A 115343-nucleotide genomic window follows, 5' to 3' on the forward strand; every position below is an offset into this window, starting at 1 on the left:
ATTACGTCATCAGAAAAAGCTGCGCGGACTAACTCAGGCTTGTTCAAGTTCGCTGGTGCATTGTTACGCGAGAACAGCTGAGTTGTTTGCACTTCCACATCTAATGCTTTAGCCGTTTCGTCCAATGTATCTGGCACTTCGTAACTTGTGTCAGCTAAGACGCTTTGTAAGCTGTAGAACTCATCAACGGCTTTCTTGTTCTTAAGGTCAGCAACAATCTTATCTTGAACTTCATCAAATGGTGCTGCGGCACCTGATTGAACGTCAAGTAACTTAACGATGTGGTAACCGAACTCACTTTTTACAACTTGCGAGTATTCACCTTGGTTAAGCTCAAATAATGCAGTATCAAATTCAGGATCCATTACGCCTTGTTCAAACCAGTCAAGTTGACCGCCTTGCTCAGCACTGAATTGGTCATCTGAATCAGCCTTTGCTACTTCAGCAAAGTCTTCGCCTGCTTGTAATTTAGCTAAACTTGCTTCAGCTTTCGCTTCATCAGCACTGTCATCGCCTGAGGCAAATAAAATATGTGCAGCTAAACGTTTTTCAGGCGTTTGGTACTGTTGCTTATTTTCTTCGTAATATGTACGTGCATCTTCAACTGATGCTTCTATACCCTTAGCAATATTAGCGACGTTAAGTTCTACGTACTCTAAGCTCACCTTTTCTTGATCCATAAATTGCATCAAGTTGCTGTCGTAGTAGTTTTTGATGGCGTCTTCTGACACTGAAGCAGAAGCTAAATAAGGCGTTGAATCAACAACTAAGTAACGAATGTCACGAGTCTGGCCTTGAACTTCAGCTAATTGCTTTGCTTCACCATCTAATACGAATTCAGTGGCGACTAACGATGTTAACAGCTGACGACGCGTCATATCAGTGCGCATCATATTTCTGAAGCTTGTCGTTTGGTAGCCTAGCTGACGTAATACAGCTAAATAACGATCGTTATCAAACACGCCATCAGTTTGGAAGGCTGGCTCATTAACAATCGCTTGTCTAATTTGATCATCTGAAACACGTAAGCCTAAATCTTCTGCTGCTTGAGTCATTAATTTGTCAGCAATCAGACGGTCTAATACATTTTGCTTGATACCATTCATGTAGTTATCATCAGCAGATAATGCATCAAACATTTCACCTAGTTGTTGTTCTAAGCGGCCACGTTCGTTTTGATAAGCTTGTTCTAGTTCATTTGCAGTAATCTCGTCACCGTTAACTACAGCGACAGCAACTTCAGTTGAAGTTCCTAGGTAACTACTTACACCTGCAAATGCGAACGAAAGAATCACTAGCACTAAAATACTTTTAGCAATAACGCCTTGTGAACCTTCGCGAATTTTTTCTAACATCTGAATTCTCGCTTGTTGCGATTAAAAAAATAAAAAGGCGCACCACTTGGGGATGCGCCTTCTTGTAATTTATGTGGAGTTATCAGACGCTACCTCGGGTATGACCCAATTCCTCCGAATATCAAAACTAACTAAGTTTTTTCTGATATTTCTTTCGCAAAAAGCACTGTCAAAACAGTGCTTTCTACAAATGCCTTACAAAAGGCAACGATATTAACTATTTAGTTAACAGCGTCTTTTAGAGCTTTACCAGCTTTGAATGCTGGAATGTTTGCTGCTGCAATTTTGATTTCCGCACCAGTTTGTGGGTTACGGCCAGTACGTTCTGCACGTTGACGTACTTCAAAAGTACCAAAACCAACTAGAGAAATTTTGTCGCCTTCTTTAAGTGCTTCAGTAACAGCACCAATGAAAGAATCTAATGCACGGCCAGCGCCTGCTTTAGAAATGTCAGCACCAGAAGCGATTTTCTCGATTAGTTCAGATTTGTTCATGTCATCCCCTTGAATGTTTATTTTCGCGCCGCAACCAAATCCGTCTTTAGAGCGGTCTGCGGAGGCTTTTTTGTAATAAGTTTGATACCACACCAAACTTAGTTGGAAAACCAAAAAAAATGTACTTGGATACAGCTCAAAGTCAGTTGCGCCAAGGGTTTGGTGCTAACTGACTCTCCACTTATCTAGGCTACCACAGCTTTCGCGTTTGTTAAGCCCCTTTTTTCACTTTTTTTGGCTTCAAAGCATGTTTTTTTGCTATTTAGCTACTTTTTAACCACTTCAAAGCCCTTTACAGGTCTCTCTAAGGCTAATTCAAGCACTTCATCCACCCATCTAACGGGATGAATTTTAAGATCTGCAATGACATTCGCAGGAATTTCTTCTAAGTCGCGCTCATTTTCTTTAGGAATAAGAACAACTTTTATACCGCCGCGATGCGCCGCAAGTAACTTTTCTTTTAAGCCACCAATAGGAAGTACTTCGCCACGAAGAGTAATTTCACCCGTCATCGCCACATCACTTTTAACAGGGTTACCAGTTAAACTTGAAACGAGTGCAGTACACATCGCAGCACCTGCCGAAGGACCGTCTTTAGGTGTTGCTCCTTCAGGTACGTGAACGTGAATATCACGTTTCTCGTAAAAGTCAGCATTAATACCTAATTGTTCAGCTCGTGCTCTTACTACAGTCATAGCAGCTTGAATTGACTCTTGCATTACGTCACCCAGCGAACCGGTATAAGCAAGTTTGCCTTTACCTGACACAGATGTGGCTTCAATCGTTAGCAAATCACCGCCAACCTGAGTCCACGCAAGACCTGTCACTTGACCAATTTGGTTATTTGATTCTGCTTTACCGTAATCAAAGCGCTGCACACCTAAGAATGACTTCAAGTTATCTTGATTCACTTCAACAGTCTTAACTGACTTGTCTAAAAGAATCATTTTAACGACTTTACGGCACACTTTAGACAACTCACGTTCTAATGAACGCACACCAGCTTCTCGAGTGTAATAACGGATCATGCCGATGATGGCACTATCGTCGATATTGATTTCTTTAGGCTTAAGACCGTTACGCTCAACTTGCTTAGTCAGCAAATGCTTTTTAGCGATGTTAAGTTTTTCATCTTCGGTATAACCCGATAAACGAATCACTTCCATACGATCTAATAACGGTCCTGGAATATCCATTGAATTCGATGTAGCCACAAACATTACATCAGATAAGTCGTAATCTACTTCTAAGTAATGGTCGTTAAATGCTGCATTTTGCTCAGGATCAAGCACTTCAAGTAATGCTGACGAGGGGTCGCCACGCATATCTGAGCTCATCTTATCGATTTCATCTAATAAGAATAATGGGTTTTTAACACCCACTTTAGCCATTTTTTGAATCACTTTACCTGGCATTGAGCCAATGTAAGTACGACGATGTCCACGGATTTCCGCTTCATCACGTACGCCACCTAAGGCAACACGAACATACTTACGACCTGTTGCTTTAGCAATAGACTGACCCAGTGAAGTTTTACCTACACCTGGTGGTCCAACTAAACACAGGATTGGGCCTTTAAGCTGCTTAACACGGCTTTGAACTGCTAGGTACTCAAGAATACGCTCTTTAACTTTTTCTAAACCATGGTGGTCTGTATCTAAAATTTCTTCAGCCTTAGATAAGTCACGCTTAATTTTAGAACGTTGGCTCCAAGGCACTGACGTCATCCAATCAACATAGCTTCTCACCACTGTCGCTTCTGCAGACATTGGTGACATCATTTTTAACTTATTAAGCTCAGCCTCTGCTTTTTCTTTTGCTTCAGCAGGCATTTTAGCTTCTTCGATCTTACGACCTAAGACTTCAAATTCATCTTGGCTTTCGTCAAGGTCGCCGAGTTCTTTTTGAATGGCTTTCATTTGCTCATTCAAATAATACTCGCGCTGGCTTTTTTCCATCTGTTTCTTAACGCGGCCACGAATACGTTTCTCAACTTGTAATAAGTCAATCTCGCCTTCCATCATCGCCATTAAATATTCAAGACGTTCGCCAACGTTGATCATTTCAAGTACTGACTGTTTATCTTCTAATTTAAGCGGCATATGAGCAGCCATCGTGTCAGCAAGACGTGCAGCTTCTTCAATACCGGTCAATGAAGTCAGTACTTCTGGTGGGATTTTTTTGTTTAACTTGATGTAACCTTCAAACTGGCTGATAGCGCTACGTACAAGCACCTCTTCTTCTTTTTCAGCAAGTTGTTCAGATTCTAAGTATTGCGCTGTGGCAACGAAGAATTCTTCTTCTTGGGTGTATTTATCAACTTTTGCACGCTGACCGCCTTCAACTAATACTTTAACAGTGCCATCAGGCAATTTAAGTAATTGTAAAATTGACGCTACAGTACCAATTTCGAAAATATCATCTTTTGTTGGTTCGTCTAAATCAGCTTCTTTCTGTGCGACCAATAAAATTTGTTTATCTTGTTCCATTGCCGATTCTAAACATCGAATTGATTTCTCTCGTCCGACGAATAACGGAATTACCATATGGGGATAAACCACTACATCTCGAAGTGGCAGCACGGGGAGTTCGATATGCGCTTCACGCTCTTGGGTCATAGTTCGATTCCGTTTGATGAATGGATTTTATAATCAGTATATTGGGATGTTTCTTGAAGTTTCAATGCTTAATACGAAAAAAGGAGCCCGATGGACTCCTTATTTTTCATAAACTGCTAAAAGCGGCTATTTATTGTTCGCCACCAGCCACTTGGCTGTCAGTGTTTTCATAAATCAAGATAGGTGCAGACTCACCTTTCACAACTGATTCATCAACAACGGCTTTTATTACACCTTCTACTGAAGGAATGTCATACATAGTATCTAATAAGATATCTTCGATGATAGACCGTAAGCCACGAGCACCTGTTTTACGCGTCATTGCTTTGTGAGCAATGGCTTTAAGTGCATCTTCACGGAACTCAAGTTCAACCTCTTCCATCTCAAACAACGCACCATACTGTTTAGTCAGTGCATTTTTAGGTTGAGATAAAATTTGTACCAATGCAGATTCATCTAACTCTGTTAGCGTCGCAACAACTGGTAAACGGCCGATAAATTCAGGGATCAAACCAAATTTAATTAAATCTTCTGGTTCAACTTTACCTAACGTTTGTGAAATCGTGGTCTTATCAGCTTCGCCTTTGACTTCAGCACCAAAACCAATTCCAGTACCTGTTAGCCCACGTTGCTCAATGACTTTCTCAAGTCCAGCAAACGCACCGCCACAGATAAATAAGATTTTAGAGGTATCAACCTGTAAAAACTCTTGCTGCGGATGCTTACGACCACCTTGCGGTGGAACTGAAGCAACAGTACCTTCAATCAATTTTAGCAGTGCCTGCTGAACACCTTCACCAGACACATCACGTGTAATTGAAGGGTTATCAGATTTACGGCTAATTTTATCGATTTCATCAATATAAACGATACCACGTTCAGCTTTCTCAACGTCATAGTCACATTTCTGAAGTAGTTTTTGAATGATGTTTTCAACATCTTCACCAACATAACCAGCTTCAGTTAATGTTGTCGCATCAGCCATAGTAAATGGCACATCTAAAGAACGCGCTAGTGTTTCAGCCAATAACGTTTTACCACTACCGGTTGGACCGATAAGCAAAATGTTACTTTTACCTAATTCAACACCTTCAATCGGTGTGCCATTACGCAAACGTTTATAGTGGTTATATACCGCCACCGACAAGACTTTTTTAGCCTGATTTTGACCAATAACATAATCATCGAGATGAGTACGCAATTCGTGCGGCGTCGGTAACTTATCATGATCGCGCTTAGGCGATATTTCTTTAATTTCTTCGCGAATGATGTCATTACAAAGCTCGACACACTCGTCACAAACATATACTGAAGGTCCAGCGATTAGCTTTCTAACTTCATGTTGGCTTTTTCCGCAAAAAGAGCAGTACAGTAGTTTGCCACTGTCACCGGTACTTTTATTATCGCCCATTACCCTACCTCTGTTGCAGCCTGTTCACTGTTTTCAAAAAACCATCTGTGCATTTATTCACCTACACAGGAACAGTCAAATATTTTTTATACGCTATTCATCACAGAATAGCGTACTCAGGCCTAAAGATCAGCTACGCTTTTCAAAAACTGAATCAACTAAACCATAATCAGCAGCTTCTTGCGCACTCATAAAGTTATCACGGTCAGTATCACGCTCGATAACATCTAATGGCTGGCCAGTATGTTCAGCTAACATTTCATTCAATTTATTCTTAATGCCTAAGATTTCTTGAGCATGAATAGCAATGTCAGATGCTTGTCCTTGGAACCCACCTAGTGGCTGATGGATCATCACACGTGAATTAGGTAGACAATGACGTTTTCCTTCAGCACCACCTGCTAATAAGAATGCACCCATGCTACAAGCTTGGCCAATACATACCGTGCTTACATTAGGCTTAATGAATTGCATCGTGTCGTAAATTGCCATACCAGCAGTAACAGAACCACCAGGTGAATTGATATAAATTGAGATATCTTTATCTGGGCTTTCTGATTCTAGGAACAATAATTGCGCCACGATCAAATTAGCCATGTGTTCTTCCACTTGGCCAACCAAGAAAATTACTCGCTCTTTTAATAAACGAGAGTAAATATCATATGAACGCTCACCTTTAGCCGTTTGTTCAACAACCATAGGTACAAGAGCATTGAGTACAGATTCTGGCGCTTTATGCATTTTATGCTTCCCTAAAATAAAAATGGCTCGTATGAGGAACCTCATACGAGCCATTAAATGGCGATCCGCCAATCAAGTCAAGCGAAGGTTACGCTTTACCTGTTGCCTTGTTCATAAATTCTTCAAAAGCGACTTCTTTTGGAGTAACTTTTGATGATTTTAATAGAACTTCAACAGCTTGCTCTTCAAGCGCTACGTTGCGCATGTTTTGCATAAGCTCTTTGTTGCCATTGTAGTATTCAACAACTTCACTTGGATCTTCATATGCAGAAGCCATTGAAGCAATAAGACCTTGAACACGTTCGTCTTCAGCTTGAAGTTCGTTAGTTTTGATCACTTCACCTAAAAGTAAACCTACTTTAACACGACGCTCAGCTTGTTCAGTGAACAAATCAGCTGGAAGCTCAGGCATGTTTTCAGTTTGGCCACCAAAGCGCTGCATTGCTTGTTGACGAAGAACATTAACTTCACCGTCTACTAATGCTTTAGGGATAGTGATTTCGTTTGCAGATAACAAACCTTCAATAACTTGCTCTTTAACATTTGCTTTAAGCGCTTGTTCAAGTTCACGAGTCATGTTTTTGCGGATTTCAGCTTTAAGTGCTTCTAAACCACCTTCAGCGATACCGAATAAAGAAGCAAACTCATCGTTAACTTCTGGTAATTCTGCAGCTTGAACTTCAGTAAGAGTAATAACGAACTTAGCCGCTTTACCTTTTAAGTTCTCAGCATGGTAATCTTCAGGGAATGTCACTTCGATTTCGAATTCATCACCTGCTTTATGACCAATAACACCAGCTTCGAAGCCAGGGATCATACGGTTGCTACCAAGCTCTAGTTCGAAATCATCAGCTTTTCCGCCTTCGAATTCTTCACCATCAACAGAACCTACGAAGTTCATTTTAGCTTTGTTACCTTCTTCAGCAGCAGTTTCAACTACAGCGAATGTAGCGTGTTGCTTGCGAAGAGTTTCAATCATAGTGTCAACGTCAGCGTCGTTAACTTCAGCTTGTGGCTGCTCAACTTCGATTGCATCTAAACCAGTTAGTTCCACTTCTGGGTAGATTTCGAAAGTCGCTACGAATACGTAGTTTTCGCCTTCAGTTTCGCCTGGTGCGAAAACTGGCGCGCCAGCTGGGTTTAATTTTTCAGCCATGATAGCTTCGATGAAGTTGCGTTGCATAACTTCACCAGTAACGTCTTGGCGGATTGCTGCGCCGTAACGTTGGTTGATCACAGATACTGGTACTTTACCTGGACGGAAACCTGAAATCTTTGCACGTTTCGCTTCACGTAATAAGTTGTCTTTAACTAATTTCTCAATTTGTTCAGCAGGAACAGAAATTGTTAGGCGACGTTCTAGGCCTTGAGTTGTTTCAACAGAAACTTGCATTGTTTTACCTCGAAATATGTCTGACGTCCTTTGTAATAGTCGAAACCTCAACTATTAAATATTCGTTTCTTGATTATTAATGTTTTCTAATAAAAGTGCGATACAGCAGCTTTTCAGCGCCATTACCCGTAATAATTCGTATTAGATATTTATCAAGACGCGACATTATAGCGACGGTTTACTGCTGAGTCGAGTGTGAAAACGGGGTTATGTGGGGATTTTAGACATAAAAAAAGCGACCTAAGGTCGCTTTCTCTACAATCGTGCATTTTTAATGCAAAATTTGGGGTGACTGATGGGGCTCGAACCCACGACAACCGGAATCACAATCCGGGGCTCTACCAACTGAGCTACAATCACCATAATTTGGTACGCCACTCAGGATTCGAACCTGAGACCCACGCCTTAGAAGGGCGTTGCTCTATCCAGCTGAGCTAGTGGCGCATGGTTTACAAATCTAATCTGAATAACCCGCTGTCACAATCAATTGATTTGGTGTTCAATTAATGTATCAAGCTTATTCGCAAAACATTAGCTTTACAAATATAAAATTGGTCGGTGATAGAGGATTCGAACCTCTGACCCTCTCGTCCCAAACGAGATGCGCTACCGGGCTGCGCTAATCACCGAGATGTCTTCAACAGTTAGTTTTAAGTTAGTACTTAACGGCTTATCTGTGAGAACGGGGCGCATATTAACGAGTCACTTTACTATCGTCAACGATTTTTTTTGCAAACTGGTTCAGCTGCTGTTTTTACAAACAAAAAATTCTGTTTTTAATAAATCGTTTAGCCATTAATCATGACATGCCTATGCCTGACTGGTAGAATACGCCTCGTTTAAAATCATCTCAATCGCGCCATATAAAGGAAACTATACACTCATGACTGCCCAAAATATTGATGGCAAAGCGATAGCTCAATCTATTAGAACCTCATTAAAAGAAAAAGTATTGGCGCGTAAAGCGGCTGGTAAACGTGTTCCAGGTCTAGCAGTGATTCTGGTTGGCGCTGATGCCGCCTCACAAGTATATGTTGGCAGCAAACGCCGAGCATGTGAAGAAGTCGGTTTTGAATCGTATTCATATGACCTTGAAACTACAACAACCGAAGCTGAATTATTAGCACTAATTGATCAATGTAATGAAGACCCAAAAATCGATGGCATCTTAGTACAATTACCTTTACCTGATCATATTGAAGACTCAAAGGTCATCGAGCGCATCAGGCCAGACAAAGATGTCGATGGTTTCCACCCTTATAATGTTGGTAGATTAGCCCAGCGTATCCCTGTACTACGTTCATGCACGCCAAAAGGAATTATTACCCTAATCAAGTCAACAGGTATTGATACCTACGGACTTGATGCCACTATCGTTGGCGCATCTAATATTGTTGGTCGTCCAATGACATTAGAGTTATTGCTAGCAGGCTGTACAACCACAACATGTCATCGCTTTACCAAAAACCTTGAGCAAAAAGTTCGCCAAGCGGATTTGCTGGTTGTCGCTGTGGGTAAACCTGGGTTTATCCCAGGTGATTGGATTAAGCCAGGTGCTATTGTCATTGATGTGGGTATTAACCGCCTTGAGAGTGGTCAACTTGTTGGTGATGTTGAATTTGACGTTGCAGCCGAGAAAGCTGCATTCATTACCCCTGTACCAGGTGGTGTAGGCCCAATGACAATTGCAAGCTTACTTGAAAACACCTTATATGCTGCTGAGCAATACCACGACTAATTAAATCCATTTAGTGATAATAAGCTTCATAAGTATTTAAGCTGATTATCAAGACCAAATGAAATAAAAAAGCCTGCATATTTGCAGGCTTTTTTTTGGATTAAGATAACAACTGAGTAAGCAACATTTTATTACATTGATTTAAAACTCTACTGAGTTATTCAGTCCTGTCTTATCGCTTATTAAGACTTTTTACGCCAAGTTGTGCCTTCTTCGCCATCTTCTAAGACAACGTTTAACGCATTCAATCTATCGCGAGCTGCATCAGCAGCAGGCCAGTCTTTTTCAGCACGAGCACGATTACGCTCAACGATTAACGCTTCAATTTCTGCGACTTCGTCATCACTGCCTTCACCTTGGAAGAAAGCATCAACATCACGATTGATTAGACCTAAAACATCCGTTAATGATTTAAGGCTGACACCGAGTGCGCTTGCTTGTGCCATATCGATTAGTTTTAAGCGGTTAATCTCACGCACCATTTCGAAAATAACTGAATAAGCTTCTGGCGTATTAAAATCATCATCCATTGCCGTTTTAAACTTAGCAATAAAGGCTTCTGCAGGCGCAGCAGTAACAGATAAGTCTAAGCCTTTTAGTGAGGTATAAATTCTCTCTAGAGCTGATTTAGCTTGCTTCAAATTATCTTCTGAATAATTTAACTGACTACGGTAATGCCCTGATAGCAAGAAATAACGAACAGTTTCAGGATCGTAATGCGCTAATACATCACGAATGGTAAAGAAGTTGCCTAATGATTTAGACATTTTCTCTTTATCGACCATGACCATGCCAGTATGCATCCAGTAGTTCACATATTGTGAGCCGTGTGCACAGCATGATTGTGCAATCTCATTTTCATGATGTGGGAACTGTAAATCGCTACCGCCACCATGAATATCAAAATGCTCGCCTAAATGCTTGCTGTTCATTGCTGAACATTCAATGTGCCAACCAGGACGACCTGGTCCCCATGGCGATTCCCAAGTTGGTTCACCAGGTTTAGACATTTTCCACAAAACGAAGTCCATAGGGTCACGTTTGGTGTCTTCTACTTCAACACGCGCGCCAGCTTGAAGTTGTTCAAGGTTTTGACCAGACAAACGACCATATTCAGCGAACGAAGACACACTGAACAGTACATCACCGCTTTCAGATACATAGGCATGATCTTTAGCAATAAGTGTTTGCACCATTTCAATGATTTCTTCGATGTGCAGCGTCGCTCTTGGTTCAAAATCAGGACGCATCATATTTAGTGAGTCAAAATCATTGTGCATTTCGCCAATTAATCGCTCAGTTAATGAATCACAACTTTCTTTATTTTCAGCGGCGCGCTTAATGATTTTATCATCAACGTCAGTGATGTTACGTAGGTAGTTCACGTCAAAACCACTGTAACGTAAATAACGAACAATCATATCGAAAGAAACAAAAGTACGACCATGACCAATGTGACATAAATCATATATGGTGATACCACATACATACATGCCAATCTTGCCTGGGTTAATCGGTTTAAATTCTTGCTTTTCACGACTCATACTATTGTAAATTTTCAACATCGATGGTTCTCTTTTACTCGTTTTGATACCAATATAATTAGATCAAAGTCTATCATGAGCAACACTGTTTTGAACACTGCACTTTAAGCCTCACGTTAGATAAGTTAGAATCGCGCAACAATTTTTTTCTAGGTATTTAAATATGATCACTTTGCACACCAACATGGGCGATATCAAAATTGCTCTTAATGCTGAAAAAGCGCCTCTTACTGTTGAAAACTTCATCAAGTACGTTAAAGACGGTTTCTATGACGGCACAGTTTTTCACCGCGTTATTGACGGGTTTATGGTACAAGGTGGTGGATTTACTGAAGATATGGTTCAGAAAACACCTAACGCAGCTATCAAAAACGAAGCTAACAACGGTTTATCGAACAAAATCGGTACATTAGCAATGGCGCGTACTTCTGATCCACATTCAGCAACGGCGCAATTCTTCATCAACGTTAGCGACAACACTTTCTTAGATCATAAAGCAGAAACCGGTCAAGGCTGGGGTTACTGTGTATTTGCTGAAGTGGTTGAAGGCTTAGACATCGTTGAGAAAATTAAAGGTGTTAGCACGGGTAACCGTGGTATGCATCAAGATGTGCCACTAGAAGCCGTGGTAATCAACAGTGCTAGCATTGCTGAATAAGCTATAGTGCACACTGTATTTATGGGCGATTTGCACTTAAGTGCCGATCGTCCTGATATCTCTCAAGCCTTTATTGACTACCTCAATTCAGATTTATCTGAAGTTGAAGCCATGTACATTATCGGTGATTTGTTTGAAGTGTGGACCAGCGATGATATTGCTGAGCCTTTTACTGATGACATTGCTACACATATCAAACAAGTATCTAAGCGAATGCCAGTTTACTTCATTCATGGCAATCGTGATTTTATGGTAGGTAAAGAATTTGCAGCCAAATCTGGTATGCAGTTATTACCTGAAATCAAAGTACTCGATTTATACGGCATCCAAACTGTAGTGCTACACGGTGACAGTTTATGCACCCTAGATAAGTCTTACCAACGCTTCCGCCGCTTTAGAAACTCAGCAATCGTTAAATGGATTTATTGTCACTTACCAAAATCGACTCGACAAAAAATCGCTGCAGATATCAGGCATAAAAGCCAAAGTGGAAATCAAGATAAAAGCTATGTCATCATGGATGTAGAACAGTCTGCCGTTGATGCCTTATTAGGTAATACCCATACCCAAAGAATGATCCACGGGCACACTCATCGCCCAGCTATTCATGAATTAGATGATAATAAGCAACGTATTGTTGTTGGTGATTGGTACGATCAAGGTAGTATTTTGATTGTAAATAAAGACAGTGCTGAATTACAACAACTGCCCTTCTCTGCTAAAAAGTAATCAGCTCTAGTTGCGGATAATTTTTATACCCAGCCAATCAATATACGGACTAAGTCATCATTTATAGTTACCAATCTCACTCTGATTAAACTTATTGCCTTAAGTATTACACTGGCAAGCCACTATGGAACTTAAAATCTTCGTCAGGAAGTAAAATTAAATCAGCTTCCACCTGCGCAAAAAAAGCGACCCTTTCACTGATGTCCTTACCAGAAATAGACTCTGCAAGTGATAAATAGTCTTGATAATGGCGGGCTTCTGAGCGAAGTAAAGAGATATAAAATTTTTCTAAGTCAGCATCGAGGTGTGGAGCAAGTTTGGCAAAACGCTCACACGATCTTGCTTCAATAAACGCTCCAATAATTAACTTATCAACTAATGCATCAGGCTCAAAAGTCTTAACATGCTTCATCATTCCTTTAGCATAACGCCCAGCTTCTAAAAGTTCATAAGGCACATTCTTCTTATCCATTAGCTCCATAACTTGATAGAAATGGTGCAACTCTTCTTTTATCAGTAGCACCATTTTATCAACAAGGTCTTGTCCATAGGGACAATTATCCCTTACGGTGACTTGCTTAGTGATATTACTTTTGCCCTTTAAGCTTGCTAAATCACCCACACGTTTGTAAGCAAACTCTTCGTAAGGTTTTACCCACTGCGTAAGTCGATTCGCACTTTCTTTATCAACTGCATATTTACGAATAAGAAACATGGCGCTTTGGGCGGCTTTAAGTTCACAAAGCAAATGATCTCGTAGAATAATGGATAAATTATCAGAATGACTCGCTTTGTTAATCCAACTATCAGGGGTCTCACACTTTAAAAAACGATAAATGGGCGCCAATAATTGCTGCATGTGATTTTAAACTTTTGTTAGGGTTTGAACGTATTTTACCTTCGTTGAGGATATTTCTACAGATAAAACACGATTAACCCTTGACGAATCGATGCTTATGTTCAATAAATAGTCTATACATCTTCGTAACAATAGTTGCTAAAGTTGTATTTCAATCTACTTAAATGGATGAACTTCGTAAGGGATGAAGTTACTACTCAATATATGACTAAAGGATATTGAGTAGATCTGGAGCTGATTAAGTCGATTGATATATGGGACTATGATCAGTTCGTCTGCAGTTTGGCGAGCTAATGTATGAATGCTAAACAAGGATAATAATAACTATGATACTAAATCACTTAATGGGGCTTTACACTCATCCGAAACAAGAGTGGAAAACAATTGAACGCAATCATGAGGCAGTAAAAAGCAGTCTCAGTCATATATTACTCATCGCATTAATTCCTGCAGTATGCAGCTTTATAGCGACAGCTTACATTGGTTGGCATCCAGCAAATGGTGACCCACTATTTTTGACACCACAAAGTGCAATGTTTATGTCGGTAGGGATGTATTTCGGCCTTATCGGTGGTGTGATGGCATTAGCATACTTATCTTTTTGGATGGCAAAAACCTTTGATGCATCACCAACATTTACCCAAGCATTAGAACTTGCCGCATACACTGCGACACCATTATTTATGGTTGGTATTTCGGTACTTTATCCTGTGCTTTGGTTTATTATGTTAGTTGGCCTTGCAGGCTTAGCTTACTCGGTATATTTACTCTATGCAGGTGTTCCAATCATTATGAATATTCCTGAAGAAAAAGGGTTTATCTACGCAAGTTCAGTCGTTACGGCAGGATTAGTTCTGTTAGTCGGCCTAATGGGAAGTAGTGTCATCTTATGGAGCTTAGGTTTTGGCCCTATGATGCAATAAGTATTTTTAAACTATAATTAAAGGCGCTTACGCGCCTTTTTTAATGTGTTTTCATCTCGTTTTCACTAAATTCATTAAATAAAACCACAAATTTTGTCGCATTTACAATACGCTCAACTTTGTACAAAAACCTGCAACAGTCTTTAGGATGCAATATGACCAAAAACACTTATCAAAAAATACTCTTTGTTATAATACTCCTGATGAGCCTTTTTGCTATTAACTATTGGGTGAAGTCTTCATCACCAATACCAGATCACCAGCAAGATAAATCTCAAAAACTTGCTTCTGAAACAAAAATCTCTACTAAAAGCTCTCCCCCGAAACAAGCTAAAGATATTACTTTGAATTCCTTAGATGAGCTTATCGCCCTATTTGATACCCTCAATTACAACACTGAAAGCTGGCAAGCAGGTGTCCGTGAAGTCCCTAGACTGAGCTTCGAACGTGTTAGCGAGAAATGGCAGCAGACTTCGAATGAAATACCAGTACAACTAAAAAAAATGGTTTTCTTTAGGCTTATGGCCCCACTGATCCTCATTAGTAATGAAAACATCACAGCAGAAAGAGAAGTTGTCAAACTCGCTAGACTCGATGATGCTAAATTAACCGCTATAGCAAGAAAATACAGAATCACTAGCGAAACTTTAGAGTCAATAACCGAAGAGCAACGCCAACAATTATTGAAGCGTGTTGATATCATGCCGCCTTCACTGGTACTAGCACAAGCTGCAGAAGAAAGTGGTTGGGCAACATCGAGATTTACTTTAGAGGGTAATGCTTTCTTTGGCCAATGGGATTTCAGTGGTAACGGAATGATCCCTAAGCAACAACGAAAGGAGCTAGGTAACTATGGTTTAGCAAGATTTGATACCCCTCAAGCATCTGTTGAAGGTTATATGCTCAATATTAATACTAACGCTGCCTATATAAAGTTACGTGAGCTTAGAAGAGACTTAAGAGCTGATAAACAGCCAATAACAGGGTTAGAGTTAGCCAACACCTTAGATAGATACTCTGAGCGTGGTCAAGCTTATATTGATGGTATTCAAGGGATGATACGCTTTAATAAATTAGATCAAGTTGATGAGGCTTATTTAAGTGACGATGCACCACTTCATTTAATATCAGCTAATCAATAAATTCAGGTGATGGATTCTCACTTAAAAACAAAAATGCCAGAGCTTTCGCTCTGGCATTTCTTTATCTAAACAAAAAGCAATATCGCCTTCTTATGCAAAAGAATCTCGTAATGGAACCGTTAAGTTAAACACTAAATGTTCTTTTGAAGAGTCTTTACTGTCTGCACAAAAGTAACCTTCACGTTCGAACTGATAAGCTTTTTCAGCTTGTGCGTTTACAAGACCCGCTTCAGCAACACCTTGTAATACCACTAATGATTCAGTATTTATAACTTCGTCTAGTGTTTCGAATGCTGCTGGAGTTGCTTCAGTAAACAAACGATTATATAAACGAAACTCTGCAGGTTTAGCTGTTGAAGCTTCAACCCAATGAATCACACCTTTTACTTTACGGCCATCACTTGGGTTCTTGCCTAATGTTTCATTGTCATAAGTACAATAAACAGTAGTGACATTACCTTCGTCATCTTGGTCAAAACGTTCAGCTTTAATGACATAAGCGTTACGTAAACGTACTTCTTTGCCTAATACTAAACGTTTGAAATGTTTGTTCGCTGACTCGCGGAAATCTTCAGCATCGATAAATAACTCTTTACCGAATGCTAACTCACGCGTTCCCATTTCAGGCTTGTTAGGGTGCATTGGTGCATTAATGATTTCTGGCGATTCTGATGGATAATTCTCAATAATCACTTTGATCGGTTTTAGCACAGCCATTGCCCGCGGGGCATTTTCATTTAACTCTTCACGAATACACGCATCAAGCACGCCACCTTCGATTAAGTTCTCCTGCTTTGTCACGCCAATACGTTGACAAAACTCACGGATAGAAGCAGGTGTATAACCTCTACGGCGTAACCCTGCAATAGTCGGCATGCGAGGATCATCCCAACCATTTACTATGTTGCGAGTAACCAAATCATTTAGCTTACGCTTTGACATCATAGTGTATTCAAGATTCAATCTTGAAAATTCATACTGTCTGGTACGGTTTGGTAAGTTAAAGTCATCTAAATGATCTAATACCCAATCATACAAACGGCGATTGTCTTGGAACTCTAATGTACATAACGAGTGAGTAATATTTTCAATCGCATCAGAAATACAATGAGTAAAATCGTACATCGGGTAGATGCACCACTTGTCACCTGTTTGATGATGGTGCGCAAAACGAATACGATAAATCACAGGGTCACGCATACACATGAACGGTGAAGCCATATCGATTTTTGCACGAAGAGCACATTCACCTTCTTTGAATTCACCTTTGCGCATTTTTTCAAAGAGCACTATGTTTTCTTCAACGGAAGTATCACGGTATGGGCTATTCTTACCTGGCTCTTTTAAGGTACCACGGTATTCACGTGTCTCTTCTGCATTTAAGAAACAAACGTAAGCTAACCCTTTAGTGATCAACTCAACCGCATATTGATGCAGTTGATCAAAATAGTTAGACGAATAACGAATTTCACCAGACCAATCGAAGCCTAACCAACGAACGTCATCTTGAATAGAATGAACATAATCGATGTCTTCTTTTTCAGGATTCGTATCATCAAAGCGTAAGTTACACTGACCTTGATAATCCTTTGCAATACCAAAATTTAAACAAATAGACTTAGCATGACCAATGTGTAAAAAACCATTTGGCTCAGGCGGGAATCGGGTTTGCACACTGTTGTGCTTACCACTTTTTAAGTCTTCATCAATGATATTACGTATGAAGTTACTAGGACGTACTTCGTTGTCCACTTGACTCATGGAGTTCCTCTTAGTGCACGATGGTAAAATTATATGACCTTCGATGATCCTACAGTTTTACGCGAGTTACAATGCCTGTTTGATAAAAATAATAGTCTAAAAACAAAAAACCAGCATTTATTAAAATGCTGGTTTTAAATTGAACATTAAAAAGCCTTATTCAGTGATAACTCTTACGCCAGGAATAATTTGCTGGTTCTTTTTACCTTGCTTCTTAAGCCACATGTAATAGCCTACTAACGCAATAGTGAAGAACGAAATCCAACTCACCGACTGTACAGGGTGCTTAGCAATATTTGCCCCTTGGTAAACAACTGTCGCACTGCCGTAAGCTAAAGCAAACGTCCATAAAGCAGCAAAACGTGCCCACTTATTGCCAAATTCATTTACTAGTGCGCCCATAGCCGCAACACACGGAGTATAGAGCAAAACAAATAATAAGTATGAAAACGCAGCTACCTTAGTTGTAAAACCAGCTTGAAGTGCACTAAAGGTTGAACGATCAACACCCTGCTCTTCTGCTGCTTCCTCAATATTTTCAACGTTACCAACATCTAATGACAATGGATCTTCTGGCGCAATACCAAATAAGTTTTCAGGAATTGTCGCGAGTGCTTCAGAAAAGCTTTCAGAAAGACTGGCTAGCTCTTCTTCACCATCAGCTGGATCAGAGTACAAGCTATTTAACGTTCCAACAACCGCTTCTTTAGCAAAGATACCTGTGATGATACCAACAGTTGCTGGCCAGTTTTCTTGTTCTACACCCATTGGCGAGAATAGTGGCGTTACTTTTTGACTTAACACACTTAAGACAGATTCTTTACTGTCTTCATGTCCAAAGCTGCCATCAGTACCAATTGCATTAATAAAGTTAAGTAAGGTCACTACGATAACAATGGTTTTACCTGCACCTAAAATAAAGCTCTTAGTACGTTTTGTTGTACGAGAAAAAACAGCTTTAAGTTTTGGCATTTCATAGCTTGGTAGTTCCATTACAACTGCGCTGCTACTGCCTGGTAATACTGTGCTACGTAACAATAATCCCGTACCTACAGCGGCTAAAATACCGATGATATACAATAAAAATACAAGGTTTTGTCCTGAGTCAGGGAAAAATGCAGCAGCGAATAATGCGTAAACCGGTAAACGTGCGCCACAAGACATAAATGGTGCCATCATCCCAGTAACGATGCGTTCTCTTTCACTACCTAATGTACGAGTAGCCATAATTGCAGGTACTGAGCAACCAAAACCGACAATCATAGGAACAAAAGCTTTACCTGGTAACCCGATGCGGCGCATCAAACCATCAACGACGAAAGCAGCTCTAGACATGTAACCAGAAGCTTCAAGCACAGAAAGCGCTAAAAATAGCGCAGCGATAACTGGAATGAATGTCGCGACCGTTTGAATACCTTGGCCGATACCACCCGCTAAAATGGTTACTAACCAAACTGGAGAGCCAATAGACTCTAGCAGCGCACCAAATTGATCAACAAAAACTGCACCTGCTGCAATATCAAAGAAGTCGATAAAGGCGCTACCAACGTTGATACTAAACATGAACATCAAATACATAACGAATAGGAATACAGGTACACCTAAAACGGGATGAAGTAATACTTTATCTAATTTATCACTGGCACTTTCATGGCCTGCAACATTGACTGAGCTATCAAATACTTTTTGAACAAAATCAAAACGAGTAGTCGCCACTAATACTTCGATATCAGTTCCAGATTGTTCTGCGATTTGAGTACATTCATTCACAACATCTTTTAAGCTGGTGCTATCACATTGACCACAGCCATTACCATTACCTAACATGGCTAATGCACGGCCGCGGCTTAAGTCATCCGAATGTTGCTGTAACGTTTTAACGCCTGACTCGATGCTTTCATCGTAATCAAGCATTAATGGCGACTCTGTTATTTCGCCATTTAGCAATCTTAAAACCTGATCTTGAACCCGCTTAACATCAGCTTCTTCTCTAGAACACACCGCTATCACTGGACAGCCAAGCTCTTTACTCATTGATTCTAAATCAGTCGTGATACCCAACTTTTTAGCTGCATCAATCTTATTTAAAACCACAACCATAGGAACACCAAGCTCTCTAAGTTGTACTGTTAAATAAAGGTGTCTTTCAATATTAGTCGCATCAACTAAGTTGATAATGCCATCAACTCGTTGCTCAGCAAGATACTGTTGCGCTATCTGCTCATCTAAAGAACAGTCGCAGCTGTTACCCGCTGGCAATAAATCATAAATACCGGGTAAATCAGTAAGGTGAACATTGGTATTATCTAAAGTGAAGTAACCCGTTTTTTTCTCAACAGTTACACCTGACCAGTTGCCAACTTGTTGATTTGAGCCTGTTAATGCATTGAATAGAGTGGATTTTCCCGCATTTGGGTTGCCTACCGTTACGCAATGAAATTCTTTAGTCATTTGTTACTACCACCTCAATAATATCCGCTAAATCACGGCGCATACATAAACGACTGCCACGTAACTCTAATTCAACACCAGAGCCCATTGGAGCTCTTCGTAACATTCTGAACGCTGTATGAGGTGTAATCCCCATTGATAACAACTTACGCTTTACTGTTTGAGGTAAAGAAAGTTGACCGATTTCAGCAATCTTCGCCGAGTCTCCGGGATTAAGTTCACTGAGCTTCATTAGACATCCACCTTGCGTTCAAAAATATTTATTAAGTGATTTTATATGAGCCATTAACGCAATACTTTTACATAGATCATGTTTTATAAGCGTAAACGAGAATAGTTTTCAATTGTATTGCCTATTATGTGATAGATGTCCGCAATAAAATAGTGAATTTGCACTTTTAATTTGATAAGTGATTACTAAAACAGCTTAAACGAAACAGCTAGTTATTCTCGGATATCAGATTGCAGTAATCCGAATATATATTCATCAATGAGTTGGTCACCAATCATATGATTTGCTCTAAGCAAGCCTTCTTGAGTGAAGCCGCTTTTAATCATAACTTTGGCCGAAGCAACATTTTCAACTGCACAATAACCAATAAACTTTTTAATATTAAATTGAAAAACGCCCCAGTCGATTACCGCTTTGAGACTTTCTGTTCCATAACCTAACCCCTGTTGGTTGGGGGATATTAAATAACCTATTTCTGCACGATTCATCACTTCACTTTCACGATAAAATCCTGTTAAACCAACAAATTCATGACTCGAAACTGTTTCGATAACTAATGTAAGCCAACTATCAGAGTCATATTTCCAGGGTTCTAGTCGTTGATTAAATGTTTGTTTAATTTCAGCTTCAGAAGTCACTTCCCTGATATGCTTTAGAACTGATGGATTTGAATTTAGTGCAAGTACGTTAGGCCAATCTTTTTTTTGCATAGATCTAATAACAAGCCTATCTGTGTACAACTCGATCATTAAGTATCCCTTCTAGTAGAACAACAAACTAATTTCCTATTTCAAAAAACAAAAAAGGCAGCCGAAGCTGCCTTCTTAGGTTGAGTATTGATCAACCTCGGCTTGTCACCTCAAGAAGGTGATACCCAAATTGAGTTTTAACTGGACCTTGTACTTCATTTAATGGTGCGCTAAATACCACTTCATCAAATTCACGAACCATCATACCTGGGCCAAAAGAACCAAGTTCACCACCCTGTGCACCAGAAGGACAAGATGAGTTCGCTTTAGCGATTTCTGCGAAATCTGCACCCGCAACAATTTGCTGCTTTAATTGCTCACATTGCTCTTCTGAGCTAACTAAAAGGTGTCTTGCAGTTGCCTGTACCATGATGTACTCCTACTTGTGTAGATTTAAAAGCTTCAAAAATTATAGGGAGCGTAAGCTCCCTATATGTGGTTCACAAAGGTAAGCTAACAGCTATTCACTACTTTGCCAATTGAGATTCAATCCAACGACCTATTTTTTTCTCCATAACTGCCATAGGTAAAGAGCCAGTGGTGAGTATTTGGTCATGAAACGCTTTTAAGTCGAACTTTTCACCAAGTTTTGCTTCAGCATCTGCTCTTAGCTTTAAAATGGTTAATTGGCCAATTTTATATGATAGAGCCTGACCAGGTATGGCCATATAACGTTCTACTTCAGCAATAATGTCAGATTCAGCCATAGGTGAGTTATCTTTCATATATTGAATTGCTTGTTCGCGGCTCCAACCTTTTGCATGCAAGCCAGTATCAACAACTAAACGCATTGCGCGAAGCATCTCATCAGATAATTTGCCAAAGTACTGATAAGGATCTTTGAATAACCCCATTTCAATTCCTAGGTATTCAGCATAAAGTGCCCAACCTTCTTCAAAAGCTGTGTAACCTTGAAAGCGTTGAAATTCAGGAATACCTGTTAGCTCTTGTTTTATCGCAATTTGGAAATGATGACCAGGAGCAGCTTCATGCAAAGATAGTGTAGTCATTCCCCACTTTGGTTGAGCTTTAAGGTTATAAGTATTGATGTAAAACACACCAGGACGTGAACCATCTACTGCAGGCGATTGGTACGAAGCACCTGCTGCAGATTTTTCTCTAAAGTCTTCAACAGGTTTAACAACATAATCTGCCTTAGGCATGATATTAAAGTACTTAGGCAGCTCTTTATTGATATCTTCTTTTAAAGACATATAACCATCAATAAGCCCCTGTCTTTCGGTAAAGAAATATTGAGGTTCGCTGCCTAAAGAGGCGAAAAACGCTGTTAAGTCACCTTCAAATTTAACTTGTTCACGTACAGAATCCATTTCGGTTAAGATACGTTTAACTTCAGAAAGGCCAATCTGATGAATTTCGTCAACTGGCATTGTGGTTGTAGTGTGACTATTTGCTAGAGACTGATACCACTCTTTACCGTTCGGTAATCCCCACCAACCATCTGATGCTCGTGCATGTGGTAAATATGTATCTTTGAAGTAATTTCTCAGTTGAGTAAGAGCAGGCAATAAGTCTACTTGGATTAACGCTGTATATTCTTCTGTTAAGGCAAGCTTTTCTTCAGCACTGAAGTCTTCAGGAAGTTGATTAATTGGTGCATAGAATAAGCTTTTATCTGCAGATGTAACCAATTGCGCGTCTAATTGAGGAATAATTCGCTCAACTAATACTTTGGGAAGAACAACTTTACTTTTAATTCCTTCATCCATTCTAGCTTGAGCTAATACAGTCCAATTAATAAAACCTTGAAGACGCTTAAGCCAGTTCTGATAATCTTCTACAGTTTTAAAAGGTTGAGCACTTTCACCACTACCTAATTGGATCATGCTGATCACAGTACTATAGAATTGGTTCATAGGGATAAAATGTTCAGGGTATGATTCTGCCACTAAATCCATATGGCGATCGTAAATGAACATATCAAAACTAAGTTGTAAGTTTTCAGGTAATGCGTCAACATCTAGTGACTTAGCTTGCTTTAGGTAGCGCGAATTAAGCTCATGACGTTGTTTAAGATACTCTTCAGTTAAAGCTCCACCGAATTTGTCATTATAATCGTTGACGCCAACATATGTTGCATAGATTGGCTCTAAAGCAAGAATATCTTTAAAGTAATTATCTGCCATTTCATTATAGATATCAGCTGCACTTTTCTTGATAACTTCTTCAGAAGAGACACTCGAGCTAGCTTGCTTGCTCGGCATTGTTGACTTCTGTTCATTACAAGCTTGTAAAAACAAAAGTGAAGTAATTGATACTGCTAGTATAGTTTTCTGCATATTATTTCCCTATGTTGGCACAAATCGTCAATGCCTTAATCTGTTTGTCGTTCTTTGTAATTATTATTTGCAATGTATAAGATATTGCATGTTGGCAGTTAGTAATAATTTGTAACTGAGAATAACAAAAAAAAATTGATAATTGTTATTAGAATATCAGATAAAAAAAAAGCCCCTAATAGGGGCTTTTTGCGAATTAACCATTACAGAGTAATATTGTTAATCCGAGCTTTTTCTTTTATGTAAGAAATATAACTGTTAGCACTTCTCTTAGTCTTGCTGTGTTTAGCAGCTCGATTCGCACGTTTGTAAGCAGATTTATACTGCTTCAAACTTAGGTGGGCTAATGTTAATTCAAGTTCTGCTTCACCTGGCTCATCAAGGCCTGCTGAAAGTGCTTTTTCAAACACTGGAATAGCAGACTTTGGTAGCTCAGCGATAGCTAAAATTTTACCTTGCTTAAGGTATAATTCAGCATCACCTGTTAGCTCCGCAGCTTGTCCATACAGCTTAGCAGCTTGTTTGAAGTTCTTAGCATTATGATAGAAACCAGCGAGAATCTTTATTGTCTTTTCATTCTCTTTTATCAGTCCTGATTTCATATGTTTTTCATATAACTTAGCTGCATTATACGGAGCACCGTTTTGCGACATAAGTTGAGCTAAACGAGTAATGTTACCGTCAGACTCTAGAAAACCATTTTTATAAGCTAGATCATAAGTTGCAAGCGACTTAGTGTAATCTTCAGTCATCAAATAAAACTGAGCAAGCTGTACCCAAAGACGTTTATCGTCTTGGAATAAAGGCACCATAATTTCTAGTACTTTTACCGCTTCTTTATACTTCTTTTGATTGAAGTATGAAGTCAATTTCATTTGATAAAGGCCTTTATCAGGTTTTTCCATTAAGGAAAGACCCTTATCGGCAACTTCAAGTACTTTATCCCACTGCTTAAGTTCACTGTATGCAATACCGATACGACGGTAAACAACTGGGTCAACTTTACAAGTGAAATCCATCCACTTGTAGTAGTAAGGAATAGCTTCTTTGAACTGCTTTTCTTGTAGTAATAAATCAGCATACAAACGCATTGTTGCACCATGATCTGTACCACCAAGAATATCGGCATCAACAGCTGTTTTTAAGTACTTGATAGCCGTGCTCATTTGGCCTTTCTCAGCATAAAAAGAACCAATCATTCGACCAATATAGGCTTTATCGAAGTCATTTTTGGCATTAACTTCAAGTAAAATCTCGATTGCTTCGTCTAACTGACCTTCTGTATACCTTTCAAATGCACGTTGAACTTTTTTACCTGCACTCGCGCCAACAGCTCTAGATTGACGTTCATCAATTGGACATTTCTCTGCAGCTTGTGCAGTTGAAACAACCAAAAGTGAACTAGTACATAAAGTTATCAATAAAGCACTAGCAAGTTTATTTACTGTTCGCATTATCGACCTCCTTTATCTAATGTAAAATCTAGTTGAACCGTCATTCCAGGAACCTTCATAGCCTTACCATCAATGATTTTAGGCTTGTATTTCCATTTCTTTAAAGCTCTAACAGCTTCGCGATCGAAAATACGTTTAGGTTCAGCTTTAATAACTTTAACGTCTTCGATTCCGCCTAATTCATTAATAGTAAATGAAAGTTGTACATAACCTTCTTTACCATCACGTGCTGCAGCAATTGGGTATTGAGGATCAATACGTACAATTGGTGTTGCATCACCATCACGCGTCATCATGTTACCGAGTTTAAAACCTGTACTTGCACCGCCTGCCACAACACCACTCATGTTAAATGCCATGTTCGTATCAATATCTGATGACGTATCTGGCGGAGTAGTTTCCGGCTTTGGTGGTTGCTCAGGTGGTGCTGGCGGCTTTGGTTTAACCCTTGGCTTATCCTGAACTTTCGTATCCTGTTTCTCCATACTGATCTCAATGATAGGAGAATCAGTTGAGGTGTCGGCGCGCTTTGCGCCGCCACCGACCAAGAAGGCCATGAAGATAAACAAGGCGAAAGTAACAGCAGCACCTAATATGAGTGATACTATTGCTCTCAGCATATTAGTCTTTCCCCGCTGAAATCGAAATTTTATCGATACCCGCTTTCTTAACGTTGTCCATTACTTTAACAACAAGGCCATGTTCAGCTTCTTGGTCTGCTTCAATTAGAACAGCCGCTTCAGGTGCTTCAGCTAACATACGTTCTACGTTTGCTGTTACACGCTCGATGTCAACCTGACGGTTTTCCATCTTAATTACGCCTGTCTTACTCACACCAATAAAGATGTTCGCAGATTTTTGTTGTGTCGCAGTAGAAGCTTCAGGTTTCTTGTAATCAAGGCCTGATGGCTTAATGAACGAAGTCGTCACAATAAAGAAGATAAGCATGATAAACACGATATCTAGCATCGGTGTCATATCTACTTGCGCTTCTTCTTCTACGTTTAAATGCTTTTTACGTGCCATTTTAAATACTCTCTCTAGTGGTGCGGCAAGCTATCTTTAAGCTTTTCAAGACTGATTTTCATTTTTGCATCTAATCGAGTGCTAAAAAATACACCTGATAGTGCTGCAACCATTCCTGCCATTGTTGGCATGGTTGCCATTGAAATACCAGCCGCCATCATACGAGCATTACTCGTACCATGAACTGCCATCACATCGAACACTGCTATCATTCCGGTTACGGTACCTAGTAGACCAATCATCGGACAGATTGCCACTAAGGTTTTGATCATCAGCATACGAGCATTCATATCTTGTTTTGCTTGGGACATCCAAGCTTCACGGATACGGTGCGCATACCAAGAGGTTGAATCCTCTCGATTATTCCATAGGTCTATAATACCTTTATGCTCTTTTGGTGCTACCCAACTGACATACCAAAAGCGCTCTAGCATCAATACCCACATTAGGAATAGTACAGCCGCTACCAGCCAGAGGATATCTCCTCCGGTGGCCATGAAGCCCCTGACAGAGTCCCAAACGTCCATCAGGATTAGCATCATTAGTCAGCCCTCTTCTCAGCATGGTCTGCAATAATGCCGGCACTTTGCTCTTCAAGAACTTGTACTACTGTTTTACTACGTGCAATTACGATTGCATGCATTAACATTAATGGTAGTGCAGCAACTAGACCTTGAACCGTAGTCATCAATGCCATAGAGATACCACCAGCCATTAGACGTGGGTCACCAGTACCGAACAATTGAATTGTTTGGAAGGTTGCAATCATACCAGTAACAGTACCTAACAGACCCATCATTGGAGCAATTGCAGCTAGTACTTTAATGATTGAAATACGAGCTTCTAACGCTGGTGTTTCCTTCAAAATAGCTTCATCGAGTTTTAACTCTAGAGTTTCAACATCAACGTCTTTATTTTCATGATAAACCTTAAGTACACGACCTAAAGCGTTGTTACCTGGGTTATCAATATTTTTACGTTGTGCTTTAACTTTAGAACCAACAATGTAAAGCGTTACTAAACGTTCAATCGAGATAAGCGCACCAAGTACTAAAATACCGATAATGATGTAACCAATTGGCCCACCAGCTTCGATACGTTCTTCAATGGTTGCTTTTTGAGTGAATACACTTAGTAGAACGCCGCGTGCTGGGTCAACGAATAATTTTTCGTAACCAGAAGTGGCACTAGTGAATGATTTAACACTTGAAACTTGAGCACTACCTGGCTGTTGAGATAGTTTTTGAATCAAACCTAAATCAGCGTTGTAAACAACATATTCGCCATCAGCAAGTAAGTTATAAGCACCAACACGAGTAACTGTAGTAGATTCAACGTTACCGTCCAATCCTGTCACTTGGCCATCAAAGTTAACAACTTTACCTGACTCAACCATTTCGAAAAGCTGTGCTTCCCAGAATTGTTCTAGCTCATCAATTTTAGGTAATTCTTTACGAGCACCAAGTTCAGCAATGAATGCATCACGGCCAGGGAATTGTGCAGTAATGTTAGAACTAACTAACTTTCCTGCAAAATCGCCAGCTTCACCTTTAACAACACCGAACATTTCACCTAAGTCACCAGAAGCAATTTTACGATCTTCTTCTAACTGAGCGATTTTACGTTCGTTATCAGTGAAAGCTTGTGCTAAATCTTTACCACGTTGAGCTTCAGCTGCTAGTGCAGCTTTTTCACGTTTTAAAAGTGCAGCTTTATCGCCGCGCTCATTTAAGAATTCAGCTTCACGCTTTTTGTTTGTTTTATTAGCGTTAGCACGATCTGTTTGTACTTGTTGTAATAATTGTTCAATCGTTTTAGGTGCGTCAGCAGCACTAACCATACCTGAAGTTAGAGACAAGCTTGCAGCAACGATTGCTGTAGTAATAAACTTTTTCATTATTGCGCAGCCTCCGCAGCAGGGATCGGTAAGGCGAATAGATCAGGAGCACCTTGACCACGAGCCTGTTTAATAGCTTTACTTAAGTTACGAAGATAACCAGCTTCTAACTCATCCCAGCTTTTAGATTCTTCGTTGTACATCCAAGCTGACTTTTGATCTTGGCTTTGAGCGTATAAGCTCACACGACCAAAGTTTAAGAAATCAACTAAGATTTCTTTACCGTCTAGTTCTAATTGACCTGTTTCAGCAATTAGCTTTGAACCGTATTCACGCTCGATGTTATATGCATCAAGAATTAGACGGTATTTTTCTGCTAAAGTTACTTCAGCACTGTTTAATGTATCTTTTAAGCGTTGAACTCGAGTTTCACGCGCTTCAAGATTAAATGGTAAATCTAAAGCGATAAATTGCTCTAGTGCTTCAACCATTTTAAACATTAAAGGAACAACACCTTGTCTAAGAGCATCAACACCGTCGATATCGTCTTGAATTAGCTTCATCGTTGCTTCTTGGTCTGCAACTAAGCCTGCAACGTAATCGTTGTATGATTTTAAAGATTCACGTTCGTCAGCAACAGAGCCATACTCAAAAAGCATGTCTTGTGCTTGATCGAAATATTTATCAACTTTATTTTGCGACGCAGCAGCATCTGTATGGATCTTAGTATCTGCTTTTTGTACATCGCTTAGAGGATCTGCAATCACGAAGTTGCTGCTAGCTAATGCAAGCGCGCCAACCAGTGCAGTAGCGATTTTTGTTCTATTGCTTACCTTGGACATAGTTCCCAACCAATTTATAGTGAATTAGAAAGCTTAACTAATGTGTAACAACCAAGATTAAATTGTTAATCCTTGTTGCTGCAACTAAGTCTATCTTTCTCTTGTGATTGTTAGTTTTTTCTTCCCTATTCTATGCCTGCTAAGGCATAGACCCGCTCGCATCATTTCACAAAATGTTGACCTGTGTCAACAATTGAGAACATCTAAAACTACTGGAAAGACTAGTTAACTGTTCAATTTGTATTGAAAGATTATTTTCTATACATTTTACTCAATAAACACCCATATACATTAGCAATCAACAATAAAATTAATTATTCATTTTTCCTAAGAGTCAACTCCCAAGCAATTATCTTATGTTCTTCTTTTACTTCATTTATTGAAACTAACACTAAACCTACGGGTAAATTTTCTAAAATAGTAATTATCTTTTTATGATCAATAGATGCAGATAATAATTCTGTTAGCCTAAGACGTTGACTTAGGATTTCTTTTTCCACAAAAGCCAAAAACTCATATTTTTTATCAATACTCCACATCATTCCTTTTGTAAAGAATTGCCCTACATACGCCATTAGCTCACTTTCTTTTGCAGACTGTTCATCAATATCAATTATATTCTTAATGCAATTATTAACAGAATGTCGATATTGTTCACAAATTGGGTCATTCTTAGCTTTTTGAATATCTATCCCTGACTTTATTTCACCCATACTCTTTATAAGCATGGACATATTAGAAAATAGCTCGTCAATATATGGACTAAGTAAGATATTATTTGCTTTTTTATTAACCTCGATAACTGACGAATTAGAATTATGCATAATAAAATTAGCTTCACCATTAAGTTTAAGGACCCGATTTACTTCTTTTAACGAACGAATCAAATCAGAATATTCAATAGCAAATTGTGAAGTGCACTTATCGAAAGAACTTGTATCAAAGGGCAAATTTGTACAATCAATATATGATAGTAATTTAATATTAACAGTTGAGTTTTCAAAAGTTTGAGGCAGCTTCACTTTGGCCATATCAATACCAATAACATTCCCAGATAAATTTCCGTCAACAAAACTTTTAAGTAACATAGGAATAGCACCATTACCTGTACCGATATCTAACATGTTGAAATTATTGTCCAACTCTGAAAATTTGCCTTTCCAATAATGCTTAAGTGCTCCCTCATAGTTATCATCAATTGCTCCACCAAAAGAAGTTAAAAAACCTTGATTCCAATACTCACTCCAATGGTCACTCATGTTCTCTCCAAAAAATTCAATAAAAAAGGCTCCCTAGGGAGCCTTTAAAATATACTACTTATTTATATTTTAGAACTTCAAAGTATAACTAGCACGATATTCACGACCGTAGTTGTTATATAAGCTAGGATCTTCGTACTTACCATCTGAACTTAATACTGGATCTTCATCAGTAAGGTTGTTCACAGCAAGACGAATTAGTCCAAAGCTGCCTACATCATAGCTGTAAGAGATGTTATGAATTAACCAATCGTCCAATTCACCTTCATCTTTATCTTCATAAGTTGAGCTAATGTAGTTAGCATTCCAGCTGAAGCTATTGTCACCAATTGAGTAGATAGCTGTGAAGTTAGAGCGGTAATCAGGTTGTCCTGCCCAACCAGCAGTATCTACAGCATCAGTACCAGCAGCATCTTCAACGATGTACTTAGTGATAAAGCTGTTTTGCCAGTTAAAATTGAATTCACCAATACTTGTTTCAAAAGCACTATTTAATGCAACATCAATACCTTCGATTTCAAGCTTGTCACTGTTAGCATAACCAGTACCTACTTCAAGTGCTCTACCTAAAGTGCCACCTGTGCTAGGTGCGCGGTTAACATAAAACGTGTCTGTTGGTGCAAGTGTGCCATCAGCAATACCTTCCATGACACTTGTGCTTGAACGTTGACTAATTACATCATCAATATTTAAGTTAAAGTAATCAACTTTAACACCAAACTCTTCAATCACATCCCAAGCAACACCGAAGTTAATGTACTCAGATGTTTCAGGACCTAACTCATCGTTAGCACTAATGTATGTATCAACCTGCCCAGATGGACAATCAGCAATTCCGTTAGATTCACAGAATGCGTAATCTGTTGCAGTTTCAGCACTAAATGTTGTTGCTGCGTACAATTGATCCAAACCTGGTGCACGGAATGCTTCAGAATATGAAGCACGTACAACTAAGTTATCAAGTGCTTGCCATCTTACTGACGCTTTAGGAGCAGTGTTGCCACCAAAGTCACTATAATCATCGTAACGAACAGCTAAGTTAATTTCTACGCTATCAACAACTGGTAGAGCAACCTCATAGAAAGCTGCCCATACTTGACGGTCACCACCAGCTGAGTTACCCGCACTACCACCGATTAAACCAGCTTCAGACTGAGCGTCATAAACTTCACTGAAGTTTTGGTCAAAGTATTCCATTCCAAAATAGTGAGCAGCTTGACCACCTGGCAATTCAAATGCATCAAACCCGATACCACCATTGTACTGGTCGAAAGTCGCTCTACCTTGAGTTAAAGTAGTCGCTCTCATGTTATTGATACCGGCTTCAGAGCCTAAATCAATATCATTAGCTTGGTTGTAAGCTAACCCTGAATAACTTAGGTAATACTCACCGATAGATTTGTTGTCGGCGATGTTGTGATGGTAATAAAATTCCCATGTAGCATCATTCCAAGAACTAATAGAACCACGTAAACCTGTTAGGTAATCTTGGTTATAGTCATCAACTTTACCATCACGGTTACCAATACCAACCCAACGGAAATAACCAAACGTTTCTTCATCATAAGGGTTATGTGGATTATCAGCAGCCATATTACTCCAACCTGCAGCTGGAGGAGCGTAACGACCAAACGATGAGTTTTGTGTAACCATTGCACGACCAAACCACTCAACGTCTTCTGCTATTTCATAGTTTGCATCAACGTAAACAGTATTGCGGTCAATAGAGGCTTTGTTATATGAAACATTACCATATGCGAACATACAGTATTCAGCACCTGGTGTTCCCCAATGGGTATCTGCTTTGACTTTACGGAAAGTATTTTCACCGTATTCAGCAACTAAATCGTCACACAAAGGAGATGCTTGAGTAGTAGAAAAATCTGGAGCTGCAATTGTAGCGCCATAGATTGACCAACCATCAGTGTCTACATATGCTTGAGCTGAATCATAGTCACCATTAATTTTTGCTGCAGTAAAGTCACGGTCAGCATCAGAAATACCTTCACGGTCTTGATGATCAAATGCAAAAGTAATATTACCTTTGTCCATTTCATAACCAGCGACAACTGAGAATTCTTTACTTGTTAGACCACCATCACGGTCACGACTACCACCACCTACATTAAATTCAATGCCTTGGTAATTCTTTTTCATGATGATGTTTACAACACCAGCAATCGCATCTGAACCATAAGTTGAAGAAGCACCATCTGTTAAGATTTCAATTCTTTCAACTGCAGCCATTGGAATAGCATTCAAGTTAGCTGAAGCACCGCCTAGAGTCGGTGAACCAGGAAAACGCTTACCATCGATAAGTACTAGGGTACGACTTGAACCAGCACCACGTAAATCGATCGTTGCTTGAGACTGTGCTGAACTACCTGAACGTTCAGAGAACGAACCAAATGAGTTCAAGTTACTGTTACGAAGTGCATCAGCAACGGTAAAGTTACCTTCTACCTTCATATTTTCTGCAGTAATGGTAGTTACCGGTGAAGCACCTTCTAAATCAGTACGCTTAATACGCGAACCCGTTACTTCAATACGCTCTACTGTTTCATCTTCTTCAGCAGCAAAAGCTACCGGTGTACTTAGTGCTGCCGCAGCTGCACCGCTAATCATTGCGAGACGCACTGATTTAGCTAATAAATTCTTATGCATTGTCAATCTCCCTGGACTTATATCTTTCTTATTTTCCAACGTGTTTAAGGACAAGTTGGTGAATGTGTGCGAATTACACCGCTACTACATTTCAAGAGCAATAAAATCACAAATAAAACATTTATTCAACACATGTTTCATTAACATAAGAGGTGACTGAGCCTTTTGCACAGTTAAAATGTCCATTTTTATGGACACAAACAGAACTTTCAACTACCAACAAAAGGCAAGCTCTTGAAAGTATTATTCTTTATTAATTACTAAGGAAAACCAATGATGTTAATAAAATGTTTTTGACTGCTTTATTTTTAAGCGACAAAAATGCTCAACTCAAGCCTAGTAAACACAATCATTTAACATTTTAACTATATTCCTTTTTAAGAAGCCAAAAAAAAACACCCATAAATGGGTGTTTTTAGACGTTTGAAAAGCTATTTGTTACTAAAGAGTGTAACGAATACCGAAACCAATACCGTCATCATCAGATAACTTCATTGCAGCTTCTTCACTACCACTGAAGTCACTATTATCGATACGACCTTCTAAGTAAATAACTGTATTAGCATCCCAGATGTAATGTAAGCCAGCTACAGTGAACTGACGTTTGAACGTGTCACCTTCGTAGTCAGCTTTGTACTCATCACCAGCATCTAAGATATTGTAAGAAAGGAACGCACGGATATTGTTGTCAAAACGGTATGATAAAAGCGTTTCTACACCATAAGCTTCTGAGATCAGACGGCCTAAATTGTCTGTATCGTGGAACTCTTGCTTACTGTAGTTAGCCGCTGCGTATAGACCTTCAGCATCCCAACCGCCGTAAGTTAGACCCAAACCGTAGATTATATCAGTTTCTTCAATTTTTTCGTTTTCTACAGTAGAACCTTTGAATTCACCTACGTTTACACCCGCAGTAACAACGAATTTATCTGTTGCTTGATAAGTTAATGCTAAACCGTAAGTATTGTTATATTCAATTGTAGCAACAGTTTGTTGAACATTGATCATTGGAGATACTGGAGGTTCGCCATCAACAGTACCGTCAGATAACACGTCAAACTCGTCTTGCTTTAACTGGGCTTGAACAGCAAAACTAAAGTCACCAAATGCATTACGGTATTGAACCGTTTTGTCGCCACGACCAGTACCATTTACCGAACCGTCGCCTTTGTTATATGTATAAGTACCTGAAGCATCACCATCCCATACAAAACCGTAGTTAGTGTTGTAAACGACGTCGTACCAAGCACCCCACTGCTTACCTACAGTTAACGTACCGTAAGTGTCATGATTAACACCAACATAGCCCAAACGGTTCGATAGGAAGTCGCCATTCTCATAAGAAAGTTGGTCATTGTTATAAATAATTTCACTGTCACCAAATGGATTTACGCCCCACTCTAATTTAGCAAAAGTATTCCAGCCGTCACCCATTTGGCGCTCAAAGCCGAAATTAATGCGTGATGCACCATTGACCACTTCAGTAGTATCTTGACCATGGAAAACACGAGCATCAATAAAACCACCAATTTCTACAGAATTTTTATCATCTTTGTAGATTTCGATAGCTGAAGCCGTTGGTACGAACATTACAGCTGCAAGTGCTGAAGCGATTAAAGTTTTTTTCATCAAGCTAAACCTTCCCATTTAATTTTCATCATTATTTCTGATAACAGTCCATTTTGTTTGTATTATCCTTTCATCAAAGGCTAGCACGCAGAAATATCTCGAAACAAAGAAATGAGCGTTTTTTCCTCCTGAATATACCAAAACAACACATCAGACAGTACAATCAACTACGAAACCATTAAAAAATAGTAACGAATAACCATAAATGCAATATCGATTAACGCTAAATTAACATCATTTGATTGTTACTAAGACTATCAAAGCCCTCACCTAGCAATGCTAAAACAGGTTCAGCAATGGGTTTTATCTGTTTTTCGACATAATATTGATAATCTATCGCTTCATTTTTAGCTTCTATAGGCTGCGCTCCATTAAGCGTCATTCGATATTCAACCATACTACCTCGCCTGCCAGCGCTTTCATTTCCAGTTATCTGGCACAATCTGATTGCAGCTTTAACATGTGGTGATGATTTAGCAGTGTATTCCTCAACATTTCTTTTGAGCCTTTTCCTAAATATCAGCTCCTCATCTAACTCGCCTTTTTCGAGCTTTTGCAGTTGTTGCTGCAAATAAGACTTCACATCGCCTTGTGTAAATAGTAAAAGATATAAGTGGTATTGCATCCTTCTAGCTACTGGGCTCCAATCACTTCTCACCTGCTCCATTCCTTTAAAAGTCAGCTCTATATGGCCTTCGCTATCTTTTGACGCACCTACATAGCGTTTTTTACTCCCCGCATCTGAACCTCTGAGTGTAGGCATGACAAATTGATTAAAATGGCTCTCAAACTCTAATTCCAAATAACTTTCAATTTGATAATTATCGGTGCACGTTTGTCGCCATTTCTCGGTAACAAGTCTAGCGAGCGTTTGTCCCACACAATTTATATCTTGTATTTGATGATTTTCACCAAGCCAGACAAAGGTTGAATCAGTATCACCGTAAATAACCTTATAGCCTTCGGCTTCAATCCAACTTTTAGTTTGCTTCATAATTTGATGACCGCGCATAGTGATCGAACTAGCAAGCTTCGCATCATGAAATACACAGCCTTTAGACCCTAAAACACCATATAAGGAGTTCATGATAATTTTAATAGCTTGAGATAGTGGTTTATCTTTATGAACTTTGGCGAGCTCTCTTTGCTCAGCTAGCTTTGCAATTAATTGCGGTAATATAGGATTTTCACGGCTAAATTGTGCTTCTAAAAAGCCAGGTACAGTCAACTCTTTTGTTTGGTGTTCGGCTTCAATAAGCCCTTTGGGATCGATTAAAAATGTGCGAATGATTGAGGGGTACAAACTTTTAAAATCGAGAACTAATACATCTTTATAAAATCCAGGTATAGAATCCATAACATAGCCACCTGGCGACTCTAACCCTTTGCTTGCTGCTCTTGCAGGTGCAACATAACCACTGCGATGAAGGTGCGGTAAGTATAAATTATTGAACGCAGCGACTGATGCGCCCACTCGACCAAACTCTAGTCCTGTTAACTTTGCTCTTTCCAATGCAAAAGCGAGAAGTTGTGTGTTTTCAAAAATATCCCAGACAAGACGGCAATCAGTTAAGTTGTAGAATGCTAATGCAAGTTTATCGTTAGCAAATAAGTGACAAATCTCTTGGCCACGATTTTCAACATGGTCGATTGCTTTACCTTCATTAAGTAGATGCTGAGACACATGCTCTAGAGAATAACGTTCGAATTGATAAAACGCCGCTTTAATCCAATCAATCCCATCGAGCACAACTCTGCCCGGAAGTGATAAGGTTTCAGGCCTGAATTTATCTTCTACTTTCCATGAAAGTTCAGTACTAGCCCTTCCAATCAACAAAGGAATACTATGTAATTGACAGCGCTTATATAATAAAGCTAAATCGAACGTCACCACAGCCCAACCAATAATTACATCAGGGTCATAATCAGTAAACCAATGGATTAACGCATGGATTAATTCAACTTCGTTATCGACCCACTGAATATATTCGCTTGAGCTTGTATAAGCTTTAGCATTTGAGTTACCGTCTTCGTTTTCAGCAAGCTTATTTTCATCAAAGGTTGGCTTGCCGACCATTATCACTTTTTTATATATATCACATTGATTATCAAGTGCAGATTTTGAGCCATATAAACCCACAGAATATAGCTCGCCTGTCGGGCTACATTCAAAATCCAGTGAAACCATAGATAACGGAATATCCAAATCAGCCTTTCTTGCTTTCGTCGCTATATATGAAGGCAGCGATTGCTGCAATGGTGGCGCAGATGCAATAAATTCAGCATCTAACGCGATAAAACGTTCGATTAAATAACGTTGCTCCACTTTAATGTCAGCTTCATAGATATCGATGCCTGCATCATTAGCAATCCTCAATAACTGCTTTTGTACCGTGGTTGATTTAAGGTAAATACATGACACTTGTTGATGACTAAAATTTTTAAGTTTTATCGGCTCTATGCGGATGCCTGAAGTAAAATGCTGCAGTAAAAATGCACTGTCTGACTGTTTGCAAAAACAAATAACTTCAGCTTGCTCAATCTCGATTAACGCAGGACCTGAAGCCGTTTTTAAAAAATATTGCAGTAACAAACGACCATGCTGATACTTAGCATGCCTAGTCAACACTCTACCTTTAACAGACGTTAAAGTAAGATTAGACTGCAAACTTACTGGTGATTCACTAGCAATTATCATTTATTCATCAACCAAATGATTTTTACCTGCCAAAATGAGACTCTCAGATACGTCAAATTATCCACCTTTAAAGTATAAGACTTATCTAAACCTTCGATTATTTATTCCGAACATTCAAAATCACTGTTATTATGTACAGCATATACCAGCCAATAAAGAATTAGTAAGTAAAGATTGCTAATGGGTCATACATGTTAACGGATCATATCAAAACTCAGATCCGCACTATCTATAAAGATATTGCGACTGCGATGCCAAACTTTCGTTCTCGCAGAGAACAAAACTACATGGTTGCAGAAATCTCGAAGACGTTAGCAGGTGATTACGATAAACACAGGCGCATTATGGTCTGTGAGGCCGGAACTGGTATTGGTAAGTCGCTTTCTTATATTTTAGGCACCATTCCATTGGCACTTGCTAGTAAGAAAAAGGTCTGTATTGCAACGGCGACAGTAGCACTTCAGGAGCAATTACTTCATAAAGATTTACCCTTCTTTTTACAACAATCTGGTGTCGATTTTAAATTCGGCTTAGTAAAAGGCAGACAACGTTATGTCTGCCTAGCCAAACTCGCTGCGATGATAGGCCCGGAAGACACCTCACAAATGGCGATGTGGCAAACAAAACCAGATCAAAGCCAAATAGATTTATTGAAAGGCATTCATCAAGATTTTCAAGAAGGGAAATGGAATGGTGAGATTGATACATTAAAGCAGCCATTGCCAGATTTTTTATGGCAACAAATTTGTTGCGACAAACACACTTGTCACAGACAAATGTCGAGTCATCACAACTGTCCGTTTCATAAGGCCCGAGAAGATGTAGAAACTTGGGACGTGTTAATCGTCAACCACAGTTTATTGTTTGCCGACCTAGAACTCGGTGGCGGTGTTATCCTCCCTGAACCAGAAGATATGTTTTATGTCATCGATGAGGCTCATCACTTGCCAACAGTTGCCAGAGATTTCTCTAGCGCTCAAGCAACCCTTAGAGGCGCAAGTGACTGGTTAGAGAAAGCCTCTAAAACCTGCTCAAAACTGCAAAACCAACTTAAGACGACTCATATCATTGCACCAGTACAGGCGATGCTTGATCATATTGGAGATTTAGTGACTCAGCTAAATCAAGTGGCTCACTTTTGCGATACACAGCCAAAACTTTTTGCCAACCCAGAAACTCGCTTACGATTCGAAAATGGCAAACTTCCAGAGTCATTACTAATACAAGCAGAAAACTTAGCAACAACATCAAATCTTGCGGTTAAGCAATTTACCAAAATCCAAAGTGTACTTAATGAAGCTATCAAAGATGGTGAGCTGCCAAAGCATCAATCGGAAGCTGCATTATCAGAAGCAGGTTTTATACTGCAGAGATTAGAAAACCTTGCAAAACTTTGGAAAATGCTCGCAAAAGAGGACTCCAAAAAAGGCGCTCCCATGGCACGCTGGGCTGAATTAATAACCGGTAAACAGCAAGATTATTTATTCTGTGCTTCTCCTATTGAAGTTGGCTTTATGTTGGAACACATGCTGTGGCAAAAAGCTGCGGGGGTCGTGCTTTGCAGCGCAACTCTAAGGGCATTAAATAATTTCAATCATTTCGCGCATCAAGTTGGGTTATCTCTAAATGACGGCAGCCGCTTTCTAGCATTGCTATCACCATTTGATTACGAAAATAATGCCACCTTATTTATCCCCCAGATGAATAACGAGCCCACTGAAGATGCTTTTACCGATGAATTAGCGGAACAGATTGTCGCTCTTGTTGAAGATGAAATGGCGACACTCGTCTTGTTTGCTTCTTATTGGCAAATGGAAAAAGTGACTGATCAAGTGATGAGTAAAATTCCAAAAGGCCAGCTATTTGTCCAAGGCACAATGCCAAGACAACAAATCCTCCAGCAACATAAACAGCGATGTGATGATGGCAAACCAAGCATTATCTTCGGTACTGGAAGCTTTTCAGAAGGGTTAGATTTACCTGGAGATTATTTAACAAACTTAATTGTTACTAAGTTGCCTTTTGCTGTACCAACGTCTCCAGTTGAACAAGCTCATGCAGAATACATTAAGAGTAAAGGTGGCAATCCGTTTCTGCAGCTAACTATTCCTGATGCTTCACGAAAATTAATCCAGAGTTGTGGTAGATTACTCCGTAAAGAAGATGACTATGGTCGTGTCACCATTTTGGATAGACGTCTTATTACCAAGCGTTATGGCAAATCACTCCTCGATGCCCTACCGCCTTTTCGCAAAGTTATAGAATAGGTATATTTTTGGAATTATTGTTAGATCCAAGCCACTGGGTAATCTTGGCCGTTATAGGCCTTGTGGCCGGTTTTATTGATGCCGTAGTTGGTGGTGGTGGGTTGCTATCTATTCCAGCACTGTTAACTATGGGTATCCCACCACATTTAGCACTAGGAACCAACAAACTAGCAGCTTGTTTTGGTTCAATCACAGCTGGCTACACCTATTATAAGCAACAATTAATCAATCTTAGATTTTGGAAGACGGCTTTTATAACCACCTTTTTGGGCGCCATATTAGGCAGTATTTTTGTTTATTTAATTGATGCAGCTTGGCTTGAAAAAATCTTACCGTTAGTCATTATCAGTATTGCTATCTATACCTTATTTAGTCCTAAAGCTATGGGGGAAAACCTCAAAGCTGCACCTATAACCTCACCCTGCAAACGAAAACAAGCTGCCCAAGGCGTATTACTCGGCGGCTATGATGGTTTTGCAGGACCAGGGATTGGCGCTTTTTGGACAGTATCGAGTATAAGATTACACAAATTACCTTTACTCAATAGTTGCGCATTAGCACGAGTAATGACGTCAGTAAGTAATGTCACCGCTTTGGTTATTTTTGCCTTGTTAGGCGAAGTAGACTGGATTTTAGGACTGTGGATGGGCGTATGTATGATGGCGGGATCGTATATTGGTGCTAAATCGGCGATTAGATTTGGGGTCCCATTTGTTAAGCCTCTGTTTATCTTTACTGTTTTGTCGATAGCAGCACACCTTGCGTGGACGGCTTGGCTATGAGAAATACCAATCAACTAATTTACCAATTAAAACAGCAACTAAGCTCACTAGAGCAAGATGCGCTTTATCATGACCAGCAATTACCTGCCCAACAAAAAAAAATGCTGCAAGATATTGAACGATTTAACTCACAATTGTTTATTCAACAAGGTGCGCAATTAAGCCCTTGCATAGTTCAACTAAAAAAAGATATTCAGCAGTTAGAAAAGCAACTTTCTTTAAAACTCGATGTCAAAATTATCGAATTAAGTTGTCAACGTATACAAGATCGTTTTACAGCGCTGCGCCGAGCATTGGTTACGACCAATATAAACGTAAAAACAGCAGAGCAAAAACGCGCCAATAGCCGTGCTCGATACGCAAAAAAACAACAGCAACAACATTCAGACAGCGGGTTTGGTTGGATTGCTAGTAATGTGATGAAGAATAGCCATCAAATTTATCAAGAATTAAATAAACATTTGAATTGGGCTACAACTTTTGAACAAAAAATTGCAGAAATGGAAACTAAGCTTGCAAACTGTCACAGTACTGACAAAATCACGATACAAAATGAAATCCTTTCCCTACATCGAAGATTAGGGAAATGCCGTCAAGCAATTAGCTATATTGAAGAACGAATTCAAATGTTTGAACGGCCGCATAGAAATAACCATCGTTAAGGAGCAACAATGAAATTTACTCTCCCGCTAAGTGCAGCATTAATAGCTTTCGTCACTTCAACATCGGCTATAGCGGCTAATATGACCATTCCTATGTCTTTTGAATACCTAGCGCTTGACGGTAAAGAAATAGATACCAATATGTTTACTCATAAAACCGATTTAGCACTTGAAAATGGTGACCATAAAATAGCGATTCGCTATCACGATATGGTTGATGACGATTTTAGTGATAGTCAAAGTTTTGTGAAATCATCACCGTTTATTATCGATATAACCGTTGATGGTGATCATGAATATTTATTAAAGCCAGCTGATGGCGACTTTGTTAAAAGACCAAAATCATTTGCGAAAGATCCACAAATCGTGATTTCACGTAAAGATAATGGTTCAGTCATCTATAAAGTGACGCAAACAGACTATAAAGAAAGTAGCTTTATCAGTAATTTGTTTAGCGGCAATAAAGGCGAAGATATTGACACTTTATCTGCATCAGCCACTGACGGTAATACCAAAGCAATCCCTGTTGCTGCTGTTGCGACAAGTGCTACTGTGGCGGCCACAGCTCCGTCTGCTGCCCAAGTTGCACCAGCGCCAGCTGTTGCACAAGCAGGTGATAAGACTGCCACACATCCTGAACAGATGCTGCAATACTGGTGGTTACAGGCCGATGAAGAAACCAGAAAAGAGTTTATGAGCTGGGCTATCAAACAACTTTAAGCGCTAGGTTTCTATCACTTAAGCAGCTGACTTACAATTGAGTATTCCACTTGTATATCACGCCAGCTATTCCAAGCTGGCGTTACCTTCCCACCATCGATTTCCAACAACTAAGTACCAGTTACTAAAGCAATATTTGCTCGACCAAAGAATTGCACAACCAGAACACTTTTATTCGGCAGATAAAATCAAATCAGACTCAATCAAGCAAATCAGACTCAATCAAGCAAATCCATCAATCACAATATGTCGATAACTTTATCCAAAACAACCTCGACCATAAAGTAATGAGACGAATTGGGTTCCCTTGGAGTGAAGCTTTACTTAATAGAACTTTACACGCTGTTGGTGGTACGACTTTATGTGCTGAATTAGCAATACAACATGGCATAGCTTTACACTTAAGTGGTGGTTATCATCATGCTCATTATGATTACGGTAGTGGCTTTTGCATCTTCAATGACTTAATGATTGCCGCGAATACAATGCTCCTTACCGGCAAGGCAACCAAAGTCCTCATTATTGATTGTGACGTGCACCAAGGTGATGGCACAGCTACATTATCAACTAACGTTGAAAATATAGTGAGCTGTTCTTTTCATTGTTTAAAGAATTTCCCTTCAAGAAAGTCGCATTCAGATCATGATATAGAGTTTGACAAAGGAACTGATGATGAACACTTTCTTCAAACTCTACAACAAGTCGTGCCTTATCTCATTAGTATTCACCAACCCGATTTTATTCTTTACGATGCTGGCGTAGATATTCACACCGATGACGACTTAGGCTACCTCAATATATCTACAGCAGGTATTTTTGCCCGTGATAAGTTTATATTTGATCAAGCTAAACTTGCTGACATCCCAATTGCAGCGGTAATTGGTGGCGGATACAGCCGCGATGAAGCTGAATTAACCAAGCGTCACAGTCAACTTTTTATTGCAGCCAACTCAATCTGGTAGCAAACTAGCACAAAAGACATTCTGCTGGAGCTAAATATGCAAGTTGATATTCGTAATTATTATGAAGTGCTACTCATGGAAATATTAAGAGATGAAGGCTTATTGGAAGAGTTGCCAGAAGAGTACCTAGCAGATTTGTGTTGCGTCACCCTAAACCAATTGCCTGTTCGTTATATCAGACATTTAGTCGATACCTATTTCTTCGAAGATTATAATGAATTACAAAAAATGAAAAATGAGATACAAATTGCCCTAGAAAAGTCTCGTGATTTTTTGAAGGCCAATTTAAAGAGACGTATTGCAGAAGAGGAAGCTGATGCCAAAGCCAAGCTTGAAGCATTACCAACTATTGAAAATAGCTAATTATAGATAATTACTAATTTTAAGTTTATTTGATTAATAAATAATATTAAGAGGTAAATCTAGAAGAATTTGGAGGTTCCCCTAGAGCCGCACTCCGGCACATGAGTCACTTGCTGCGGTTGCTCCCTTCCAGGCCTGGCCGAGTTCACAAGTTATCATTGCGGAGGGACCCTAAGGTCACCATAGATTTCACATTAAACAGGTTTGATGTGAACGGCAGGATTATCCCCCAAGCCATTAGCATGATCAAGTTAATTCCGATCACTTTTACCATCTTTATGTTTGTTTGAACAATCATTACACAATTCATCTTTTATTTGAGCAATGAACTTCTTCATGCTGCATAACAATTCTACTATTATTCATTATTATCTAAATTTGAATTTTCAAGTTCAATAAAACCCTCACCGAAAAACATTCCCAAGAACGCTTTGAGACATGGATCACAATTTCAACCAAAAACTTGCATTGCAAGCATAAATCTAACTTAAAAAACAAATAAAACAACACAAACATCACATAAAACACTTATTATTAGTAATGGCAATTTTAGCAGTAAGTAATGTATTGGATGGTACGTTAGTTAATGATTTCATTAATTAAGCTTACTGGAATTGATTATATCGAAGACTTTTTTTAAACAGCAGACAGCACTGATGCGCAACATTTGCAAAACAAGTGACTTTTGCTTTTTACAATTTCAACATTTTAACTTTCAAATTGTAGAATTTAGTAATACCTCTTTCGGAATAGTAAGATCTAAATCACAGTGATTTAAGAGCTAACTTAATAAAATGGAAGAGCTCATAATTAAGCTTGGATATGAACCATACACTTGATTTTATGATGAAGAATCAAGTTAAAACAAAAATCTCTTGCAGGGAACAATGATGAAAAAATTCAATTTCAATACTACTGCTAAAGCGGTATTTAGTGCAGGCCTATTGGCTGTAGCACTTACCGGCTGTGGCAGTGACGGAACTGATGGTGAAGATGGTGAAGATGGCACTGTTGGAAAACCAATTGGTTCGGTATCAGCATTAACAAGTACTATTACAACTGCTAGCGTTGATGAAAACCAATTTTTAACTGTCGACTTTAAGTTAGCTGATGCTAATGGTGTTGCGGTTATTGGTTTAACTCAAGCAGATCTTGCTGCTATTTCTTTTGGTCGAGTTGGTTCAGCTGTTGAGCCCGGCGAAGATGAAATCGTTAACCCAAGTGTCGATAGACAAATTTGGTTAAGCTACTTCAACAAAGATAAAGGTGACGGTTACTTTACTGGCTCTAGTTATTTTGATGGCAGTAAAAGTGAATGTGAAGACTGCTTTGTTGATAACAAAGATGGTAGCTACTCAATCACAATCGATAAAGCGATTGATACCTTAGAAAAATATGATTACATGGCAGATGCGACTAACGGTGTTTACATGTCAATCAAAACCACTAATAACAGTGCACAAACACTTGTTAACAATAGTTTTTTCTACTGGATACCAGCAACAGATGTAGAAGTTGAAAAACCGCTACAAATCCTTGCAAACTCAGACTGTCAAACATGTCACCGAGCTGGACAAGCTGGTGAGTTATCAATGCATGGCAGTAAGCATAATACAGAAGAAGCCTGTTCTTTCTGTCACACGGATTATAACAGTTACAGTAAGCAAGATACTGACGCAGACGGTAACCCGATTGGTGAAGCATACGAATACGATGGTTCGATCAAAGGTATGGTTCACAGCATCCATACAACTGCGAACTTCTCTGACGACGGCGTTTACCCGCAAATGACTTCGAACTGTTTAACTTGTCATAACCCGAATGAAGACTTCAACTTAACTGACAGCTGGAAAGCCGATGTTGATACCACTGCATGTTGGAGCTGTCATAGTCCAAGTCCTGCAGCTGAAGCCGCTGGTGTTCCTTCTTCACACAGACAGGGTAATAACTGTTTAGATTGCCATACAAATGACGGCAGTGGACGTGGCGCTGAAGAAGCTCATTATGGGTTAAATAGCAACTTCTTAGCGACAACGCTTAAAGTTGAATTTAACACTATGACAGTAGCTGATGACGCTTCAGAAATCCTCGTTAACTTCACGGTAAAAAATGGTGATGAATTCGTAGCGATTAATCAAATTGACCCTCGTCCATATAAGTACGGCGGCTATAACAGTGCAATCGTTATCAATGGTGTATTAACTGACGATTTCTTAGTTAACTATCAGAAAGTTGGTTACGATACTTTCACTGAACAAGCTGATGGTTCAATCACAGCAACGGTCAGTGCTGATGACTTTGAAATTGCGACACTAATCGATGCTGGCTCAACAATCGCGTTAAGCAGTCAAATCCATGTTTGTTCAGGTAAAGGTGTTATTGAATACTGTGATGAAGCTGAACTTGATGCTGGTGATCAAGACGCTCCTTATGTCACTTCTGATACTTTCTACTTCAACTTAGACGGTACGGTTGTTGAAGAGTCTCCACGTATGCAACATGCAGAAATGGCTGATTGTCAGCAATGTCACACTACGCAAATCACTCACCGTTATACAAATGACATCGATGGTTGTGCTTCTTGTCATAACGGAACTCGTGCGACTTCAGGTGGCGAAGCATCTAACTTAGCGACTAAAGTTCACTCTAAACACTATGTTTACGATTCAAGTGATTCTTTATTCTTTAACAAAACTGAATGTCAAGCGTGTCACGGTGATGATGGCTTCTCTATCCAAGGCATCACAGCTGATTCTACTCCAGTAGCCTTCGGTAAAGATGACGTTGGTTTGCTAGTAGTATCACCGCAAACTGCGGCTTGTGTTAGCTGTCACGTTCCTCCTTATGGATTAAGTGAATCGACTATCCAACATATTGAAACAAATGGTGGTGTTGTCGGTACAATTGACTCATTAGGTGTACCAGAAGCTGATTATGATTCGTTGAAAGGAATTGAAACCTGTTCAACTTGTCACAATGATAGTCAGATTCTTAAAGCTCACTCCGATTGGAGTGGACAATAAAGATTAATGAGTAAAATAAAGAGTCGCCATCGTGCGGCTCTTTTTTGCTTTAAGCTAATAAAACAAGGTTTGCTTGAGAAAATGTATACCTCTTTAGAAATAGACCGATCTGCTTCACAGTATCAGTCTAGATATAAAGATTTTTCTCTAGTTGTGGATTAATCTTGTAATTGATGAATTTAAAAACCCAAAAAAGCTAAATTGACTCAATAGACTACGCATCTAGGCAAAATAAAAAGCCACGTCAAATTTAAGCGATGTCTTATTATGCAGGGACAAATGATGAACAAGAAAAATTCTAAAATTGCACTGATGCTTGTAGCAAGTGCAGTCAGCTTAGCCTTAACAGGTTGTGGCAGTGACGGTGATGACGGCACTGATGGTAATCCAGGTCTTCCTGGCGGAACGCCAGCTGAAGCGATTCAAAAACTTAACTTAGAAGTGCTTTCTGTCACTTATGAGGGTAACAACCCTACCCTAAAGGTCTATGCAACCAACGAAAATGACGAACCAGTTGTTGGACTTTCATCATTTGAAGTTAAAAAAGTTGCTCAGCTTATCCCAGCAGGGGCTTCAGGTGCAGGTAACAGTGCAGCTTGGGAGTCTATTGGCTCTCAAAAAGCATTCACAGATAACAAAAATGGTAGCTATAATTTCACCATTGAAACTGACGGTTTCAATTCTGAATTAACACAGCGCTATAATATCATTGCTCAGAATGCAATGCTGTTAGATGGCGTTACTGAAGTACCTCATACTGAGCTATCACAAGATTTTGATGGTGAAGGTTATGACGCTAAATATACAAAGAACATTGTGTCACATGACACTTGTGCAAATTGTCATGCCGAAGGTGAGCCTATCACTACTCGACATAGTAGCTATTTTACTCAAGAAACTTGCGCGACATGTCACAGCACAAACCTTTCTACAGAAAGTCAGTGGAAACACTTAATTCATAACATTCACAACAGTAATAAATCGTTTACTGATAAAAATGATAAAGAATATACCGGTGTTACTGCCGAAGCTTTAATTCAAAACAACTGCCAATCATGTCACGTTGAGTCTGAAGAGCTAACTGAATGGGGCAACTGGACTCGTATTCCAACCATGGAAACGTGTACAAGTTGTCACACTGGAATTGATTTTGTTGCTGGTGAAGGTCACTCACAACAATCTGACAATTCAAACTGTATTGCTTGTCATAACGCAAGCTGGACTGAAGAAATTCACACAGGTCCTTTCGTTGAGAAGAAAGCCTTCATTGACATGTATGGCATGACTTCAACGCTAACAGTTAACACTGATACTTCAGCAACCCTATCAGTATCTATTACTGATGCAGCTGGAACAGCTATCGACGCTTCAACTTTAGTAAGCAAGATTCAGCGTATTGAAACTATCACTAACGTTGGTCCTAACTTCCCTATCATGGGTTACAACGCAAGCCCAGGAACGGGTCTAGCTAAAGTAGCTTACGATTTAGTTAGAGATGGCGAACTTGGTACTGATGTAACAGTTGTTGCTGGAAACATTGAATACACTATTCCTTCTTTACCATTCGGTGAGTACTCACCTGCGGGTATGCAAGATACTGATACAGCATTCAGCTTCATCGGTTTAGAAATGTGTAACGATGGAACTAGCCCAGTTGAATGTGGCGAAGATATCGCAACAACTAGTATGAAAGCAGATTTAGTATTTGGCACGCTTTCAGGCGAAGCGCCTAGCATGCGTCATACAGACTCTGTTGCATTCAATACTTGTGAAAACTGTCACGGTGAAACTTTCGAGATTCATAAAGGCTACCATGCTGGTTTCGTAATGACTGAACAACTAGGTCGTGAAAATGCTGATGGTGAAGTTGTTGTTGGTGTTGATGGCTGTGTGACTTGTCATACTCCAGATGGCACATATGCATCAGGCGGAAACCAAGGTGCACTTGAAATGAAACTTCATAGTGTCCATGGTGAGCAAGGTATCGTTGGCGACTGTGCACAGTGTCATAATGATTTCAATCTTGATGCATTCAAACTGAAAGGTGCTTTAGCAACTTCAGCTGGCGCATACACTACGCCTATCACAGCAACTTGTGCATCGTGTCATGGATTCGATGAAATCAAGGCCCATGCTGAAGGTCAAGGAGCTGTTGTGAACGGTTCTTATGAAGATGCAAATGCTTCTGCACAAGTTGAGTTCTGTATGGCTTGTCATAAGCCTACCATTTTCGATCACACTCAGGTGAACATGTAATTTCAAATAAGGGAGAAGCTTGCTTCTCCCTTACTTTACAAAAATCGCATTTACATCATGAGCTAGATTGGGAAGCCTAACTATGAAAATCAAAATGAAACTAAATTCTATCATCCCGACATTTGTGACAGTTGTACTGTTATCTCTTGGGATGTCTCACTCGGCTTACGCGTCGAAGTGGGATGCAAAAATGACACCTGACGAAGTTGAAGCCGTTCTTGATAAAAAGTTTGAAGAAGGCAGCTATTCACCTAAAGGTGCTGATTCTTGCTTAATGTGTCACCGACGTTCTGAGAAAGTCATGGATATCTTTAAAGGTGTTCACGGCGCTATCGAATCATCAAAAAGTCCAATGGCAGGCCTTCAATGTGAAGCATGTCATGGTCCAATGGGTAAACATAACCGTGGTGGTAACGAACCAGTTATCGCGTTTGGTCCTGACTCTACCTTAGCACCAGAAAAACAAAACAGTGTTTGTATGGGTTGTCACTTAGATGATGACCGTATGTCTTGGAATACTAGCCATCACGACAATGCTGATGTTGCTTGTGCTTCTTGTCACAGCGTACACACAGCTAACGATCCTATTCTGTCTAAAAAGACTGAAATGGAAGTGTGTACTAGCTGTCATACAAAACAAAAAACAGATATGAATAAACGCTCAAGTCATCCAATGCAGTGGAACCAAATGACTTGTAGTGATTGTCATAATCCTCATGGAAGCATGGCTGATTCAGACCTGGTTAAACCAAGTGTGAACGAGACTTGTTATTCATGTCACGCTGAAAAACGTGGTCCTAAGCTTTGGGAACACGCGCCTGTAACTGAAAACTGTGTAACATGTCATAACCCACATGGTTCAGTGAATGAAGGAATGCTAAAAACTCGTGCTCCACAACTATGTCAGCAATGTCATGCCAGTGATGGTCATGCAAGTAATGCTTACTTAGGGAACACAGGTATGGGTTCTAATGTTGGTGATAATGCCTTTACTGGTGGCCGCAGTTGTTTAAATTGTCATAGCCAAGTACATGGTTCTAACCACCCTTCTGGCAAATTACTTCAGCGTTAAGGATGTACGACTATGAAATTTAAACTGAATTTAATCACCTTAGCGTTAGTTGCCAATGCAGGATTTGCAATGGCAGCCGATGGTTACGGTGTAGGTAGTGCCAATACTGATAAAGTAAAATTCGACAAGTGGGTTTGTAAAGGTTGTGCCGTAGAAACTGGTGTAACTGGTAGTGTTGGCGTCGGTGTTGGTTACAACAGCGAAGATGACATTCACTCAGCTAACGCATTTGGTAGCGACAATGAATTTGCACCTAAATTGGATGCTGATGTTAATTACATCGGTGAGTCTGGTTACCGTGCTAAAGTTGAAGCGACTGACTTAGGTCTAGACAATGGCCGTTTAGATGTGAACGTAGGTAAATTAGGTCAATACAACTTGAACCTAAACTACCGCTCTATTGCTACTTATGACTCAAACAGCGTTGTTTCCCCTTACCAAGGTATTGGTGGTTCAGACTTAACCTTACCTGATAACTGGCAAACAGCTGGTTCTACTGATGGTATGACTGAGTTATATAGCAGTCTTAACCCGTTTGAGCTTTCACTGAAACGTGAGCGTGCTGGTCTTGGTTTCGAATATCAAACTGAGTCTATGTTTACTACTTACGTTAATTATCAGCGTGAAGAAAAAACCGGAACTAAAACAGCTTCTGGTAGCTTCTTCAACCAATCTATGATGATTGCTGAACCTGTAGATTACACAACTGACACCATTAATGCTGGTATTAAGTTTAGCGGTAAAAACTGGTTCACTAGCCTAAACTATGACGGTTCTATCTTTAAAAACGATAATGCCCAACTAAGCTACGACAATGCCTTTAACCCAACGTTTGGCGCTCAAACACGTGGTTACATGGCACTTGATCCAGACAATGAATCGCACATTGTGTCGCTGCTTGGCCAATATACTGAAAACGGAACCGCGGTAAGTGGTCGCTTGATGTTTGGTCAAATGAGCCAAGATCAAGACTTAGTGACATCAGGCTATGGTTACAGCGTACCAACAGAATCTGTTGATGCGAAAGTAGACCTAACTGGGATGACATTAAAAGCAGTTTCACGTATCAATCGCAGTGTGCGCGTGTCAGGTAGTTACGACTACTCAGATCGCGAAAATAACACCAATATCGAAGAGTGGACTCAAATCAGCATCAACGATGTAAACGGTCAAGTGGCATACAACACGCCATACGATCAAACAACACATCGCGCAAAAATCGCAGCTGATTACCGTATTACTCGTGGTATGAAACTTGATGGTGGAGTTGATTACAAGCGTGATGAGCGTAGTTACTCTGAACGTGAAGTCACAGAAGAAAGCACACTTTGGGCTCGTTACCGCGTCAACAGTTTTGAAAACTGGGATATGTGGGTAAAAGGTAGTTTTGGTAACCGTGATGGTTCTGATTACCAAGCATCAGAGTGGACTTCATCTGAAAATAATGACCTGTTACGTAAATATTACCTAGCAGATCGTGACCGCTCTATGGTTGAAGCACGCATAAGCCATACACCAATTGAGGCATTGACTGTAGATCTAGGCGTACGTTATGCACTAGATGACTACACTGATACCGAAATTGGTTTAACTGAGTCGAAAGACACCAGTTACGACATCAATGTAAATTACATGTTCAATAAAGATGTCATGTTGAATGCATTCTATAATCACCAGGTTATTGAATCACAGCAATCAGGTAGCAGCACGTTCTCAGGCCCAACTTGGCAAGCTGATATCGAAGATACTATTGATGTAGTGGGCGCCAATTTAAGTTATAACAACTTAATGGATAGCCGTTTACGTTTAGGTCTTGATTACACCTACTCTGAATCAGACAGTAATACCCAAGTTCGCCAAGGTGTAACCGGCGACTACGGTGATTACTTTGCTAAAGTGCATAACGTTAATTTATACGGTCAATATCAAGCCACTGAGAAAATGGCGGTACGTTTGGATTATAAAATTGAGAAATACTTAGATAATGATGCAGCGAACGACATTGCTCCAGATAACATCTGGAATGTCATGAGTTTTGGCAGTAACAGCCATGATTACACCGCACACATGATTATGCTAAGCGTTAACTACAAGTTATAAGCGCTAATTGATAGATTAAAAGCCTGCATTTATGCAGGCTTTTTTGTTACTGCAATACACATAGTCTTGTTAAGCTTTGTCGTTTTTTGTGCCCGAATTCGCATTTACCAACAAATAACTTCATATTGCTAAATTAACAAAAGCTATTCTAAGCAATGTCCATTAAAATTCTGTCAAAGTGAATAATTTGACTCAACTTCTTATGCAAAAAAAGCCCCAAATATTATCTGGTATTGCCATGTCATTTTTGACCTTGCCTGCCTATGCTTCAACCACAACTATTGCAAATGACAGCATACTTATTTTAATCGCCTTAATGGCGTTTGCGTTTATTAACGCTATCGTACAGGCTTGTTGCTATTTTTCTGGTCAATACGTACAAGCTTCTTTTAGCCAAAAACATGTCACAGTATCGCTTTTAGTCCCGATAGCTGCACTTATTGGCTTCATTATGCAATATGAATCATTTGCCCAGTTTGTGCTTTATCTTGGCGTGGTAGTGTTATCGATCGGTACAGCATTAATTCCCATGCCGCTAACCAATAAGAAATCCCCTTCTCGATTCTCAGCATTAATTTTACTGACAGGTGCAATTATCATATTGCCGCTAAGTATTATCGTCGCACCTATTAGCATTTTTTCAATTGCTTTATGTCATATCGGCCTAAAGCAATCTGAAGTTCCACCATTTGCTAAGTTCGCAACCTTATTGACTTTAATTACCAGTTACGGTTTATTGTTTTATTGGCTTTATCAAGTAATTAACCACTTAGCAGCTTAAACTGTTACTGTTTTTTGAGTGAACTATGTATGTAATTGACAGTGCAATCGCCAACAGGATTGTAGATAGAACCATGAAAATCATTGGGCACAACATCAATGTGATGAATGCCCAAGGGGTAATTTTAGGTTCTGGCTCTAACGAGCGTATCGGCGCTATACATGAAGGGGCGTTACTGGCAATTAGTCAAAACCGAAATGTTGAAATCAACCAAGATATTGCTCCAAGTTTACACGGGGTAAAATCTGGCCTTAACTTGCCTTTGCACTATCAAGGGCAAATTGTTGGTGTCATCGGTATTACTGGTAAGCCTTGCGAGTTAGCTCAATACGGTGAGCTACTGAAAATGACTGCCGAAATGATTGTTGAACAAGCTAACTTGCAAGATCAATTACAATGGCAAAATAGACAAAAAGAAGAGTTCATCCTACAGCTCATTCGCGCAGAAGATAAAGATGTAGATCAATTGACCCACTGGGGACACCAATTAGGGATTGATGTCACTGTCGAGAGAGTCGTCGCCATTATCGAAATCGAGTCTGCTAATCAACAGCAAGTTCACAACAACCAAGCGTTAAAACAAATAGTCCATTTATTGCAGCATCCAGACCGCGATAATCTCATAGCAATGACATCACTCAATCAACTGGTTATTTTAAAGCCAGCCTATCTTGACGGAAAACGCTGGGATCCTGAGCTTGAAAGTCATCGCATTGATAAGCTATTAAAACGCATTCCTGCCAACATGGAATTGAAACTCAACATATCTTTAGGTCATTTCTTTATTGGCATTGAAGGCATTGCAAAGTCTTACCGCACGGCAAAAGAGACACTCGCGATAGGTAAGAGTTTAAACCCTGAACGCAGTAAATATTTATACGAAGATTATGCCTTACAAGTTATTTTCACAGGTCTTAAGCAACATTGGCGAGGTGATGCCCTTTCAGCGCCCTATTTAAAGCTGGTAGATGCTGATAAGAATGGTGTACTACAAAAGACTTTATCAGTTTATATTCAGCATATTGGCGACCACAAACAATGTGCTGAGGTCTTGTTCATCCATCGAAATACCCTGCGCTATCGTTTAGATAAAATTCAACAAATCACTGGCACTAATTTGCAAGAATTTCATCATTTACTCAATTTGTATCTAGGCCAGATAATGCATCAAACCTGATGTTATAGAGCTTATTCCCAGCCCAGAACAATTCAATGCGTCAAAACTCACTCATCAAACAACAGTTAATGTGTCATTGCACAATTATAAATCTTTTAACCTTGCAATATCTGTGCTTTTGCACAAAGAATTAAATCTGTAAGTTTTCAATAATACGCCTACAAAAACAACATATCTTTATACCCTGACCAGAGACGTTATCATGAGCATGATCTTGATATTAATTGGCGTAATTGCATTTATTGTTATTGCGACTTCAAAATTTAAATTACATCCCTTTTTAACCCTTATTTTGGCTTCTTTTTTAGCCGCCTTTGCTTATGGTTTGCCAAGTGCAGACATTGCTAAAACTATCACCACAGGCTTTGGTGGCATATTAGGCTATATCGGCCTTGTTATCGTGCTAGGTACTATTATCGGTACTATTCTTGAAAAAAGCGGCGCCGCCATCACCATGGCCGACGTTGTCATTAAAGTGCTTGGAAAACGCTTTCCAACATTAACCATGTCCATTATTGGTTATATTGTCTCTATCCCCGTCTTTTGTGACTCGGGTTTCGTCATTTTGAACTCGCTTAAGCAGTCAATGGCTAACAGAATGAAAGTATCAAGTGTCTCAATGAGTGTTGCACTCGCAACGGGCTTATATGCAACTCATACATTTGTACCTCCAACACCTGGCCCTATTGCTGCAGCGGGTAATTTAGGCCTCGAAAACCAACTGGGCTTGGTCATTGCTATTGGTGTATTCGTTGCAGCAATTGCAGCACTTGCAGGTACTTTATGGGCTAACCGATTTGCAAATGAGCAACCTGATGGTGAAGGCGCTGCTGAGTTAAATGATCAACTTGAAGACTATGAAACCTTAAAGCAAAGCTATGGCGAACTGCCTAGCCCAACAAAAGCTTTTGCACCTATCTTTGTACCTATTTTACTGATTTGCTTAGGTTCAATTGCAAACTTCCCATCTGCACCGTTAGGTAAAGAAGCGCTTTTTGATATCTTGATGTTTTTAGGTCAGCCAGTTAATGCGTTAATGATTGGTTTACTACTAGCAATTCCGTTGTTAAAGAGTTCAGACAAAATTAAAGAGTTCAGTGAACGTATTAGCCAAGGCTTGGTAGTTGCTGCACCAATACTATTGATTACAGGTGCAGGTGGTGCATTTGGCGCAGTGCTGAAAGCAACAGAAATTGGTACCTTCCTAGGTAGTAGCTTATCTGCACTTGGTGTCGGTATTTTCATGCCATTCATCGTAGCTGCAGCACTTAAATCAGCACAAGGCTCATCGACTGTTGCCTTGGTTGCGACTTCAGCACTTGTCGCTCCGTTATTAGGCGATATTGGCTTAGCGAGTGATATGGGACGAGTACTCACAGTGATGGCAATTGGTGCTGGTGCAATGACTGTATCTCACGCTAATGACAGCTTTTTCTGGGTAGTCACTCAATTTAGCCGCATGAGTGTTAAACAGGCATACCGTGCCCAAACAATGGCGACACTAGTCCAAGGCTTAACAGCTATGACCTTGGTTTACATTTTGAGCTTAGTACTGCTTTAATCTGCAATTGTTATCCATTCTAGCCACCCTTAATTGGGTGGCGTTTTAGTCAATTTTAAACACGAGATTTGATATGAAAATAGTCATCGCCCCTGACTCGTTCAAAGAAAGCCTTAGTGCATTAGGTGTTGCTAATGCAGTAGAGGAAGGATTTAAACATATCTTCCCTAATGCTGAATATTGTAAAGTGCCTATGGCCGATGGCGGCGAAGGCACAGTACAAGCCATGGTAGACGCCACTGGCGGCAAAATGGAACTTCTTCAAGTCACAGGACCTGATGGACAATCAGTTAAAGCGCAATATGGCATATTGGGAGCCACCGACGGCAGCTCTGATAGCGTTACAGCTGTGATCGAAATGGCAGAAGCTTCTGGTTTACACCATATTGAACGTGATTGCCGTAATCCTATGCTAACCACTAGTTATGGCACAGGGGAACTTATTCGTGATGCACTTGATAAGGGTATTAATCATATCATTTTGGGTTTAGGCGGCAGTGCAACCAATGATGGTGGCGCAGGTATGGCACAAGCATTAGGTTTTAAACTCAATACCATTCAAGGCACATCTATCGGCTATGGGGCTGCAGGGTTAAGTCAATTAGCTCATATAGACAGCTCAGCAGCGCACCCTCTAATTGCTAATTGTAAAATTGAAGTGGCATGTGATGTCGATAACCCACTTTGCGGTCCTAATGGTGCATCGGCGGTCTTTGGCCCACAAAAAGGGGCAAGTCCTGAAATGGTAATTGAACTAGACAAAACGCTAAATCACTTTGCGAATATCATCAATAGCACAGCAACATTACAGCTTGCTGATGACATGGCATCATATCCAGGTGCTGGCGCTGCTGGCGGCATGGGCTATGGCGTAATGACTTTACTGAATGCAGAACTTCAACCAGGTGTCGACATCGTCATTAAGACAGTGAAGCTTGCTGAGTTAATGCAAGGGGCAAATATCGTTATTACTGGCGAAGGTCGGATGGATAGCCAAACCTTGAGTGGTAAAACACCGATGGGCGTAATGCAACAAGCCATAAACCAACAAATCCCTGTGATTGGTATTGCAGGCTGTTTAGGTCAAGGCGCCGAACTCATTTTAGAGAAAGGCATGACCGCAATATTCCCAATTATCCCAGCACTGGCTCCATTAGATAATATTTTAGCTGATGCCCATGGGAATTTGGTCAATACCGCTCAAAATATCGCCGCAACGTTAAAACTATCGTTATAAAGCAGTCCGTTTGGAGCAAAAACTTGCTGACCAATAATCCATGAAGTAAAGTTAGCCCTCATAATTGCCAAGAAGACAGATACACTTTTAATGCTTCTTGGCTGAAAAATAAAAATGATGGCACGATTACATGACCGTAAAGAACTCCCGACAAGCCCAAGCATCAGAAGCTAGCCTTCTGCGAATATTTACCATTCCAGAAGATGCAGAATCAACGCTGAGTATTATTGAGCAGAAACTTTCTGAAGACTTAGCTGGCTTTTTAGGTAACAGTATTGCGGCTTTAGAAAAGCCATTATCGTTAATCGAACAAGATTTTCGTGCATACAAAATTCCAGACTCTCCTAGATTTGTTTCTGATTACACTGACGAAATCATGAAAAATCTAGTAGCTCACTCTGTTCATACTTCAGCGCCAAGCTTTATCGGCCATATGACTTCTGCCCTGCCTTATTTTGTCTTACCGCTGTCAAAAATGATGGTTGGCTTAAATCAAAACCTCGTCAAGATTGAAACTTCTAAAGCTTTCACTCCCCTTGAGCGCCAAGTACTTGGTATGATGCACCATTTGATTTTTGATCAAAGCGATAGTTTTTATGACCAATGGATGCACAGCGCGAATTATTCACTAGGGGCATTTTGTTCCGGTGGCACTGTAGCCAACATTACCGCCTTATGGATAGCTCGAAACCAATTACTTAAAGCAGATGGCAACTTTAAAGGTATTAACCGTGAAGGTTTACCTCGCGCGTTAAAACACTACGGATATGACGATTTAGCGATTCTAGTGTCAGAGCGTGGTCACTACTCAATTGGCAAAACAGCAGATTTATTAGGCATTGGCCGCGACAATATTATTAGTATTCCAACCAATGCTGACAATAAAGTTGACGTAGAACAAATGCGTCAAACCGCAGCTATACTCGCCGCTGACAACATTAAAGTCATGGCAATTGTTGGCGTTGCAGGCACTACCGAAACCGGTAATATTGATCCTTTAACAGAACTTGCTCAGCTTGCAGCAGAATTACAATGCCACTTCCACGTTGATGCAGCATGGGGCGGAGCCAGTTTATTATCAGATAAGTACCGTTATTTACTGAATGGAATTGAACTCGCTGATTCGGTCACTATTGATGCCCATAAACAAATGTATGTCCCCATGGGGGCTGGCATGGTGTTATTTAAAGATCCTGAACTGGCTCATGCAATTGCACACCATGCTGAGTACATACTCCGCGTTGGCTCTAAAGATTTAGGTAGCCAAACATTGGAAGGTTCAAGACCTGGTATGGCGATGTTAGTGCATGCTTGCTTACAAATTATCGGTAGTGATGGTTATGAAATACTGATCAATAACAGTCTTGAGAAAGCACGCTATTTTGCAGAGAAGATTCACCAACACTCAGATTTTGAACTGATCACTGAACCTGAGTTGTGTATTTTAACTTACCGATATGTTCCGAAAGAAGTACAGGGATTTATTGCCGATGCTATCGATCGAAATGATACTGATGTCATTGCAAAATGTAATCAGTTACTTGATGGGTTAACTCAATTCATTCAAAAACATCAGCGTGAGCAAGGTAAATCTTTTGTTTCCCGTACCCGAATTAAACCTGCAAAATATCAACGACAAGCAACAACCGTATTTAGAGTTGTATTAGCAAACCCTTTAACAACCCATGAAATACTGAATGCTGTTTTACAAGAGCAAACTGAGATAGCAAGACTTGATAAAAAGTTCTTGCCAAAGTTACTAGAACTCAGTCAAGAGTGATAACGTGACACTCCTATGAAACAGCCATAAAAAAACCAGCTAAGCTGGTTTTTTTATGGCTAATTAATCCACTATTCAAACATCAAAATAATATAAGCAACAAACAAAATTAGGTGAGCAACTCCATTCAATGAGTTTGTTCTGCCACTACTAAAACTAACAGCTGTCATCATTAGCGTAGTGCATAGAAGCACCATTTCAGCATTAGCTAAGCCAAGTTGTAATGGTTGATTAATCACATAACTGATTAAAATAACCGTTGGTACTGTCAAGGCGATGGTGGCAAGCACTGAACCGAAAAACAAGTTCATCGCCCGCTGCAATTGATTATTCAATGCCGCTTTTATTGCCCCCACTGCTTCTGGTGCTAGCACCAGTAACGCAACTATCAAACCACCAAACGCAATGGGTGCGTCTAAAAACTCAATACCAACTTCAACCGGAATCGCAAAACTCTTCGACAATAGAATAATCACCATCAAATACGCAATCAAAAAGAAAGAGTGATAAAAATTAGACCCCAATGGACCATGATCTTCATCTTCAACTAAATGATTTTTGTCGATAAAAAAATGAGTATGACTACGAGTCTGTATAAATAGAAACGTACAATACAATCCAATCGAAGCAATAATCAGAGTTCCTGTCATCGCCAACGACATCGAACCAAATTCATCCGATGAGGTAAAGTTAGGCATGACTAAACACAATAATGCGAGTGGAATTATGCCGATTAAATATGATTTTATCCCATCCACATTATATTTCTGTGTTCGATACTTAATGCCACCAATCAATAAGGTTATCCCGACCAAACCATTTAAAACCGCCATAATGACCGCAAACATGGTGTCTCTGGCTAAAACAGGGTTAGGATCACCAGTAACCATAATGGATGAGATCATCACCACTTCTAGAGTTATAACCGACAAGGTTAAAATTAAGGTCCCATAAGGATCACCCAATTTTATGGCTAAAGCGTCAGAGTGACGTACGACAGCAAATATAGTTGCTAACACTACAATAAATAAAAAAGAGCTTACTAACAGACCATAAAACGAAAATAACTCCCCTTGTAATACCTGATTCCACTGACTTTTGAACACAGTGACAGCCAAGAACCCAATCAAAAGTAACCACTCTTGTTTAAACAGCTTTGTCATGAGTAGTTTTCCTCAATATCAAGAGATTGAGGAATGTAATCTGCGGGTTTTAAACCAAATAGCTGAGGTAATGTCACCCCTAAAGCAATAGATGAGCTGGTGCCGCATACTATGCCTACAAATAAAGCGATAGAGAAACCTTGCAAACTATCTCCAGCAAGAAGCCACAGACTTGAAACCGTCACAAGTGTCGTACCTGAAGTCACTAATGTTCTTGAAAAGGTCGCTTTAACTGCTTCATTAATAATAGGTTCAGTTTGACCGTTAGGGCGCATACGCATCAATTCTCTGACCCTGTCAGCAATAATAATCGAGTCATTTAATGAGTAACCCAGTACAGCCAGTAACGCAGCTAGTACGGTCAAATTAAATTCTATTTGCAATAACGAAAATACGCCCAAAACAATCACAACATCAGTCATTAACGCGATTAGAGCTCCTGACGCTAGGCGCCAATCAAAGCGCATGCTGAGATAGACCATGATTAACAACAAACAAGCTATAATTGCCAAACTGCCTTGCTCAACCATTTCTTGTCCGACTTGTGGTCCAACAATACTATGGCTATCGACTTGAACCTTCTGGCTAATTGGGGCTAGTTGCTCTGCAATTCCTGTATCAAGTTCACCATCATGACTATAGCGAATAATCCACTGGCCACTGTCACTGCCTTTCATCACTTGCACATCTTGACTGAGTTCTTGATCTAAATGAGCCTTAATTTGATCTGCTTGTAAAGCCGCATCGACTCGCACTTCAGCGACAACGCCACCAGTGAAATCAAGCCCCCAGTTAAACCCCTTAAACGCTACTAATCCTAACGACACCACTAACAAAAACAGTGAAAAACCTGTCATGATAAAACGAATTTTAGTTAACTTACTGCTTGTCGTTTGATTTGATAAACTATCTGATGAATTTTTCATTATATTTTTACCATGCGACGTTTATCACGTCCCCAAATTAGGTTAATAATGGCTCTTGAAAGGAAAATGCCTGTAAACATGCTTGTAAGAAGCCCTAAGCCGAGTGTCAGGGCAAAGCCTTGAATAGGTCCATTACCAATTGAGTAAAGGGCTATTGCCACAATCATTGTGGTTAAATTCGCATCCCAAATAGATGAAAAAGCACTATCAAAACCGCTGTTAATGGATTGAGCAAAGCTATAACCTTGTTTCATTTTGTCTTTGATTCGCTCAAAAATCAGTACGTTAGTATCAACAGCCATACCAACTGTCAGTACTAAACCCGCAATACCTGGCATAGTCAAAACGGCCCCAGGAATTAACGCTATTAAACCCACCAGCATGACAAGGTTGATGCATAATGCAGTATTAGCCACCCAACCTAATCGTCGATACCAAAAGGCAATAAATGTTAGTGTTAGACCTAGACCTAATGCTAAGGCTGCAAAACCACTTTTAACATTTTCAGCGCCAAGGCTTGGGCCAATGGTTCGCTCTTCTACTATGGTGACAGGTGCAGTTAACGAGCCAGCGCTCAGTAACATCGCTAATTCTTGTGACTCTGCTAAATTGCCACTACCTGAAATCATAAAGCGATTACCTAGGTGCGCTTGAATAGTCGCGACACTGATGACCTTACTTTGCTCAACACTTTCACCATCTTTTCCTTGGCTAAACTCGTTATAGAGCGTCGCCATTGGATTACCGATATTATCCCGTGAGAATGAAGATATTTTTCTCCCACCAGCAGAGTCTAAAGTCAGGTTCACTTGCGGCATGCCCATTTCTCCAATGCTTGCTCTAGCATCAATGATATGCTCACCACCTAAAATTGCTCTTCTGTTTAAATGCACTGGTCTGCCGCTTTCATCATCTACGGTCATTGCCATTGGTGAGCGCGGCTCAGCTAAAGCGTGGAAAGATAAAGACGCTGTTGCGCCAATCACATTTTTTGCAGTGGCAGGGTCTTGAACCCCTGGTAACTCAATGCGAATTCTTGTTTGACCTTGGCGCTGCACAGAAGCCTCAGTAATCCCTAAATGCTCAATGCGGCTTCGCATAATTTGCAGGTTTTGAAGAACCGTTGTACTACGCAATACATCACGCGCTTCTTCAGTTTGCGTCATTACCAAGGTGTTACCATTTACGCTGCGTTGCCACTGGGGAAACTCTTCACGAGCACTCGCAACCCCAGCTTGTAAATCGGCATTATTTCGAAAGTTCAGCTGCACTTTGCCATCAACATGTCGGCCTTGAGAGCCTCTGACCATTTGCCTAAATTCATCAATGACCATTTGTCGATGGGCGTGATACACAGGTTCCATATCAACATCCAATAAGAATTGGACACCACCACGTAAATCCAAACCCAATTTAATTGGATTAAAACCCAAGTCTGTTAACCATTGAGGTGCATCAGACTCCATAGCCAAAGCAACAACAACGTTATCTTTTTCTAAGTAAGATTCCATCGAATATTTGGCAGCAGATTGTTGATTAGGATCGCTCAACACTACGGTTATTTTATCTCGGGTTTGGGTAACGTAGTTTGTCGAAATATCTTCGCTATTTAACTGTTTAACAAGTTGAGATATCTCAATTTGATTGTCTCTAGCGTTAATATGTAGAGCTGCATTCTCGCCATAAAGCGACGGTAATGCGCTAAGAAACATCATTAAAATGCTAATAAGCAGCACGATGTATTTCCAAGTCGCAAAGCGATTAATTGGAGCTTGAGGTGTTTTTTTATTCACGTTTTATTCTCTGTTAAGAATGAGACCGTGCACTTGCTTAGATAAAGCCTATGAAACTTAACTCTTACGAAATAAACTCGAAAGAAATCAACTCAAATAGGTATGTCCAAGAGCACAATAAATTAGCCGTAAATCGGCAATAAATAATTTATTTGAATAACAGAGAGTTAGCTAAAACGTATATGATGGTGGCTATAGAGGCTGTTACCGTCTTTCCAGCCTGATAGGCGAGAAACGGCACTAGATAGCTGGCTAGTCCAATGAGTGGTGAATTTAGGTTTTTCTATCGGGGCAATATAACGGTTGAATATAATTGGCTCGAAAAAAGCGATTTGTAGAAAATAATTAGGTCTTGCGCCGACCCCTGCTCGATTATCACTACTGACAACCCGTCGAACTTCATTAAAAAAGTTAATATTGGTTAACTCACCAATAAGCGGTTGTTCTTTTTCTTTAGAAAATTGCTTAGATTTAGCCTGATTATTAACTAGATTAGAAACAACACTCTGGCTATCAGTTTGCAACAGTTGAGATTGCAATAGGTTAATTTGATTAGCTTGAGCAGTATTTGAGACATAAGCTTTTGCACTATCAGTAGATGATATGATGCTTAAAGCAATTGAGTCACCTGAAACACAAGTCGACATTTCAGCGGTTACTAGATCAGTATTATTTTGTTTCTGAGTCTCATTTAGTTGCACTTGTGCAAGCGTTGAGAAAGAACTCAACGATAACACTAACAAAAAAATGATTTTTAGACGTTTAAACAACAAAATATTTTCCAAACTCAATTATGAAATTCGATTATATGTTGAATTGTATCAATTCGCATACCAATAAATATATTCAGCGTCCCCTTAAACATTAAAAAACCATTTTTAAGCATAAATTTCAGCATCTTGAGCAATTATTAATTTTAATTAACAACGCCAGTAGTTGCTAATTAAGGTACAAACTTATGTTGCAATGGTCTTCCTAAAACAAAAATGCCGCTGCTTTTTAATAACGGGCTTTTGTATATAGCGGAAAGATAGGGATATGAAGACCCTACATTGAGACGCTACAAACCAATTGGCAATACTCCAAAATACAAACACAAAAAAGCCCGCTATTTTTCAATAACGGGCTCTTTCGATAAATATGGCGCAGAGATAGGGATATGAACCCTACATTGAGACGCTACAAACCTTTTAAATATCTTTACAAATATCTCAAATTTCAAAAAGCAAAAAGCCCGCTAATAACTTAGCGGGCTTTTCTTAATATGGCGGAGAGATAGGGATTTGAACCCTAGATGGGCTACAAACCCATGCCGGTTTTCAAGACCGGTGCATTCGACCACTCTGCCATCTCTCCGAACGCCGAGAATAATATAAGTATCAGGCTCACTTGTAAACATGATTTTTTAAAAACTTATTCAAATGGTCACCAAATAGTCTTTTTAGTTATTATTTAAGCAAACTTAGTAAAAACCGTCTCTCTAGTACATTATAAACGGCCATAAAAGCCATAAATAGCTGACTGATAGAAGAATCATTTCAATGATATGACGATATTGTGTGCTAAAATCTTTTTAATTATTTCTAACACTTGTAGCTATGACCACAACTTTGATCCCAGCCTCGCAACTTGCGCCGCAGTTTACCTTGCCTCAATCTTTACCAAGTACTGTTTATTTAAGTCATCTGTTACTTGGACAAGAACGCTGTACAGATGCATTTAACTTAATGACAAAAATTGACAATCAGCACCTCTATCTTGCTGACTTTGCAAGTATCGATCGTAAGTTATTTTTTAAAGCTTTAGTTGGGCAAGCTGATACTCCGTCTGACTCATATTTAGTCGCGACAAAAAATCAAAACGATAACCAAGATTTAAGTTTTCGTTGGCAAACTGAGCTACCTTCTGCAAACGTTGGAACTATAGCCAATCAAAATCAGCTCTATAGCTACATCAGCGGTCAAATTCGCCGTGCGGATTTAATTGGTAAAATGCAAAAAAACGATAAATCGAGCCAATATAAAGCTGGGATATTAGCTTCGAACCATTTTGTATTTATTGATGTAGAGTCACTTTGGAAGCGCGAGGGATTGTGGGAATTTGTGATGCAAATTCTTGAAGATGGTTTTTACCGCATCAACAGTGAACTTGCTCCAATTCCGCTGAACTGTAAAATTATCCTTGTCGGCTCTGCTAATTTGTTTACTCATTTACGTAGTGAGGACCGAGTCTTTTTCAAATACTTTCCGCTACTCGCCGAAGTAAATTCAGAGTTAGACTTAATCAAATACTCAGAGGCTCAATACTTACAATGGCTTTTGAGTTTGGCTAATGAGTATGGTGTTCAATTGGAGCTATCCGCTTTAATGCCTTTATTCTGGTATAGCTCAAAACTCACAGAACATCAGCAGCGTTTAAGTTTATCAATGCTACAAATTGCGCAATTGCTGACCCAAGCAAAAGCGTTAACCCATGCTAAGTCGGTTAGCGCGTCTACCTTATCTAATGCACTAGTCAATATTAAAAAGCGTCATGACAGTTCTGAAATTTACGCTGCGCAAAACTTTGCTGATAATTTCATTAATTTGCAAACATCGGGTGAGATGATAGGCCAAATAAATGGCTTAACAGTGATTGATACCCAAGATGCCAGTTATGGCGAACCAGCCAGAATCACAACCACAGTTCATTATGGTGACGGTGAAGTCATCGATATTGAAAGAAAATCTGAACTGGGTGGCAATATCCATACTAAAGGCATGATGATCTTATCAGCTTCTTTGTATCGTATCTTTGGTCGTGACGCACCATTGCATTTAAATGCCAATATTGTATTCGAACAGTCTTATCAAGAGATTGATGGAGATAGTGCCTCACTAGCTGAATATTGTTGTTTAATGTCAGCAATTGCGGAGCAACCGATTAATCAAGCTTTTTCAATTACAGGTGCACTAGATCAATTTGGGAATGTACAAGCGATTGGTGGTGTTAACGAAAAAATTGAAGGCTTTTTTAAACTATGTCAAAGCCGTGGCCTAAATGGTGAACACAGTGTCATCATTCCAAAAGCTAATGTGTTGCAATTGAACCTTGAGCCAGAAATTATTGAAGCTATTGATAAAGGTTTATTCCATGTCCATGCAATAGCGCACATGGATGAAGCTATCACTTTGCTAATGCAAATTAATGCTGGTGAGAGAAATGAAGACAATGATTTTCCAGAGAAATCTTTGTATGGACTCGTCCAACAAAGATTAGAAAAAATGGCTGGCCAAGATGATGACGATGTCGAACCGTCATTTTTACAAAAAATATTAATAAAATTACGAATTATTTAGTGATCGGAGTTGTTTAGCTTACACGTGTTCGCTATCTTGTCACCCTACTCAACATTAAGTGGTAATATTTTAAATGGTAAAAGCTAACAGTTTCACTAAAGAAGAGTTAATCGCATGCGGTAATGGAAGCCTTTTTGCGCCTAACTCACCTCGCTTACCTGTCGATAATATGTTGATGATCGACCGTATTACTAAAATCAATGAAAACGGTGGTGAGTTTGGTAAAGGCGAAATCGTAGCAGAACTTGATATTACCCCAGACTTATGGTTTTTTGATTGCCACTTTAATGGCGATCCTGTTATGCCTGGTTGCTTAGGCTTAGATGCAATGTGGCAACTCGTTGGATTCTATTTAGGTTGGGAAGGCGCTGAAGGTAAAGGTCGTGCTTTAGGTGTGGGCGAAGTCAAGTTCACTGGTCAAGTATTGCCAGAAGCTAAAAAAGTCACTTATAAACTGACATTAAAGCGCAAAATACACCGTAAACTCGTTATGGGCATTGCTGATGCAGTAATGGAAGTCGATGGCCGTGAGATATACTCTGCTACAGACTTAAAAGTGGGTATTTTTAAAGATACCTCTACATTCTAAAGATGCTATCAGCAGAATTACCGATTGATAATTTAGTGTTAAATTTAGTCTCAGAAAAATATTTTGAAGTATAAACTTTGTAATCAGTGGTTTGACATATAGCTGTTTAAATAGTGCTGCTGAATATAAGTGCTGAAGTGGAAGTAAAATCAAACTTCATCTATTTAAATTTAATGCTATAGACACCACATAAAGTCTTTCTTAAAAGCCCTCACTATTCGCATGAGGGCTTTTTTGTATTTGGACAACATCTAATCCTATTTATTAAACAAACCGCTTAAACGGCCATCAACACCTTCACGCCACCCGCCTAACCATTGTGATTTAGAATCTAAAGTACCATATGGACAAAGTTCTTTTGAACGTCCTGCAATTCCCGCTTGGAACCCTTTAGAAAAAGCTCTATCTAATCGATCTCTTTTTTGTCTTTTCATTAACACATCCTCGTTTTGTTAATTAAGCCCATTGAATAGTGACTTCATCAATGGCTTCAACATAAGAAATAGGCGAGTTTTCACACAAGATCAATGTCGATTTATGACAAAATTATGCATTTTTATTTAAGGTATTGAGAAAAAAGACAAAAAAAAATCGAGGAATAAACCTCGACTTTTTGTTCAAAAAATGCTCAAGCTATTTCATTTTACGACGACGTAGCCAAAGTAGCGGTAAGCTTAATAACCAGGCAAAAGATGCTGCACCTTGACGTACATATGGCTCATCTTCAACTAAGTCAGACTCAGTACAAGCTTCTTGATTACCTGCTGACGGTTTAAGCACAACCATGCGGGTTAGGAACGATGTTACAGGATCACCATTGCCATCAATTTCAAATAATGGCGTGCCATTTTCGCCTAAAATCAAGTTACCATCTTCATCGTATTGATAAACAGGTTTACGAACAAATGCCGTGCCTACAATTGTACCTTCCTCATTAATGCTGTTTGCTTCAACAACATAGAATTCAGCACCATAGGTTAGGATTGAACCATCACCATCAATGACTTCAACTTGATGACGAGTCCACTCACCATCTTCATCTTGCTCGTAACCTTTCGATTCACAAGTTAAGTTGTTATTGATGTTGATAAACTCATTGTCGTTCATGTTGAATAAGAAACCAGCCTTAGGACGTGGCGTGTCTTTATCGTAAGTCACTTCAATGTTACCAACAACTTGCCCTGCGTTATTGATGGCTTTTGGTTTGCTGGTTAAATCTGACAGACCTTCTTGAAAATCATCAGGGACGACAATTTCAGCTGCAGGGTCATTAATGTCGTAGTAAAAGAATTTTTCTCTTAAATAGCCACTGATGTATTTTTGGAAGCTACCCACAACTATACCATTATCATTAATATCATAAGCTATTGAGCTATAGACGGTATCACTGAAAATGTCAGGGTCAATCCAATTGTATTCGTATTCACCTGTCGTGGTATTTTTCTGCCAATATGCTGCATCTTGGTATAAGTCATCTTCTTTACCGTTACGGTAAGTGTGCGAACGACCGACAACTACACCGTCATTATTAATACCTAAACCTTGAGCGGTGTAGTTAAGAGTAGAATCTTCATCCGGAGTTAAACCAAGTGGAAGCTCAATAATATTATCTTCAGGGATCGTATTATCCGATTCGATTTGCCACACGTGAGCTCGGGTTTGATAAGAAATATTTCTCACACCATTTGATGGGTACTGATCAGCCTGAACGCACACTTCTACAGGTACTGGAAACTCCTCATCTTCGTCTTCACTGGCATCAATACAATCGTCAACACGGCCTGAACTGTATTCTGTAATGGCTGTACTTGCATAACCTGCAACTAAGTTACTGTTGTTAACTGCAGCGGCCGCTGACCAACCACCTAGCTCAACAACAAAGTCGTCATCTTCACGCACGTATGTTTCATATGAAGGATTAAGTTCGATTTCAGTGCCATCTTCTGTTACCGCAACTCCGCGTAATTCAAAGTCACGATAATACCAATATTCTATAAAATCATCTTCATCTTCAGGTTGTTCACCTTCATAGTCCATGGTTTTTTCAGGTGCGGTATAAGCGCCAACTTTAACGCCGCTATCGTTCATACCATAAAAAAAGGTATCGACTGAATTGACAATTAAATCACCTTCATCGTCAACGTCAGTAGGCGCTGTCGTACCATTAATGCTGAAGAAGTTAGGGTTCCATGGAGATTCTGCGTCATTTTCTTCAGCAGTAAAAGTGTAGTTATTAGCAATAATTGGTAAATAAACTGAATAAACAATGGCTTCTTCTGGCGCAATACCGTCTTCTACGTCAATAACACCATCGTCGTCTTCATCATCTACTGATAACTTTTTCTTACCTTTAGATACACCGACCATCTCGTCGTTGGCATTAACACCAAGGGCATAACCACGGCTGGTGCCATCGACATTACCTTTAAGGTCAAAATCTTCGATGTTTACAATTTCATATACTGGAGCAGCATGAACACTTCCGATAGCGCCAAGCACACTCAAGGCAACGACAGATAATGCCTTATCAAACTTCGACTTCATTTTAATTCCTATTTTTATTATGCGCTTACTTCAATGACTCGAGTTCTTCCCAACGTTCAAAGCAAGTGTCCAATTCTTGTTCTTTTGTCGCCAATGCTTGAAGCACTGAATTGACAGTATCTTGTGGTTGGCTATAAAAATCAGCCGAAGCCACAGTTGTTTGTAATTCTTCAACTTCTTGTTCTAACTTCTCCATCTTACTCGGCAATTGGTCGAGTTCGCGTTGAAGTTTGAACGACAATTTTTTTGGTGCATTCGTTGCAGCTTGTTTAGGTTTTTCAGCCTTAGTTTCAACGGGTGCTGATGGTATGACAACAGATGTGGCGTCAGGTTCCTCAGAATAAAATTTAGCGCCCTGAGATACAGCATCATTGTATCCACCGACATACTCGTGCCAGCCCCCATTACCTGCAAACCACCAACTACTTGTCACCGTATTATCAATAAATTCACGGTCATGACTCACAATCAGTAATGTCCCTTCAAAATCAGTGAGTAGAGACTCTAACAATTCTAAGGTCTCAACATCAAGGTCATTGGTTGGTTCATCAAGAATAATCAAGTTTGCTGGCCGTAAAAGCAAGCGTGCTAGCAACAGACGGTTTTTTTCGCCGCCCGATAATGCTTTAACAGGTGTCCTCGCTCTAGCTGGCGAAAATAAAAAGTCTTGTAAGTAACTCAAGATATGACGGTCTTGACCGTTAATCGTTACGGTACTTTTACCGTCGCCGACATTTTCTTCAACCGTTTTTTCTGGGTCTAGTGCTTCACGGTATTGGTCAAAGTAAGCTACTTCAAGTTTAGTGCCTACTTTCACTTCACCTGATTGCGGTGTTAATTGCTCAATCAATAATTTGATTAAAGTAGATTTACCGCAACCATTAGGACCAATTAATGCGATTCTATCTCCACGCATCACGGTTGAACTGAAGTTTTTAACTAAGTCTTTTTCAGGTAAGTTGTAATTGATATTTTTAATATCAAATACCAACTTGCCTGAACGCTCAGTATCGCTGACGTTCATCTTCGCATTGCCTTGACGATTCAAACGTTCAGAACGTTCGGTTCTTAAGGCTTTTAATGCTCGAACACGCCCTTCGTTACGAGTACGGCGCGCTTTAACCCCTTGACGGATCCAAGCTTCTTCTTCAGCAAGTTTTTTATCAAAATGCGCATTTTGCTCAGCTTCAACACGTAACCATTCCTGCTTCCCTTCTAGGTACATTTTGTAATTGCCAGGCCATGACGTTACAACACCACGGTCTAAATCAACAATGCGAGTCGCCATACGATGAATAAAGCCACGGTCATGGCTGACAAAGACAATCGCGCCTTTGAAATTAAGCAAGAATTGCTCTAACCATTCAATGGTATCAATATCAAGGTGGTTAGTAGGCTCATCAAGTAACAATAAGTCAGGTTCACTAACTAAGGCACGGGCTAATGCGACTTTACGTTGCCAGCCGCCAGACAGCTCATTCAGAGGCTTATCTGGGTCTAGTCCTAATAACTCACAATTTTGGATGATTCTTGAATCAAGTTGCCAGCCATTATTATGATCAAGTGACTCTTGCAAGCGAGTCATTTGATTGAGCATTTTCTCCATTGCTTCAGGCTCAGCTGTTGCAACGTCATGAGAAAGCTGATGATAACGCTCTAGTTGTTCACCAATTTCTTGAAGCCCCGCTGAAATATACTTATATACTGTCCCTGTTTCAGCTTTAGGTGGATCTTGTTGCAATCGACTCACAGTGACATCAGATGCAATATTAAACTCACCGTCATCAAGTAACACATCACCTGATAAGACTTTCATTAAACTTGATTTACCTGCGCCATTTCGGCCCACAATACAAACACGCTCACCAGGTAAAATAGTGAAATCAGAATTTTTCAATAATGGTGTGTAACCATAGGCTAACGAACCATTATTAATACGAACTAGACTCAAACGACGCTCCTAATAAAATCAGTTAACTGCTCGCCATCAAACGGCCAAAACAGTTCTTTATCACCCATCACTAACACCGGAATAGAAATGCCATAACGTTCAGCTAATACTTCGTCATCGCAAATATCGATATGTTGATAGCTCAAGCCTAATTGCTCAACCAAGGATTGAGCGATTTCACACAGATGACACCCATCTGTGTGATACAAAATTAAACCTGAGTTTTCTGTCATGGTGTTAGTTAACATATTACTACTCGTCATGATTTAGCTGCTATAAGGCGACTTAGCATGAGTGATTAACCATGTGTTATGGATGTGCGGATTACGCTTATAATCCAATGGTAAGGTTTGGTTATCAATATTCTTCACGTCCATTTTATACTGACTTAAAAGATTGATATCCATTTTAAATTTACGCTTGTTATTCGAGAAAATTATTTCACCAGTCGGGCTTAACAATTTAATCAAATCAACTAATAGTGCTGCGTGGTCACGCTGAACATCCCAGCTATCTTCCATACGCTTAGAGTTAGAAAAAGTTGGCGGGTCAATGAAGATTAAATCGAACTGTTCGTTACAATCTTTAATCCATTGAATGCAGTTAGCTTGCTCAAACTGATATTGTCTAACGTTGAGGTTATTTAGCTCAAAGTTCTCTTTAGCCCAAGCAAGGTAGGTATTCGACATATCAACAGTGGTTACTGATTTTGCGCCGCCAAGTGCAGCATGTACTGACGCACTACCGGTATATGAGAACAAGTTCAGTACACGTTTACCCGCTGACTTTTCACCAACCAATTTACGGGTTAAACGATGATCTAAAAATAAGCCAGTGTCTAAATACCCTGTTAGGTTTAATTTAAAGCGGGCGTTATATTCTTGAGTAATGATCTCAAGCTTTTGCTCATCAATTTTTTGATATTGATTCGTCCCTTTTTGACGCTCACGGGTTTTTAATGTCACAAGCTCAGGGTCAATACCTAACGCATTCGGTAGTGATAACAACACATCCGTTAAACGGCGTTTAGTGACGGCTTCCGGAATCGTCGCTGGCGCTGAATACTCTTGAATCACAACATGGTCGACATATTTATCAACCGCAACATTGTACTCTGGTAAGTCAGCATCATAAATACGGTAGCTATCAATGCCCTCTTTTTTAGCCCACTTAGTCAGCTGCTTCATGTTCTTTTTAATGCGGTTAGCAAAAGCAGGTGAAATATCGGCAATATCGACGCCTTCAGGCAATACTGGCGCTTCGCGGCGAGTACTTTTAGCATGCAGAGTATAAAGATTAAAACCACACTCAAGTGCGCCATTAAACATCTTCATTTGCTTATCAGCTTTTAGCTTTAATGCTGATAATAACTCAATGTCACTGCAAAGCATGGCAATTTTCCAACCACCAAAGTCTTTCTTAAATTTGTCACCCAGCTGGTAATACAACTGCAATAGTTCAGTAATACTGCCTAAGCGCTCACCATATGGAGGATTAGAAATAAGAAAGCCGTCTGCAACAGGTGGAGTCACATTTAACGCATCCGATACAGAGAACTCAATTAAATCGGCAACACCTGCATTTTCAGCATTCTTTTTAGCTAAAGCCACTAAGCGAGAATCGATATCTGATGCAAAGAATTTAACCGCGCAGCGAGTCTTACCTAATGAAGCTCTGGCGTGTGCTTCATCTAAAATTTGATGCCAAATAGTCTCATCGTGCTCAAGCCAATGCTCAAAACCAAATCTTGCACGTTGTAAACCAGGGGCGATATCAGCAGCAATTAAAGCGGCTTCAATAACGACGGTACCACTTCCGCAAAAAGGGTCTAATAACGTTATAGGATTTGCTTGCCAGCCACTTCGAGCCAACATGTTGGCGGCAAGGTTTTCTTTTAACGGCGCTTCACCTGTAGTAGAGCGATAACCGCGTTGGTGTAAAGAAGGACCAGAAAAATTGATCGACATGGTAAGTTGATTATTTCGGTAATGAGCATCAATTCTAAAATCAGAATTAATACGCTCTACGTCTGGGCGCTCTTTACCATCATCACGAAAACGGTCAACTACCGCATCTTTGATTTTCAATGCACCAAATTGGGTGTTATTGATAAATCCACCAGTACCATGGAAGTCGATACCAAATGTACTGTTATTAGAGAAGTGAGATGGCCAATCGACAGCATAAGCTGCGTTATAAAGTTGCTCGGCAGATTCACAAGCACCTTTATAGATAACCACGACAATGCGACTAGCAAGGCGAGACCATAATGTAATTCGGTAGGCGAGTTCTATTGGTGCAGAAAAATACACACCAGCGACGCTTTCCTTAACATCAGTAGCACCAAACTCTTTAAGCTCATTAGATAAGCTATATTCAAAACCCTTAGGGGCAGCAGCAAAAAAATTTAACATGGAATCGCAGTCATCATCTCACAGGTATAATTAAGTCGGCATTATATACCTAAACCAAATCTCAAGTGTGAAAATGTCACTGAAAAGCATAAATTCTAATCTTTTAAGTCATTTTGAACAATTTACAGAATAAATGAGGGATATTCGAAGAGGTGAAAGTCGGTAAATTTGATCTTAAAATTTCAAAATTGGAAAAATATAAATAAGACATCGATTAAAAGCCAAACAATAAAGCCAATAAATCGCTATTTATGCTCATTAACCCAACAAACAATCATAAAAATGTCATTTCGACTTGCCAAGGACGGTATAGGTCGTTATAGTTCGCCCCGCTTAAACGGACGCGGGATGGAGCAGTTTGGTAGCTCGTCGGGCTCATAACCCGAAGGTCGTTGGTTCAAATCCAGCTCCCGCAACCAATTTTGTAAAACAAATCAATTATTTGTTTAGTTTTATAAAACTGCAAAAGCTATTAAATTTATTTATTAGCAATCGGTTTAAGCAAGATAGTTTATATTCGGACGCGGGATGGAGCAGTTTGGTAGCTCGTCGGGCTCATAACCCGAAGGTCGTTGGTTCAAATCCAGCTCCCGCAACCAATATAACAACTATCAATATTAAGTACGGACGCGGGATGGAGCAGTTTGGTAGCTCGTCGGGCTCATAACCCGAAGGTCGTTGGTTCAAATCCAGCTCCCGCAACCACTTACTTAATAAAAATTGAAAAAATCGGACGCGGGATGGAGCAGTTTGGTAGCTCGTCGGGCTCATAACCCGAAGGTCGTTGGTTCAAATCCAGCTCCCGCAACCAATTTCTTATAAACCTTTTATAAGATGTACAATAACTGATGCTACATCAGCAAAAATACTTTTCAATTTAGCTAAAAATAAATACGGACGCGGGATGGAGCAGTTTGGTAGCTCGTCGGGCTCATAACCCGAAGGTCGTTGGTTCAAATCCAGCTCCCGCAACCAATTTATTATAAGATTTACCTTCCTAGCTTTCTCTAATAACTTCCTGTTAAGAACTTCTTATTAAGAACCATCTTTTAAAATTTTCTAAGCACTATCTCTTTGCCACTTTATCAGCTATAAACCTTACTTCTTAATTACATAAAAAAGCCCGCAAATAGCGAGCTTTTATATCCCTGATTTTTTTATGTTTTCAGATCAGTCTTAAAGCTTGTTCTAAATCAGTAATTAAATCCTCAACATTTTCTAACCCAACCGAAATTCTCAATAAGTTATCTGTGATACCAGCTTCTGCACGAGCTTCAGGTGTATAGGGCGAATGAGTCATAGATGCTGGATGCTGCACCAATGACTCCGCATCTCCTAAACTCACTGCGATTGCAAATAACGATAAACGATTGACGAAGTTAATTGCTGCTTGTTTATCGCCATTTAATTCAAATGCAATCACCCCACCGGCTCGTTTCATCTGACGTCCAACATAGGCATTACCTTGATGAGACTTAAGTCCTGGGTAGAACACCTGATTTATTTGAGGGTGACTTTCTAAATAATTGGCAATAGTTTCAGCATTATCACAATGACGGGTCAACCTAACATCCAATGTTTTGAGACCACGAAGAATTAACCAAGCATCATGGGGCGAGATCACGCCACCAAAGTCTTTTAATATTTCATATTTAACTTTAAGAATATGCGCTTCACTGCCACACACTATTCCCGCAATTACATCTCCATGACCATTGAGGTACTTGGTTGCACTATGAATAACCATATCAACTCCCATTGATAATGGCTGTTGCAACAGTGGTGTCATAAAGGTGTTATCGACAATACTAATTAGCCCATTTCGCTTTGCTATCTCGACTATCGCGCATATATCAAACACCTGTAAATGCGGATTCACTGGTGTTTCACAAAACACTAATTTGGTGTTGGGTTGAATAGCTGCCTCAATCGCAAGCGTATCGCTAAAATCGACAAATGTGGTATTAATTCCAAGGCGTGTTAATTGAGTGCTAAGCAATGCGAAAGTACAGCCATAAATGGCGTTTGATGCAATAAGGTGATCGCCAGTTTCGAGATGAGTCAGCAATGCTGATGACACGGCAGCCATACCAGATGCGCACGCTGCAGCACTTTCAGCGCCTTCAAGCATTGCCATTTTACGTTCTAGTTCATCAGTAGTCGGGTTACCGAGTCGAGTATACATATGGCCTGGTTCATCACCTGCAAATCGAGCACCGCCTTGTTCTGCATTATCAAACACAAACGTCGCCGACTGATAAAGTGGCGTCACTAATGCCCCAAAGCCTTCTTTCTTATGACCACCATGAATTGCTAAAGTGGCTAAATTCCATTGTTCTTGCATCCTGCCCTCCCAGCTCACTTTTCATTAGAGTAATATTTGTTTTATTAGTGAGTTGGAATTTAAGATACAGAGGTTGATAATTTAACCAATGCTTATAGATGTTTTTATACACACTCAATTTGTAAATCAAGTGTTACAACTTAGCTGTAACTCCCATCAGTCCAGCTTTTTCCAAACTTCTTTTTCAGATAATTGACCACCCTCATAACGTTTGGTATGCCATTCATTCCCATCTATATGATAAGAAAACTTAAATGACTCTCCTTGTTTGACGTTAAACGAATTTAAAGTTGGAAATTCAATATAGTGTTGTTTTGTTAGTTGATACTTACCTGTACCTGCAGCCCAAAAAGTTTGGACAGCTGACTCTAATTTCATAGTAGTAAAACTAAAGTGCGTTTTCGAAATAACTTTAATAGCCGTGAGGTTTAAATCTCGATAATCAATCCATTGGTTTTTATCATTCAAATATGCCCCTGATACTAACTGCCAACTACCGATAAGCGGGTTTTGACCAATGAAAGGTTCATGTGATTTACCCACTGAAGCCCCATGACTGTTGGTTATCACAGCTAAAGTGGTAATAGCCAGCAAAAACAATTGTAAAAATGAGCGTAAGATAATCATTAGTTTTTCCATTGTAATCAATTAACAGGCATCATAATGGTGACTATTTTGCTTGGGTCACAACGTGCTGAATAGCCAACTTAGGTCTAGTAGCAATCTACTTTGTATTTATATGAAGCTATAAACTTCAAACCTATATATACAGACAGTCCGAAAAGTTTTTACTGAGTATATAAACTTAACTGGAAATCACGATGACAGAAAAAGAGAAGATGCTAGCAGGTCAAGCCTATGATGCGTGGGAACCTGAATTACTGGCATTAAGAGCCAATGCCAAAAAGTTATGCCATCAGTTTAATCAACTTTGTCCGTCTGAGAATGATAAGCGTAATCAAATTATTAACGCACTGATTTCACCAAAGGGTAAGTGTCATATTGAGGCTAATTTTTTCTGTGATTACGGCATTAATATCGAAGTTGGTGATAACTTTTATGCTAATCATAACTTAGTCATATTAGATGTTTGCAAGGTAAAGGTTGGCAATAATGTCATGTTTGGCCCTAACGTGATGCTTTCCACTGCAACTCATCCTCTTGATGCAATCGAAAGGCGCTCAACAGAATACGGTAAACCCATCGTTATAGGTAATGATGTCTGGCTTGGGGGAAATGTTTCTATTTTGCCTGGCATAACTATTGGTGATAAAGCGGTGATAGGTGCTGGAAGCGTTGTCACCAAAGATATTGCCGGCAATGGTGTATATGCCGGCAATCCATGTAAGTTTATTAAACCCCTCGTTTAGGATAAACGGTTATAGCGACTGCTTTAGTCGCTTCATGCCTTCATCAATATTGATTAGGGCTTGGTAACCAAAGTCTTGTTTGGCTGCACTGATATCAAAATAATGACAAGTTGAAAGTTGGCGAGCAACAAAGCGCGTCATAATAGGTTCTTGCTGTTTTTTGAGCAGGCCGTAGACAGTTTCTAAAACAACCCCCGCTGTATAAGCAACACCAGCAGGCACACGTTTTGTGACAGGAGCTATATCAACACAAGCCAAGATTTTATTAAGCATTGCTGCCATGGTTATTGGCTCATCATTACTTAAAAAGTAAGCCTTACCTGCGGAATTAGCTGCAGCGTTTAAATCATTTGCGGCAAGAATGTGAGCATAAGCGGCGTTGTCTACATAAATGGTGTCTACCAATTTATCTTGTTTGCCGACTAACTTTAGTTTACCTATTTTGGCACGTTCAATTACCCTTGGTACAAGGTGAGGATCTTCAGGACCCCAAATTAAATGTGGTCTTAACGCGGTGGTTTTGAGCTCTGAAGTATTGGCATTAAGCACCATTTTTTCAGCAATGGCTTTTGAATGCCCATAATAGTTTAGGAATTTTTCAGCATAAGGGGCTGACTCATTAATGCCTGCTTCATCTTCACCAGCAAAGGTGACACTTGGCGTGCTGGTATAAACCAAACGCTTGATATCCAGTGCTTTACAAGCTCGAATAATATTAGCAGTGCCATTAACATTTGGGTCAAAATAGCTTTCTCTGCTTCCCCAAACACCGGCTTTAGAGGCGACGTGAAACACAAGATCGCAATCTTGCATTGCTGCATACAAACTATCGTAATCAGCAATATCACCTTGAATCATAGTGACTCCCATTGCTGTTAATTCTGGGTAACTTCCACGAGCAAAACCTACGACGTCAATATCTGCTGCTCGCAGTCTTTTACAAATAGTTTTACCTAAAAAACCACCTGCACCTGTCACAAAAACCTTACTTACCGTCGGTTTTAGCGTCTGCAATGCGGCTTGTTCTTGTATTAATAGATCTTCAAACATCAACGGACTCTTATGGTTAGCAGTATTGTTTTTTGACACATCACTAATAGTCACAGGTTATTCCTTCCACTGCTTCTGCGCCCACACACTGAGTTTTTCTCTGAATATTTTAGCGTTATGGCGTACATCAACTGGAAAATCTGGATGAATTAAAAAGCGATGAATACCTTTTGTATGTTGGTGCTTGTCAGCAATATCGAGCAAGTCTTGATATAAAGCTTTGCTGGTTGAACAAACAATTCCTTTATCAAGTTCGACACATAATAGCGGCACTGTTGTCCCATTAATCTCAATAGCCACTAATGCTGAGCGTTTAACTTGTTGATGAGTATTAAATACTCGCTCACAAGGTATAGAGAAATAGCGTTTATCACTGTCTACACGGTGCGCTTTACGTCCGCACATCCACAGTTTACCTTCATCATCAAGGTAACCAACATCGCCCATTCGGTGGCGAATAGTTGTTCCATCAATGTTAATGTCAGCAATTTTGGCAATCGCCGTGGCGCTATCACGATGATAATAACGGCCACTGACCATAGGACCTTTAACAACAATTTCCCCTATCTTGCCATTTGGCAACATGAGTGAGTCATCCCACTGGCTAATCACATCTTCTGTTATATCTATGATAGCGATTTCAACCCCTTCAATAGGTCGCCCAACACATATTCCTTTGCCATTATCGGTGGCTTCAGTCGTCTCCAATAATGCCGAACTCGGCATCATGCTGATAGGTAAAGATTCAGTGGCGCCATAGGAGTTCAACACTTCAACATCTGGAGAAAGCATTTGACTGAAGCGTTTAATTGAGGAAATCGTCGCTGGCGCACCTGCGGATATAACCCGCTTAACGCTGCTAAGTTTATGATCTGTTTGCTCTCCTGCCTGACCTAAACGCTCAAGCAGCGCTGGATTAACAAACATATTTGAGCATTGATACTTTTCTATCGCTGCAAATAAGTAATCAGGGTTCGCTGTAATTGGCTTACTTGCATCCATTGCAGGAACAATTGATGCCATCCCTAATGCTGGCCCAAATAATGAGAACAATGGGAAAGTTGCCAAATCACGTTCGCCAGGTTTAATTCCATAATCCAATTTTAATGCTTGGATTTGTGCTTCAAACATTGCATGACTATAAACCACACCTTTTGGTGTTCCAGTACTTCCGCTGGTAAACAAAATCGCCGCTATTTCATCATGTTCAAGCAACTTAACGGAGTAAGGCTTTGCGGTTTGAGCTTTAGGGAGTTGATCAATACTTTCTGCACCAGATAACCAACGTTGAACACTGCTGCCGCCCACATTCAAGTTATGTTTAACCGACGACTTACCCCAACCTAATAGTCTTCGGGCAATATTAGCCTTTGGAATACCGATAAAAACATCAGGCTGTGCTTCTTCAAAACATTGTTTAAGATTTTTAACACCCATACCTGGGTCGACTAAAATCGGAATAATACCGGCTTTGAATAAAGCAAAAGTCAGTACAAAAAAATCGATACTCGGTGTCACCATTAATACTGCTTTCATACCAGCTTGAATACCAAAATCATTCAGCCGATAAGCTATGTCATCAGATTCAATATTTAGATTGTTAAAGTCGATTTCTTGATACGAAAGAGTGCCAGATTGAGCTGTTTGCAAGGCGACAGCAAGATCTGTTGGAGAATGTTGTGCAGCATGAGATAAATGCTGACATATGTTAGCCGTTTTTATGGTCATAAGCTCACAGTCATAATTACGATTATAAATTAACTACATAGATAACAATTGGTGTTAACTTTTCTAGCAGCAAAATAAAAAGGCATCATTACGATGCCTTTTTTTGCTGTCAACACGTTAACCTTTTGGCTGCTCAGCCATAAAGTGCTGAATAAGCCCAATGACATCTTCGCTAGCATCTTCAAGAATATAATGACCGCAATCATCAAACTCTCTTACTTGCGCATGAGGCATGTGCTGACGCCATTTATCTAAAAAGTGCTTATCAAATACAAAATCTTGTAGTCCCCAACAAATTAACGTTGGTACATCAGAAAATTTCGCTAAGCTGTCACTGATTTCAGTGACTAAATCGTAGTTACGATCTTCAGGCTTTAATGGAATATCCTGCACAAAACGTAGTGTCGAAATACGATTTTTCCAGTTATTAAATGGCGCTACGTATGCTTCACGCACTTCTTTTGCCATTGGCTGACGTTTAACGCCAACATAAGACGCTATTGATGAGAATGCGTTAAAGCCTCTCACTAAAAACGTCCCCAAAATGGTTTCACGGCAAACCCACAATGCCCACGGAAACGGTTTAGTTTCTGGTAAATGAAACGCTGCAGTATTTAAAAACACTAAACGTTTAATGCGCTCAGGATAGCGAGCGGCATAGCCCATACCAATCATACCGCCCCAATCGTGAACAACTAGGGTAATATTTTCTTTCACATCTAAATGGTCTAGCAAAGCTTCTAAATCGTCAATGCGATTTTTTAAGGTGTAATCGTATTGTGGATCGTCGGGTTTATCCGATAAACCACAACCAATATGATCTGGCACGATACATTGGTGAGTTGGGCTTAAAGCGCTGACCAAATTACGATAGTAGTAACTCCAACTCGGATTACCGTGAACCATAACCACTGGTTCGCCTTGACCTTCATTGACGTAATGTAATTTATTGCCATTACGATCTAAGTAATGACTGTCAAAAGGCAACAGATTCTCTAACATGATGCTTCCTAATAATTTTTATAATACTGTTAAATAACCAGTTGGATAACTACCACTTGATGCCGAGCATCATACAGTTTAATCCACTGCCTATTCCTAGAAAGCTCACTTGATCGCCTAGCTTTAAGAAACCTTGGTCATGTGCAATCGCTGCTGTGACTGGTAACGATACTGTGCCCATATTGCCCAATGTTTCATAAGTTGGGTATTCTTTTTCGTGAGGAATATCTAATGCATTTAACACTTGTTTACGGTTTGATGCGCCAACTTGATGACAAATCACTTTATCAACTTGATCAACGACCCAATCACGTTGAGTTAAGAAATGTTCCCAAGTGTGCTTAGCTAAATCAACGCCCTCTTTTAACAAGGTAACGGCATCAGTGCGCATAAACTCGCGATAAAGTTTTTGGCTAGTTTCTTGTAACCCCCACTGACACAATTCATGGTGTTCAGGAGCTGATAAGTGGCTCGCACCTAATAATTGATGTTGACGAGTATTTTTAAGAGGCAAACTGCCATCAGTCAATATCACAGCTACTGCACCAGAACCACCAGTCAATGTAGCTAGTGATTGAGCAAAATTTTGCATTGTAGGATCAGACAACATATTGTCGATAGTCACTTCCACAATATCGCGGGCTGATTCACAGGAAACCACCATGCCAGCTTTAATTTGGCCTAACTCAATGCGATTAGCAATATCTAAAATCCCTGACAACACTCCAAGACAAGCATTACTGATATCATAAATCGCAGTATCTTTAGACACTCCTAGCTCAGCTGCAACACGACAAGCAGTTGCAGGCTCATGTTGGTCACGACAAACGCCGGTATACACCACAGCGCCTAAATCGTTCACACTAATGCCAGTTTCATCAACTGCTTTTCTTGCGGCGCATAAAGCTCCGTCAGATAAACGATAGCCTTTTGGCCACCAACGACGTTCTTTAATACCTGTTAATGCAGCAAGTTGCCCCATTGGAATACGAAACTTTTGATAAAGCGGCGCAAGACGAGATTCTAGGTCTAGGCTAGACACCACTTGGGGTGCTAACTCATAAGCCATACTATTAATAAAAACGCGGGAATATTTCATGAAACCGTATCAATCGCTCACTTTAAGGTCGCTTACAGCAACCATATTTATTGGTATTTGTTATTAACCCGCCATTTGAGCAAGAAAAACCCAAATATTCAATATAAAACCACTTTTAGTCGCAGATAAATCTATCTAAACCACAGTTAATTTGACAGAAACTTACAACGACATAAGTTAATTAAATCCGTTTCATTGTATTTTAAAACTATATAACAGCGAGTTAGCTAACATTTCGAACATAGATAATATCAATTATCTTTTTTTAGCCTGAATTAAGCTATTTCTTGGAGTAATACTGTTTGAACAAAATTCAAACACCTCAACTTGATAGTGATGTTGCTCTAGGTAACACACTCTATCTAATATTAACCAGTGCTCTAAAACCTGCCTGAACAAGTGAGCAACCAAATCAATCCGTCTAGTAAGCCGTTGTCTATCGCGCCCTATTTGGAAATATGCCTCAATATCATTAATCGTGGAAATATCCACTTGTTTTTGCGAAGCAGCCCAATGACAAAAATCGACAAAACCACCTGAGAGTTGGCTACGTTTGATACTTGGGATAGGTAGATAATTAGAATTGCCAGTCGCATCTCGTTGCAAGCTATCAAACCCTAAGCGCCAGCATATTTCTTGATGCCTTAAGGCGAGTTGCTTTTGATTTGCAATCACGCTTTGTTGCAGTGGCAGCTGTAAATCGTGTCTAGATAAGCTAAAGTTCGCTTGTTTAGCCGCATCAGAAAGTGGCTGGTATTGCTTCGCTTCGATTAAATGATAACAACAAGGCGAGAATGAAATCGACTGTGTGGCAGCTTCTGTGGCTAAATTAAGTAAGCGAACATGCAAGTCACCACATGCATGTAGTGCAACGGCATGTTGCTCAGTCTTTAATGGATTTTCATCCAACTTAAATACATCGGTGCAGCAAAACTGCTGAGGCAACTGCCAACGTTTAGCAAAATTTTGTCCTTGCTCGCACAGGCTTTGTTGCCATTCTAGACTGGTTACATTGGTATGAAGGGTTTTAGCAAGATAACGGCCTAAATGTCCTTTACCAGCACACCACTCTACAATCGGTAATCCATCTAAAGGAACATGGTAAGCAAACTGAGTGATTTGTTGCCACTTACGTCCTTTAATATGGGCACTAAAGTGACTTAATTCAGTTTCTGTTAGTGCTGACTTACTATCATTTCCGGTGCTAGCTATAAACTCATTGCACAATAAGCTTCTCAGCTCAGTAAACTCAATAGTCAAACTTGAGCTCGAATTTGAACCCGAGGCTGAGTTCAAATCCTCAACCACACTTGGCAACAAAAATTCCACGAGCGTTTGCTGTTCAACATCTAACGCATCAATATCAGCATCATCAATTTGCCACACTTTATCTGCCAATCTTGGAAATGCTTGTTCCCAAGGTAAAGATTGGCACTCAAATGCTTGCACTTGCCATAAAGGCTTAAGCAAGGTTAACCATTTGCTTATCTGCAAGAGTTTCGTTGTGTTAGCAGTACTAATAGACAATGCTGAAGCCTTCTATGCTTGTTTTCTTATCGCCATTCGCTTGCCTAACCAGACACCGAACCCTAAAGGCGCAAAAAATACCGCGATTAAGAACAAAATGAAATACACAATCATACTCTTGAGCATTTCAGTGATCTGTTTGAAGACTAATTCAACGGTTTTATGGGTTAACGAATCTAAATCCTGAATCGCTGCTTCTCGCTCATCAGTAATCATTTGCACCAATGCTTCACGCTCATGGGTAATAATCAGCGCAAGCGAAGCACGCTCTTTTGATAGCTGTTGCAGTTTATCATCTGTCACTGCACTTAACTGCTCAATTAACGGACTCAGTTCGGTGCGCATATCTGACGCTAACAGTGTCATCATTTCTGGTGTTTGTTCCATTAAGGCTTGAAACTTTACCGTAGTTTCGCTGATATTTTTAAGAGCTTGTTCTACATCGGCGGCATTAACATCTGCATGCAAGGCATATAGCTCGGCTTTCCAACCTAATATTTTAGGCATTTGCTGAGTTGTCATGGCCATTCTATCTGACATATCACTCATCACTTCAGGCATTGAGCCAAAAGTAGTGATCGCTTCAAACTCAGAAATATTGCTATAAGCTAACCAATCTTGAAACGCTGATGTTCGACTAAAACTAATATCTTTAATTGGATTTTTTGCTACATATTGCTTAATAAAAGCTTGATGTTTTTTGTAGCTGCTAGCATCAACAAATCCTTTGACCGTTTTTGCAAACTGCGCTGATAATATCTGACTCGCCTCTATCGCAATGATTTGCTGCTCACCAAACAAATCACTGCCAGCACCTTCAGAGAAATACTGTTCCATTTGTGCGGTAAACACCCAAGTATCCAGCATTGCTGCCACTGGTGAAGCTTGAAAAATCGCACGCTGTAAGTTTTGCTCTGAGTAAATTTTCCACATCAAAGTATTCGAAATAACCGTGACATCATCTGTGCCATTGGCAATGAGATCAGCACTGGCTTCTACTTGAGTATAAAAAGTGTAACTAAACTCACGGCTAAACATCCGCATGTTAATTTGATCTTTAGGTAATGGCTCGACACCACTTTCAAGTTTCACTTCAAGTAACGAACACCCCGTCATAATGAGTAAACTTAACACCGCCATCGATATAATAGACCCGCGCTTTACTACTGAACATAGCCAAGATTTCATGGTATTCTCCACACCAACTTGTAGCAATTAAGCTAATTTTATCCAACACCAACTCGCCGCTAATGTTACAAAAAAAACAAAATGGCGACAGTTAACCAATAAGATTAACTAGTTGATATATAATAATTAAATTTCATCGAAGACTAATTTTTATCATGCTTTATGTCTAGTTTTTTGATGGATAAATGAATACCAATCACTCCCTGACTTGTAATTATAGGACGAATAAATGCACTCACCTTGCGTTGCTAAATGCGGGCTAAACGATGACGACTTTTGTATGGGTTGTTTTAGACACATCAATGAAATAGTTGGCTGGGGAAAGGCTAGTGACGAAAAGAAACAACAAATTTGGGATTTATTGCCTGAGCGCAAACAAACACTTAAAGGTGGTAATAGCCATCAGGTGATCAGCCGAGACAAATGGCTAGCTGCCGAAGGTAAGCTGTAACATCGGTTTATTCAGCAGCTTAATGCCTAAAACCCAAAAAAAGGTTACCCGAAGGTAACCTTTTAATTCAACTCAGCGAACACTTTAACACTGATAGTAAACCTTAAGTTTTTAGCAATAACTTACTTTTTCATCATCGATTTTAAATCAGCAAAAGGATTGTAAGTCGCAGCTTCTTGTTTCACTTCTTTGGTGCTGCCGTAACGGATCAATTCTTCAAAACGGGAATGCTCGTTATCGTGACAATAAAGACATAATAGCTCCCAGTTAGAGCCATCTGATGGGTTATTATCATGGTTATGATCAACATGATGCACTGTAAGCTCAGATAAATTCTTATGGGTGAACTCACGAGTACAACGGCCGCATACCCAAGGATAGAGCTTTAACGCTTGTTCGCGATATCCTTTTTCTCGGCTGGCTTTGTACTCTCTCGCTTCCGCTAATACTTTATCTAGTTTACTTTGAGTGCCTGACATCGACTTTCCCACTATTGTTTGTTAACCATTAGTGACCAATTTTTATAAATTAGCCCAAAAAATTACCCCAAGGATAATCTCAGTTATCACTTGAGGCAATGTTTTCTGCTATAGCGATTATATAGCGACTAAATTTAAGCAGTGCCTATAGCCATCACACTTATTACAGAAGCTTTAAAATTCATTAAACCATCACCAACTCAGAATTAGACAGGTGTTGATAATGCAGATAACGCTCATACTGGTTAACGATATCGGCAATAATCTGCTCTTGTGTATAGCCCATCACATCATAATGCTGGCCACCGTGCTCTAAAAACACTTCTACTCTGTAGTAATCTTGATGACTATCAAACGTCTCGACTTCAGTACCATTCATCGTAAAGGCTCGGATACGGAGCCCATAGGCAAATGGCGAAGTTTCATTTTCAGAACTGCCTATTAGTAGCCATACCCGTTGGTTAACTTGAGTAATTACCGCTGGTACATTTTTGTCTAAGAAGGCTTGCTTTACTTCTTTCAAAGCAGGTTTAGCAATCATATCCAGAAAGTTTTGTGCATCTTGCTGGCTTGGCTGCGAAACCAGCACATCAATCCGGTCTTTCCAGCTCATATTCGCCTGTGCAAATTGGACGCTAGTATTATGTTGTTGGACACTTTCAAGCTTTAAACGGTCATCTTTAAGGGCTTTATATAGTCCAATACACATCAAAAACATCACAATCAAAAATGGCATAGCACTGGCAATCGCAGCGGTTTGAAGTGCATGTAAACCACCAGCAACGAGTAATACAGACGCTACAACACCTTGTAAAACCGCCCAGAATAATCGCTGCCACACAGGTGAAGTTCTATCACCACCTGAGGTTAAGTTGTCTATGACTAATGAGCCTGAATCAGAAGAAGTCACAAAAAAGGTCACCACTAAAAAGACGGCTACAACGGATAAAACTGTGCTAAATGGTAAAAACTCAAAGAATCTAAACAATGCCACCGATACATCATTACTTACAGCATCCGCTAAGTAAGTTGCACCGCGATTCATAATGGCGTCAATGGCAGTATTACCAAACACCGTCATCCACAAAAAGGTGATCCCTGTGGGTACAAACAACATACCCATTAAAAACTCACGAATGGTACGTCCGCGACTCACTCGGGCGATAAAAGTACCAACAAATGGAGACCAAGAAATCCACCAGCCCCAATACAATAATGTCCAACCACCAATCCAATCCTCTTTTTGCTCATAGGCATAGAGGTTAAAAGTTTTATTCACAATATCGCTAAAGTAACCGCCAGTGTTTTCCACGAATGCTTGTAAAAGCATTACCGTAGGTCCTAAAAACAATACTGCTATTAACAAGATTAATGCTAAAAAGAGATTCAACTCACTTAACCGTCTTACCCCTTTATCTAACCCTGCTACAACCGAAACTGTCGCGATGGCAGTAATGCTAAGGGTTAAAAACACTTGAGTGGAAATCGTATTCGGGAATCCGTCTATTAAATAGCTCAAACCTGAATTGACTTGTAAAACACCAAAACCAAGTGATGTCGCAACACCAAACATAGTGCCTAACACTGCAAACGTATCAACCGCATGGCCAATAGGACCATAGATCCGATCACCGATTAACGGATACAAACCGGATCTTGGCAATAATGGCAATTTATGACGATATGAAAAGTAAGCTAAACTAAGCGCAACCACAGCATAGATAGCCCACACATGAAGACCATAATGATAAAAAGTGATTTTCAGAGCATCTTTAGCAGCTTGAATGCTTTCAGGATCTGCCTCTGGCGGAGCCAAAAAATGCATTACAGGCTCAGCGACACCAAAAAACATTAAGCCAATACCCATGCCTGCTGAAAAAAGCATCGACACCCAACTCTTGTTGCTGTAGTCAGGTACTGAATGATCTGGGCCCAACTTAATATCCCCGTATCGACTAAGCATCACATAGATAATAAATATCAAAAAGATGCCGACACCAAGAATATAAAGCCAACCAGCTTTAACTTCTAACCAGGATTGAATAGATTTAAAGAAATGGCTAACACTATCTGGCCATACAGCACAGAATAGAACCATCATAAAAATAAGTATTACAGAAGAATAAAAGACAGGCGGGTTAACACTCGACTTCTTTGACATGATAGAGAACCAGAATAAGTTACGATAAGTCGCTAAAAATCTGCTTTAAAAATAAAAAGTTAACTTATAATACTGCTAACTAATATTTTTCGATTTCATGCAACCGTAAAAAGAAAATTAAGTATATGTGACTACAAATATAGTCACACCACCGTTAATTATCTATTTTACAGGGGGATTATTATTAGAAATGGAAATACCAGCAGTTAGATTAAAACGCATTGCATCTTCAAAAGACCAATCGACCTCGATGAGATCTTCGCGTTTAACTAAACTTGTCACACCAGCCATTTGATAACTCAACTGGAATAATACCGGCACCCAATCACCTTCAGGTAAAGCTTCAGTTAACGGTTTAGGCGCTGTTTGATTCATAATAAACCCAACAACATAACCACCATTTGCTTGCTTAATTAATACCGTCTTTTGATTTTTGGGCTTTCCATCTCGCTTCATCAACGCAGCAATATCACGAATACTGCCGTAGACCGATTTAAACAAGGGGAACTTCATTAACTGCTGTTCTAGCCAGCCATATAACCAAGCAAATGGACTAAACGAAAATAACACCCCTGAAATAAACACCAATACGGCGACTAGAATAAAGCCTGCACCGACAAAGGTATTATTAAGGTCAACTATATCCAGCAGTAAATGACCTAGGCCATCTAAAGAAATAAATAACGACCAAAATAACCAAAGACTTAATACCATAGGTAATAAGTTGGTTAATCCACGAGAAAGGGTATTTTTCATTTAGCTCACGAGAAAGAAGATTAAGCGAAAATGTTAACACAATTTGCTCATTAGTCATGTCGCATATACGAGATGACTAATTGAGCAAACATGACTTTGTGAACTTAATCACATTCAATTAAGTTTACTGTTCTCATATTTAATTTTTTGAAGCAGAAAATGACACCCATTGATGGCGTCCTAACTCTAAAACAACTCCCACAGCTAAACCAGCTGCAGTATTGATAACAAGACAAGCTAACGCCGTAGAAAAAATCACAAAAATACAAAAAGGTTTACCATCGATAAAACGCTTTGACCAAGCAAGTTGAGTACCTGCTATTGCGAGCAAACTCCCTAGCACCGCAAGCGGAATTAGCGAAAGAACAGTCGCAATGCCCTGCCCCCAAAACGCTGCAATAAGTAAACAAGTGACGCCAAAAATAGTCGGCGCTAACCAAGTGCGTGCGCCAAAATGATGCTGTACCGCTAACCCACCCGCGCCGTGACACATAGCAGCACCGCCAAAAGGAGCCAATAACAAATTTGACCACCCTGAGGTTTTAGCAAAAGCCTGTGGAGTAAATTTGTCACTATCATCGGGAAACTTGTCTTTTGCCATCGCAGAAATAGCGATCACCGCATTGGTTAGTGTCAGCGCCAGCTGCGGCAATACCAATAACACAGCTGCAGAACTCCATTCATGACTATCAGGCCAGCTAAACTGCCAAGTTGCAGCTTGGGCGAAATTAAAATTGGGCGCACTTTGGCTTAGGTACTGCCAAGTAATGCCTAACAAAATAACCAGAGGCATCACAATGTATTGCATCGGCATGAAGCGACTTAGAAACAATGCAGCAAAAGCGAGTAATCCCACAGCCCATGTTTCACTCATCATAAAGCCGCCCATCCAAATCAATTGAATACCAATCGCTAATTGGATCCCGATGCTAATAGCTGGCGATAACTGTTTCGCCATCCATTGAATGATGCCGCTGTATGCGAGTATGAGGAGTATTACCCCCATTAACATGGCGGAAGCTTGCAACATGCCTGGTGTTAACCCTTCAGCAATCACCAGAGCACTGATTACTTTCATGGGTTGTATTGGGATAGGCCTGCGATAGTAAAAAGCGGTAAAGAGTGCAAAGCAACCAAAACCTAAAAAAATGCCTTGTGGGGAAAATTGGTTTAGTGCGATAAGCCCTAATACCAAAGGAAGAAAGGTGCCTAAGTCAGCAAATGCACCGCTTAGTTCTCCTGAAAATTTGTTTACGTTATTTAATCTATGGGTCTTACATCTCATATATCTTGCCATAAGGATTGGATATAGAGATAAAGCAATTAAAGTGCCAAATTTTATTTGTGACCTATTTCATAAAAATTTCGATTTTTTAATAAGTTATAGAAACTGCTGAGACAAACTGTCTCAAAATCATTATTTCCACAAGGTCATTTTGTCCAATTTAGCATTCTCTTATTCATTCTTGATAACTGATGACTTCCTTTGAGCTAGCTTTTACACATTTGTCGCATCAAAATATCTGTTGCAAGAATAGTAATCGCAATAAATCGCTGCCACGAAAAAGCCCCTATAAAGGGGCTTAATCTTACTATCGACAATCACATGTATATGCTGATAGCGATGAATATAGAGCTGTCGATTTACATGTTTAAATCTTTTTCCATATCTTCATATGAAGTATGGCGAACATCTTTACCTTTCACGAAAAAGATAATGTATTCACAGATATTTTTACAACGGTCACCGACACGCTCAACTGCACGTGCAGCCCAAAGTACATCTAGTACCGCTGGGATAGAACGAGGATCTTCCATCATATAGGTCATTAATTGACGAATAATACCTTCATACTCTTTGTCTAACTTGGCATCTTCTTTATGCAACTCTAGTGCGTTTTCCGCATCCATACGTGCAAATGCATCAAGGGTCGCATGAAGCGTGCGCGTAGCATGACGTCCCATGTTTTCAATACTCACCAATAATGGCTGCTGATTGTTTAAACGCTTATCTAAAGCCGCTTTAGCAATACGTACACAAGCATCGCCAATACGCTCTAAATCGGTAATGGTCTTACCGATTGTGATAATAAGACGTAAATCACTTGCAGCAGGCTGACGCTTAGCAATAATACGAGTACATTCTTCATCAATAGCCACTTCCATGCCATTAACTCGATGATCGCCATCAATGACTTTCTGCGCAAGTTCGGCATCAAGTGATGCAAGTGCATCAAGTGACTCTTCAAGCTGACGCTCTACTAAGCCACCCATCGCTAATACGCGGTTACGAATATCTTCTAATTCAGCGTTAAACTGACCAGAAATATGCTTATTTAAACTTTTGTTTTCCATTACTGTATCAACCTTTATTCTTTAAAATATTGACCTAAGCCATCAGCTACTAATGCCAGTACAATTAGCCGTAACGACCTGTAATGTAATCTTCTGTCTTACGTTTTTGTGGCGTGGTAAAGATAGTATTGGTATCAGCGTACTCAATTAATTCACCCATGTACATGAAGGCGGTTTGGTCTGATACACGTGCAGCCTGTTGCATGTTATGCGTTACGATGACCACAGTATATTTTGATTTAAGATCCGTGATTAACTCTTCAATCGTTAACGTTGAAATTGGATCCAATGCCGATGTCGGTTCATCGAGTAATAATACTTCTGGCTCAATGGCAATCGCACGAGCAATAACAAGACGTTGCTGCTGACCACCAGATAAACCGAAAGCGTTATCATGTAAACGGTCTTTCACTTCATCCCAAATCGCAGCGCCGCGAAGAGAACGTTCAGCCGCTTCATCTAACTCACGACGGTTGCTCACACCTTGTAGGCGTAATCCGTAAACCACGTTCTCGTAAATCGATTTTGGAAACGGGTTAGGACGCTGGAACACCATACCGACATTACGGCGAAGGGCTGCGACATCGACTTTCTTGTCATAAATGTTCTGGCCGTGAAGTAAGATCTCACCTTCAATATGACAAGTTTCAACTAAGTCGTTCATTCGGTTAATACAACGTAATAGCGTTGATTTACCGCAACCACTTGGGCCAATAAATGCTGTCACTTGGTTTTTCGGGATCTTCATGCTCACATCAAATAGAGCTTGTTTATCGCCATAACGTAAGTCTAGATTACGAATTTCTAGCGCAGTATCCTGTGCAGGTAGGTTTGCTAAATCGACAACTTCAGATTTAATAGCGCTTTGATCAATAGAAATCATTTTTGTTTTTTCCTCAGGATATCGCTAATTAATGTTCTAGCGAACGGAATTTTTCACGTAAGTGATTACGTACACTAATAGCTGTTAAGTTAAGTGTCACAATCACAGATACTAATAAGAATGAAGTTGCATAAACTAATGGTCTAGCCGCTTCTACGTTAGGGCTTTGGAAGCCAACGTCATAAATATGGAAACCCAAATGCATAAACTTACGTTCTAAATGGATAAACGGGAAGTTCATATCAATGGGAAGTGTCGGTGCAAGTTTAACAACACCCACTAACATCAACGGCGCAACTTCACCTGCTGCACGAGCAACAGCCAAAATAAGACCTGTCATAATTGCAGGACTCGCCATTGGAATAATTATGCGCCATAAGGTTTCAAACTTTGTCGCACCTAAGGCTAAACTGCCTTGTCGTACTGCAATTGGAATACGACTCAAACCTTCTTCAGTCGATACAATAACCACAGGCAGAGTCAAAATAGCTAAAGTTAATGCTGACCAAATTACACCAGGCGAACCAAAGGTTGGCGATGGTAATGCTTCAGGATAAAACAATTGGTCTAATGAACCACCAAGCATGTATACGAAGAAGCCTAAACCAAATACACCGTATACAATTGACGGAACACCCGCTAAGTTAATCACCGCAATACGGATCATCTTAGTTATTGGGCCTTTCTTAGCGTATTCGTGTAAGTAAATCGCCGCTATAACACCAAATGGCGTCACAATCACAGCCATCAGCATAACCATAAATACCGTACCGAAAATTGCTGGGAATACACCGCCCTCAGTATTGGCTTCACGTGGGTCATGGCTAACAAAGCGACCTAAACCAACAAACCAATGCACGACTTTATCAAAGCTATTCATGCGGTTTACATAGCTAACATCAAGTACTGAATCAAGCTTTAAAGTGACTTCTTCACCGCGCATATCACGAATGATAACAGAGTCTCTTGCCGCTTCATCACGCAATGCAAACAAGTCTTTTTCCATGACTAAATAGTCTTGGTTCAACTGCTCAGCTTGCGCATCAAGCTCTGCTTTAAGTGCTGGCGTTAATTTACCATCTAACTCGTAACCACGTTCTTTTAAACGAAGACGTTCCAGCGCATAGTTAACTGAACCAATTTCAGACTTCTGCAGTTTCAGCGCTTGCTTACCAATATTAACCGAACGTTCTATATGCTCTTCTAACGACGCTTCAATTTGCTCACCTTCAATTGATAAACGCTTACCGTCTTCGATAACGGCTATAGGATAGCCATAGAAGTTACCGTTTTTAGTACGCTCAAACATTGCGATATCAGTTGGCTTTTCACGACTCACAATATCCGTTGCTAATATCCAGCGGAAATCTAAACCAACAAACTCACGGTTACCCGTTTTAACTAAATAACGCGTAACAAACTCACCTGGATGTTCATTAAACGTGTGACCCGCTGAAATTAATCGCTCAGTAGGCACTTCTTCACGGTCGTAAATTTCACCGATTAAGGTCGACTTAACACCATTATTGTCTTCCATTTCCCACTGATAAATATCAGCAGGCCAGAAGTAACTTAAACCGCGCCAAGCAATTAATAACAACAAACCAAGTACTGCAATCAAGCTGATACTTACTGCACCACCAGTCATCCATATCCATGGAGAACCTGATTTAACCCACTTACCCATTGCTCAAACCTCTCAAGGCGATTGGCGAAATATTAAATACTGTTTTCATCTTCATTCCTTAAAGTGAGCTGTAACGTTCACGTAGACGTTGACGTACCACTTCTGCAATGGTGTTAAAGACAAAGGTAAATACAAACAAAACGAATGCTGCAAGGAACAGGACGCGGTAATGCGAACTACCAATGGCAGATTCTGGCATTTCAACAGCAATGTTCGCCGCCAAGGTACGCATACCTTCAAATACACTCCACTCAAGGATTGCGGTGTTACCTGTTGCCATTAATACAATCATGGTCTCACCTACCGCGCGGCCTAACCCCATCATCACTGCTGAGAAGATACCAGGACTTGCCGTTAGCAATACCACACGTGTCAATGTCTGCCAGTTTGTTGCACCTAAGGCTAACGAACCATTCGACAAGTGACGTGGCACAGAGAAAATCGCATCTTCAGCAATCGAGAAAATCGTTGGAATAACCGCAAAGCCCATCGCAATGCCAACTACAAACGCGTTACGTTGGTCAAATGTAATGCCGAGTTCATTGGTGATAAATTGACGCGTGTTGCCATCAAAGAAAGCAATTTCAATCACTGGACTTATTTCGAATGAGAACCAACCCACAAACAAAATAACCGGGATTAGCATAATTTCTTGATAGGTCTCAGGTAAGCGTTGTTTCCACTGAGGTGGTAACTTGCTCCAAGTGAATGCACTCAGCAAAATACTGGTCGGTAATAGCGTCAGTAACACTAAAATACCCGGCAAATGATCTTCAATTAATGGCGCTAACCATAAACCTGCTAAGAAACCCAAAATAACCGTAGGCAGTGCTTCCATGATTTCAATCGTTGGCTTGACCACACTTCGCACTTTTGGAGCCATAAAATAAGCGGTATAAATTGCCCCAGCAATCGCAATTGGCACAGCAAATAGCATCGCGTAAAAAGCGGCTTTCATGGTACCAAATGCTAACGGCATCAAACTTAATTTAGCTTCAAAATCATCTGAACCTGAGGTGGATTGCCATACATACTGTGGTTCTGGATAACCTTCGTACCAGACTTTTTGCCACAAAGCGCTCCATGAGACTTCAGGATGGTCATTTTCGACCGCAAACACATTCAAGCTATTGTTTGCTTCGACGATTAACGCATTAGAGCGTGGACTGAAAGCCATCTCACCAGGCTGAGCAATATTAATTTTTTCAGTGAACAAGTTACGTTGACTGGTTGTATAAAGCAGCGATAGCTCGCCTTCAGGGCTTACTACAGCAAAGCTTTTACGATAAAACTCAGTCGCAATTGTTTGCACTGGTGAGTCAATTTCAAAATCACGAATCTTTTGATATAAACGACCATTGCGGCTACTTACTTGGAAGTATTGGTCAATGGTACCGTCTTCATAATTGACTAATACGGAGCTTGCGCCCGCCAATAAGCTGACATTGGATACTTTATTTTTGCCATCTTTAACGTCAATAACTTGAAGTAACGTTGGCTCATCTGTATCACGAATGTTATAGATAAAAATCTTGTCTGATGTCGGTAAAATTAACTGACGATGATCAGGTGTCATTAACGCCGTTAATGCATCTTTAGGCGCATCTTCAACGACAGTTAAGTCTGAATACCATTCAATTTCTTCGGTCATCATGTTTTCTTCGCCTTCAAGGCGATTCAATTTCCATGCACCTTCATTGTTTTGGTATGCAAAGCCAATGCGACTATCGATATAATCAAAGGTTAAATGATGTAAAGGCTGACCTTCATCAACCATGATTGGTGTTTCACCGAGTGGATATCGTAAACGAGGCGTTATCGTGCGCACGTTGTCCGGGTAAGTTACACCAAAATCAACACCGACAATTAAAGCTTCTCCAGAACTTAAGCCCAAGACAAAACGTTGCTCGTTTGGCTTTGCTTTAGCACTACTGACTACCTTAGTGCCCGCTGGAATCGGTGGATGAAAGCTTTCAATTAACTGCTTGCTGGCAACTGAATAAAAATCAACTTGACCATTTACCAATACGCGATAAGCAATCTCATTTTGCTCATCACTACCAACCATTAGCGTGGCAACGTCGGTATTTTGATAACTGATTGTTGATACAGGTTCAACATCAGCGCCATCAAAAATAGGTTTAATCACATACAATAAATAAAAGAAAATCAGCAACAAAGCGACAAAGACCATGGTGCCACCCACAGTCACTCCGACTTCAGCTGCTTTATCCGTAAATGCTCTTCGACTTGTGCTTCTACTAACTAGCAAGCTTTTCGTTTCAGAACCAGGCTGACCTACCTGACTTTCCATTCAGAACCTCTATAATTAATCGTCAGCGAAATTTCGCTATGATTGTTTAATCCACTGTGTTACTAAATAAATAGCTGTTTTATTTACTTAAACCGACTGTTGTTAAATTACTAGCACGTAGCTGTTGTAAAAATCAGCAGTTTAGCGAGCTTATATGACATTTTTTGAATGCCATTTTAATTGGCTGAATTATATGACGTAAATATGACAGTAGTGTTACAGCAGATTTATTTGTTAAAAATTTGGGAGTTTCATATATGTTACGTTACCTGATCACCTTGCAAGCCCCTGATAGAGTAGGATTAGTTGAGCAAATCGCAAATGTTATAAGTCGTCATAATGGTAACTGGCTTGATTCAGAAATGCGTCATATCGACGGTGTTTTTGCAGCAATATTACAGTTAGAAGTATCTGCATTAAAATGGGATGCGATGCTGGAAGCTTTAGAGTGTATTGAAGGACTAAACTACGCCTACTCTAAAACTGGCCATATCGCAGAGCCAATCAAGCGTTTAAGCTTTAACTTAGTGGCGTATGACCGTGAAGGTTTAGTCCTTGAAATATCAAATAAGATCAATGCGCTTGGAATAAACATAGAGCAGTTTAGTAGTCAGCAAGAAACGGCAAGCCATAGCGGTATCGCGCTATTTAGAGCCACTATGGGCCTAGGCTTATCAAACCCAAACCAAGAAGAACAGTTAACAGAATCCTTATATGAACTTGGTGATGATGTTGTGCTCGATAAACTCAGTAAAAGCACTTAGTTATTAAAATTTATTCTTGAAATTAGCTACTAGTCATCAGTCACTAACAATTCGCAACGGGTACCAATAACGACGAACCTGCTGTTCATAAGCATATTACGCCAGCGTGACGATTCATTATCCACGCTGGTGTCTAAGCCATATATCAAGTTTTCTACCCGTTACATTTTCGATGTCATTGCGATAAAACTTCATTAAACTGTCATAATATCTTTGCCCGCATAGCTGTCAGTTCAATCTAAAAAACCGTTTAATTTTACCTACAAGCATCTGTTAGACTAAGTACAAATGATAAAAACAAAGAGTATAAAATGTTAGGAACGCTGTCTAAAATGCGCACTCAGCTTGATGAGCAAAATGAAGTGCAATACAAACTGCCTGTGGGCGACGAAACCATCGACCTTAATCCTTTAATTGGTAAAACACTGACACTCACTCACACAGGTAATATATTTTGTTGCAGTTGCGGTAAAAAGACCAAGAAGAGTTACTCTCAAGGACATTGTTACGTGTGTATGTCTAAGCTTGCAAGCTGCGATTTATGCATTATGAAGCCTGAAACATGCCATTTTGACAAAGGCACATGCCGTGAGCCTGATTGGGCTCAAAGCCATTGCTTTGTTCCCCACTATGTATATTTATCGAATACCTCAGGGATTAAAGTCGGCATTACCCGCTACACTCAAATTCCGACTCGTTGGATCGATCAAGGCGCGACGCAAGGGCTCCCTATATTCAAAGTTTCAACCCGCCAACTATCAGGTTTAGTCGAGGTTGAATTAGCCAAGTTAATCAACGATAAGACAAACTGGCAGGCGATGCTTAAAGGCAATGCTGAAGATGTTGATTTAGTCGAAATAGCCAATCAACTGTTCCCTGTGATTGAAGAGCGTTTACAAGAAATCAAACAAGAAAACCCGGATTTTGTTATTGAGCGCTTAGATAATTCGATTCAAGGGATCAAGTTCCCTATCACTGAGTTCCCTAAGAAAGTGAAATCCCATAACTTTGATAAAACCCCTGAAGTGACGGGTATTTTGCAAGGTATCAAAGGTCAGTACCTCATATTTGATACTGGCGTAATTAACATCCGTAAGTTTGGATCGTACGAAGTCGATGTCGCCGTGTAAACGTTGCATTAGCTTATAGATAAACAAAAAGGCCGCTGAAATATATCAACGGCCTTTTTAGTATTCAAACAGTATTCGAAAACTACATAACGTGGTTTGGCACAGAATTTAACATCATAGTGGTAAGCTTATCAAAGCGCTGTTCGCGATCTTCAATCGGCTTCCCCGTATCAGTGAAGCCTTGTGCAAGAACCTTCCATACAGGTTGAATACGAATAGGGCTAAATAGTGCAACGAGTACCGAACCTTTTTCATAGTCGTCATCAACACCCTTGGTCGATAAGCCGGCAACTAAACCCGCACGTTTCATGATTTCTTTATCACTCATTTCCGACTCAAGAGCCATGCCAAAACCCACTAAAATGCTTGGTGACTCATTACCTTCAACATAATGATATCCCTTAGCTTCCATAATCTTAGTGATAGATTGACGCATATGTCTTACTAACTCGGCATCATTAAGCTTATTCGCGCTATGAACCGTAAACATGGTTGGATGCCAGCCAAAACTTGTTGCACTTGAAGAAATTAAATCTAAGTCGCCCGACGTAACCATAGTAATTCGACTTGGAACCGGATCAATACTGGTTTCATTAGTTGCACAACCACTAAGCAATACCGCGACTAAGCTTATCCATAAACACCACTGTTTGTTTATCATTTATCCGTTAATCCTATAATCAGAAACTGGCAAGTACTTCGTAAAAAAGCACAACCATTAAGAGCAATTTTCAAGCGCAAAAATTAAAAAATTAATATCTATTTTAATTTAACATATGAACCCTAACCTAACCTGACTCAAATTTAATAACAACAAATCTAAATATTTTAAGTATATTTAAAACACTTAAGAACAAATAACAAAAACAGCTCCAACCACTTTACTACAAACGTATCTGAATATAATTCACTAAACACAAGTTTTTTGTTTGTTCACTAGGCGATAACCGCTAAAATACCTATCTTACATAAATTCCCCATCTAGAATAATAAGGTTTATGGAACTCATTATTACCATCGCATTGTTTGCCTTTTCTGCAGGTATTACTCCAGGTCCAAACAACATTATGTTGATGACTTCTGGGGTAAATTTTGGTGTTAAACGCAGTATTCCACATTTATTAGGGATCATTGTTGGCTTCCCTAGTATGGTTCTCGCCATTGGTTTAGGCCTAAGTGCTGTGTTTCAAGCCTATCCTGTTGCCCATCAAATGATAAAAGTGGCTGGCATTATCTATCTGCTTTATCTTTCTTGGCTGATTGCTAATAGTTCTAGCAATCTGGAAGGAAAACAAACAGCAAAGCCATTTAACTTTATACAAGCAGCAGCGTTTCAGTGGGTTAACCCAAAGGGTTGGATTATGGCTGTTGGTGCTATTGCGACATTCACTAGCATTGACCATTCTTTAGCGCCACAAGTCATTACCATTGCAGTAGTGTTCTTCTTTGTTGCATTACCTTGCGCCTCAATATGGCTGAGCTTTGGCGTTGGCTTAAAAAAATTACTCAAAAATCAACGTCAGCAAAGAATATTTAATATTTCAATGGCGTTATTATTGGTGCTATCTATTATCCCTATGGTACTACCTAACTAGTCGTGTCAATTAAGCAGCAGGAATTCAGATGTCAGAGTTAAACGAATATCATCTAGAGACGGCAAACTGGGTCAACAAAGTGATAATGAAATACAATATTTGTCCTTTTGCTCGTCGTGAAGTTGAACGCAACAGCATTCGCTATTACTGCAGTGAAAACACTAAAGTTAAGCAAGTCATGAAGGACTTTTTGACCGAATGCCGATACTTGGATGATAACCCTGAAGTTGAAACCACTCTATTCATTATGCCCCGCGGCTTTGAAGGCTTTTACTGCTATCTCGATATCGTTGATTTAGCAAACGACAAACTGTTTGAAAACGAATATGAAGGAGTTTATCAACTGGCAAGTTTTCATCCAGACTATTGCTTCGAGGGCGAACCACAAGATAGTGCGGCAAACTTTACCAACCGTTCCCCTTACCCAACGATTCATATCATTCGCGAATCAAGTATGGAAGCTGCACTCGCCGAATATGATGAACCAGAAAGCATACCTGAACGGAATATCGCTTTTGCAGAACGAAAAGGTACTGAATTTTTCACTGCTTTACTCAAGCAATGTCGTGTAGCCCCTTCAAACAATAAATAGCTAAAAAGAGTATCGATTTGAATAAACCACAGCAGTTACTGGGTAAAACCGGTATGCTATTTTTTCTGGTCATTATTAGCGCTTTTCCGCCGTTAACGATTGATTTGTATTTACCCGCTTTACCCACCATGGTTGAAGCGCTCAATACCAATCAATCAATGGTGAACTTAACCCTCAGTAGCTACTTTATCACTTATGCTTTCGGTCTACTTTTTTGGGGGCCATTAAGTGAAAAATTTGGCCGTAAACCTATCGTGCTAATTGGGATAACCGGCTACATTGTTACTAGCATTCTTTGCGCCTTATCAGCCAGTATTGAGCAACTTATCCTAGCCCGCATACTGCAAGCCTTTGCTGCGAGTGCTGTCACTGTGGTATCAACCGCCATCGTAAAGGACATGTATACCGGCCGAGATCGGGAGAAAATCATGGCAACTATCATGTCACTGGTCATCATCGCTCCTATGGTTGCGCCAGTTATTGGTGCTTTTTTATTACAAGTTGCCACATGGCGAATGATGTTTGTCGCATTAGCTATATTTGGCAGTTTCGCGGGTGTTTTGGCCTTATGTTATCAAGAAACCCTTGAGAAAAGGTATCAGGGCTCAATACTGAGGTCGTGGGGACGACTTGCGATTATTATCCAAAACCCTAGATTTGCCATCTTATTAGTCATATTTTCAATTTCGCCAATGGCATTAATGGGCTTTCTCGCTTCTGGTTCATATATATACATTAATGATTTTGGATTAACCGAACAGCAATTCAGCTACGCGTTCGCTTTTAATGCGATGTGCGCAGCCTTTGGGCCAATGATTTATATGCGTTTATCCCGTTACATCACGGTGAAAAGGATCATCACTTTGTGTTTTGTCTTTTTATCAGTAGCAGGCATATTAACCCTAACCATAGGTCATTTATCGCCTATTATTTTTGCCCTTATTGCTGCGCCAGCTACTGTCGTTATCATCACGATGAAAGTACCTGGTACAAACTTAATGCTTGATCAACAAAGCCACGACACGGGTTCAGCCGTGGCTTTAATTCAGTTTTGCAGTATGACTTGCGGCGCACTTGGAATGTTACTTGTTTCACTTAGCCAAGAGTCTTTAATTAAAAACCTAGGCCTCATTCAACTCAGTGTTGGGATAATAGGTGCAATCTTATGGTTACTTGTTAAAAACAAACCTTTTGTTACTGATAAGCTATTAAAAAACAAATAAAAATCTTCATTTAAAAAAGCGTGAGCGATAAACCACATTAACTTATGATTGTATCGCCCACGCTCGTTAAATATCTTTTTAGAACTTATTTTTAGTTTCTACACTAACAACCCATTGACGCCGCTAAAGCTATTACCATAGTTATTCCAGCCTAAACCAAACGCATTGGCGATATCTAAGTACAAATTCGACATACCTGCATTATTGGCATCAATAGCTATCCCTTTATTTATCGCATTGCCTGCCCCACCCGCAAGATAAATACCTGATTTGGATTCACAATCAAAGGGGAGAATTCAGAATTTAAAGGTAAAACATTGAAATACAATGCAATATATTTTGATTGAAATGTATGCAGTTGGATTGCATACGTATTCATAGATCTTTATTAGAAAAGGGCAATTTAATGAAGGTTTTATCACTTTATTTAGAGAGGTAGACGAAAATATTAATACCGCCACGATTTTAATTATATTGGCCTATTGCACTAAATAAGTTCGCTCATAAATAACAAGATACAAAACAGTATTAAAAGAAAATTTAGTTTAAAAATTTAACTTGATTAGGTGATTCATACTGCCGCAAACAGCAGCATTAATTTGTTATTCATTTCAAATAGAAAGCTTTGCTGTGTAAGTTTACAAGCAACACTAACAGCAGAGTTTAAACTCACACAAAGCTTCACAATTAATTAAGTGACTTTGCACCTAAATTTGTTGCCATTCTCTTAGCGATAACTTGAAATACCGCGAGCTCATCTTCTGTCATCCCAGCTGTCATTTGTTGATAAATATTTTTATCAATTGAATTGATCTCCCCCATTATCAACTGACTTTTTTCAGTTAAACGCAAACATTGGCTGCGCTTATCTTCAGGGTTTGGTTCCTTAACAATCAGCTCTTGGGTAATTAATGTATTAAGTAAACGCGTCACTTGGGCCTTGTCACGATTTAAAAAGTTCGCGATATCTATAGCGCTACACGGCGCTTTTTTACTAATGATTTTAAGTACTCGCACATGCATCGGTGCGATGTCTAAATCCAGTTGCTCAATATTATCGTGTAACTGACGCTTCAAAACATGTACTAACTGAAACAGGCTTTCTAATGATTTTCTATCTTGCATAACGAGACTCCACAACAAAACTAGTTGACATTATCAACCATAAAAACTATAGTTGATATTATCAACTACATTAACAGTTATTTCAAGACGGAGGATAACTATGGTTCATCAAGCATTAAATCCACAATCACTGAACGCACAAGCGATTAATTCACCCACGTTTAATTCAAGCGAGATAGTTACCTTGAAGCCAACAAATAATAAAACACCTCTGATTTATAAAGTGCTCACCGTCTTAGGCATGATGACATTAATGGGCGGCACATTAACAGGTGTGATGACATTTTTAAATCTTGGTTACAGCGATAGTTTTTTCTCTGACTGGTTAAGTGCATTTTTGCTGGCAGCAGTTACAGTGATGCCAGCGGGTTTTACCATGATGGCATTACTAACAAAGCTCGTAGAGATACTCATGCTCAATTCGGGAGAAAAACTAAAGAACACGCTTATAGGTATTAGCATGGCTTTGATTATGGAATCAGGTATCGCACTATCGACAACTTACAATAATCTTGGGGTTACAAATTCGGAAACGTTTTTTACCGCTTGGTTCAATACTCTAGTCACAGCGCTGCCTTTTGCGTTAACCATAATGGTTATCGTGTCATTGACCATAAAACCTAAAGTAGAAGCCATATTAAAAGGCTAAACATTAATCACTAAACATTTACTTCAAATTTAACGACTATAAACTATTTATAAGGTATTAATTATGAGCACAATTATCCGTAAAGGTCACAGCTATCGTATTACTGTCGAAGAAATCAACTTACCAGAGTCACAGGTAGGTAGAACGTTAGGTTTTGAATTTCAAGATAGAGAAGACTTATTCAACGTTGTTGATAAATTACAACAAGGCAGTGGGTTAGAAACATCTTTAGCGACTAGAGTTGCAGTGTCATTGCGCCTATTAGGTCCTGTGATGATGGAAAACCGTAAGCACCCATTATTTGCTGAATTTATGCCACACTTTAAATCATTTATGCAGAACTTAAAAAGTACAGTTAAAAGCACAATGAAAAAATAGTAATTTATTAAGGTGTACTAAACACACCTTAAGAATCAACTATGGATAAATTATCAATTTAATCCTTTAGGAGTTATTGAATGAACATCGCTATTACCGCTGCAAGCGGACAACTAGGTACAGCAATTGTAAAAGCTCTGTTAGCCATTAACCCTAAAGAAAATGTTATCGCATTAGCACGAACGCCAGCTAATGCGCGACATCTAGGTGTGGAAGTTCGACCTGGCGATTACAACGAACCATTACAATTAGAGCAGTCACTGCAATCAATTGATGTACTGCTAGTCGTCTCTGGTATGGATGCACCTGATAAACGAATTCGTCAACATCGTAATGTCATTGAGGCGGCTAAAAAAGCCGGTGTGAGAAAAATAGTTTACACCAGTGTTCAAGGGGCAGAAGAAAATACCGCCTTCTCCCCTGTTATTCAAAGTAATCGTCAAACAGAGCAAGATGTTAGAGATAGTGGTTTAGATTGGGTCATTGGCCGTAATGGAATCTATATAGAGCCGGATATTGAATACATCGACAGTTATAAAAAATTAGGCTTTATTACTAATTGTGCTAATGATGGTAAATGCGGCTATACCACCAGAAGTGAGCTGGGCTTTGCCTATGCGTGCATGCTCACCAATGATAAGCATAACAGTCAAACTTATAACCTCCATGGGGAAGCACTCACTCAATATCAATTGGCTGACTATATGAATCAAGCCTTTGATACCGAATTGACTTATAAACCCATGACGGTTGAAGAATATCAGCAAGATAGAATTGCTGAACTAGGTGATTTTATCGGTACTGTGATTGCGGGAATTTATCAAGGGATCCAAGAAGGTAAAGCAAATAATCCAAGTCACTTTGTACAAGCTGCAGGCAGAGCACATATTAGCTGGGACGAGTACTTCACTGACTTTAAAAGTCATAATATATAAACGTTCGACTTGTTCTAGATAGCACAAAGCCCAGTATTTACTGGACTTTTATATATTTGAGTCGCTTATGAAAATTGCTTCACAATCAATCTTTTTGCTCAGCTTTAGTCACTAACGATGCATTGCTCGCACCTTCAGAACCAATCGTTAATTTACCTTGCTCAACAAGCCAGAAACCTAATCCAACAAACACCCCGCCGCCAACAATATTGCCTAATGTCACCGGAATGAGATTGTTAAATACAAAATTGATTAAGGTTAAATCGGCATATTGCTGAGGGTTAATGTTTAACGCAAGGTAGAAACTTTCAGGAGCAAAGCTATGTATCGCAACTCCCAAAGGCACCATAAACATATTGGCAATACTATGCTCAAAGCCACTACTAACAAACATCGCTACAGGTAATATCATTAATAAAGATTTGGTTAATAAATCTTTAGTTGCAAACGTCATCCACACAGCAAGACAAACCAGCATGTTACACAAAATACCTAAAGTGAAAGCTTGACCCCAAGTGTGATGGATTTTATGTTGCGCAATATTGAGTGCATTAAGCCCCCATTGTCCGCCATTTAACTCGAACATACGTGACGTCATTATCAGTAGCACCATTATTAATGCACCAATTAAATTACCGCCATAAACTCGCGCCCAACATTGTAGTTGTGTTGCAGTTTTAATTTGTTTTTGTGCCCAAGGAATGGAAGTAAGTACAGTACTGGTAAATAACTCAGCGCCACATACAACCACTAAAATGAGGCCAAGGCTAAATGCAATACCACCAATAAAGCGGGTCATGCCCCAACCGCTGGTACTGCCAGTGGTTACCGTGACATAAAATACAAATGCAATGGCAATAAACGCACCTGCAAATATCGATAAGATGAAAGATTGCCAAGGGCTTTTGGCCACCTTAGCTAAACCAAAATTTTCAGCTTGTTCGTAAGTCGTCGGTTCTGACGGCTTATTCGTTAACTCGGTCGTTGAATCTGCCGATTTTTGGCGTTCTTCACCGGTTAATTTCTGCATAAAAAACCTCAAATCTTTTAAAACTCAATAGGACTAATAAAGCAAATAAACAGCGTGACTTGTTATAACAAACTTAACCGCATTCAACGCCATTATTTAATCATACAAATAAATTGGTAATACCAAGAATAGTCATGTGAACTTGGTAATAAAGCTGCTTTTAAAAGTAAAGCTTTCACTAATAAATGATCGACTTATCTAAAAGATGCTATAAAACAGTATAGCAAAGCTATATTGCGATAAGAAGGTAACAAAAAGCTAGCCAACAACAAGCCGCAAGAGTAGTCACTAATGATTGAATAAAAAACTTTTTGGTCAAAAAGTGTTAGCCAGATAACAGTTTTGTCCATATCTTATTCGATTTTGATTTAATTAAGTGAAGTTGCATAAAACCTATGCTAATATTCTTTAGGTAAATTGGTCTTACCAATTTATATTTGCAAAGATTTTCGCTAACTCAGTACCAATATTAGTGAGTTAGCCAACAGATTAGATGCCCTAGTAATTATCCATTAATAGGGGTCTCAATTTTTTGATATGCCAACTTGGTTGTAACAGTTATCAACTACCATCGTATGGGCACATCAACAGTCAATTAACGAGAAGGTAAATTACCATGACCGATAAAACAGAGTTATTTGCAAACGCTTGGCAAGGTTTTGAAGCTGGCGATTGGAAAACTGAAGTTAATGTTCGTGACTTCATCCAGAAAAACTACACACCTTATGAAGGTGACGAGTCTTTTCTAGCTGGTGCAACTCAAGCTACTGAAACACTTTGGGAAAAAGTGATGGTCGGTATTAAGCAAGAGAACAGCACTCACGCTCCTGTTGATTTCGACACAAAAATGGTTTCAACCATTACCTCTCATGATGCTGGCTATATCAACAAAGATTTAGAAACCATCGTTGGTTTACAAACTGATGCGCCACTTAAACGTGCAATGCTACCTAATGGTGGTATTCGTATGGTTGAAGGTTCTTGTAAAGCTTACGACCGTGTATTAGATGAAGACGTTAAATACACTTACTCTGAATTACGTAAAACCCATAACCAAGGCGTATTCGATGTTTATACTCCTGAAATCATGGCGTGCCGTAAGTCTGGTATTTTAACTGGTTTACCAGATGCATACGGCCGTGGTCGTATCATTGGTGATTACCGTCGTATCGCACTTTACGGTGTTGACTACTTGATGAAAGACAAGTTCGCTCAGTTCTCTTCACTTCAAGCTGGTTTTGAAGCAGGCGAAGATTTAGCAAGCACAATGCAACTACGTGAAGAAATTGCAGAGCAGCATCGTTCTTTAGGTCAAATGAAGAAAATGGCAGCTAAATACGGCTGTGATATTTCTCTACCAGCAACCAATGCTAAAGAAGCAATTCAGTGGACTTACTTCGGTTACCTTGCTGCAGTAAAAAGCCAAAACGGCGCAGCAATGTCATTAGGTCGTACTTCATCATTCCTTGATATTTTCATCGAACGTGATATCGCTAACGGCGTATTAACTGAAGAACAAGCACAAGAAATGGTTGACCATTTCGTGATGAAACTACGTATGGTGCGTTTCTTACGTACTCCAGAATACGATGAGTTATTCTCTGGCGACCCAATCTGGGCAACTGAATCTGTTGCAGGTATGGGTTTAGATGGCCGTACTTTAGTGACTAAGAACAGCTTCCGTTTCTTACACACTTTATACAACATGGGCCCTAGCCCTGAGCCAAACATCACTGTTCTATGGTCGAACGAATTACCACAGGGCTTTAAAAACTTCTGTGCCAAGGTATCTATCGATACTAGTTCTATCCAGTATGAAAACGATGACTTAATGCGTCCTGATTTCGAATCAGACGATTACGCAATCGCATGTTGTGTGAGCCCGATGATTGTGGGTAAACACATGCAGTTCTTCGGTGCTCGCGCTAACTTAGCAAAAACCATGCTTTACGCTATCAATGGCGGCGTGGATGAGAAACTGAAAATCCAAGTAGGCCCTAAAGCCGACAAGATTACTGCTGAAGTTTTAGATTTTGATGATGTAATGGGTCGTTTAGACGGCTTAATGGATTGGCTAGCGACACAATATGTGACAGCACTTAACTCAATTCATTACATGCACGACAAGTACTCTTATGAAGCTGCGTTGATGGCACTTCATGACCGTGACGTTCGTCGTACTATGGCATGTGGTATTGCTGGTCTTTCAATTGCTGCCGATTCATTATCAGCAATTAAATTCGGTACGGTTAAGCCTATCCGTGATGAAGACGGTATTGCAATCGACTTCGATATTTCAGGTGACTACCCTAAATTTGGTAACAATGACCCACGTGTAGATGACATCGCTTGTGACTTAGTTGAACGCTTCATGGCTAAGATCCGTACTAAGAAAATGTACCGTGATGCGATTCCAACACAGTCAATCTTGACCATTACATCAAACGTTGTATACGGCAAGAAAACAGGTACAACTCCAGACGGTCGTCCAGCTGGCGCGCCGTTTGCTCCAGGTGCTAACCCAATGCATGGTCGTGATGAAAATGGTGCGATTGCATCACTTACATCAGTAGCGAAACTGCCTTTTGCTCACGCACAAGACGGTATCTCTTACACTTTCTCTATCGTGCCAAACGCGTTAGGTAAAGATGAGACTGGTCGCCGCGCTAACCTTGCATCGCTAATGGACGGTTACTTCATGAGTAACGCTAATAGCGAAGGTGGTCAGCACTTAAACGTGAACGTGATGAACCGTGAAATGCTTGAAGATGCAATTGTGAACCCTGAAAAGTACCCACAATTAACCATCCGAGTATCAGGTTACGCTGTACGTTTCAATGCACTAACACCTGAACAGCAACAAGATGTAATTACTCGTACTTTCACTAAAGGCTTGTAATACTTGTTAAAATTGGTTGTACTAATATACCGTTATGCGTCCATAACATTTAGTTAGTGCAACCATTTTTTTTTTGCTTGTTTGGAGAGCCCATGACCACAGGTCGTATCCACTCTATTGAATCCTTTGGTACCGTTGACGGTCCTGGTATCCGCTATGTTGCGTTTATGCAGGGTTGCTTAATGAAATGTCAGTATTGCCATAACCGTGATACTTGGGATTTAGACGGCGGTAAAGAAGTCACTGTTGATGAGCTTATGAGCCAAATCATCGGTTACAAACCTTTCCTCAAATCGGGTGGTGTGACAGCAACAGGTGGAGAAGCCATTCTTCAAGCTGAGTTTGTCGCTGAGCTTTTCAAAGCTTGTAAAGAAAATGATTTACATACCTGCCTCGACACCAATGGTTTTGTCCGCAAATACTCACCTGTGATTGATGAGTTACTCGATAATACCGACTTAGTATTACTCGACATAAAACAAATGGATGATGCCAAGCACATCGATTTAACTAAGGTCAGTAATCAACGCACGCTTCAATTTGCCGAATACTTAGCAAAGCGTAATCAAAAAACTTGGGTCAGATATGTGGTTGTCGATGGTTTTACTGAAGATCTTGCTTCAGCTAAAGCATTAGCAGACTTTATTGAACCAATGAAGAATGTTGAAAAGGTAGAGTTACTACCTTATCACCAGTTAGGCACTCACAAGTGGGAAGCGTTCGGTGAAACATATTCGTTAATCGACACCAAACCACCAAGCAAAGAAACAATGGAAGCCATTAAAGCGGTATTCACTGAACGTGGCATAAAAGCAGATTATTAAAAGCAGCTTACTAAAGCTGTTCCCAGTAACTTTTATCCAAACGTTCGAACGCCATTTTTAAAATAAGTGCCATATCTAAATAACACGCTTTAGCCCCTAGAGGTTGGCAGGTTATGCCCATGGAACTCATTTTAGTAGTGAGCTGGTTAGTCCAATCAAATAGTGTTATCGGCAAAGGGTGTTTAGCACGTAATCCCAGCCATAACAGGCCTTGAATAGGCAAACTGATAAAGAACAATAGTATGGCGATGGCTTGAGGTAAAAATGCCCAGCCGTTGACATACACTTGGCTAATTGCAGCCAAGATAGCAAAAAATGGCATAAACATAATGCCTAAATGGGTTGCCCTAACGACACGGTATTCAGGGAAATAAAACCCAAGTTGTCGAACCATAGGCCAGGTTTTCATATAACGTCGACCATCGCCAATGATTTTGAAGACTTTTACGCTCAACGTTACGCCCTACAAGATTTGAAAGATATATGCACAATAGCACACAGCGATAATTAGCCCCAAATTTACGGTAAATTTATCGGTTGTTTAGTAATTAATTAACTATGATTGATAGTTGAAATAACACATTTCACGTCGATTTAAATTTTGCACTATCAGACTAAAAGGTCTCAACATGTCAGAAAAACTCGTACTAGTACTCAACTGCGGTAGCTCTTCTTTAAAATTCGCTGTAATTGATGCTGTTTCAGGTGATGATCACATATCAGGACTTGCAGAATGCTTCGGTTTAGAAGATTCACGCATCAAATGGAAAGTTAACGGCGCAAAAAATGAAGCCAAATTAGGCGCATTTACCGCTCACCGTGAAGCTGTTGAATACATAGTTAACAATATTCTTGCTGATCAGCCAGAATTAGCGGCTCAAATCCAAGCAATTGGTCACCGTATTGTTCATGGCGGCGAAAAATACTCTCGCTCAGTGATCATTAACGAAGACGTTATTACTGGTATTGAAGACTGTGCATCACTAGCACCACTTCATAACCCAGCGCATCTAATTGGTATTCGTGCAGCAATGGCTTCTTTCCCTGCTCTACCACAAGTTGCTGTATTTGATACTGCATTCCACCAAACGATGCCAGAGCACGCTTATATCTACGCACTACCTTACAAGCTATACCGCGAACACGGCATTCGTCGCTACGGTATGCACGGGACTAGTCACTTATTTGTTAGCCGTGAAGCCGCAAAAGTGCTTAATCAAGACGTAGCTGATACTAATGTGATTGTTGCACATTTAGGTAATGGCGCTTCTGTAACTGCCGTTAAAGGCGGAAAAAGTGTTGATACTTCAATGGGTTTAACGCCATTAGAAGGCTTAGTTATGGGTACACGCTGTGGCGATATGGACCCTTCAATCATCTATCACCTAGTGAACCAACTTGGTTACACCATCGATGAAGTCAACAACTTACTCAACAAACAAAGTGGTTTGTTAGGGATATCTGAACTAACAAATGACTGCCGTGGTATTGAAGACGGTTATAAAGATGGCCATAAAGGCGCGACATTAGCATTAGAGATCTTCTGCTACCGTTTAGCCAAGTATATTGCTTCTTACACTGTGCCTTTAGGACGTTTAGATGCCGTTGTGTTCACAGGTGGTATCGGTGAAAACTCTGACATCATCCGTGCAAAAGTACTAGAAATGCTGGCTATCTTTAATTTCAATGTTAATGAAGAAAAAAACCTTGCTGCACGTTTCGGTAAAGAAGGCGTGATCACAGAAGAAGGCAGTACAGTGGCGATGGTTATCCCTACTAATGAAGAATGGGTTATCGCTGAAGATGCCATTAAGCTCATCAAAGGTTAATCACCATTGCCCTACGTAAAGCCTGCTTAGCGGGCTTTATTTACGCTATTTATAGAGGTTTCTATGTCTCGTAATATTATGTTAATCCCAATTGGTACAGGTGTAGGTTTAACCTCGCTGAGTCTTGGGATGGTACGCGCACTTGAACGCAAAGGCGTTAAAGTACAGTTCTTTAAGCCGATTGCGCAAATTCGCAATGGTGATAACGGTCCTGAACGTTCAACCACTATATTAAGCCATTCGCCAACCGTTAATCCGCTTGAGCCATTTTCAATGGAACATGCTGAAAACTTAATTCGCTCAGAGCAAATTGACGTGTTAATGGAGCAAATTATTGCTCGTGCTAGCGAATGTGCTGCCAACACAGAAACCATCGTTATCGAAGGTTTAGTGCCAACTCGCACTCACCCATTCTCAGACGACATCAACTTTGAAATTGCCAAAGCACTTGATGCCGATGTGATTTTCATTGCCACACCTGGTAACGATACACCTAACGGATTAATGAATCGCTTAGAAATCGCTTACAACTCTTGGGGTGGACACAAAAATAAACGTCTTATTGGCTCAATCATCAATAAGATTGGTGCACCTGTCGATGATGAAGGCCGTGCACGTCCTGATTTATCAGAAGTATTTGATCATGCCGAGGCATCGACTAACGATACTTCAGCCATGTTCCAACTTCCAGGTAAAAGCCCACTGCGTATCTTAGGTAGTGTGCCTTATAACCTTGATTTAGTGTCACCTCGCGCGTCTGATTTAGCCAAGCATTTAAATGCTAAAATCATTAACGCTGGTGAGATGAACATTCGCCGCCTACGTAAAGTGACCTTCTGTGCCCGTAGTATTCCAAATATGGTTACCCATATTCGCACTAACTCTTTACTAGTCACTTCTGGCGATCGCTCAGATGTGATTGTCTCGGCCTGTCTTGCTGCAATGAATGGCGTAAAAATCGGTGCATTGCTGCTAACTGGTGGTTATGAGCCTGAGCCTGAAATCATGGCTTTGTGTGAACGCGCTTTTGAAACAGGTCTACCTGTATTTTTAATCGACAGTAACACATGGCAAACATCACTTAATATTCAACGTTTTGATCATGAAGTGCCAGTTGATGATGCTGTACGTATCGATAGCGTACAAGAGTTTGTCGCTAGCCACATTGACCAAAGCTGGATTGAGAGTGTTACTCAAAACTCTCCACGTGAGCACCGTTTATCGCCACCAGCATTCAGATACAAACTGACTGAGCTTGCACGCGCCGCGAAGAAAACCATTGTATTACCAGAAGGTGAAGAGCCAAGAACAATCAAAGCTGCCTCTATTTGTGCAGAGCGTGGCATTGCCCGTTGTGTGCTTTTAGGTAACGTTGAAGAAATCTTACGTATCGCATCATCTCAAGATGTCGTACTCGGTGAAGGTGTGCAAATCATTGACCCACTGCAAGCCCGTGACCGTTATGTGGAAGGCATGCTAGATTTACGTCGCCACAAAGGCTTAACTGAAGTCGTTGCTAAAGAGCAGTTAGAAGACAACATGGTATTAGGTACTATGATGTTAGCTCAAGACGAAGTCGACGGTATTGTATCTGGTGCGGTAAACACCACAGCCAATACAATTCGTCCTCCACTGCAATTAATTAAAACGGCTCCGGGTTCAAGCTTAGTATCTTCTATCTTCTTCATGTTGATGCCTGATCAAGTCTTAGTATACGGTGACTGCGCAATTAACCCAGATCCAAACCCTGAGCAACTTGCTGATATCGCCATTCAATCAGCAGAGTCTGCTGCGGCATTTGGTATTGAGCCACGTGTAGCAATGATCAGTTATTCAACAGGTACTTCAGGTACAGGTTCGGATGTTGATAAAGTGCGTGAAGCTACGCGAATTGCACAAGAGAAACGTCCTGACTTAGTCATCGACGGACCACTGCAATATGATGCTGCTGTAATGGAAAACGTTGCTCGCTCTAAAGCGCCAGACAGCCCAGTAGCAGGTAAAGCAACAGTATTTGTATTCCCAGACTTAAACACGGGTAATACAACATACAAAGCGGTACAGCGTAGTGCAGATCTCATCAGTATTGGTCCAATGCTGCAAGGTATGCGCAAGCCAGTAAACGATTTATCACGCGGCGCTTTAGTCGATGATATCGTTTACACCATTGCACTTACAGCAATTCAAGCGGCGCAAAACGAACAGCCTTAAACGGTCATTCACAGCCTATTTATTACTCGGTTAATAATAGAAAACAAAAAAGCACTTTCGCTTACGCGTCTGTGCTTTTTTATTGGCTGAAAATCAAGCTCAGAAACTGAGCGATTATCAATAGCATGATTTGTGATTAATTAACTGCAAATTCTAACAAGCTGTACTAACCAGAATTACAGTTAATTTAGAGAACAAACTAGGTGCACAACAAAAATGGCTCTTCATTACTCCACTTCAATAGGATTAAAAACACTTTATTAAATTGTGTTAATAATCGTATTTGAAAAGTATTTTTTATTGAATTGCAAGTAGTACAGACGAGAGAAAAGGATATATTTTCAGATAAAAATAGAAATTTACACAAGACAAATGAAGGGTGTCACTTTTTGACCAGCACTTAAAAACATTAATTATCATTAAGTTACAAACAAGGCTAATAGTATTCAACAAAGTTGTCCACAGATTTTGTGGATAACCCAAAGTTATCCACTAAACTCTACGAGCAAGTTCAGAATAGTTATTAATACTTATTTTAGACTATATAGTAAGATATGCCACGAGTCCTATTTACAGTCAAGGTCTTTATGCCAAAATTGCTAATAACAGTTAGTTGCTTGTGTCTGCTAATTGAAATAGCGATACTGGTCTATCATCATAAGAAACTTAACTACTATGCATAAAATTATTGTCATTATTAGTGTTTTACTCCTTACTGCCTGCAGCCCAGCAGAAGAGAATCAGCAGGGTCGGTTAGAAAAAGCATTAAGCCCTGAACAAGTATCCATTGGTTTCTTTAAAGCTATCTACGTCGATCGAGATGTGCAAAAAGCCAAAGTGTTCGTCAGCCCTGAATTGCAGGAAGTTATGTCACACTACCATATTGCATCCGCTGTTCAGCGTCATGTATTGGGCTTATCCATGACTGATGTCAATATGAGTATTGATGATATTGATATTGACTTCTTTCGTAAGTTCACCGATGAAGTCGATGTAAAAGTGAAAATCGAAGGCTTACGAGGTGGAAGCCCTTGGGTAGATGATCGCACCATCAAATTAGTAAAAAATGGTAAGCGTTGGACGATTGTTGAAGTACTCACGGAGAAAGGCCGTATTGACTTGTAACCTTGCGCGACAATTTCTCACTTTAATAGCACCTAAATTGTAGACATAAAAAAAGCAGCTAAGGCTGCTTTTTTTATGCTTGAGAAAGAGCTAATAGTATTAGTTCAATCTACTTATTCTTCTTCAGTAGGTAGTGACTCTAGAACGTCATCTTTTACTTGATAATAAGCATTTTCATATTCATGAACTTCCATAGTAACTCCTATCAACCTAAGGTCGTTTTGTAGGGGGTAAGGAATGTCTATTATATAGGGGGTGACATTTTCCTTTACAGAGAAGCAGTAGCCATCATTACTTCTTGTTATTGATTATACCAAGCAAATAGTTTCAACCCAACCAATAATTACAAAAAACTTTCAGAAATGTATGTGAGTTTAGTAAATAACTCGTTTAATAGTGCTTTTTAGCAAGGTAAAACTGTAAGTCTTACAAAAAAGATCACGAGTGCAGCATATTAATGTCACATTTAGCTATCTCACAATACAAGCTAATCACATATGCCGACTAATTTTAAGATGATAAAAAAGCGAGTGATACCGACTTAGATATCACTCGCTATATTTTTTAAACCTATCCTTATTAGCTTATTTTGTTTAGCCAATTCTTTAGCCAAAAGACTCGAGGTGAGCTCTTACACTTGGTTTATATGCATCACAATCCGTTTTTCTGAAATTGGATAAGCTGTACCTAGCACCTGTGCAAAACACGATACTCGGTATTCTTCTATCATCCAGCGCGCTTCAACCAATGACTCTGGTATAGGTTGCATTTTAGGTACTTTAGCAAGTTGAGCGGCTAATAAATCACTCACCTTAGCAATGCTTTGCATATGCAAACGGTCACGCGTTGGATCAACTGGCAGCTTATCTAAGCGGTTTTCAATTGCTTTCAAGTAACGTGCTACATCAGCAAGACGGCTCCAACCACAGTGTTCTACAAAGCCTTTAAATACTAATTTATCAAGCTGGTTATTAATGTCACTCATGGCGAAAGCGATATCTAAACTGATTTTACCTTTTAAGCGTTTTTTAATACGTTGATAAATCGTTAGAACTTGCTCGACTTGCAACGAAATTTGCTCTGCATAACCGTTAAGTTCTTGTCTTACCCAGTCTTTAGCTTGTTCAAACTGTGCTTCGTTACGCACATCAAGCTTTTTCTCATCTAACAATTGCTGAACCGAAGCTGAAATAATATCGTCAATCAGCAGTTGTACTTGACCGAAAGGATTAAAGTACATTGCAAGCTTAGCCTTATTAGGCAGCGCTTTTTGTAAGTGTTTAACTGGTGACGGGATATTGATGAGCAGTAAGCGACGTAAACCTATTCGGTGCTGACGTTCTGCTTCAAATTCGTCATCAAACAATTTAATAGAGACTTGATCTTTTTCATCAATTAACGCTGGATAAGCTTTAACTTCGTAATTGCCTTTACGCTTTTGATATTGCTTAGGTAAATCACCAAATGACCAAGTGGTGATTTCTTTCTTTTCAATACCATCCTCAGCCACATTACGAATCGCTTTTGCAACAACCCCTTGAAGTTTGTCTTTTAGGGTATCTAAATCGCGACCTTGATCCACCAGACGATGTTTGTCATCTTCAATCTTAAAATTAACGGCTAAGTGAGCACTTAACTGGGTTAAATCAAAATCATCCCCACTGATACGTGTACCTGTCATACGAAGTAACTGCTTACACATAGCATCAAGTAGCGGCATAGTAAACGGTTCCATCGCTTGCACACAAGCGCGGGCATAATCAGGTGCTGGCACAAAATTGCGACGTAGATTTTTAGGTAATGACTTAATCAGCGCTACGACCTTTTCTTCTCTAAGCCCTGGAACTAACCAATCAAAATCATCCGTATCAATTTGGTTAATCAAGGCCACAGGTATATGAACCGAAACACCATCATCTTCTGCGGCAGGCTCGAAGTGATAACTCACTTGCAGACCCAAATTAGCTTTATGCCACACTTCAGGAAAGTCCAATGCCGAAATATGATCAGCACTGCGTTGCATCAATAAGTCTTGATTGAAGTCCAGTAACTCAGGATTATCTTTACGAGCGACTTTCCACCATTTAAAAAACAGCGGCGCGTTATAAATGCCTTGTGGAACTAACGGGTCGTAAAAGTCTACCAACACTTGCTCATCAACCAAGATATCGCGTCGACGAGACTTATGCTCTAACGACTCAATATCATTCAGCAGTTGCTGATTTTTAATAAAGAAAGGCTCTTTTGTTTGTAACTGCCCTTCTGCTAACGCGCTGCGAATAAAGATTTCACGAGCCTCAACGGGATCAATAGGCCCATATTGCACTCGGCGGCGATTAACCACAGTTAGGCCATATAGCACTTGATTTTCAAAGGCGATAACACTAGCAGGCTTTGCTTCAAAGTGCGGTTCTAGATGATTTTTCTTAATCAAATGTGCCGCTAACGGCTCTAACCACTCTGGTTGAATTTTGGCACAGCAACGGGCAAATAACCGCGAGGTTTCAGTCAACTCCGCAGCCATGATCCACTTAGGGCCTTTTTTCGCTAAAGGAGAGCCTGGAAACACAAAGAACTTACGATTACGCGCACCTAGATATTCGTTATTAGCATCTTTAAAACCAATATGGCTCAGCAAGCCTGACAGTAGGGCTTTGTGTAAATTATCATAG

91 protein-coding genes, 9 tRNA genes and 1 other RNA gene (2 of these 101 only partly in view) are annotated in these 115343 nt (G+C 39.8%); 42 read left to right on the forward strand and 59 right to left on the reverse strand.

The genetic code is table 11. The features are described from left to right. From QPX86_RS12590 to QPX86_RS12630, 9 genes are all read right to left on the reverse strand, one after another. On the reverse strand, positions 1–1355 hold the 5' portion of the coding sequence (locus QPX86_RS12590) for a SurA N-terminal domain-containing protein (protein WP_285162908.1). 517 nt of this gene lie to the left of the window's left edge; the window shows 1355 of its 1872 coding nt (coding positions 1–1355); it begins with the start codon at positions 1353–1355; its stop codon lies beyond the left edge, outside the window. Positions 1356–1576: 221 nt separating this feature from the next. After that, entirely contained in the window at positions 1577–1849 is a 273-nt protein-coding gene (locus tag QPX86_RS12595; RefSeq protein ID WP_055023877.1) for an HU family DNA-binding protein, read from the reverse strand. 266 nt (positions 1850–2115) lie between these two features. Next, positions 2116–4467, reverse strand: a complete 2352-nt coding sequence (lon, locus tag QPX86_RS12600) for an endopeptidase La (RefSeq protein WP_220755477.1) — start codon at positions 4465–4467, stop codon at positions 2116–2118. 130 nt (positions 4468–4597) lie between these two features. Beyond that, complete coding sequence (gene clpX / locus QPX86_RS12605) at positions 4598–5878, reverse strand: ATP-dependent protease ATP-binding subunit ClpX (protein ID WP_220755476.1); 1281 nt, start codon at positions 5876–5878, stop codon at positions 4598–4600. Positions 5879–6007: 129 nt separating this feature from the next. Then, positions 6008–6619: an ATP-dependent Clp endopeptidase proteolytic subunit ClpP gene (gene clpP, locus QPX86_RS12610; protein WP_153916032.1), complete on the reverse strand. Its 612-nt coding sequence runs from the start codon at positions 6617–6619 to the stop codon at positions 6008–6010. An 88-nt stretch (positions 6620–6707) separates the two neighbouring features. Beyond that, positions 6708–8012 carry a trigger factor gene (tig, locus tag QPX86_RS12615; protein WP_220755475.1) on the reverse strand — a complete coding sequence of 435 codons (1305 nt, stop codon included), beginning with the start codon at positions 8010–8012 and terminating at the stop codon, positions 6708–6710. Positions 8013–8296: 284 nt separating this feature from the next. Further along, positions 8297–8372: transfer RNA gene (locus QPX86_RS12620), tRNA-His, on the reverse strand. A gap of 7 nt (positions 8373–8379) precedes the next feature. Then, positions 8380–8456 (reverse strand) — tRNA-Arg (locus QPX86_RS12625). A 108-nt stretch (positions 8457–8564) separates the two neighbouring features. After that, positions 8565–8641, reverse strand: a tRNA-Pro gene (locus QPX86_RS12630). Between the two features lie 254 nt (positions 8642–8895). Between QPX86_RS12630 and folD the strand changes: the two genes are divergently transcribed. Further along, positions 8896–9750 (forward strand): bifunctional methylenetetrahydrofolate dehydrogenase/methenyltetrahydrofolate cyclohydrolase FolD, encoded by an 855-nt coding sequence (gene folD / locus QPX86_RS12635; RefSeq protein ID WP_220755474.1) that lies wholly within the window; start codon positions 8896–8898, stop codon positions 9748–9750. Between the two features lie 182 nt (positions 9751–9932). Here folD and cysS read toward each other — a convergent pair whose 3' ends face one another. Continuing rightward, the gene (gene cysS, locus QPX86_RS12640; protein ID WP_220755473.1) at positions 9933–11315 is read right to left on the reverse strand and encodes a cysteine--tRNA ligase; all 1383 of its coding nucleotides are present in this window, start codon (positions 11313–11315) and stop codon (positions 9933–9935) included. Positions 11316–11457: 142 nt separating this feature from the next. Between cysS and QPX86_RS12645 the strand changes: the two genes are divergently transcribed. Both QPX86_RS12645 and QPX86_RS12650 read left to right on the forward strand, forming a co-directional pair. Beyond that, positions 11458–11952: a peptidylprolyl isomerase gene (locus QPX86_RS12645; protein ID WP_220755472.1), complete on the forward strand. Its 495-nt coding sequence runs from the start codon at positions 11458–11460 to the stop codon at positions 11950–11952. A 6-nt stretch (positions 11953–11958) separates the two neighbouring features. Then, entirely contained in the window at positions 11959–12681 is a 723-nt protein-coding gene (locus QPX86_RS12650; protein WP_285162909.1) for a UDP-2,3-diacylglucosamine diphosphatase, read from the forward strand. Between the two features lie 106 nt (positions 12682–12787). Here the strand turns inward: QPX86_RS12650 and miaE are convergent, their stop codons facing one another. After that, positions 12788–13540 (reverse strand): tRNA isopentenyl-2-thiomethyl-A-37 hydroxylase MiaE, encoded by a 753-nt coding sequence (gene miaE, locus QPX86_RS12655; protein WP_285162910.1) that lies wholly within the window; start codon positions 13538–13540, stop codon positions 12788–12790. A gap of 326 nt (positions 13541–13866) precedes the next feature. On the opposite strand from miaE, the gene QPX86_RS12660 reads away from it, so the two are divergent. Together QPX86_RS12660 and QPX86_RS12665 are read left to right on the forward strand one after the other, a co-directional pair. Next, positions 13867–14463 (forward strand): Yip1 family protein, encoded by a 597-nt coding sequence (locus QPX86_RS12660; RefSeq protein ID WP_220755469.1) that lies wholly within the window; start codon positions 13867–13869, stop codon positions 14461–14463. A 155-nt stretch (positions 14464–14618) separates the two neighbouring features. Beyond that, entirely contained in the window at positions 14619–15605 is a 987-nt protein-coding gene (locus tag QPX86_RS12665; RefSeq protein WP_285162911.1) for a glucosaminidase domain-containing protein, read from the forward strand. Positions 15606–15695: 90 nt separating this feature from the next. Here QPX86_RS12665 and glnS read toward each other — a convergent pair whose 3' ends face one another. From glnS to QPX86_RS12745, 16 genes are all read right to left on the reverse strand, one after another. After that, positions 15696–17366, reverse strand: a complete 1671-nt coding sequence (gene glnS / locus QPX86_RS12670; protein ID WP_285162912.1) for a glutamine--tRNA ligase — start codon at positions 17364–17366, stop codon at positions 15696–15698. 156 nt (positions 17367–17522) lie between these two features. Next, on the reverse strand, positions 17523–19817 hold the full coding sequence (feoB, locus tag QPX86_RS12675) for a Fe(2+) transporter permease subunit FeoB (protein ID WP_285162913.1): 2295 nt from the start codon (positions 19815–19817) through the stop codon (positions 17523–17525). Next, positions 19810–20049: a FeoA family protein gene (locus QPX86_RS12680; protein ID WP_220755543.1), complete on the reverse strand. Its 240-nt coding sequence runs from the start codon at positions 20047–20049 to the stop codon at positions 19810–19812. Before QPX86_RS12680 ends, feoB begins: the two co-directional genes overlap by 8 nt. Positions 20050–20261: 212 nt before the next feature. Further along, entirely contained in the window at positions 20262–20798 is a 537-nt protein-coding gene (locus QPX86_RS12685; protein ID WP_407696589.1) for a GNAT family N-acetyltransferase, read from the reverse strand. Positions 20799–20889: 91 nt separating this feature from the next. Continuing rightward, entirely contained in the window at positions 20890–21168 is a 279-nt protein-coding gene (locus QPX86_RS12690) for a peptidylprolyl isomerase (protein WP_102528584.1), read from the reverse strand. A gap of 97 nt (positions 21169–21265) precedes the next feature. Then, entirely contained in the window at positions 21266–23098 is a 1833-nt protein-coding gene (locus tag QPX86_RS12695) for a DUF885 domain-containing protein (RefSeq protein ID WP_220755541.1), read from the reverse strand. A 203-nt stretch (positions 23099–23301) separates the two neighbouring features. Next, positions 23302–24552, reverse strand: a complete 1251-nt coding sequence (locus QPX86_RS12700; RefSeq protein ID WP_285162915.1) for a tetratricopeptide repeat protein — start codon at positions 24550–24552, stop codon at positions 23302–23304. Beyond that, the gene (locus QPX86_RS12705) at positions 24552–25172 is read right to left on the reverse strand and encodes an energy transducer TonB (RefSeq protein WP_220755539.1); all 621 of its coding nucleotides are present in this window, start codon (positions 25170–25172) and stop codon (positions 24552–24554) included. Before QPX86_RS12705 ends, QPX86_RS12700 begins: the two co-directional genes overlap by 1 nt. 1 nt (position 25173) lies before the next feature. Beyond that, the gene (locus QPX86_RS12710) at positions 25174–25578 is read right to left on the reverse strand and encodes an ExbD/TolR family protein (protein ID WP_055023897.1); all 405 of its coding nucleotides are present in this window, start codon (positions 25576–25578) and stop codon (positions 25174–25176) included. A 14-nt stretch (positions 25579–25592) separates the two neighbouring features. Further along, positions 25593–26120, reverse strand: coding sequence for a MotA/TolQ/ExbB proton channel family protein (locus QPX86_RS12715; RefSeq protein ID WP_220755538.1), 528 nt, complete (start codon positions 26118–26120; stop codon positions 25593–25595). Then, positions 26120–27475, reverse strand: coding sequence for a MotA/TolQ/ExbB proton channel family protein (locus QPX86_RS12720; RefSeq protein WP_220755537.1), 1356 nt, complete (start codon positions 27473–27475; stop codon positions 26120–26122). Before QPX86_RS12720 ends, QPX86_RS12715 begins: the two co-directional genes overlap by 1 nt. Further along, positions 27475–28257, reverse strand: coding sequence for a DUF3450 domain-containing protein (locus QPX86_RS12725; protein ID WP_220755536.1), 783 nt, complete (start codon positions 28255–28257; stop codon positions 27475–27477). The genes QPX86_RS12720 and QPX86_RS12725 overlap by 1 nt, the downstream gene beginning before the upstream one ends. 314 nt (positions 28258–28571) lie before the next feature. Further along, complete coding sequence (locus tag QPX86_RS12730) at positions 28572–29516, reverse strand: class I SAM-dependent methyltransferase (protein WP_285162916.1); 945 nt, start codon at positions 29514–29516, stop codon at positions 28572–28574. 69 nt (positions 29517–29585) lie between these two features. Further along, positions 29586–32180 carry a TonB-dependent receptor domain-containing protein gene (locus QPX86_RS12735; RefSeq protein ID WP_285162917.1) on the reverse strand — a complete coding sequence of 865 codons (2595 nt, stop codon included), beginning with the start codon at positions 32178–32180 and terminating at the stop codon, positions 29586–29588. Positions 32181–32621: 441 nt separating this feature from the next. Beyond that, on the reverse strand, positions 32622–33809 hold the full coding sequence (locus tag QPX86_RS12740) for a porin (protein ID WP_220755573.1): 1188 nt from the start codon (positions 33807–33809) through the stop codon (positions 32622–32624). Between the two features lie 223 nt (positions 33810–34032). Then, a complete protein-coding gene (locus tag QPX86_RS12745) occupies positions 34033–36507 on the reverse strand; it encodes a DNA polymerase II (RefSeq protein ID WP_285162918.1) in 2475 nt (824 codons plus the stop codon). 191 nt (positions 36508–36698) lie between these two features. On the opposite strand from QPX86_RS12745, the gene dinG reads away from it, so the two are divergent. The 6 genes from dinG to QPX86_RS12775 all read left to right on the forward strand — a co-directional run bounded on the left by dinG (position 36699) and on the right by QPX86_RS12775 (position 42263). Beyond that, on the forward strand, positions 36699–38774 hold the full coding sequence (dinG, locus tag QPX86_RS12750; RefSeq protein WP_285162919.1) for an ATP-dependent DNA helicase DinG: 2076 nt from the start codon (positions 36699–36701) through the stop codon (positions 38772–38774). Between the two features lie 8 nt (positions 38775–38782). Continuing rightward, the gene (locus QPX86_RS12755; RefSeq protein WP_220755576.1) at positions 38783–39556 is read left to right on the forward strand and encodes a sulfite exporter TauE/SafE family protein; all 774 of its coding nucleotides are present in this window, start codon (positions 38783–38785) and stop codon (positions 39554–39556) included. Next, complete coding sequence (locus QPX86_RS12760; protein WP_220755577.1) at positions 39553–40218, forward strand: primosomal replication protein; 666 nt, start codon at positions 39553–39555, stop codon at positions 40216–40218. Before QPX86_RS12755 ends, QPX86_RS12760 begins: the two co-directional genes overlap by 4 nt. 9 nt (positions 40219–40227) lie before the next feature. After that, the gene (locus tag QPX86_RS12765) at positions 40228–40938 is read left to right on the forward strand and encodes a DUF2057 domain-containing protein (RefSeq protein ID WP_220755578.1); all 711 of its coding nucleotides are present in this window, start codon (positions 40228–40230) and stop codon (positions 40936–40938) included. Between the two features lie 152 nt (positions 40939–41090). Beyond that, the gene (locus QPX86_RS12770; protein WP_407696590.1) at positions 41091–41900 is read left to right on the forward strand and encodes a histone deacetylase family protein; all 810 of its coding nucleotides are present in this window, start codon (positions 41091–41093) and stop codon (positions 41898–41900) included. 36 nt (positions 41901–41936) lie between these two features. Next, positions 41937–42263: a late competence development ComFB family protein gene (locus tag QPX86_RS12775; RefSeq protein WP_285162920.1), complete on the forward strand. Its 327-nt coding sequence runs from the start codon at positions 41937–41939 to the stop codon at positions 42261–42263. Positions 42264–42341: 78 nt separating this feature from the next. On the opposite strand, the gene ffs is transcribed toward QPX86_RS12775, so the two are convergent. Next, an RNA gene (gene ffs / locus QPX86_RS12780) (signal recognition particle sRNA small type) lies at positions 42342–42438 on the reverse strand. Positions 42439–43153: 715 nt separating this feature from the next. On the opposite strand from ffs, the gene QPX86_RS12785 reads away from it, so the two are divergent. From QPX86_RS12785 to panP, 9 genes are all read left to right on the forward strand, one after another. Then, positions 43154–45286: an OmcA/MtrC family decaheme c-type cytochrome gene (locus tag QPX86_RS12785; protein ID WP_285162921.1), complete on the forward strand. Its 2133-nt coding sequence runs from the start codon at positions 43154–43156 to the stop codon at positions 45284–45286. A gap of 279 nt (positions 45287–45565) precedes the next feature. Continuing rightward, positions 45566–47542 carry an OmcA/MtrC family decaheme c-type cytochrome gene (locus tag QPX86_RS12790; RefSeq protein ID WP_285162922.1) on the forward strand — a complete coding sequence of 659 codons (1977 nt, stop codon included), beginning with the start codon at positions 45566–45568 and terminating at the stop codon, positions 47540–47542. A gap of 151 nt (positions 47543–47693) precedes the next feature. Beyond that, entirely contained in the window at positions 47694–48614 is a 921-nt protein-coding gene (locus QPX86_RS12795; RefSeq protein WP_374758529.1) for a DmsE family decaheme c-type cytochrome, read from the forward strand. A gap of 12 nt (positions 48615–48626) precedes the next feature. Then, positions 48627–50714: an MtrB/PioB family decaheme-associated outer membrane protein gene (locus QPX86_RS12800; protein WP_285162923.1), complete on the forward strand. Its 2088-nt coding sequence runs from the start codon at positions 48627–48629 to the stop codon at positions 50712–50714. A 187-nt stretch (positions 50715–50901) separates the two neighbouring features. Continuing rightward, positions 50902–51495, forward strand: a complete 594-nt coding sequence (locus tag QPX86_RS12805) for a hypothetical protein (RefSeq protein ID WP_285162924.1) — start codon at positions 50902–50904, stop codon at positions 51493–51495. A gap of 25 nt (positions 51496–51520) precedes the next feature. Then, positions 51521–52672 carry a sugar diacid recognition domain-containing protein gene (locus tag QPX86_RS12810; protein WP_285162925.1) on the forward strand — a complete coding sequence of 384 codons (1152 nt, stop codon included), beginning with the start codon at positions 51521–51523 and terminating at the stop codon, positions 52670–52672. Between the two features lie 202 nt (positions 52673–52874). Beyond that, positions 52875–54233 (forward strand): GntP family permease, encoded by a 1359-nt coding sequence (locus QPX86_RS12815; protein WP_220755529.1) that lies wholly within the window; start codon positions 52875–52877, stop codon positions 54231–54233. Between the two features lie 73 nt (positions 54234–54306). Next, complete coding sequence (locus QPX86_RS12820) at positions 54307–55470, forward strand: glycerate kinase (protein ID WP_285162926.1); 1164 nt, start codon at positions 54307–54309, stop codon at positions 55468–55470. Between the two features lie 130 nt (positions 55471–55600). Then, the gene (panP, locus tag QPX86_RS12825; RefSeq protein ID WP_285162927.1) at positions 55601–57250 is read left to right on the forward strand and encodes a pyridoxal-dependent aspartate 1-decarboxylase PanP; all 1650 of its coding nucleotides are present in this window, start codon (positions 55601–55603) and stop codon (positions 57248–57250) included. Positions 57251–57321: 71 nt separating this feature from the next. On the opposite strand, the gene QPX86_RS12830 is transcribed toward panP, so the two are convergent. The 5 genes from QPX86_RS12830 to QPX86_RS12850 all read right to left on the reverse strand — a co-directional run bounded on the left by QPX86_RS12830 (position 57322) and on the right by QPX86_RS12850 (position 62488). Next, on the reverse strand, positions 57322–58413 hold the full coding sequence (locus QPX86_RS12830) for a calcium:proton antiporter (protein WP_220755532.1): 1092 nt from the start codon (positions 58411–58413) through the stop codon (positions 57322–57324). Then, on the reverse strand, positions 58410–59339 hold the full coding sequence (gene secF, locus QPX86_RS12835; RefSeq protein WP_285162928.1) for a protein translocase subunit SecF: 930 nt from the start codon (positions 59337–59339) through the stop codon (positions 58410–58412). Before secF ends, QPX86_RS12830 begins: the two co-directional genes overlap by 4 nt. After that, positions 59339–61132 carry a protein translocase subunit SecD gene (gene secD / locus QPX86_RS12840; protein ID WP_285162929.1) on the reverse strand — a complete coding sequence of 598 codons (1794 nt, stop codon included), beginning with the start codon at positions 61130–61132 and terminating at the stop codon, positions 59339–59341. The genes secF and secD overlap by 1 nt, the downstream gene beginning before the upstream one ends. A gap of 167 nt (positions 61133–61299) precedes the next feature. Further along, on the reverse strand, positions 61300–61902 hold the full coding sequence (locus QPX86_RS12845; protein WP_285162930.1) for a hypothetical protein: 603 nt from the start codon (positions 61900–61902) through the stop codon (positions 61300–61302). Between the two features lie 495 nt (positions 61903–62397). Further along, a tRNA-Ser gene (locus QPX86_RS12850) sits at positions 62398–62488 on the reverse strand. A 242-nt stretch (positions 62489–62730) separates the two neighbouring features. Here QPX86_RS12850 and QPX86_RS12855 point away from each other — a divergent pair. Both QPX86_RS12855 and fabA read left to right on the forward strand, forming a co-directional pair. Continuing rightward, positions 62731–64470 carry an AAA family ATPase gene (locus QPX86_RS12855; protein WP_285162931.1) on the forward strand — a complete coding sequence of 580 codons (1740 nt, stop codon included), beginning with the start codon at positions 62731–62733 and terminating at the stop codon, positions 64468–64470. Positions 64471–64543: 73 nt separating this feature from the next. Then, positions 64544–65059 carry a bifunctional 3-hydroxydecanoyl-ACP dehydratase/trans-2-decenoyl-ACP isomerase gene (gene fabA, locus QPX86_RS12860; RefSeq protein ID WP_285162932.1) on the forward strand — a complete coding sequence of 172 codons (516 nt, stop codon included), beginning with the start codon at positions 64544–64546 and terminating at the stop codon, positions 65057–65059. Between the two features lie 257 nt (positions 65060–65316). Here fabA and rmf read toward each other — a convergent pair whose 3' ends face one another. The 5 genes from rmf to rlmKL form a co-directional block, all read right to left on the reverse strand. Further along, positions 65317–65493: a ribosome modulation factor gene (gene rmf / locus QPX86_RS12865; RefSeq protein WP_102528615.1), complete on the reverse strand. Its 177-nt coding sequence runs from the start codon at positions 65491–65493 to the stop codon at positions 65317–65319. Positions 65494–65692: 199 nt separating this feature from the next. After that, positions 65693–67603, reverse strand: a complete 1911-nt coding sequence (locus tag QPX86_RS12870) for a DUF3466 family protein (RefSeq protein ID WP_285162933.1) — start codon at positions 67601–67603, stop codon at positions 65693–65695. 25 nt (positions 67604–67628) lie between these two features. Next, on the reverse strand, positions 67629–69554 hold the full coding sequence (locus QPX86_RS12875; protein ID WP_285162934.1) for an ABC transporter ATP-binding protein: 1926 nt from the start codon (positions 69552–69554) through the stop codon (positions 67629–67631). Next, the gene (locus tag QPX86_RS12880) at positions 69551–69817 is read right to left on the reverse strand and encodes a glutaredoxin family protein (RefSeq protein WP_259651406.1); all 267 of its coding nucleotides are present in this window, start codon (positions 69815–69817) and stop codon (positions 69551–69553) included. Before QPX86_RS12880 ends, QPX86_RS12875 begins: the two co-directional genes overlap by 4 nt. Positions 69818–69820: 3 nt before the next feature. Next, a complete protein-coding gene (rlmKL, locus tag QPX86_RS12885) occupies positions 69821–71968 on the reverse strand; it encodes a bifunctional 23S rRNA (guanine(2069)-N(7))-methyltransferase RlmK/23S rRNA (guanine(2445)-N(2))-methyltransferase RlmL (RefSeq protein ID WP_220755600.1) in 2148 nt (715 codons plus the stop codon). A 342-nt stretch (positions 71969–72310) separates the two neighbouring features. Here rlmKL and QPX86_RS12890 point away from each other — a divergent pair. From QPX86_RS12890 to QPX86_RS12910, 5 genes are all read left to right on the forward strand, one after another. Further along, positions 72311–72387, forward strand: a tRNA-Met gene (locus QPX86_RS12890). 103 nt (positions 72388–72490) lie between these two features. Then, positions 72491–72567: transfer RNA gene (locus QPX86_RS12895), tRNA-Met, on the forward strand. A gap of 29 nt (positions 72568–72596) precedes the next feature. Beyond that, positions 72597–72673 (forward strand) — tRNA-Met (locus tag QPX86_RS12900). A gap of 29 nt (positions 72674–72702) precedes the next feature. Beyond that, a tRNA-Met gene (locus QPX86_RS12905) sits at positions 72703–72779 on the forward strand. Positions 72780–72866: 87 nt separating this feature from the next. Beyond that, positions 72867–72943, forward strand: a tRNA-Met gene (locus QPX86_RS12910). Between the two features lie 190 nt (positions 72944–73133). Here QPX86_RS12910 and QPX86_RS12915 read toward each other — a convergent pair. Next, positions 73134–74312 carry a trans-sulfuration enzyme family protein gene (locus tag QPX86_RS12915; RefSeq protein ID WP_220755328.1) on the reverse strand — a complete coding sequence of 393 codons (1179 nt, stop codon included), beginning with the start codon at positions 74310–74312 and terminating at the stop codon, positions 73134–73136. A gap of 156 nt (positions 74313–74468) precedes the next feature. Then, the gene (locus tag QPX86_RS12920) at positions 74469–74951 is read right to left on the reverse strand and encodes a hypothetical protein (RefSeq protein WP_285162935.1); all 483 of its coding nucleotides are present in this window, start codon (positions 74949–74951) and stop codon (positions 74469–74471) included. Positions 74952–75133: 182 nt separating this feature from the next. Between QPX86_RS12920 and QPX86_RS12925 the strand changes: the two genes are divergently transcribed. Continuing rightward, positions 75134–75682, forward strand: a complete 549-nt coding sequence (locus tag QPX86_RS12925) for a sugar O-acetyltransferase (RefSeq protein WP_285162936.1) — start codon at positions 75134–75136, stop codon at positions 75680–75682. A 9-nt stretch (positions 75683–75691) separates the two neighbouring features. Here the strand turns inward: QPX86_RS12925 and oleD are convergent, their stop codons facing one another. The 6 genes from oleD to QPX86_RS12955 form a co-directional block, all read right to left on the reverse strand. Then, positions 75692–76732: a 2-alkyl-3-oxoalkanoate reductase gene (oleD, locus tag QPX86_RS12930; protein WP_285165169.1), complete on the reverse strand. Its 1041-nt coding sequence runs from the start codon at positions 76730–76732 to the stop codon at positions 75692–75694. 57 nt (positions 76733–76789) lie between these two features. Then, entirely contained in the window at positions 76790–78460 is a 1671-nt protein-coding gene (oleC, locus tag QPX86_RS12935) for an olefin beta-lactone synthetase (protein ID WP_285162937.1), read from the reverse strand. Positions 78461–78577: 117 nt separating this feature from the next. Continuing rightward, positions 78578–79462, reverse strand: coding sequence for an alpha/beta fold hydrolase (locus QPX86_RS12940; protein ID WP_220755331.1), 885 nt, complete (start codon positions 79460–79462; stop codon positions 78578–78580). Positions 79463–79511: 49 nt separating this feature from the next. Next, positions 79512–80561 (reverse strand): 3-oxoacyl-ACP synthase III, encoded by a 1050-nt coding sequence (locus QPX86_RS12945; RefSeq protein WP_220755332.1) that lies wholly within the window; start codon positions 80559–80561, stop codon positions 79512–79514. Positions 80562–80816: 255 nt separating this feature from the next. Next, complete coding sequence (locus QPX86_RS12950; RefSeq protein ID WP_285162938.1) at positions 80817–82088, reverse strand: methyltransferase; 1272 nt, start codon at positions 82086–82088, stop codon at positions 80817–80819. Positions 82089–82100: 12 nt separating this feature from the next. After that, positions 82101–83276 carry a magnesium transporter CorA family protein gene (locus tag QPX86_RS12955; protein WP_259651395.1) on the reverse strand — a complete coding sequence of 392 codons (1176 nt, stop codon included), beginning with the start codon at positions 83274–83276 and terminating at the stop codon, positions 82101–82103. A gap of 229 nt (positions 83277–83505) precedes the next feature. Here QPX86_RS12955 and QPX86_RS12960 point away from each other — a divergent pair, with 229 nt between their 5' ends. Beyond that, on the forward strand, positions 83506–83727 hold the full coding sequence (locus tag QPX86_RS12960; protein ID WP_220755333.1) for a DUF1289 domain-containing protein: 222 nt from the start codon (positions 83506–83508) through the stop codon (positions 83725–83727). Between the two features lie 122 nt (positions 83728–83849). On the opposite strand, the gene QPX86_RS12965 is transcribed toward QPX86_RS12960, so the two are convergent. The 8 genes from QPX86_RS12965 to QPX86_RS13000 all read right to left on the reverse strand — a co-directional run bounded on the left by QPX86_RS12965 (position 83850) and on the right by QPX86_RS13000 (position 94362). Next, positions 83850–84206: a YajD family HNH nuclease gene (locus QPX86_RS12965; RefSeq protein WP_220755334.1), complete on the reverse strand. Its 357-nt coding sequence runs from the start codon at positions 84204–84206 to the stop codon at positions 83850–83852. Positions 84207–84390: 184 nt separating this feature from the next. Beyond that, entirely contained in the window at positions 84391–86367 is a 1977-nt protein-coding gene (locus tag QPX86_RS12970; RefSeq protein WP_220755335.1) for a BCCT family transporter, read from the reverse strand. Between the two features lie 162 nt (positions 86368–86529). Then, complete coding sequence (locus tag QPX86_RS12975) at positions 86530–87123, reverse strand: DUF502 domain-containing protein (RefSeq protein ID WP_220755336.1); 594 nt, start codon at positions 87121–87123, stop codon at positions 86530–86532. Between the two features lie 139 nt (positions 87124–87262). Continuing rightward, positions 87263–88408 (reverse strand): putative sulfate/molybdate transporter, encoded by a 1146-nt coding sequence (locus QPX86_RS12980; protein ID WP_220755337.1) that lies wholly within the window; start codon positions 88406–88408, stop codon positions 87263–87265. 359 nt (positions 88409–88767) lie between these two features. Next, positions 88768–89478: a phosphate signaling complex protein PhoU gene (gene phoU, locus QPX86_RS12985; RefSeq protein ID WP_220755338.1), complete on the reverse strand. Its 711-nt coding sequence runs from the start codon at positions 89476–89478 to the stop codon at positions 88768–88770. A 64-nt stretch (positions 89479–89542) separates the two neighbouring features. Beyond that, complete coding sequence (gene pstB, locus QPX86_RS12990; protein WP_220755339.1) at positions 89543–90361, reverse strand: phosphate ABC transporter ATP-binding protein PstB; 819 nt, start codon at positions 90359–90361, stop codon at positions 89543–89545. A 28-nt stretch (positions 90362–90389) separates the two neighbouring features. Beyond that, on the reverse strand, positions 90390–92048 hold the full coding sequence (gene pstA / locus QPX86_RS12995) for a phosphate ABC transporter permease PstA (RefSeq protein ID WP_220755340.1): 1659 nt from the start codon (positions 92046–92048) through the stop codon (positions 90390–90392). A 58-nt stretch (positions 92049–92106) separates the two neighbouring features. Beyond that, positions 92107–94362, reverse strand: a complete 2256-nt coding sequence (locus tag QPX86_RS13000) for an ABC transporter permease subunit (protein WP_285162939.1) — start codon at positions 94360–94362, stop codon at positions 92107–92109. Between the two features lie 257 nt (positions 94363–94619). On the opposite strand from QPX86_RS13000, the gene QPX86_RS13005 reads away from it, so the two are divergent. Together QPX86_RS13005 and QPX86_RS13010 are read left to right on the forward strand one after the other, a co-directional pair. Further along, the gene (locus QPX86_RS13005; RefSeq protein WP_220755342.1) at positions 94620–95126 is read left to right on the forward strand and encodes a glycine cleavage system protein R; all 507 of its coding nucleotides are present in this window, start codon (positions 94620–94622) and stop codon (positions 95124–95126) included. A gap of 311 nt (positions 95127–95437) precedes the next feature. Then, positions 95438–96256 carry a DUF2797 domain-containing protein gene (locus tag QPX86_RS13010; protein WP_285162940.1) on the forward strand — a complete coding sequence of 273 codons (819 nt, stop codon included), beginning with the start codon at positions 95438–95440 and terminating at the stop codon, positions 96254–96256. Positions 96257–96338: 82 nt separating this feature from the next. Here QPX86_RS13010 and QPX86_RS13015 read toward each other — a convergent pair whose 3' ends face one another. After that, positions 96339–96917, reverse strand: a complete 579-nt coding sequence (locus tag QPX86_RS13015) for a DUF4136 domain-containing protein (RefSeq protein ID WP_259651396.1) — start codon at positions 96915–96917, stop codon at positions 96339–96341. Positions 96918–97254: 337 nt separating this feature from the next. Between QPX86_RS13015 and QPX86_RS13020 the strand changes: the two genes are divergently transcribed. From QPX86_RS13020 to QPX86_RS13030, 3 genes are read left to right on the forward strand one after another with little or no spacing between them, the layout of a single operon-like run. Next, positions 97255–97851 (forward strand): LysE family translocator, encoded by a 597-nt coding sequence (locus QPX86_RS13020; protein WP_220755344.1) that lies wholly within the window; start codon positions 97255–97257, stop codon positions 97849–97851. 28 nt (positions 97852–97879) lie between these two features. After that, positions 97880–98443 (forward strand): DUF1415 domain-containing protein, encoded by a 564-nt coding sequence (locus QPX86_RS13025; RefSeq protein ID WP_285162941.1) that lies wholly within the window; start codon positions 97880–97882, stop codon positions 98441–98443. Between the two features lie 17 nt (positions 98444–98460). Then, positions 98461–99666: a multidrug effflux MFS transporter gene (locus tag QPX86_RS13030; RefSeq protein WP_285162942.1), complete on the forward strand. Its 1206-nt coding sequence runs from the start codon at positions 98461–98463 to the stop codon at positions 99664–99666. A gap of 687 nt (positions 99667–100353) precedes the next feature. On the opposite strand, the gene QPX86_RS13035 is transcribed toward QPX86_RS13030, so the two are convergent. Beyond that, on the reverse strand, positions 100354–100791 hold the full coding sequence (locus tag QPX86_RS13035; RefSeq protein WP_220755447.1) for a MarR family winged helix-turn-helix transcriptional regulator: 438 nt from the start codon (positions 100789–100791) through the stop codon (positions 100354–100356). A gap of 100 nt (positions 100792–100891) precedes the next feature. Between QPX86_RS13035 and QPX86_RS13040 the strand changes: the two genes are divergently transcribed. The 3 genes from QPX86_RS13040 (at position 100892) to QPX86_RS13050 (ending at position 102753) form a co-directional block, all read left to right on the forward strand. Continuing rightward, positions 100892–101440, forward strand: a complete 549-nt coding sequence (locus QPX86_RS13040) for a DUF2798 domain-containing protein (RefSeq protein ID WP_220755446.1) — start codon at positions 100892–100894, stop codon at positions 101438–101440. 63 nt (positions 101441–101503) lie between these two features. Beyond that, positions 101504–101818 (forward strand): DUF3861 domain-containing protein, encoded by a 315-nt coding sequence (locus QPX86_RS13045; RefSeq protein WP_285162943.1) that lies wholly within the window; start codon positions 101504–101506, stop codon positions 101816–101818. An 80-nt stretch (positions 101819–101898) separates the two neighbouring features. After that, positions 101899–102753, forward strand: coding sequence for an SDR family oxidoreductase (locus QPX86_RS13050; RefSeq protein ID WP_285162944.1), 855 nt, complete (start codon positions 101899–101901; stop codon positions 102751–102753). Positions 102754–102838: 85 nt separating this feature from the next. On the opposite strand, the gene focA is transcribed toward QPX86_RS13050, so the two are convergent. After that, on the reverse strand, positions 102839–103783 hold the full coding sequence (gene focA / locus QPX86_RS13055; RefSeq protein ID WP_285162945.1) for a formate transporter FocA: 945 nt from the start codon (positions 103781–103783) through the stop codon (positions 102839–102841). A gap of 616 nt (positions 103784–104399) precedes the next feature. Here focA and pflB point away from each other — a divergent pair. Both pflB and pflA read left to right on the forward strand, forming a co-directional pair. Next, complete coding sequence (pflB, locus tag QPX86_RS13060) at positions 104400–106682, forward strand: formate C-acetyltransferase (RefSeq protein ID WP_220755442.1); 2283 nt, start codon at positions 104400–104402, stop codon at positions 106680–106682. A gap of 92 nt (positions 106683–106774) precedes the next feature. Further along, positions 106775–107506, forward strand: a complete 732-nt coding sequence (gene pflA, locus QPX86_RS13065; protein WP_285162946.1) for a pyruvate formate lyase 1-activating protein — start codon at positions 106775–106777, stop codon at positions 107504–107506. A 10-nt stretch (positions 107507–107516) separates the two neighbouring features. On the opposite strand, the gene yfbV is transcribed toward pflA, so the two are convergent. Next, positions 107517–107960 (reverse strand): terminus macrodomain insulation protein YfbV, encoded by a 444-nt coding sequence (gene yfbV, locus QPX86_RS13070; protein ID WP_285162947.1) that lies wholly within the window; start codon positions 107958–107960, stop codon positions 107517–107519. A gap of 175 nt (positions 107961–108135) precedes the next feature. Here yfbV and ackA point away from each other — a divergent pair, with 175 nt between their 5' ends. From ackA to QPX86_RS13085, 3 genes are all read left to right on the forward strand, one after another. Beyond that, positions 108136–109335, forward strand: a complete 1200-nt coding sequence (gene ackA, locus QPX86_RS13075; RefSeq protein WP_220755439.1) for an acetate kinase — start codon at positions 108136–108138, stop codon at positions 109333–109335. A gap of 63 nt (positions 109336–109398) precedes the next feature. After that, complete coding sequence (gene pta, locus QPX86_RS13080) at positions 109399–111546, forward strand: phosphate acetyltransferase (RefSeq protein WP_285162948.1); 2148 nt, start codon at positions 109399–109401, stop codon at positions 111544–111546. Positions 111547–112221: 675 nt separating this feature from the next. Then, positions 112222–112671, forward strand: a complete 450-nt coding sequence (locus tag QPX86_RS13085) for a hypothetical protein (RefSeq protein WP_220755437.1) — start codon at positions 112222–112224, stop codon at positions 112669–112671. Positions 112672–113302: 631 nt separating this feature from the next. Here the strand turns inward: QPX86_RS13085 and hrpA are convergent. Next, on the reverse strand, positions 113303–115343 hold the 3' portion of the coding sequence (gene hrpA, locus QPX86_RS13090) for an ATP-dependent RNA helicase HrpA (RefSeq protein ID WP_285162949.1). 1835 nt of this gene lie beyond the right edge of the window; the window shows 2041 of its 3876 coding nt (coding positions 1836–3876); the start codon falls outside the window, past its right edge; it ends in the stop codon at positions 113303–113305.

Source organism: Shewanella goraebulensis (genome assembly GCF_030252245.1).
Classification (GTDB): Bacteria; Pseudomonadota; Gammaproteobacteria; order Enterobacterales; family Shewanellaceae; genus Shewanella; species Shewanella goraebulensis.

Excerpts from the sequence above, each read along its gene's own strand:
- QPX86_RS12725 (WP_220755536.1), bottom strand. The coding sequence starts at position 28,257 with ATGTCCAAGGTAAGCAATAGAACAAAAATCGCTACTGCACTGGTTGGC.
- tig (WP_220755475.1), bottom strand. The coding sequence starts at position 8,012 with ATGCAAGTTTCTGTTGAAACAACTCAAGGCCTAGAACGTCGCCTAACA.
- QPX86_RS12785 (WP_285162921.1), top strand. The coding sequence starts at position 43,154 with ATGAAAAAATTCAATTTCAATACTACTGCTAAAGCGGTATTTAGTGCA.
- QPX86_RS12665 (WP_285162911.1), top strand. The coding sequence starts at position 14,619 with ATGACCAAAAACACTTATCAAAAAATACTCTTTGTTATAATACTCCTG.
- QPX86_RS12820 (WP_285162926.1), top strand. The coding sequence starts at position 54,307 with ATGAAAATAGTCATCGCCCCTGACTCGTTCAAAGAAAGCCTTAGTGCA.
- QPX86_RS12945 (WP_220755332.1), bottom strand. The coding sequence starts at position 80,561 with ATGAAATATTCCCGCGTTTTTATTAATAGTATGGCTTATGAGTTAGCA.
- QPX86_RS12955 (WP_259651395.1), bottom strand. The coding sequence starts at position 83,276 with ATGAAATCTTGGCTATGTTCAGTAGTAAAGCGCGGGTCTATTATATCG.
- rmf (WP_102528615.1), bottom strand. The coding sequence starts at position 65,493 with ATGAAAAGACAAAAAAGAGATCGATTAGATAGAGCTTTTTCTAAAGGG.
- glnS (WP_285162912.1), bottom strand. The coding sequence starts at position 17,366 with ATGAGTCAAGTGGACAACGAAGTACGTCCTAGTAACTTCATACGTAAT.
- phoU (WP_220755338.1), bottom strand. The coding sequence starts at position 89,478 with ATGGAAAACAAAAGTTTAAATAAGCATATTTCTGGTCAGTTTAACGCT.
- QPX86_RS12715 (WP_220755538.1), bottom strand. The coding sequence starts at position 26,120 with ATGATGCTAATCCTGATGGACGTTTGGGACTCTGTCAGGGGCTTCATG.
- QPX86_RS13045 (WP_285162943.1), top strand. The coding sequence starts at position 101,504 with ATGAGCACAATTATCCGTAAAGGTCACAGCTATCGTATTACTGTCGAA.
- QPX86_RS12980 (WP_220755337.1), bottom strand. The coding sequence starts at position 88,408 with ATGAGATGTAAGACCCATAGATTAAATAACGTAAACAAATTTTCAGGA.
- pstB (WP_220755339.1), bottom strand. The coding sequence starts at position 90,361 with ATGATTTCTATTGATCAAAGCGCTATTAAATCTGAAGTTGTCGATTTA.
- QPX86_RS12940 (WP_220755331.1), bottom strand. The coding sequence starts at position 79,462 with ATGTTAGAGAATCTGTTGCCTTTTGACAGTCATTACTTAGATCGTAAT.
- QPX86_RS12915 (WP_220755328.1), bottom strand. The coding sequence starts at position 74,312 with ATGCAAGAACAATGGAATTTAGCCACTTTAGCAATTCATGGTGGTCAT.
- QPX86_RS12765 (WP_220755578.1), top strand. The coding sequence starts at position 40,228 with ATGAAATTTACTCTCCCGCTAAGTGCAGCATTAATAGCTTTCGTCACT.
- QPX86_RS12810 (WP_285162925.1), top strand. The coding sequence starts at position 51,521 with ATGTATGTAATTGACAGTGCAATCGCCAACAGGATTGTAGATAGAACC.
- pstA (WP_220755340.1), bottom strand. The coding sequence starts at position 92,048 with ATGGGTAAGTGGGTTAAATCAGGTTCTCCATGGATATGGATGACTGGT.
- QPX86_RS13025 (WP_285162941.1), top strand. The coding sequence starts at position 97,880 with ATGTCAGAGTTAAACGAATATCATCTAGAGACGGCAAACTGGGTCAAC.
- ackA (WP_220755439.1), top strand. The coding sequence starts at position 108,136 with ATGTCAGAAAAACTCGTACTAGTACTCAACTGCGGTAGCTCTTCTTTA.
- clpX (WP_220755476.1), bottom strand. The coding sequence starts at position 5,878 with ATGGGCGATAATAAAAGTACCGGTGACAGTGGCAAACTACTGTACTGC.
- QPX86_RS12975 (WP_220755336.1), bottom strand. The coding sequence starts at position 87,123 with ATGAAAAATACCCTTTCTCGTGGATTAACCAACTTATTACCTATGGTA.
- QPX86_RS13035 (WP_220755447.1), bottom strand. The coding sequence starts at position 100,791 with ATGCAAGATAGAAAATCATTAGAAAGCCTGTTTCAGTTAGTACATGTT.
- secF (WP_285162928.1), bottom strand. The coding sequence starts at position 59,339 with ATGAAAAATTCATCAGATAGTTTATCAAATCAAACGACAAGCAGTAAG.
- QPX86_RS12790 (WP_285162922.1), top strand. The coding sequence starts at position 45,566 with ATGATGAACAAGAAAAATTCTAAAATTGCACTGATGCTTGTAGCAAGT.
- QPX86_RS12735 (WP_285162917.1), bottom strand. The coding sequence starts at position 32,180 with ATGCATAAGAATTTATTAGCTAAATCAGTGCGTCTCGCAATGATTAGC.
- QPX86_RS12710 (WP_055023897.1), bottom strand. The coding sequence starts at position 25,578 with ATGGCACGTAAAAAGCATTTAAACGTAGAAGAAGAAGCGCAAGTAGAT.
- QPX86_RS12965 (WP_220755334.1), bottom strand. The coding sequence starts at position 84,206 with ATGTCAGGCACTCAAAGTAAACTAGATAAAGTATTAGCGGAAGCGAGA.
- QPX86_RS12880 (WP_259651406.1), bottom strand. The coding sequence starts at position 69,817 with ATGACGAGTAGTAATATGTTAACTAACACCATGACAGAAAACTCAGGT.
- folD (WP_220755474.1), top strand. The coding sequence starts at position 8,896 with ATGACTGCCCAAAATATTGATGGCAAAGCGATAGCTCAATCTATTAGA.
- pflA (WP_285162946.1), top strand. The coding sequence starts at position 106,775 with ATGACCACAGGTCGTATCCACTCTATTGAATCCTTTGGTACCGTTGAC.
- QPX86_RS12695 (WP_220755541.1), bottom strand. The coding sequence starts at position 23,098 with ATGCAGAAAACTATACTAGCAGTATCAATTACTTCACTTTTGTTTTTA.
- QPX86_RS12830 (WP_220755532.1), bottom strand. The coding sequence starts at position 58,413 with ATGACAAAGCTGTTTAAACAAGAGTGGTTACTTTTGATTGGGTTCTTG.
- QPX86_RS13085 (WP_220755437.1), top strand. The coding sequence starts at position 112,222 with ATGCATAAAATTATTGTCATTATTAGTGTTTTACTCCTTACTGCCTGC.
- QPX86_RS12680 (WP_220755543.1), bottom strand. The coding sequence starts at position 20,049 with ATGAAGCTCAGTGAACTTAATCCCGGAGACTCGGCGAAGATTGCTGAA.
- QPX86_RS12775 (WP_285162920.1), top strand. The coding sequence starts at position 41,937 with ATGCAAGTTGATATTCGTAATTATTATGAAGTGCTACTCATGGAAATA.
- QPX86_RS13005 (WP_220755342.1), top strand. The coding sequence starts at position 94,620 with ATGTTACGTTACCTGATCACCTTGCAAGCCCCTGATAGAGTAGGATTA.
- QPX86_RS12800 (WP_285162923.1), top strand. The coding sequence starts at position 48,627 with ATGAAATTTAAACTGAATTTAATCACCTTAGCGTTAGTTGCCAATGCA.
- pta (WP_285162948.1), top strand. The coding sequence starts at position 109,399 with ATGTCTCGTAATATTATGTTAATCCCAATTGGTACAGGTGTAGGTTTA.
- QPX86_RS12740 (WP_220755573.1), bottom strand. The coding sequence starts at position 33,809 with ATGAAAAAAACTTTAATCGCTTCAGCACTTGCAGCTGTAATGTTCGTA.
- QPX86_RS12595 (WP_055023877.1), bottom strand. The coding sequence starts at position 1,849 with ATGAACAAATCTGAACTAATCGAGAAAATCGCTTCTGGTGCTGACATT.
- QPX86_RS12645 (WP_220755472.1), top strand. The coding sequence starts at position 11,458 with ATGATCACTTTGCACACCAACATGGGCGATATCAAAATTGCTCTTAAT.
- QPX86_RS13015 (WP_259651396.1), bottom strand. The coding sequence starts at position 96,917 with ATGATAAACAAACAGTGGTGTTTATGGATAAGCTTAGTCGCGGTATTG.
- dinG (WP_285162919.1), top strand. The coding sequence starts at position 36,699 with ATGTTAACGGATCATATCAAAACTCAGATCCGCACTATCTATAAAGAT.
- QPX86_RS12705 (WP_220755539.1), bottom strand. The coding sequence starts at position 25,172 with ATGCTGAGAGCAATAGTATCACTCATATTAGGTGCTGCTGTTACTTTC.
- QPX86_RS12660 (WP_220755469.1), top strand. The coding sequence starts at position 13,867 with ATGATACTAAATCACTTAATGGGGCTTTACACTCATCCGAAACAAGAG.
- feoB (WP_285162913.1), bottom strand. The coding sequence starts at position 19,817 with ATGACTAAAGAATTTCATTGCGTAACGGTAGGCAACCCAAATGCGGGA.
- oleC (WP_285162937.1), bottom strand. The coding sequence starts at position 78,460 with ATGACCATAAAAACGGCTAACATATGTCAGCATTTATCTCATGCTGCA.
- QPX86_RS12815 (WP_220755529.1), top strand. The coding sequence starts at position 52,875 with ATGAGCATGATCTTGATATTAATTGGCGTAATTGCATTTATTGTTATT.
- QPX86_RS12720 (WP_220755537.1), bottom strand. The coding sequence starts at position 27,475 with ATGAAAAAGTTTATTACTACAGCAATCGTTGCTGCAAGCTTGTCTCTA.
- QPX86_RS12960 (WP_220755333.1), top strand. The coding sequence starts at position 83,506 with ATGCACTCACCTTGCGTTGCTAAATGCGGGCTAAACGATGACGACTTT.
- focA (WP_285162945.1), bottom strand. The coding sequence starts at position 103,783 with ATGCAGAAATTAACCGGTGAAGAACGCCAAAAATCGGCAGATTCAACG.
- cysS (WP_220755473.1), bottom strand. The coding sequence starts at position 11,315 with ATGTTGAAAATTTACAATAGTATGAGTCGTGAAAAGCAAGAATTTAAA.
- QPX86_RS13010 (WP_285162940.1), top strand. The coding sequence starts at position 95,438 with ATGTTAGGAACGCTGTCTAAAATGCGCACTCAGCTTGATGAGCAAAAT.
- QPX86_RS13020 (WP_220755344.1), top strand. The coding sequence starts at position 97,255 with ATGGAACTCATTATTACCATCGCATTGTTTGCCTTTTCTGCAGGTATT.
- QPX86_RS12795 (WP_374758529.1), top strand. The coding sequence starts at position 47,694 with ATGTCTCACTCGGCTTACGCGTCGAAGTGGGATGCAAAAATGACACCT.
- QPX86_RS12690 (WP_102528584.1), bottom strand. The coding sequence starts at position 21,168 with ATGGTACAGGCAACTGCAAGACACCTTTTAGTTAGCTCAGAAGAGCAA.
- QPX86_RS12870 (WP_285162933.1), bottom strand. The coding sequence starts at position 67,603 with ATGAAGTCGAAGTTTGATAAGGCATTATCTGTCGTTGCCTTGAGTGTG.
- QPX86_RS12760 (WP_220755577.1), top strand. The coding sequence starts at position 39,553 with ATGAGAAATACCAATCAACTAATTTACCAATTAAAACAGCAACTAAGC.
- QPX86_RS12920 (WP_285162935.1), bottom strand. The coding sequence starts at position 74,951 with ATGGAAAAACTAATGATTATCTTACGCTCATTTTTACAATTGTTTTTG.
- lon (WP_220755477.1), bottom strand. The coding sequence starts at position 4,467 with ATGACCCAAGAGCGTGAAGCGCATATCGAACTCCCCGTGCTGCCACTT.
- QPX86_RS12685 (WP_407696589.1), bottom strand. The coding sequence starts at position 20,798 with ATGATCGAGTTGTACACAGATAGGCTTGTTATTAGATCTATGCAAAAA.
- QPX86_RS13050 (WP_285162944.1), top strand. The coding sequence starts at position 101,899 with ATGAACATCGCTATTACCGCTGCAAGCGGACAACTAGGTACAGCAATT.
- QPX86_RS12745 (WP_285162918.1), bottom strand. The coding sequence starts at position 36,507 with ATGATAATTGCTAGTGAATCACCAGTAAGTTTGCAGTCTAATCTTACT.
- oleD (WP_285165169.1), bottom strand. The coding sequence starts at position 76,732 with ATGTTTGAAGATCTATTAATACAAGAACAAGCCGCATTGCAGACGCTA.
- QPX86_RS12730 (WP_285162916.1), bottom strand. The coding sequence starts at position 29,516 with ATGAGTGACCATTGGAGTGAGTATTGGAATCAAGGTTTTTTAACTTCT.
- clpP (WP_153916032.1), bottom strand. The coding sequence starts at position 6,619 with ATGCATAAAGCGCCAGAATCTGTACTCAATGCTCTTGTACCTATGGTT.
- panP (WP_285162927.1), top strand. The coding sequence starts at position 55,601 with ATGACCGTAAAGAACTCCCGACAAGCCCAAGCATCAGAAGCTAGCCTT.
- QPX86_RS13000 (WP_285162939.1), bottom strand. The coding sequence starts at position 94,362 with ATGGAAAGTCAGGTAGGTCAGCCTGGTTCTGAAACGAAAAGCTTGCTA.
- QPX86_RS13040 (WP_220755446.1), top strand. The coding sequence starts at position 100,892 with ATGGTTCATCAAGCATTAAATCCACAATCACTGAACGCACAAGCGATT.
- rlmKL (WP_220755600.1), bottom strand. The coding sequence starts at position 71,968 with ATGTTAAATTTTTTTGCTGCTGCCCCTAAGGGTTTTGAATATAGCTTA.
- QPX86_RS12700 (WP_285162915.1), bottom strand. The coding sequence starts at position 24,552 with ATGCGAACAGTAAATAAACTTGCTAGTGCTTTATTGATAACTTTATGT.
- fabA (WP_285162932.1), top strand. The coding sequence starts at position 64,544 with ATGGTAAAAGCTAACAGTTTCACTAAAGAAGAGTTAATCGCATGCGGT.
- QPX86_RS12925 (WP_285162936.1), top strand. The coding sequence starts at position 75,134 with ATGACAGAAAAAGAGAAGATGCTAGCAGGTCAAGCCTATGATGCGTGG.
- QPX86_RS12970 (WP_220755335.1), bottom strand. The coding sequence starts at position 86,367 with ATGTCAAAGAAGTCGAGTGTTAACCCGCCTGTCTTTTATTCTTCTGTA.
- pflB (WP_220755442.1), top strand. The coding sequence starts at position 104,400 with ATGACCGATAAAACAGAGTTATTTGCAAACGCTTGGCAAGGTTTTGAA.
- miaE (WP_285162910.1), bottom strand. The coding sequence starts at position 13,540 with ATGCAGCAATTATTGGCGCCCATTTATCGTTTTTTAAAGTGTGAGACC.
- QPX86_RS12855 (WP_285162931.1), top strand. The coding sequence starts at position 62,731 with ATGACCACAACTTTGATCCCAGCCTCGCAACTTGCGCCGCAGTTTACC.